General features: G+C 43.9%; 85 protein-coding genes, 1 tRNA gene and 1 pseudogene (2 of these 87 only partly in view). 24 read left to right on the top strand and 63 right to left on the bottom strand.

Annotated elements, in window-relative coordinates; all coding sequences use genetic code 11:
* From AC6H3C_RS01170 to AC6H3C_RS01270, 21 genes are all read right to left on the bottom strand, one after another.
* Positions 1 to 427, bottom strand: the 5' portion of a protein-coding gene (locus AC6H3C_RS01170; RefSeq protein ID WP_497518713.1) for a uroporphyrinogen decarboxylase family protein. Its footprint begins 815 nt before the window's first position; 427 of the gene's 1242 nt are visible here — the first part of the coding sequence; it begins with the start codon at positions 425 to 427; its stop codon lies off the left edge, out of view.
* A gap of 60 nt (positions 428 to 487) precedes the next feature.
* Positions 488 to 1774: a Gfo/Idh/MocA family protein gene (locus AC6H3C_RS01175; RefSeq protein WP_497518715.1), complete on the bottom strand. Its 1287-nt coding sequence runs from the start codon at positions 1772 to 1774 to the stop codon at positions 488 to 490.
* 42 nt (positions 1775 to 1816) lie between these two features.
* Positions 1817 to 2569, bottom strand: coding sequence for a 3-keto-disaccharide hydrolase (locus AC6H3C_RS01180; protein ID WP_497521239.1), 753 nt, complete (start codon positions 2567 to 2569; stop codon positions 1817 to 1819).
* Between the two features lie 12 nt (positions 2570 to 2581).
* The gene (locus AC6H3C_RS01185) at positions 2582 to 4666 is read right to left on the bottom strand and encodes a DUF5054 domain-containing protein (RefSeq protein WP_497518716.1); all 2085 of its coding nucleotides are present in this window, start codon (positions 4664 to 4666) and stop codon (positions 2582 to 2584) included.
* 2 nt (positions 4667 to 4668) lie between these two features.
* Complete coding sequence (locus AC6H3C_RS01190; protein ID WP_497518717.1) at positions 4669 to 7050, bottom strand: GH92 family glycosyl hydrolase; 2382 nt, start codon at positions 7048 to 7050, stop codon at positions 4669 to 4671.
* Positions 7051 to 7158: 108 nt separating this feature from the next.
* The gene (locus tag AC6H3C_RS01195; RefSeq protein WP_497518718.1) at positions 7159 to 8343 is read right to left on the bottom strand and encodes a DUF362 domain-containing protein; all 1185 of its coding nucleotides are present in this window, start codon (positions 8341 to 8343) and stop codon (positions 7159 to 7161) included.
* 73 nt (positions 8344 to 8416) lie between these two features.
* Positions 8417 to 9517, bottom strand: a complete 1101-nt coding sequence (locus AC6H3C_RS01200; RefSeq protein ID WP_497518719.1) for a glycoside hydrolase family protein — start codon at positions 9515 to 9517, stop codon at positions 8417 to 8419.
* A gap of 57 nt (positions 9518 to 9574) precedes the next feature.
* Positions 9575 to 11764 (bottom strand): right-handed parallel beta-helix repeat-containing protein, encoded by a 2190-nt coding sequence (locus AC6H3C_RS01205; protein ID WP_497518721.1) that lies wholly within the window; start codon positions 11762 to 11764, stop codon positions 9575 to 9577.
* Positions 11765 to 11800: 36 nt separating this feature from the next.
* Positions 11801 to 13831 (bottom strand): right-handed parallel beta-helix repeat-containing protein, encoded by a 2031-nt coding sequence (locus AC6H3C_RS01210; protein ID WP_497518723.1) that lies wholly within the window; start codon positions 13829 to 13831, stop codon positions 11801 to 11803.
* Positions 13832 to 14047: 216 nt separating this feature from the next.
* Positions 14048 to 15847 carry a RagB/SusD family nutrient uptake outer membrane protein gene (locus AC6H3C_RS01215; protein WP_497518724.1) on the bottom strand — a complete coding sequence of 600 codons (1800 nt, stop codon included), beginning with the start codon at positions 15845 to 15847 and terminating at the stop codon, positions 14048 to 14050.
* Between the two features lie 21 nt (positions 15848 to 15868).
* Entirely contained in the window at positions 15869 to 19246 is a 3378-nt protein-coding gene (locus AC6H3C_RS01220) for a TonB-dependent receptor (protein ID WP_497518725.1), read from the bottom strand.
* Between the two features lie 157 nt (positions 19247 to 19403).
* Entirely contained in the window at positions 19404 to 20486 is a 1083-nt protein-coding gene (locus tag AC6H3C_RS01225) for a FecR family protein (protein ID WP_497518726.1), read from the bottom strand.
* 108 nt (positions 20487 to 20594) lie between these two features.
* Positions 20595 to 21182: an RNA polymerase sigma factor gene (locus AC6H3C_RS01230; protein WP_497518727.1), complete on the bottom strand. Its 588-nt coding sequence runs from the start codon at positions 21180 to 21182 to the stop codon at positions 20595 to 20597.
* 124 nt (positions 21183 to 21306) lie between these two features.
* Complete coding sequence (locus tag AC6H3C_RS01235; RefSeq protein ID WP_497518728.1) at positions 21307 to 25140, bottom strand: CBM96 family carbohydrate-binding protein; 3834 nt, start codon at positions 25138 to 25140, stop codon at positions 21307 to 21309.
* Positions 25141 to 25352: 212 nt separating this feature from the next.
* On the bottom strand, positions 25353 to 26984 hold the full coding sequence (locus AC6H3C_RS01240) for a RagB/SusD family nutrient uptake outer membrane protein (RefSeq protein WP_497518729.1): 1632 nt from the start codon (positions 26982 to 26984) through the stop codon (positions 25353 to 25355).
* A 14-nt stretch (positions 26985 to 26998) separates the two neighbouring features.
* Positions 26999 to 30400 carry a TonB-dependent receptor gene (locus AC6H3C_RS01245; protein ID WP_497518730.1) on the bottom strand — a complete coding sequence of 1134 codons (3402 nt, stop codon included), beginning with the start codon at positions 30398 to 30400 and terminating at the stop codon, positions 26999 to 27001.
* Positions 30401 to 30577: 177 nt separating this feature from the next.
* Positions 30578 to 31603 (bottom strand): FecR family protein, encoded by a 1026-nt coding sequence (locus tag AC6H3C_RS01250; protein ID WP_497518732.1) that lies wholly within the window; start codon positions 31601 to 31603, stop codon positions 30578 to 30580.
* 93 nt (positions 31604 to 31696) lie between these two features.
* Positions 31697 to 32281, bottom strand: a complete 585-nt coding sequence (locus AC6H3C_RS01255; RefSeq protein WP_497518733.1) for an RNA polymerase sigma factor — start codon at positions 32279 to 32281, stop codon at positions 31697 to 31699.
* A 172-nt stretch (positions 32282 to 32453) separates the two neighbouring features.
* Positions 32454 to 33926 (bottom strand): hypothetical protein, encoded by a 1473-nt coding sequence (locus AC6H3C_RS01260; protein ID WP_497518735.1) that lies wholly within the window; start codon positions 33924 to 33926, stop codon positions 32454 to 32456.
* 177 nt (positions 33927 to 34103) lie between these two features.
* Entirely contained in the window at positions 34104 to 35252 is a 1149-nt protein-coding gene (locus AC6H3C_RS01265; RefSeq protein ID WP_497518736.1) for a phage integrase SAM-like domain-containing protein, read from the bottom strand.
* Between the two features lie 315 nt (positions 35253 to 35567).
* Positions 35568 to 35642 (bottom strand) — tRNA-Val (locus tag AC6H3C_RS01270).
* A 154-nt stretch (positions 35643 to 35796) separates the two neighbouring features.
* Here AC6H3C_RS01270 and AC6H3C_RS01275 point away from each other — a divergent pair.
* From AC6H3C_RS01275 to AC6H3C_RS01300, 6 genes are all read left to right on the top strand, one after another.
* Positions 35797 to 38358 (top strand): LamG-like jellyroll fold domain-containing protein, encoded by a 2562-nt coding sequence (locus tag AC6H3C_RS01275; RefSeq protein WP_497518737.1) that lies wholly within the window; start codon positions 35797 to 35799, stop codon positions 38356 to 38358.
* Between the two features lie 248 nt (positions 38359 to 38606).
* A complete protein-coding gene (locus AC6H3C_RS01280; protein WP_497518738.1) occupies positions 38607 to 40130 on the top strand; it encodes an SUMF1/EgtB/PvdO family nonheme iron enzyme in 1524 nt (507 codons plus the stop codon).
* Positions 40131 to 40148: 18 nt separating this feature from the next.
* Positions 40149 to 41498 (top strand): Gfo/Idh/MocA family oxidoreductase, encoded by a 1350-nt coding sequence (locus tag AC6H3C_RS01285; protein WP_497518739.1) that lies wholly within the window; start codon positions 40149 to 40151, stop codon positions 41496 to 41498.
* A 98-nt stretch (positions 41499 to 41596) separates the two neighbouring features.
* Entirely contained in the window at positions 41597 to 42529 is a 933-nt protein-coding gene (locus tag AC6H3C_RS01290) for a glycosyltransferase family 2 protein (RefSeq protein ID WP_497518740.1), read from the top strand.
* The gene (locus AC6H3C_RS01295) at positions 42529 to 44610 is read left to right on the top strand and encodes a tetratricopeptide repeat protein (protein ID WP_497518742.1); all 2082 of its coding nucleotides are present in this window, start codon (positions 42529 to 42531) and stop codon (positions 44608 to 44610) included. The genes AC6H3C_RS01290 and AC6H3C_RS01295 overlap by 1 nt, the downstream gene beginning before the upstream one ends.
* Before the next feature lie 12 nt (positions 44611 to 44622).
* Positions 44623 to 44871 carry an LPXTG cell wall anchor domain-containing protein gene (locus AC6H3C_RS01300; RefSeq protein ID WP_497518743.1) on the top strand — a complete coding sequence of 83 codons (249 nt, stop codon included), beginning with the start codon at positions 44623 to 44625 and terminating at the stop codon, positions 44869 to 44871.
* Positions 44872 to 44945: 74 nt separating this feature from the next.
* Here the strand turns inward: AC6H3C_RS01300 and AC6H3C_RS01305 are convergent, their stop codons facing one another.
* From AC6H3C_RS01305 to AC6H3C_RS01320, 4 genes are read right to left on the bottom strand one after another with little or no spacing between them, the layout of a single operon-like run.
* Complete coding sequence (locus AC6H3C_RS01305; RefSeq protein ID WP_497518745.1) at positions 44946 to 45170, bottom strand: hypothetical protein; 225 nt, start codon at positions 45168 to 45170, stop codon at positions 44946 to 44948.
* A 36-nt stretch (positions 45171 to 45206) separates the two neighbouring features.
* Positions 45207 to 46415, bottom strand: a complete 1209-nt coding sequence (locus AC6H3C_RS01310) for an ISAzo13 family transposase (protein ID WP_497515874.1) — start codon at positions 46413 to 46415, stop codon at positions 45207 to 45209.
* A 27-nt stretch (positions 46416 to 46442) separates the two neighbouring features.
* Positions 46443 to 47519 carry an NCS2 family permease gene (locus AC6H3C_RS01315; RefSeq protein ID WP_497518746.1) on the bottom strand — a complete coding sequence of 359 codons (1077 nt, stop codon included), beginning with the start codon at positions 47517 to 47519 and terminating at the stop codon, positions 46443 to 46445.
* A 10-nt stretch (positions 47520 to 47529) separates the two neighbouring features.
* Positions 47530 to 48210, bottom strand: a complete 681-nt coding sequence (locus AC6H3C_RS01320) for a DUF5020 family protein (RefSeq protein WP_497518748.1) — start codon at positions 48208 to 48210, stop codon at positions 47530 to 47532.
* A 285-nt stretch (positions 48211 to 48495) separates the two neighbouring features.
* Here AC6H3C_RS01320 and AC6H3C_RS01325 point away from each other — a divergent pair, with 285 nt between their 5' ends.
* From AC6H3C_RS01325 to AC6H3C_RS01340, 4 genes are all read left to right on the top strand, one after another.
* Positions 48496 to 49389: an aldo/keto reductase gene (locus AC6H3C_RS01325; protein WP_497518750.1), complete on the top strand. Its 894-nt coding sequence runs from the start codon at positions 48496 to 48498 to the stop codon at positions 49387 to 49389.
* 27 nt (positions 49390 to 49416) lie between these two features.
* Positions 49417 to 51063, top strand: coding sequence for an AMP-binding protein (locus AC6H3C_RS01330; RefSeq protein WP_497518751.1), 1647 nt, complete (start codon positions 49417 to 49419; stop codon positions 51061 to 51063).
* Between the two features lie 49 nt (positions 51064 to 51112).
* Positions 51113 to 51646 carry a ribosome maturation factor RimM gene (rimM, locus tag AC6H3C_RS01335; protein ID WP_497518752.1) on the top strand — a complete coding sequence of 178 codons (534 nt, stop codon included), beginning with the start codon at positions 51113 to 51115 and terminating at the stop codon, positions 51644 to 51646.
* A 107-nt stretch (positions 51647 to 51753) separates the two neighbouring features.
* Complete coding sequence (locus AC6H3C_RS01340; protein WP_497518753.1) at positions 51754 to 52461, top strand: head GIN domain-containing protein; 708 nt, start codon at positions 51754 to 51756, stop codon at positions 52459 to 52461.
* A 294-nt stretch (positions 52462 to 52755) separates the two neighbouring features.
* Here AC6H3C_RS01340 and AC6H3C_RS01345 read toward each other — a convergent pair whose 3' ends face one another.
* On the bottom strand, positions 52756 to 53319 hold the full coding sequence (locus AC6H3C_RS01345) for an L-threonylcarbamoyladenylate synthase (protein WP_497518754.1): 564 nt from the start codon (positions 53317 to 53319) through the stop codon (positions 52756 to 52758).
* Positions 53312 to 54439, bottom strand: a complete 1128-nt coding sequence (locus AC6H3C_RS01350; protein ID WP_497518755.1) for a glycosyltransferase family 4 protein — start codon at positions 54437 to 54439, stop codon at positions 53312 to 53314. The genes AC6H3C_RS01345 and AC6H3C_RS01350 overlap by 8 nt, the downstream gene beginning before the upstream one ends.
* Positions 54440 to 54683: 244 nt before the next feature.
* Between AC6H3C_RS01350 and AC6H3C_RS01355 the strand changes: the two genes are divergently transcribed.
* Positions 54684 to 55106, top strand: coding sequence for a hypothetical protein (locus tag AC6H3C_RS01355; RefSeq protein WP_497518756.1), 423 nt, complete (start codon positions 54684 to 54686; stop codon positions 55104 to 55106).
* 80 nt (positions 55107 to 55186) lie between these two features.
* On the opposite strand, the gene AC6H3C_RS01360 is transcribed toward AC6H3C_RS01355, so the two are convergent.
* The 5 genes from AC6H3C_RS01360 to AC6H3C_RS01380 all read right to left on the bottom strand — a co-directional run bounded on the left by AC6H3C_RS01360 (position 55187) and on the right by AC6H3C_RS01380 (position 59894).
* Entirely contained in the window at positions 55187 to 55681 is a 495-nt protein-coding gene (locus AC6H3C_RS01360; protein ID WP_497518758.1) for a dihydrofolate reductase, read from the bottom strand.
* A 68-nt stretch (positions 55682 to 55749) separates the two neighbouring features.
* Positions 55750 to 56544, bottom strand: a complete 795-nt coding sequence (locus AC6H3C_RS01365; RefSeq protein WP_497518759.1) for a thymidylate synthase — start codon at positions 56542 to 56544, stop codon at positions 55750 to 55752.
* 158 nt (positions 56545 to 56702) lie between these two features.
* Positions 56703 to 57698, bottom strand: a complete 996-nt coding sequence (locus tag AC6H3C_RS01370; protein WP_497518760.1) for a substrate-binding domain-containing protein — start codon at positions 57696 to 57698, stop codon at positions 56703 to 56705.
* A gap of 125 nt (positions 57699 to 57823) precedes the next feature.
* Positions 57824 to 59290, bottom strand: a complete 1467-nt coding sequence (locus AC6H3C_RS01375; RefSeq protein ID WP_497518761.1) for a NupC/NupG family nucleoside CNT transporter — start codon at positions 59288 to 59290, stop codon at positions 57824 to 57826.
* Positions 59291 to 59300: 10 nt separating this feature from the next.
* A complete protein-coding gene (locus tag AC6H3C_RS01380; protein WP_497518762.1) occupies positions 59301 to 59894 on the bottom strand; it encodes a bifunctional nuclease family protein in 594 nt (197 codons plus the stop codon).
* Between the two features lie 264 nt (positions 59895 to 60158).
* Between AC6H3C_RS01380 and rplU the strand changes: the two genes are divergently transcribed.
* The 5 genes from rplU to AC6H3C_RS01405 all read left to right on the top strand — a co-directional run bounded on the left by rplU (position 60159) and on the right by AC6H3C_RS01405 (position 63654).
* Entirely contained in the window at positions 60159 to 60470 is a 312-nt protein-coding gene (rplU, locus tag AC6H3C_RS01385) for a 50S ribosomal protein L21 (RefSeq protein WP_497518763.1), read from the top strand.
* A gap of 21 nt (positions 60471 to 60491) precedes the next feature.
* The gene (gene rpmA, locus AC6H3C_RS01390) at positions 60492 to 60758 is read left to right on the top strand and encodes a 50S ribosomal protein L27 (protein WP_497518765.1); all 267 of its coding nucleotides are present in this window, start codon (positions 60492 to 60494) and stop codon (positions 60756 to 60758) included.
* A 186-nt stretch (positions 60759 to 60944) separates the two neighbouring features.
* On the top strand, positions 60945 to 62219 hold the full coding sequence (serS, locus tag AC6H3C_RS01395) for a serine--tRNA ligase (RefSeq protein WP_497518766.1): 1275 nt from the start codon (positions 60945 to 60947) through the stop codon (positions 62217 to 62219).
* Positions 62220 to 62371: 152 nt separating this feature from the next.
* Positions 62372 to 62959 (top strand): DUF2085 domain-containing protein, encoded by a 588-nt coding sequence (locus tag AC6H3C_RS01400; protein WP_497518767.1) that lies wholly within the window; start codon positions 62372 to 62374, stop codon positions 62957 to 62959.
* Positions 62956 to 63654, top strand: coding sequence for a hypothetical protein (locus AC6H3C_RS01405; RefSeq protein WP_497518768.1), 699 nt, complete (start codon positions 62956 to 62958; stop codon positions 63652 to 63654). The genes AC6H3C_RS01400 and AC6H3C_RS01405 overlap by 4 nt, the downstream gene beginning before the upstream one ends.
* Before the next feature lie 72 nt (positions 63655 to 63726).
* On the opposite strand, the gene AC6H3C_RS01410 is transcribed toward AC6H3C_RS01405, so the two are convergent.
* Positions 63727 to 66012: an NADP-dependent malic enzyme gene (locus AC6H3C_RS01410; RefSeq protein ID WP_497518769.1), complete on the bottom strand. Its 2286-nt coding sequence runs from the start codon at positions 66010 to 66012 to the stop codon at positions 63727 to 63729.
* Between the two features lie 181 nt (positions 66013 to 66193).
* On the opposite strand from AC6H3C_RS01410, the gene AC6H3C_RS01415 reads away from it, so the two are divergent.
* On the top strand, positions 66194 to 67063 hold the full coding sequence (locus tag AC6H3C_RS01415; RefSeq protein WP_497518770.1) for a coiled-coil domain-containing protein: 870 nt from the start codon (positions 66194 to 66196) through the stop codon (positions 67061 to 67063).
* A gap of 110 nt (positions 67064 to 67173) precedes the next feature.
* Here the strand turns inward: AC6H3C_RS01415 and AC6H3C_RS01420 are convergent, their stop codons facing one another.
* A complete protein-coding gene (locus AC6H3C_RS01420) occupies positions 67174 to 68520 on the bottom strand; it encodes a dihydroorotase (RefSeq protein WP_497518771.1) in 1347 nt (448 codons plus the stop codon).
* 127 nt (positions 68521 to 68647) lie between these two features.
* Positions 68648 to 69400, bottom strand: coding sequence for a polyprenol monophosphomannose synthase (locus AC6H3C_RS01425; RefSeq protein WP_497518773.1), 753 nt, complete (start codon positions 69398 to 69400; stop codon positions 68648 to 68650).
* A gap of 199 nt (positions 69401 to 69599) precedes the next feature.
* Here AC6H3C_RS01425 and AC6H3C_RS01430 point away from each other — a divergent pair, with 199 nt between their 5' ends.
* Positions 69600 to 70067 (top strand): GNAT family N-acetyltransferase, encoded by a 468-nt coding sequence (locus AC6H3C_RS01430; RefSeq protein ID WP_497518775.1) that lies wholly within the window; start codon positions 69600 to 69602, stop codon positions 70065 to 70067.
* 13 nt (positions 70068 to 70080) lie between these two features.
* Here AC6H3C_RS01430 and AC6H3C_RS01435 read toward each other — a convergent pair whose 3' ends face one another.
* Positions 70081 to 70431 (bottom strand): thioredoxin family protein, encoded by a 351-nt coding sequence (locus AC6H3C_RS01435; protein WP_497518776.1) that lies wholly within the window; start codon positions 70429 to 70431, stop codon positions 70081 to 70083.
* Between the two features lie 242 nt (positions 70432 to 70673).
* On the opposite strand from AC6H3C_RS01435, the gene mfd reads away from it, so the two are divergent.
* Positions 70674 to 74021: a transcription-repair coupling factor gene (mfd, locus tag AC6H3C_RS01440; protein WP_497518777.1), complete on the top strand. Its 3348-nt coding sequence runs from the start codon at positions 70674 to 70676 to the stop codon at positions 74019 to 74021.
* An 8-nt stretch (positions 74022 to 74029) separates the two neighbouring features.
* On the opposite strand, the gene AC6H3C_RS01445 is transcribed toward mfd, so the two are convergent.
* The 3 genes from AC6H3C_RS01445 to AC6H3C_RS01455 all read right to left on the bottom strand — a co-directional run bounded on the left by AC6H3C_RS01445 (position 74030) and on the right by AC6H3C_RS01455 (position 75826).
* Entirely contained in the window at positions 74030 to 74503 is a 474-nt protein-coding gene (locus AC6H3C_RS01445) for a hypothetical protein (protein ID WP_497518778.1), read from the bottom strand.
* Between the two features lie 121 nt (positions 74504 to 74624).
* On the bottom strand, positions 74625 to 74825 hold the full coding sequence (locus tag AC6H3C_RS01450; RefSeq protein WP_497518780.1) for a winged helix-turn-helix domain-containing protein: 201 nt from the start codon (positions 74823 to 74825) through the stop codon (positions 74625 to 74627).
* Between the two features lie 23 nt (positions 74826 to 74848).
* The gene (locus AC6H3C_RS01455) at positions 74849 to 75826 is read right to left on the bottom strand and encodes an efflux RND transporter permease subunit (RefSeq protein ID WP_497518781.1); all 978 of its coding nucleotides are present in this window, start codon (positions 75824 to 75826) and stop codon (positions 74849 to 74851) included.
* A 132-nt stretch (positions 75827 to 75958) separates the two neighbouring features.
* Here AC6H3C_RS01455 and AC6H3C_RS01460 point away from each other — a divergent pair, with 132 nt between their 5' ends.
* A complete protein-coding gene (locus tag AC6H3C_RS01460) occupies positions 75959 to 76414 on the top strand; it encodes a hypothetical protein (protein WP_497518782.1) in 456 nt (151 codons plus the stop codon).
* 18 nt (positions 76415 to 76432) lie between these two features.
* Positions 76433 to 77425: a transposase gene (locus AC6H3C_RS01465; RefSeq protein ID WP_497518783.1), complete on the top strand. Its 993-nt coding sequence runs from the start codon at positions 76433 to 76435 to the stop codon at positions 77423 to 77425.
* Positions 77426 to 77642: 217 nt separating this feature from the next.
* Here AC6H3C_RS01465 and AC6H3C_RS01470 read toward each other — a convergent pair whose 3' ends face one another.
* Positions 77643 to 77849: a hypothetical protein gene (locus AC6H3C_RS01470; RefSeq protein WP_497518784.1), complete on the bottom strand. Its 207-nt coding sequence runs from the start codon at positions 77847 to 77849 to the stop codon at positions 77643 to 77645.
* A gap of 147 nt (positions 77850 to 77996) precedes the next feature.
* Between AC6H3C_RS01470 and AC6H3C_RS01475 the strand changes: the two genes are divergently transcribed.
* The gene (locus AC6H3C_RS01475) at positions 77997 to 78932 is read left to right on the top strand and encodes an IS982 family transposase (protein WP_497518786.1); all 936 of its coding nucleotides are present in this window, start codon (positions 77997 to 77999) and stop codon (positions 78930 to 78932) included.
* Here AC6H3C_RS01475 and AC6H3C_RS01480 read toward each other — a convergent pair.
* The 23 genes from AC6H3C_RS01480 to AC6H3C_RS01590 all read right to left on the bottom strand — a co-directional run bounded on the left by AC6H3C_RS01480 (position 78921) and on the right by AC6H3C_RS01590 (position 112586).
* Entirely contained in the window at positions 78921 to 79145 is a 225-nt protein-coding gene (locus AC6H3C_RS01480; protein ID WP_497521240.1) for a transposase, read from the bottom strand. The genes AC6H3C_RS01475 and AC6H3C_RS01480 overlap by 12 nt on opposite strands.
* A 24-nt stretch (positions 79146 to 79169) precedes the next feature.
* Positions 79170 to 80270, bottom strand: coding sequence for an IS5 family transposase (locus AC6H3C_RS01485; RefSeq protein ID WP_497518787.1), 1101 nt, complete (start codon positions 80268 to 80270; stop codon positions 79170 to 79172).
* Positions 80271 to 80390: 120 nt separating this feature from the next.
* Entirely contained in the window at positions 80391 to 80957 is a 567-nt protein-coding gene (locus AC6H3C_RS01490; protein WP_497518788.1) for a hypothetical protein, read from the bottom strand.
* 56 nt (positions 80958 to 81013) lie between these two features.
* Positions 81014 to 81388, bottom strand: a complete 375-nt coding sequence (locus AC6H3C_RS01495) for a hypothetical protein (protein ID WP_497518789.1) — start codon at positions 81386 to 81388, stop codon at positions 81014 to 81016.
* 51 nt (positions 81389 to 81439) lie between these two features.
* Positions 81440 to 81862: a sulfatase-like hydrolase/transferase gene (locus tag AC6H3C_RS01500; RefSeq protein ID WP_497518791.1), complete on the bottom strand. Its 423-nt coding sequence runs from the start codon at positions 81860 to 81862 to the stop codon at positions 81440 to 81442.
* Positions 81863 to 81918: 56 nt separating this feature from the next.
* On the bottom strand, positions 81919 to 83391 hold the full coding sequence (locus AC6H3C_RS01505; protein WP_497518793.1) for an arylsulfatase: 1473 nt from the start codon (positions 83389 to 83391) through the stop codon (positions 81919 to 81921).
* A 94-nt stretch (positions 83392 to 83485) separates the two neighbouring features.
* Positions 83486 to 85009, bottom strand: coding sequence for a beta-N-acetylhexosaminidase (locus AC6H3C_RS01510; RefSeq protein ID WP_497518794.1), 1524 nt, complete (start codon positions 85007 to 85009; stop codon positions 83486 to 83488).
* 223 nt (positions 85010 to 85232) lie between these two features.
* Positions 85233 to 86855, bottom strand: coding sequence for a sulfatase-like hydrolase/transferase (locus tag AC6H3C_RS01515; RefSeq protein WP_497518795.1), 1623 nt, complete (start codon positions 86853 to 86855; stop codon positions 85233 to 85235).
* A gap of 79 nt (positions 86856 to 86934) precedes the next feature.
* Positions 86935 to 87804 carry an alpha/beta hydrolase gene (locus AC6H3C_RS01520; protein ID WP_497518797.1) on the bottom strand — a complete coding sequence of 290 codons (870 nt, stop codon included), beginning with the start codon at positions 87802 to 87804 and terminating at the stop codon, positions 86935 to 86937.
* A gap of 86 nt (positions 87805 to 87890) precedes the next feature.
* Entirely contained in the window at positions 87891 to 89651 is a 1761-nt protein-coding gene (locus AC6H3C_RS01525; RefSeq protein WP_497518798.1) for an arylsulfatase, read from the bottom strand.
* 276 nt (positions 89652 to 89927) lie between these two features.
* The gene (locus AC6H3C_RS01530; protein ID WP_497518799.1) at positions 89928 to 91478 is read right to left on the bottom strand and encodes a cellulase family glycosylhydrolase; all 1551 of its coding nucleotides are present in this window, start codon (positions 91476 to 91478) and stop codon (positions 89928 to 89930) included.
* 6 nt (positions 91479 to 91484) lie between these two features.
* Positions 91485 to 92957 carry a sulfatase family protein gene (locus tag AC6H3C_RS01535; protein ID WP_497518800.1) on the bottom strand — a complete coding sequence of 491 codons (1473 nt, stop codon included), beginning with the start codon at positions 92955 to 92957 and terminating at the stop codon, positions 91485 to 91487.
* Positions 92958 to 93049: 92 nt separating this feature from the next.
* Positions 93050 to 95776 (bottom strand): PQQ-binding-like beta-propeller repeat protein, encoded by a 2727-nt coding sequence (locus AC6H3C_RS01540; RefSeq protein ID WP_497518802.1) that lies wholly within the window; start codon positions 95774 to 95776, stop codon positions 93050 to 93052.
* Between the two features lie 56 nt (positions 95777 to 95832).
* Positions 95833 to 98544: an Ig-like domain-containing protein gene (locus AC6H3C_RS01545; RefSeq protein ID WP_497518803.1), complete on the bottom strand. Its 2712-nt coding sequence runs from the start codon at positions 98542 to 98544 to the stop codon at positions 95833 to 95835.
* 13 nt (positions 98545 to 98557) lie between these two features.
* Positions 98558 to 99385, bottom strand: coding sequence for a PKD domain-containing protein (locus AC6H3C_RS01550; protein ID WP_497518804.1), 828 nt, complete (start codon positions 99383 to 99385; stop codon positions 98558 to 98560).
* A gap of 26 nt (positions 99386 to 99411) precedes the next feature.
* Positions 99412 to 101109: a RagB/SusD family nutrient uptake outer membrane protein gene (locus AC6H3C_RS01555; protein WP_497518805.1), complete on the bottom strand. Its 1698-nt coding sequence runs from the start codon at positions 101107 to 101109 to the stop codon at positions 99412 to 99414.
* A gap of 29 nt (positions 101110 to 101138) precedes the next feature.
* On the bottom strand, positions 101139 to 103931 hold the full coding sequence (locus AC6H3C_RS01560; RefSeq protein ID WP_497518806.1) for a SusC/RagA family TonB-linked outer membrane protein: 2793 nt from the start codon (positions 103929 to 103931) through the stop codon (positions 101139 to 101141).
* Between the two features lie 25 nt (positions 103932 to 103956).
* Positions 103957 to 105747 (bottom strand): RagB/SusD family nutrient uptake outer membrane protein, encoded by a 1791-nt coding sequence (locus tag AC6H3C_RS01565; protein ID WP_497518807.1) that lies wholly within the window; start codon positions 105745 to 105747, stop codon positions 103957 to 103959.
* Positions 105748 to 105761: 14 nt separating this feature from the next.
* Positions 105762 to 109184, bottom strand: a complete 3423-nt coding sequence (locus AC6H3C_RS01570; protein WP_497518808.1) for a TonB-dependent receptor — start codon at positions 109182 to 109184, stop codon at positions 105762 to 105764.
* Positions 109185 to 109334: 150 nt separating this feature from the next.
* The gene (locus tag AC6H3C_RS01575; RefSeq protein WP_497518810.1) at positions 109335 to 110489 is read right to left on the bottom strand and encodes a FecR family protein; all 1155 of its coding nucleotides are present in this window, start codon (positions 110487 to 110489) and stop codon (positions 109335 to 109337) included.
* A 144-nt stretch (positions 110490 to 110633) separates the two neighbouring features.
* Complete coding sequence (locus tag AC6H3C_RS01580) at positions 110634 to 111248, bottom strand: RNA polymerase sigma factor (RefSeq protein ID WP_497518811.1); 615 nt, start codon at positions 111246 to 111248, stop codon at positions 110634 to 110636.
* A 179-nt stretch (positions 111249 to 111427) separates the two neighbouring features.
* A complete protein-coding gene (locus AC6H3C_RS01585; RefSeq protein ID WP_497518812.1) occupies positions 111428 to 111955 on the bottom strand; it encodes an ISAs1 family transposase in 528 nt (175 codons plus the stop codon).
* Positions 111891 to 112586, bottom strand: a complete 696-nt coding sequence (locus tag AC6H3C_RS01590; RefSeq protein ID WP_497521241.1) for an ISAs1 family transposase — start codon at positions 112584 to 112586, stop codon at positions 111891 to 111893. The genes AC6H3C_RS01585 and AC6H3C_RS01590 overlap by 65 nt, the downstream gene beginning before the upstream one ends.
* A gap of 180 nt (positions 112587 to 112766) precedes the next feature.
* Here AC6H3C_RS01590 and AC6H3C_RS01595 point away from each other — a divergent pair, with 180 nt between their 5' ends.
* Together AC6H3C_RS01595 and AC6H3C_RS01600 are read left to right on the top strand one after the other, a co-directional pair.
* Positions 112767 to 114089: an MFS transporter gene (locus tag AC6H3C_RS01595; RefSeq protein ID WP_497518814.1), complete on the top strand. Its 1323-nt coding sequence runs from the start codon at positions 112767 to 112769 to the stop codon at positions 114087 to 114089.
* Positions 114090 to 114233: 144 nt separating this feature from the next.
* A pseudogene (locus AC6H3C_RS01600) lies at positions 114234 to 115343 on the top strand (IS630 family transposase) (it continues 43 nt past the right edge of the window).

A 115343-nucleotide genomic window follows, 5' to 3' on the forward strand; every position in this document is an offset into this window, starting at 1 on the left:
TATACGGGAAAATCAACTGGTCGAAAAAAGTGGCTCCCGATGGCATCTTGCCAATGTATTCACCAGTTTTTCCGGCGGCCAGCCAACTTCCGTTATCCTGCTTTTCAGGTTTGAACCACTTAGGATACAATGCCGGGTAACCCTTAATTAATTCCAATTCGTGCCAGTAATTTTCGGCCGTGTTAAAGTGGCGGCCAACATCCAATACATCTACCCCGAACAAATCGAGTATCTCCATGTCTGGTTGTGAACATTGCTGTACCACGTCGGGCGCATGATTTTTCAAGTGCTTTTTTCCCAGGTAGTCCAACAGGTTTTGATAAGCTACGACCGATATTCCTGAACTACCGGTTGCCCCCAGGTCCACCGGAACCCGGTCGGGCTGTTGATGATTAATAGCTGATAAAATGCGTTCTCTTGAATTCATTTACTTTAGTTTAATATTTAAAATCTCATTCTGTATCATTTCCCAATACCTGCCTCACAATTATTTCAATATATCTTCAAGTACCCATGGGGCACGTCCCACTCTGTTACGCATACTGTTAGCCTCAAAATCATTAATGAATTCCTCATTAACAGGATCCCATTTAAGTTTCCGCTGAAGTTTCATTGCAATATTTCCGATATGCGTTAATGTTGATGTTCTGTGCATATCTTCAACGGGGTGGAATACGGGGGTACGTGTTTTGATACATTTTAAGAAATTTTCATGTTCGCTGCTATCTGTATCTAAATGGATTTCATTATTCCCAATTACTGAATTCAATATTTCTTCCGAACTTGACTCAAGCGGCCCACTCCATCCTTTTATAAGTAACCAGCCATCAGTTCCCTCACAATAAAGCTCGACAAAATTGGAATGAACATCGAGGATAACTCCGTTCTCAAATTTATAGGTCAGATTGTATTCTTCAAAAGTGTCAAAAATGCCCGTATTCGGATTAATTCCATTTCCTTTAACCTCAACAGGGCCCGATTTCTCTGTCCCATTGATCCTTTGAGCAGTATCGAGCAGGTGTGCCCCCCAATCCGTTAGGCTACCCCCGGAATACTCACTGATGTACCTGAAAGTACCGTGACAACGACCTGGTGAATAAGGAGCGTATGGTGCCGGCCCGAGCCACATTTCATAGTCAAAATCCTCAGGTACTGGCTGTATAGTAGCATCAATCCTATTCTGTAGATTATGAACACCCGGCAGTCCAACCCGTATCCTTTGTAATCTACCAATTCTACCGTTACGGACCAATTCTGCCATCCTGTGGTACTGAAAAACAGATCTGTCCTCCAAACTTGTCTGATAAATTTGATCTGATCGTGATATATAATCACTCAAGAGTCTTCCCTCTTTGATGGTCAAAGTAGGCTTTTCGCAACAGACATCTTTCTTCTTCTGAATAGCCATGATTGACATAAGCACGTGCCAATGATCAGGTGATGAAATTTGAACGGCATCAATGTCATTTCTTTCAAGCAGCTCCCTGAAATCATTATATATATGGCAATCCTTATTTCGATATTTTTTATCAATTATGGATTTTGCTTTCAAAACACGTGAATTATCAACATCACATGCTGCCAAAACGCGACAATCATCAAGTTTAAGATATGCGGCAAGGTTCCAGCCTATTCCATGGGAACCAGTACCAATCATCCCAATTGTGATTTGATCGTTTGATCCGAATGCACAAGAGGGTATTATTGTTGGCATCATAAATGCACTTCCTGTAATCAACCCGCTTTTTAAAAAATTTCTTCTATTAATTTGCATAGCTGCTTTTTTTAATTTTTGTTAAAACGATAGTCTGCTTTGTTACAAGTCTCTTATCCAGATATTCCGGTAGCTGACCGGATCGTCATGTTCTTGCAGGGACAATGGTTCTTTTAAACCATGCGCTTTATATTCGGGTGCACCGATATAGGCTATTGTTCCCTGAATTTCAAAATTATTAAGTATCAGGATGCCGTTATGAAGAACCGTGATACGGGCCGGTATGATCACTCTCTCTGTCTCTGAAAACCTTGGCGCTATATAGATAATGTCATAAACCTGCCATTCGCCCTGTTTTTTACAGGCGTTGACAAGCGGGATTGCCTGTTTGTATATTGAACCGGCCTGCCCATTGACATAAATCGGTTTCCCATTGACATAAACCGGATATTCATAGCTATCGAAAACCTGAAGTTCGTATCTGCCCTGAAGCAATATGCCACTGTTACCAAAACCACGCCCGTTTGCCGGGGTTTCAACAGCGGTACGCCATTCTACATGTAGCTGACAGTCACCGAAATGCCTCTTTGTTTTGATATTCCCGGACTTAGGCTTAACAGTCATGCATCCTTCTGCCAAAGTCCATTCTACGTCTCCTCCACCGGCGCTTTGCCATTCGTTGAAATTGGTCCCTTCAAACAAAACGATGGCATCGGATGGCGGTTTTGTACCTTGCCCCGGCGTCACAATTGGGGGCACAGGAGAATAAATTTCAGTACTTTCAGGTGTTTTTTGCTGGGAAAAAACACATACTTGGACGTATAACATGAAAAAAATAATACTTACTGCTTTCATCAATTTAAAGTTTTATTGAATAAATTTTAAGATAAATCGGAACTGTATATCCTCTTCAAACCACATGGTAAAATTAGTGCCGGTGAGATTGTTCAGCAGGCAAAAATGAAGACCTCCCTCCATATTCGGTTGCTTGTTATCGAAAGTCAGCAATGAACACCTTCCAGGAGCTACCAGGAACGCATCCAGCGTTTCCAAACAGAAACCAGACTGGCTGTCTTTGTATGAAATACCTTCAATTACGCCATGCAGATTCCGGTTGCCTCCATTGACTATATCCAATGGCGATACAGGCTGTCCCATTTTGTCCAGCAAGAACTGACCATCAGACGAAACTCCGGGAATAAAAGAAAACCAGCAGGCTTCGGGCAACCGTGAGGCCTGTTTTCCGAACCACTTCAAGGTTATTTTCATAACAGGTTCGCTATCCGGAAGGAATGTTTCCACGAAAATTTCTTTCGGGCAACCTGAATCCCCAGCTTCGGGAATTTCCAACCAGGCCAAAAAGAAGTCACCGTCTTTCCGTTTTTCATGCCACAATTGTTTCAGGCTGGTGAAATACAGGGCAGTTTTTGCCGATGATTTTTCTAAACCCGGTTTATCCCAGCTGTGAACTATCCATTGCGGTCTTCCCAAACTCTCAGGCACATACTGGTTCATGAATTTGTGGAATTCAGGAGTTGAGAACGTCTGATAGGAAAATAGTCCGAGTGTTTGGGTATCAGATGCCCATTGTCTTTTGGTCAGCTTGTTCTCAAGAAAATTAACGGCTCCCGTTTGTGGATCAAAGCCTATTTTGAAATACCTGGCATCGAATAATCCATTAGCCGGATCAACCCGCTGAAGTTTCCCCATGATTGTCCTTTCCGGCTTTAAGGATTTAATCCTCGATTCTGCTTCCGTTTTTAGCACGGCAGGCAAAACAGCAATTGCACGGTCGATGTTGGCCCGTTTTTCGGCCCAAGAAGCTTCTATATTCCTGAATTCCGGCAGGTCGCGGGATGACCGGAATTTGGATATATCATAGACATCCCAGTTCCCCGCGGAGCCAATATGAAGCCCCCAGGTATGTTCCGGGACAAGAAGCAGGTGTTTCCCGAAAGCCATGTCTGTTTCACCATTTGCTTCAAGCTCCCCTTTGCAGATCCATTTCCTTCGTAGTCGTGATAACTCCCGGAAACGGGCCATCAATAGCGGGTCGCTGCCTGGTCCATGTATCCAGGTATCTCCGATTTCCTGTGTTACTACCGGTAGGCGGTCACGCAACAAACGAACCTCTTTTGCCACTGCGTTCAGATTGGAGACAAATACTTTCGACTTTGGGAATTGTTTTCGCAGGTCAGCATAGATTTTAACTATTTGCTCAGGGGAATGAGGCCCGTGGTTATCGGAAGTGAAATTAATCGATACGGCTGTTTTTCCTCCCGGTAACAGGGCTACGCCCCCATAATCATGTTGATACATTACCGTAAGCTCTGTCCCGTCAGGATTTTTCCAGACAAACAGGGGGGGTACACCGGGCATAGCGCTTCCTGTATTGACCCCTACATGAAACAGTTCGATGCCCGATTCTGCCATTACCGGTACCATTCCCCGTGTATGGCCCGGTACATCGGTCATCTTTGCAGCCAGCGTTTTACGCCCGAAACGCTGATCCAATTGCTTTGAAAAGTTAATAGCCAGGCGTAAAAGTGACTGGTCCATCAGTTCGGTATGGGTTGTAAATGGCAAGCCGTGCCACACAAAATCGCCCCGGTCGATGGCACGTTCCATCCGCCGCCGGTTTTCAGCCGATGCTTCTTCCAAATAGCGGTAAACCAGCCAGGAGCCTGTGGTCCACTGGTAGTTGTCTTCCACTCCCTCCCTGGCAAACCGCTCGGTCAACGCTAAAACGTTGGGGATAAATTCATCAAAGTAGGTTTTAATCACATTGGCAGCCATGTCGGTAAAACCAACGTCAAGGTGGGTTTTGAAAATCACATGCACACGTTCAACGGTTTCACTTGCCGGATTCGAACCTGCAAATAAAAGATTGGAACTTATCAATGTTGTTCCGAGAACCGCGCTGGTTTGGGTCAAAAAATGTCTTCGATCCATCGTCAATCTTTTACAATACCCATTTGTCCCCATTTTTTATTGGGTTTTGGTCCCAATTCGAGTTCCAGACGGCCTCCCTTAAAAAACTCTGCAACAGGAAACCTGAAACTATTCCAGGATTTCCCGTTGAGGGTTGCCTTTTGGATATAAATATCACCGGGATTCTCTCTTTTCGCAACAATCTCAAAAATATTGTTTTCTCCAGAATTTCCGGAAGAAGGGAAGGTAATGGTTGTTCTATCAAAAACAGGGCTGGTGATCTCCAGTGTTGGCGTTTCGTTAGCGCAGCCCTCTATGTCGAACAGCCCTATTGCCATCAGAACCCCCAATGCCCCCATTTGTCCCTGATCCTCGTCGCCATTATAACCACTGTACGGATTAGTCCCGCCAAAAGTCAAATCCTTCACTTGGCGTACCCAATACTGGGTCTTCCAAGGCGCCCCAGCATAGCTGAACAGGTGGGCCATCCCGCAGGAGGGTTGGTTTTCATAATCCACCCAGCCACAGCCATGTTCCCCGTGAGGCGTGACAAAGCGTAGCGGACGGGCTTTTTGGAAACTGGATTCCAACTGGCTTAAAAAGGCTTTTATTCCTCCTGACGCGTCTATCAGGCCTGTAACGTTTTGCGGCACATAGTAGGTGTAAGTAGCCGAAGTTCCTTCGATAAAGCCCGGAGCAGTGAATTCATTCCCTTCGGTGACCGGTGAAAAAGGTTCCATCCATTCTCCCGATTCATGCCGTGGCCTGGCCCAACCCACGGCTGGATCGAAAACATTCCGCCAGTTTTCGGCCCGTTTGGAAAACAGTTCAGCGTCCGCCGCCCTGCCAAGCTTTCCGGCAATCTGGGCCAGGCACCAGTCCTGGTAAGCATATTCGAGGGTCATAGCTGTTCCGCCCTGGTGCCAGCCTCCTTCGCGTTCGGCAACTTCAACAGGGACATAACCCAATTCGATATACCAGTCCATGCCTCCTCCAACGGGGTTGGGGCCTGCCTCATAACCCGAGCGGTCGCGTATCCCGCCCGGGAACGCGTTCTTTCTCGCAGCGGCGTATGCCAGTTCAGGATCGAAGGTGGCCCGTCCGGTTGACATGAGCGCTGCCAACAGCGGTGTAGCCTGGTCGCCTACCATCACATAGGAATAATTTCCTGCCCAGGAGCAACGGGACATAGTCCCGGCATTCCGGTAATAGTCCAATGCAGATTCTGCAATCCAGTTCCCGATTTCAGGATAAACCAACGACCACAATATATTCAGGTTCCAGTGGCTTCCCCACAAACCGTCCCATTCCATAAAATGTCGTTGCGGTTTACCATCTTTTAAAGGAACTTGCCGAATCACAGGGAATGGCCCGGTCCAATCTGCGTATGACCCATCTACATCACTGGCCACTCTCCTTCCAATGGCGGTGTGCATCAGGTCGGTATAAAATTTTACCCGCTGTTCATGGGTACCACCATCAACCTGAATTCTGCTCAAATATTGATTCCATTCCTTTTTGGCATCCTGTACCACCTGGTCAAAATCCCAGTGAGAAACTTCAGTTTCCATATTCAAACGGGCATTTTGCATACTGACATGGGATATGGCTACTTTTAAAAGTATTTGATCCCCTTTCTTCAGATTCTTATAGGTTAAGTATGCCCCGCTTCCCTTCCCCTGGATTATCCCAGCTTCATGGTTCACGAGTTCACCGGTTTCACTTCCGTTTTTTCTTAACCAGCCCGCAAAACCGTCAAACGGCTTGCTCGTTTGTGCAACAAAATGGATGATGAACGGCTTTTTGCGCCTAAAGGTTGGCGCCAATACCGAATAGCCCTCTATTTCGTTGGGCCCTGTTTGCCGGGCATAAGCGTATTCCATCTCTGTTGGGCCAAGTGTTGCCCCCAAATTAAACAGGATATGCGCCTCACCAGTTTCAGGAAAGGTATAACGGTGCATTCCAACGCGGCTGGTGGCCGTCAGTTCTGCAGTGATACCATAGTCCTCAAGATATATTTTGTGATAGCCCGGTTTTACGACTTCCTTTTCGTGGCTAAATCGGGACTTGCTGGTTTCCAATCCCAGATGTCCTTTGCATTCTCCCGTTACCGGCATGACTGGAATACCCGCGGTCTGTGTATTATGGACATGAGAAAAATCAAGGATAAATTTCTCATCATACTGGTAGCCCGATCTCCATAAATCCCCGTGTTTGGTATCCGGGTTAAGGGCCACCATCCCGTTAGGAACTGTGGCCGAAGCAAAGAAATCGAAACGACACCCGGCTGTATTGATCAAAGGATCGGCCAGATCAGCAGGGGTTTCCATTTCTTGTCCATAACAGGAAGGCACAAATCGTTCAATTATAAATATTAATAAAAGGAAAAAATTAAATACTCTCATATTTCTTATGCATTATCATTAATAGAAAAATTGTCAAATCTTTTCGTGGAATTTTTGATATCAAGGGAACAACTTATCATTATTCATAGTAATCAGTATTATCTATTATTAAACGGATATATAATTTATTTCAGAGAATGATAAATCCATTATCGGTTTTTCCTTTTTATTTCTTTGGACATATTTGCATTTTTCGTATTTCCATGCAGAATACTTTTCTGATGAATTTTTCAACCAAGTATCAGGGCCGATTTCCTTAAACCGTTTTAATACGGGAACACAAGTTTCATATTCTGCTTTAATGAAACTGTAGAGAACGGTATCATGATAAAACGGGCTTCTTGAAACAATCAGACTGCCAGGAATGCCATTGGGAAAAAATTCATCATTGGTAAACCGATCTATCGTATCCGGAGTATGACCTCCAAAAATAAACTCTCCGATATTTAACCGGACACGGTCCTTGATTTCCGGTGACAGGGAAATGTCCGGCAAATGATTTCCTATCGTAAATTCTTTGGTTGCATTATAGTGCATGTAAAATCCAACATTTTTTGCTATTCCAAACAGGTTTTTCATGGCTCCGGTTACTCCGGTCATGTGTATTTTCACCAAATGCAAATTGATCAGATAATCAGCATCGATCAGTATCTGAGGAATTGGATACCTATCGGTAGCTTTGCCATCGCGAGGAATACCGGCGTTGTCTGAGAGAAAAATTGTGTGGTTGCTTACCGGAAGTTCATCGTTTGTCCCAAGTAACCTAATGTTTTTAAGATCGCTGCTGCGAACTTCCTCTATGAACTCTTTGGGAAAAGGCCGGGAACAATCGAAAAAGCAAATATTCTCTTCCTTTAGACCAGCTTTTAATAAACTTCTGGATAACACAACCAGCATAGCCGGACTGTTATTCAGTGTTGCATTGATATCGCGTATGGTATTATTGAAATTGACTTTTACAACAACTTTCTTCTCTGACAAATCAGCCTTTGTTGATCCCGCCAGTATCTTTTCCCATGACTTTTTTTCCCCACCTTCACCGGATATTTCAGCTATTGACCTGGACAGCATTTGCCCCAGGACATCCGGGTCAATGGTTTTCCAGTAAACCTTTTCCCCCGAGAAATCGTAATCGGATACCTTGCGGTCATAAACTCTGACAACTTTATGATCATCATAGGGCTCAGGGAAGTCAATTGCATCTGAAAATAATGGGTAACCTAACAATTGCTCAGGAAGGAATCCTATAGCGCTCAAACTTGCTGATGCAGTAATAAATTTTCTTCGCTTCATTAATTAGTTATATCAGTTAATAGGATTTGGAGTAAGTAAATGTTGCAAATTATCATTGAATATATTATTAACATTAGTGTTTTACGGGTATCACAATATTCCGCCATTTTCCCGCTCCGCTATCTATCACTGCAAAAATGGCATGGGTAATCATTCCATCCTCAATAAGCAATTGAACTCGTTCCAGTTTTCGCATGGTTTCTTTTCTTCCGTCCTCCCAGACAATGGATCGGGAATATCCCCTGGGGTCGCTGGCCAGTTCCCAATTAATTCCATCTTTCGATATTGCATGAATGCCACCATCGTTTTCTCCGATAAGTGATTTGCCAACATCGAACACTTTGCAAAGCAGGTGAAATCCCTCTTTGTCATACCAGATACAGGCATCTTCAGCATTGGAATTATCTGTTTCTGGAAAAGTCAGGATAGGTTCTTCGCTGACATGATTATATGGCCCGGCATAATTGTCAGCCATTGCCACTCCCAACCGAAGATCAAAATCAAAATAGCCGTCTTTCCAATGTCCCGTCCGGGTACTTTTATATACGAGAATCACTTTCCCGTCGGGCAAAACACATGGGGCCGGGTTCGATGTGATCTGGTTGTCCCAGTGTCCCGGTCGTGGTTCCAGAATCGGTTCGTCAAATCTTTTCCACGGCCCTTTTACAGAAGTTGCTGTTGCCAGGCCTATGCGTTTATTTGCCCATGCTACATGATAATTCCGTTCAGGATAGGTTGTTCCGGTATAATACAGGAGGTAAGTGTCTTTGTACTTGTGAATGGTGGGGTTGTGGGTCATCATTCCGTCCCAGTATCTGGTTCCTCTTTTGGGCAGCACAACATCTTCAAACTGGTAAGGCCCGGCAGGATTATCGGAAGAAGCAAGGACTACTTCGGAATCAAGGGCCCATACGTAGCTTTTACCTTCGGGCCACCGGGACGCGAACATGTAATAACGGCCATCTTCGCCTTTGATAACCGAGCCGCACCAAACATTGTAGCCTGGCATTTGGAAGCCGCTATTAAGCGGAACAGGGCCGAAACGATCGATGAATGGCTTATCTTGCTTGGTTATTTCCAGTTCCTGCCCTCCTGCCGATGAAAGAATCATGATACACAAAATGCCGGTTAACAAGAGCGGCTTCCACGTTTTATATCTATTATCACCTAACATATTCAACTATATTTGTTTCATTCTAAAATTCTGTTTTATACCATTTCTGCATCAATTTTATTCCCCAGTCCACCTGTTTTTTACTACAGCCTCATCAAATTCCTCCTCCAGAGCGGGATCAAGTTCAGCCAGTCTTTTCCATTTTTCATCGCCGTAAATACCAGCCTTAGTATAATCAAAGGGCTTAAAGCCAATTTTTCTGGCAGTCTTTAAACTTTTAAAATGAAAATCAAGATTGTCCGGATCCCTGAAAAGCGGATCTGCAACCAGAGAGTGCCTGTCTTTTCCGTGTTTTTGCCAGGCTTGAAAATTCATCCCCAAATGAAAGGATGGATCCGGGTCCAATGGGTTCCAATAGCAATTATAATCAACCTCGGTATTTGATTTCAACCACTTTTCTTTTCCCCAGTTATTGACAAAAATCTCTCCTTGCCTGTAATAAACAATGTTATTGGTGAATGAAAAGGATTTATGTTCTTCAGGCCGGTTGAACTGTACCTGGCCTAAAATATTAAAAGCAAAAATGTTATTCCTGATGATATTCTCTTTTCCGTAATGATGGTCAAACCCGGCATTTTTGCAATTATACACCAGGTTGTTCTCCATGATAATAGAAGAAGAACCTTCATCATTATATAATCCCCAGCCTCCGTAATCAAATGAATAAACGTGATGGACCACATTGTTGCTCACACTGGTTCCTTCTGACTGTCCTAAAGTATATACTCCTCCCATATCACAAAGCTCGCCCCATCCCAGATGATGGATGTGATTAAACTCGATTTTATTCCGTTTGGAAGGACTGAACGAATATCCCCAAACCCAGCCAACTGACACCCCGGAATACCGAAAATCGGCAATGTCATTGTGGGTGACCGTGTTATCACTTCCCTTAAAAATGATGACGCCCACGGCATCAGGAAAAACATAACCCCCATGCTGGATAATGTTATTGTCAACCGTAATAAATTTGGTGAGTTCGTCGCTGTCGTTACGGATACTGGTTTCGCCAATTTTCACGCCGCCGGCGCCCAAATCATGCAAATGGCAATGCTTTACTGAGCTTTCGGAACAGGCGCGACGGAACCATATCGCATATTGTCCTGTGTGGGTTATTTCACAATTGGAAAATTCAATGTTTTTGGCAAAATCAACCATGATGGCTGCATCGATCGAACTTGCGGCTTGTCCGGCGCTATTGCCCCGTGCGGGAGTTTTATATCCACTAACCTGGAAACTTAGGTTTTTAAAGTGAATATGCCCTGCTTTTTCACCCGTACTTTCATCCCCTGATATCACGATGAATTTATCCACTACAGGAGCAATGCACTCCGTGTTTTTTATGGTTTCCCCTTCCAGTGGAATGTAATACAGGTATCCGTCACGGGAGAGGAACCATTCCCCGGGAGAATCCAATGCTCCAATGTAATTCTCAATATAATAACGGCTTTTTTTATCGATTGGAATCCAGGATACCATCCCTCTGCCTGTAATGTAGATGGAGCTGTCTGCTTTATTGATATGTTTGATAAATTGCCTGGTCTCGCTCCATTTTTGATGAAAAACCGCCAATACATCATCCAGTTCACCGACTTTTAAATCATTGAGGATTTGCATGCCTGAATCTTTCAGTTTAATCTTTTGCGAGGCGAACCGGGCTGTTTGTTCGCCCGGTTTATCAAGGGGTATTTCCTCCACGTGTTTAACCATGTAAAAGTCGTCACGATCGGGTGTTTGCGCCCTGAACCTGCGTTCCCCGTTGATATATAATTGCTCGAAATAAAATCCGTAATACGCCACTTCGGGGATAAACACACGCCACAGGGTTTCACTCACCTCCTCGAATTTATCCAGCTTCATTCCGCCGTAAAACACAGGGCGGTTCGCCGGATCCCCGTTAAACATAACAGGGGCTTGTGCTGTGCCTCCATCCAGGGATGTAAGCTGCAGAGTTTCTTTCATGAAATAATTACCCGGCAACACGTGAATGTAAACCGTGTCGTTTAGTAGTTTTTGTTCACGTAGCTGCCGCACTTTGTCGCGGGCGCCGGCAATTGAGGCAAGAGGAAACTCTTTCGTCCCGCTGTCCATATCATTTCCGGTTGGGGAAACGTATATCCGTTGGGTGGCTGAAATCTCACCCAGTCCCACAACTACTAAAACAAGCAAAAGGAAAATCTTTCTAATGGTCCCCGTTTTTTTTAAAATCTTCAACCGGATATGTTTTGTTTTAATTTTGATTTTCATTCGTAAAATGATTAAGAGGCAATGCTCTCCTATGACTTAATAATTTGGGTTCCCCGTATATCTGTTTTTTAAAACCGTCGCATCGAATTTTTGAAGCAGTTCGGGCTGTAGTTTTGACAGGGCAATCCAGTCCTCGTCGCCGTAAACCCCTGCTTTTGAATAATCAAAGGGTATGAACCCAATCTTTTTGACAATTTTTGGGCTTTTAAGAGTGAAATCCAGGTTTTGCGGATCCTTAAACAGCGGGTCAGCCACTATTGAATGATTGTCCCTTCCATGTTCCTGCCATTCACGGAAGTTCATTTCCAAATGAAACAGCGGGTCTGGATTGGAGATGTTCCAATAGCAATTAGAATCGACTTCTACATTTGCTTTCAACCATTTTTCATTACCCCAATTATTTTTAAATATGGCAGTCTGATTGGAATATATGATATTCCTGTTGAAGGAAAATGACAGGTGTTCTTCCGGACGGTTGAAGCGGACCTGGGCGGAAATATTAAATGCAAATATGTTGTTCCGGATGATGTTCTCTTTTCCAAAATGGTGATTAAACCCGGCATCTTTGCAATTGTGCACTAAATTGTTCTCCATAAGAATATAAGAAGATCCCTGGTCAGTATATAGGCCCCATCCGCCATATTCAAAATCATAGATATGATGGATAACGTTGTTGCTAACCACTGTCCCCTCGGACTGGCCCAAAGTATATACCCCTGCCATGTCGCAAAGTTCACCCCAGCCCAAATGATGAATATGATTGAATTCAACTCTGTTTCGTTTTGATTGGCTAAAAGCATACCCCCAAACCCAACCAACCGAAACACCTGAATAACGGAAATCAGCTATGTCGTTGTGAGCTATTACATTGTCGCTCCCGTGATGAACAATCACCCCTACGGCACAGGGAAAAACATAACCACCATGCTGGATAATATTGTTGTCAATGGCAATTTGGCTTGTAACCCGGCAACTGTCTTCAAGAACCTGCAATTCACCAATCTTCACGCCGCCCGCCCCAAGGTCATGAAGGTGGCATCGTTGAACCAAACTGTTTTTGCAAGATTCACGAAACCAGATTGCATATAATCCGGTATGGGCCACCTCACAACCAACAACTTCGATGTTTTTTGCATGATCAACCATAATGGCGCCTTCAACCGGGGAAGCTGCCTGTGCAGGTTCATTCCCACTGACCGGTGTATTGTATCCCGCAACCCTGAAGCACAGGTTCTCGAAACGAACGTGCCCAACGGGTTTGTCTTTATTTTCTCCTTTAATGACAATAAATTTATCAGTGACAGGAACCATAGATTCGACGTTTTCAATTGTTTCGCCCGGGTATGGAATGTAATACAGGAAACCATCGCGCGATAGGAACCATTCGCCAGGCGAGTCAAGGGCTTGCCGGTAGTTTTCCACCACACAACGAGTTTTGTTGTCAAAAGGATTCCAAGGCTTCATCATCCGCCCTGTCACATAAAACGAACTGTCTGTTTTGTTGAATGTTTGGATATGCTTTCTGGTAATATCCCATTTATGATGAAATACAACTATTGCATCTTCAACTTGATCTTTTTCCAGGCTGTCTAAAAGGAGCATATCTGATTGGCGCAAACTAATTTTTTGTACTGCCGGAGTCCCGGTTTCCTTGTCAAGTATCGTTTCCTCTACCTTATTCACAAAGAAAAATTCGCCGCGGTTGGGGGTCTGCGCCCTGAACCTGCGTTCGCCGTTGATATATAATTGCTCAAAATAAAACCCGTACCGCGCCACTTCCGGAATAAATACCCGCCATAGGTTGTCATTTATTTCTTCAAACCTACCTAACTTCATTCCACCATAAAACACAGGACGGTTCGCAGCATCAGCGGTATAGATAACAGGGCTTTGGGCTGTACCACCATCATTATATCCAAGCCTGAATGGTTCGCTCATGTAATAGTTGCCAGGCAATACATGAATGTAAACCGTATCGTTCAGCAGTTTGTATTGGCGTAACTGCTGTACTTTGTTCCGGGCTCCGGTAAGGGAAGCGAGAGGCTGTTCTATCGTTCCTGGATTCAAATCGTTTCCGTTAACAGAAAGATATAACCATTTGGAAGCAAGAGTATTACTGAATATAAATGTCAAAAAAATAATAAGAAAATGTTTTATCCGGATCATATGAATTGCCGTTTTTTTCATACTCACTATTCATTACAGGGTTTTGAAGAATATTAAAGGCATATAAACGACAAAAAAGTGTCTATATATGCCTTTATTTAAACTACCAGCTACAACTTACTCATAACCTGGATTTTCCACCAAATTGGGGTTATTTCCTGTTCTTTTCAATGTTATTGGTAAATAATAATTTTTTTCGTAGAATGTTACTGGTTTGTTTACGCCGTCAATTTTATCAACAACCAGTATTTTATATTTCCTTGTTTCATAATCCAGGTACATACGTAATCCACTGAAATCTCGGGTCAAATCTGTAACAGCGGTTCTCCACCTGCGCAGGTCCCAATATCGATGTCCTTCAAAAGCAAGTTCTATTTTTCGTTCGTGACGGATTTTCATCCTGTCAATGGTTGTAAGAGGAGCGACACCAGCCCTGTTCCGTATTTGGTTGAGCGCATCCAATGCTTCATCTGGTTTGTTAAGTTCAAAAGCTGCCTCCGCGAAATTTAACAAAACTTCCCCATACCTGAAAAGTTTCCAGTCGGTGGCAGTAGTTGCCCTTTCTCCAAGCACATTATGATCTTCGTCCAGATATTTTAGTACTCCAAAACCAGTGCCGATATTTGTACCATTAAAGGTTTGGTTCCCATATGTAAGTATTCCGTCGTAAGATCCAGTTTCCTGAATGGTTCCGTCAGGCTTTATAATACCTCTGTACCAAGTAAGTTTTTTTCCCTTCCAAATCATGTCCGGATAATAAATACTTGCAAAAAAACGAGGCTCTTTATTCCCAAATAGGTCTTCTCCTGACCACAATCCCTGCTGGATTTCAGCACGATCAAGATATCCTGGTGTTCCGGGAATTCCATTCATCTCTTCAAACTCTTCGATCATTTCCAGATAAGGCTGGGTGAGATTACCTCCGCCCCAGGCATTAGGTAAAGGACCTTGAAAGAAATCAAGAGACCAACCGTTCCCTTTTGATGGATAGGAGGCTATTTCATTAAACTGCCTGCAAAATATTATTTCGGGATTTCCATCTTCTAAAAATGTTTGCCTAAAATTCCAGACCTTGTCATCCGGATATTTATTATATAAATTATGAACACCGCTGTTCATAATTATTTTGGCCGCATCATAAGCCTTCTGGTAATAATTTTGGGCCTCTGAAGGAGGAATTCCCAATAACCCATCTAATTTTTGTGTCCCGAACTGTGCAATACTTCCAGCATATAATGCTGCTCTGCATTTAAGCGCTGCCGCGGCATATTTACTGGGTCTTCCATAATCGGATGTACGGGTTTCCGGCAAATCATTAAAAATGTCATCCATTTCCGAAATAATAAAGTCGTACAATGCTTTCTCGGTATCGCGAGTTCGGTACAGTTCTTCTTCAGAATCATTTAAATTTTGAGGTTCTGTAATTAACGGAACACCGCCATAGCGTACCGCCATGGCAAAATAGTTGTAAGCTCTCAGAAACCTTGCTTCCGCGATACGGGAAGTTTTAAAACCATCATCAACAGGTGAATCAGGAAGTTGTTTGATGAAAATATTCAGTCTGCGAATTATTTCATAAGCATTTTCCCACCATTCAAATAAGCCACCGTTAATTTGCAAATTTCCGTACTTTTTTGTGTAAGCTGCTCCCCATCCCATAAAATCGGCACATTCATCACTTACTCTGTCAATTCGCATAATTCCGGTCCATTCATTGGCATCACTTGCTGTATTGGCATCCTTGGCAAAAACAAAGATATCAGTATATATTCCTGTCAGGTAAGCATCTATATATACGGGATCATTCCATACTACAGCATCGCTAATAATATCTAAAGGTTTTTTGTTTAAAACATCATCCTGGCATGAGACCATCATTGTCAGGATGATAAATAGACTATAAACTAATTTTTTCATAATTATGTCTTTTTTAAGCAGTTAAAATGAAATTGTTGCCCCAATTGTTACGGTTCTTTGTTGGGGGTAATAATAACCTGCATAACCTGATGGGGCTTCCGGATCAATACCATATTTTTTGAGTTTGTCAAAAGTCAATAAATTAGTACCGGCACAATAAATCCTCATATTTGAAATATTAACTTTACTAACCCATTTACGGGGAAGATTATAACCCAGAGAGGCAGTCTTTAACCTAAGATACCCAGCCTTTCTGTACCTGTAGTCCGAATATAAGCCATTTTGAGAGGCTCCCCCTAATCTCGGTACTAATGCATCGGGATTATTGGTTTCTTCCTTCCATCTTAATTCGTAAAATGTGTTCATGTATTCGTTGATATTAACGTTCTTATAATATCCAAAGGCCCCTTGCCAAAGAGTTGACAGATCAAAATTTTTGTATGTAAATACAGTATTCAAACCAGCCATCCAATGAGGAATCGTTCCTTTTCCAATTTCAATCTGATCTTTCCAGTCCAGCTTCTCATCCCCATTTACATTTACGTAACGCACGTCACCTGGCCTTAAGGTAATGTTTCCCTGAAGATCCTGATCAAAATCAAGGTTATCAATTTCCTCCTGGCTAATGAATAACCCGTCAAATACATAACCATATGCTCTGTCTGTCCACCTGCCAGAAAGTTTGTTAATCCGTTCCTGATCCTGATCTTCATAATCGGGCTCTTCGTAGTGCATCCATTTGGATCTGGACCAGGAAATATTTCCGCTGATATCCCAGGTCAGATCATTATACTTTCCTGAAGTACCCAGTTTCAGATCAAATCCCCTGTCATTAAGGCTGTTTATATTTTCGGGAGGCAAGTTGGCTCCAAATGTAGAGGGCAAGGAAAGTATACGGGTTGCAGGAATGCCACTCCTTTCTCTGTAGAAAGCGTCAGTTTCTCCATATAATTTCCCTTTCCACAAAGAAAAATCTAACCCGGCATTATAAATTGTAATTTCTTCCCAAGTCAGGTTTGGATTTGGCAACCCAGTAGAATAAATTCCAGCATAGGTTGTCGAGCCAAATAAATAAGTACCATACCAGGTTTTGTAACTATACCCGGTTAGATATTGAAAATTACCTACCCCGTCATTACCTGATTGCCCGAAGCTAGCCCTTAGTTTCAGGTTGTCAATAATTTTATGATCAGCCATAAAATTTTCTTCAGAAATTCGCCATCCTAACGAAACACTGGGAAAATATCCCCATCTATTATCGGCAGGGAACTTGGCCGAGGCGTCTGCCCTGATGGAGGATTCGAGCAAATATTTGTCTTTATAGGCATAATTTAACCGACCGATATAACTTGTTCTCCCCATCTCCGAAGCCGAACCAGCATTGCTCATATCTCCGGTACTCCCTGCATATAACAAGTCAATTGCGGTGGATAAATACCCCCCTCTTCCTGCAGAAAAGGTATCATATCTGTAATCAATAGTTTCGTAAAGCGCCAATATTGTTAAATGATGATCATTATGAAACGCTCGATCATAATTCAATGAAAATTGTCCGGTCATATTTCTGCTTCCGGAGTAATCCATATCAAGTCTTGTCTCTTTAACTGTTGATGCTGCGAGCGTATATGAGTCGCTTTCAAACTCATAATTCCAGAAATCATTACCCTTACGAAATCTCTTTCTGCTATTATTATCTTTTAAATAATTTACAAATACTCTTGCAGATAAACCTTGGATATCCTTGAATCTGTAATTTAATGTGATCGTTCCTGTTACTCTTTGATTATTTTGTTGATCATATCCAATAAGATTGTAATTGGATGTTACATAAATAGGATAATTGCTACCGACATAAGGCAATTTAGCAGGATCCGGGGTACTTGATAAAACATTAGGACGGGTTCCCCAATAGTCCAGCCATGTTCCATTTGTCGCAATATCCTGTGGTCTCCATGGAAATTTTCGATCTTGTATGATTGCTGATACATCAACCTGAAGGTCCATATTATCCAATATTTTCAAATCGACATTGGATTGAAAATTATATCTTTTGTAATTTCCGCCATTTTTCTTCCACATGGTTTCCTGGTCAAGAAAACCTAAAAATCCGAAATATTTAATCCGTTCTGAACCCCCTCTGACGTTTAAATTATGCTGTTGCTGAGGCGCCCAGTCCCTGACTAACTCCTTTTTCCAATCGGTATTCGGATAGTTGGGGTCGCTTCCATCATAATATTTCTGAATTTCCTCAACAGTATAAGGAGCGGTCTCTTCGGGTTTCCCCGACTGTATCCATTTTTCCCGCTCAATTTCAGCATATTGGCCTGCACTCAATTTATCAGGCATATATGTAACCCCTTGACCGCTGAAAGATGTATTAAAGGTAAACGTAGGTTTTATAATCGCGCCACGTTTTGTCGTCACAAGTATAACCCCATTTCCTGCTCTCGAACCATAAATAGAAGCTGCACCATCCTTAAGGATAGAAACAGATTCAATAGTATTGGGGTCCAATATGTTTAAATTGGCTTCAATACCATCGACAATAACTAATGGGTTACCAAACCCCCTGATCCTTAGCGTTGCGGCATCTGCTCCCGGCAATCCCTGTTCCTGTACGGAAATCAACCCTGGCAACCGTCCTGTCAGGGCATTCGATGAACTTGCAACTGGAGCCACTGTCAGTTCCTGACTTCGAACGCTTGAAACCGAACCAGTAAGAGTCGCCCTCTTTTGGGTACCATAACCAACAGCAACTACCTCCTCAATTCCAACTGTTTCTTCTTCCATTATCATGTCAATATTGCTTTTTCCTGTCACCAAAATTTCCTTTGATCGCATGCCGACAAAGGAAAAAATCAAAATGGCATCGGAAGGAACATTGGAAAGGGTATAATTTCCGTCGGCATCAGTAATAGTTCCCTGGGTAGTGCCCTTAATAACTACTGTAACGCCGGGAAGAGGCTGGCCTCCGGGGTCGGTTACCTTCCCAAAAACAGAGCGAAGTTGCTGGTATACAGTCCATTCATTCTTTGAATCCGAATTTGAAAGAATAATTATCCTATCCTTCCTTTCAAATTGAATATCAGTTCCGGCAAACAATGAATTTAAAACATCTTCTATTTTCTTATTTTCTACATTTATTGAAACCTTTTTCGAAACATCAATAAATTTTTCGCTGTACATGAAGTTACAACCACTCAAGTCTTCAACTTGGGAAAGCACCTCTTTTAAAGTTTCTCCCGCCACACTCAGGCTTATTGTCTGAGAGTAAGATATGCCTGCACAAACGCTAAAAGCCGATATCAGCAATAGAAAGGTTGTTAGTTTCATAATCCTTAATAATTTTTTTACAACGGAAACTTCCTGTTCCCATTCAAAACAGTCATTTTTTTTCATACTTTTGTATTGTTTAAAATTAGAATTAGCCCTGTTAGCAGCAGGGTTGGTTTTACTCTCTTCAGGGAAATGTGGTCGCATTTCCCTGTTGTATTTAGCGATGGTTCGTTTTTTATTCCATAAGCATTTCTTTTTATAAGTTAGATTTAGATAATTGTTAGCTTCGTTTTTTTAATAATATTTTTTGTTTCTGGAAACTCCCGTCTGACAGCTTCTCGCGGGGAAATATTATATAATTAACAGGAGTTGCCTTGGTAATTAGGTCAAGAATTTGAGAAAGGGATTCATCCGCAAGTTTTACCGTATAAGTATAATCTTTTATCTCTTCAGCAACTTCAATCTCGACATTAAATGTGCGTCCAAGCCTCTCCGCAACTTCAGTAATGCTACTATTGTCGAATACCAGCAAGCCGTCTTTCCAGGCGATGTATTTTTCAATATTTCCCCTTGTACTTGCACTTATACCTGTATTAAAGTTGTAATCAACGTGTTGCCCGGGAACCAGCGAACCGATGTTCTTTGTCTTACCATTTTCATTGGTATATTCCAATACAATCATCCCTTCAACCAAGGTTGTCGCTACCATGTCATCATCAGGATAGGAAAGGACATTAAACTTGGTTCCTAATGCTTTAATATTTAATTGTTTGGTTTTAACGACGAACGGATGATCCGGATCATGAGCGATATCAAAGAAACCCTCACCAGTTAAAGTCATTTCCCTTGTATTGCCTTTAAAAACCTTGGGATATTTGATTTTACTGCCATAATTGAGATGAACGACCGTACCTTCGGATAACTGAACAATTGTCCTGGAGCCAACCGGCGCTATTATTTCGAGCGAATCCACCACTGAATCCGTAAATTGTGAAGAAATCATTAAAGGGTTTGAAATGATATAAATCAGGATGGAAAGGACAGGTATCAGAAGGATTGCAGCAGCTCTTACCAACCTGGTTGTAATTAAGGAAGTAGTTTTTCTCTGCCCGGTCCCCAATTTTACACCCTTGATGTTAATCTTGTGGTGTATCCTGTCAAGCAATAAATTAAGTCGTTCGTTCTGATCGACAGAAAATTTCTTTGTCTTAAAGCTTCTCCAGTCTTTATGAGCAATATTCTTACTTTCATCCGATAAAGCGTCCTTGTCGATCCATTGGACAATCTTTTTCAATTCTTCAGGATTACACCTGTTATTTAAAAACTTTATAAGCAGTTCATCTGTCATTTTTGAGCGATTCATTTTTTTGTGACGACGGTACAACTCGTATCAATCAGTGGTTCCTTCCAAGTTACGTACATATGTAATACGCTCAATGGATATCACAGGACTAGATAAAACTCTGTTTTTTTACAAGAAAAGAAAGGCAAACAATGTATTGACCATCCCATTCCCGATATTCGATTTTAAGAACCCAAGTATTGTGACCATGTGATTTTTTACCGTATTGCGGGAAATTCCCAATTTCTTTGCAATCTCATCATGTGTTAGTCCTTCTTCACGGCTTAACTGAAATATTTCTCTTTGCCGGGGAGTTAGCTTTTTAAGCAAAGACTGAATCCTGCTATTCAGTTCCTTAAAGTAGATTTCATCTGTTAGTTCATACACCTGATCGACATTTTGCAAAGATTGCAGGTATTCAATGTACTTATTTTCGTGGGTTCGCTTTCGCAAAAGACTGACGGCCGAATTGTATGAGATCGTAAAAAGAAATGACTCAAATGAGGAATAGACATTAATTTTACTCCTGTTTTCCCAAATTTTAATAAAAACTTCCTGAACGATTTCTTCTGCATCTACTTCTACCTTCACATACCGGATTACGAAATCATATAGTCTTTTACAATATTGCCTGTATATGGTATCAAAAGCTACCATATTTCCCTCTCTGAGGAGGAACAAAAGTTCGTTATTTGATTTATCTTTTTTATTTTTCATAAGATAGTTCAGCGCCAAAGTCCAACGATAAAGATACCAGAAAATTACCCGGTGTCAAAGATAGAGCGCCGGGTAATTTATACTGATCAACTTTCGATAGTTCTTATTCAGCAACGGGCAATCATCATTGTTTTTTGCTATAAACCACTTTCTCTGCTACCGAGTTATTGTGATCATTTAAACGGACGACAAAGACTCCATGTTTAGGGAAAGAACTCCCATTCAATGTCACATGGTGTGCGCCGGCATCCCTGAACCCCTCGCCCAATACCATGATTTCCAAACCAGTAACATCATACACGCATAACTTTATCCATCGCTTTTCAGGCAAGGTATATTTTATAGTCAGGGTTGAACTAAAAGGATTTGGATAACTCTGTAAGCTCAAATCGCTTTTAGGCAATTTGATAGATTCAATTGCTGTTTCCAAAGAATCTGTTTGCTGGGTCAGGTATAATCTTCCACTGCTCATATTGTTCGCAGCGTCGGTCGCTTCAATCGAGAAGGAGTATGTCGTCTCATCCAGAAGACCAGTAACTTCATAATTTGTAACTGTATTATCTAATGTGGTTAATAACATTCCATCCTGATATAACCGATAGCCTGTCACTCCCACGAGATCACGGGCGTTTTGCCAATTCAGTGTCACGGAATTAGCTGTAACTTCAGCAGTAGAGAGTATATGCCCCGCTTCCCAATAAGGCCCTCTTTTATCAGAAAATTGAGTTTCTATATCATTTGTATTCTCACCGGCAATGTCCATCTCAGTCGTAACATTGTTGAACATATTTCCCCCAACTACCTGTCCATACGGATTTCGTTTTATGGTTATCCCCGTCTCCATTTCTTTTAACTGGTTATTTTCCACAAGAACATTGGTTACATCTCCTGTCACACCCAACCCGTCATTCCTGCTTTTCTGATCAGCTGCATAAGCATAGATGCCATTTTGGGCAGGGGCTTCAGTTTTAGAAACAGGAATAGCAGTTAAGTCTGCCATAACAAGGTTATCCTTGGCTTCAAATCCATAATTTTCAACGCCAAAATATGTTCCTACCTCGTCTTCACGGGTTGTAAGGACACCGATATTTGTATGCTTACTCAAAGAGGATACTCCTAAAACTTCATTTCCTCTGGCTGTCAGATAGTAACTGGTTACGAACCGGTGTTTTCCCTGAGAATCATTTGGGGCATAAGCTGAATAGGAAAAAATTCCTTCTGTATTTTCCATAAAATTATCTGCCGCCACTCCATCAATAACATCTCCATAAAACCAGATTCCTTTTTCGGTGTCTTTTATCGTATTCCTGTAGCAGGTAACATGCTCAAAAGCGGCAATTAAGGTCCATTTACTGGTATTATCAGGAATGACGTCCCAACCCTTTGCCACATTAATTGTATTTCCTGATATTCCGGTTACCCTACGGTGCTGTCCCAACCCTTTGCCATGTACAATTTGGACAACAAGATTGCCATAGGAAACGGTAGGGGTAGTTAACTCGCCAATCGGATTAATTACAGTCAGGCTGTTAGATCCGGCATTTTCTACTTCCCCGTAATTGAAGTATTGCTGGGCATGTTCTACAAGCAAGGCTTCGCCGTCATTATTTTCATCAGAACCTATTTTTTCAACAATGTTGTTATACACATACGCTAGGCTTCTGTAATCCAGTCCCTGCATAAGCCTCCCTGCCGGATCGCCTGTAACCTCAGGATGCCCGACAACATGATTGTTGGTCATGATCGTATAATCGGCAGTGCACAAATTAACTCCTTTGGCATATTCGAAATGGTTACCGCTTATCGTGGCATAGGAATTAACATACGCCCTGTTCAACTGGGCATAGTAGCCTTTGAAGTAATTATTTTTTAAAAGGATCCTTTTGTTGGCTATAATAATTGCCCCAAGTCCCCTGCTATCCGTTACGCCTGGATGATTGGTGCCGTAATCAATCCCGACATCGAAAATAAATATATTTTTTGCTGTCCTTTTGGTTTTATCTGAGTTGGCTTCTCCCCAACCCTGACCCAACCATAAAAAAGCATCAGGCCTTATATTATCATCTGACAATGTAAGGGTAAGTTGCGCTACTCCTAACTTCCCGTTGATTTTGCCATTTCCAGATGTGCTTACGAATTGGGCATTGGCAGCCCCATTATAAGTCAATATCGTACTTTCCCTGTCCTGTCCTTTTAAGACTACATTCTCCGGCAGGTCAATGTGGGAACATAGATATATGCCATTTGGCAAATAAACAACCCCGCCGCCTGATGTAGTAATATCGTTAACAGCACTTTGGATAGCCTGGGTATCGTCATTTTCATCATTGGGCACTGCACCTTTCGAGGTCACGTCTATTTCATTTGACCAGTTAAACATTGCTGCCCATGCGACTCCCAGACCCAGGGGATCCTGTCCTGCTGAAAGTATTTCCAGTTTCTGTGCCTCGTCATTCTCGAGCCTGACCCAATTATCTTTTGTGTCGTTTCTGACTTCGATCCAGTATTCACCGGGAGGTTGCGACCCAATGGTAAAGTTAACAGCGTAAGGGTTAACTTCTTTGACATCAACATTGAAAATACCGTTATTGCCATCATTTAATCTCACGTCAGTAGCCAAATCACCTCCAAACTCGGGTGCACTAAAATTTCTACCTACCAAACAAATATCCAATCCTTCAAAAGCCTGATATTCGGAAATGAACTTTGGTCTTGTTTCGTTCAATTTAACAGGTGCACTCCATCCATTACCATTGTTAATCCACAAATCATATACACCAGGATTAACCGATTCAGGAAAATCTACTACTAAAAACCGATTATCCCTGTCAGACTGTACGATTGTTAACTCTGTGGCTTCTGTTGGCGGTTCAGACGATGCGATACCATCTGATGGGTTAATTACAATTACAGAACCAGCGCTAAGTCCTTCTCCCCGAATCGTAAAATGAGTACCGGGCATCACCGCGTGTGAGGTATTCAGGATAAATGCCAGCGATGATAGTTCCGCAGTCGTTGCATCTGATTCATTCGAATATTCTGAGCTTCCATCGCTGTTATAGGCTAATACACGGTATGTGTAGGTAGTTGCTTCTGCTAATCCGGTATCCTGATAATCTGTCACATTGCTTCCTACTTGCGCGATCTCAGTAAAATCTCCGGTGCCTGTTTTTCTTTCAATGCGAAAACCATCTTCATTATCAGCATTATCTGTCCATCCCAGGTTTACCTGGCTTGGAGAAATAGCATTTGCATTAAGATTTGACGGGCTGACCGGTGGCAGGCCTTTATTAACTAATGTCAGTTCCAGCATGGGAGGCAAATCTGTATTTTCTCTGGGATAAAAGTTAGAATTTGGCGTCCAGTCCACCGTTTCCCTACTAATCATCAGCGTCACTATTTTATTTTCATCACTTTCTAAAAAGGTTTCTAATTGAGTGGATTGAAAAGTAATTTCCTGTGCACTGGGTGTTGAAGCAGTAAATGTAAAGCTTCCCACATTAACGGCATCATTTGTGAACCCAAAATTAGAGTTAACATCATTACCCGGAGCATTATTCCAGGTTATTCCTGTCTCACTCCATCCGTTTGATGCATCTCCGGCTGTTCCTTCTTTCAGTCCATACACATCAAACACTAATTCCCAACCTGCGGTCCATTGCGATGTATATAATTTCAATATCGCCCCATCAATTTTTTTATCAGTAGGTATTGACTCCAGATTAAATTTTATATAAACCTTACGGTTTCCTGTACTTGAAGCATCCCCAGCCGATTTGACTGATAATGCAGATGACGTACCGTAGTTTGTATCACCATTGCTGCCACTACCAACGTATGAATCTGCTATGGGATTAAGGGATACTTTCGTTTCCTGTGCAAAAACATTTGTGCATAGAAAAAATATTCCCACTAATCCAAAGAGAATGATATTAATTCTCTTATCTATATTTTTCATTATTTTCAATATTTTTATTCATATAAAGAATATCGCTTTTATAATCAGAACGTTGACTTGTTCATCGTTAACCAAAATATTACATGTTTGTATGAATCACTTAACATTCAAGTGAAAAAACTGAAATAACAAACAGAGGGAAGTCAGTTAAATAACTTCCTTCTATTTGTTATCTTTTCCCTAATTACCTTTAGGTTGAGGAATTTGATATTTTAATTATAGTTTGGATTTGCAGCTTTTTCTGCAGCGGGTATAGCCCATTTCCAAATACTATAAGGCGGAGCAATAGGAGTCCGGTCTTCATCACCTGGTGGAATATCCATTTGGGTACCAACCATGAAGTCCAGGGTCCATCCTTCACCACTCATCTCTTTTAAATATTCAGAAAAGATTGCATCGTGGTTCACATTACCCGAGTTATAGCGGTCAGGGTTATCGGGGTTAGCACGGTTCCAAACTTTGTTCAGATCGTTGGCTGCTCCCGAGGGATCATTGGTTTTCCATTTTATCCACGAACGGATCAGGTACAAATCAGCCAGACGGATAACCGGAACTTTGGTGTAACGTCCTTTTCCCACTGCTCCACGGTAGTATTTATCTACATATAGCTGAGGAGTGCTAACCGCACTGTGAGAAGAAACTGCCTCGTAAACCAGCGGGTCCCCGCCACTCATGTATCCAAGTAAATAGTAATGCAGTTGCTGGAAGCGTAAATCGTTTGCTGCTTCGTCAGTTAACGTATAGTTGCCATTTAAAGGATCTGTCATCCAATTCATTTTATCAAGAGCCCAATAACTGAAGGTGAACTGGCTCCACGAGCTTTTATCTGTCAGGACACCGGGTTTCCTTCCACCATCGGAAGCATCCCTGGAAGTATAGTTAAAGAGCATTGCCCAATAGAAAAAATCGCTGGTAAAGTTTGATGAAGATATACCAGTATTGTATTCCCAAATCGCTTCTTTGGAAATATCGGTAATCACATTTTTGTTGAAAGCCTGTATCGGCTCTTCCATAACGAAACGTCCTTCCTGTTCAGCGGCCTGAATCACTAAATCCAGTTCTGTTTTTGCTTCAGTGTATTTTCCCATTACAAAATAAACCTTAGCCAGTAATGCCGCTGCTACAAATTTATTTGCCCGTCCTATTTGGTAAGTTGGAAGCATTGTAGCCGAATTGTAAGCCAAAGGCAATTTTTCTTTTGCCACTTCCAGGTCGCTGATGATTTGCTGGTAGATTTCTTCATTAGTGCCTAATTTTTCTGAAAAAACATCCTCCTTTGAAGAAGCAGTCACCGTTTTTAACGGGATGTAAGTTCCATCATTCGCCCCGGAATGTTTATAAGGAGGCGCAAAATGCCTGACCAAAGTGTAGTAAGAATATGCCCTGAGAAAATAATATTCTCCGACCTGACGAACATAGTTGTCTGTATAATCTTTATCATCAGTTTTTAAAGAAAATGGATTACCATTGTTATCTGTATCGAGCTTAATCGCTAAGTTACACATGGTGATAGCCCGGTATCGTCCTGTCCAAAGCCCATCAGACAATCCATAATTCTGATCGAACATACGATAATTCATTTCATTCCACGGAGCGCCGGTGCTGGTTGACGGGAGCAGATGAGCAACTCCTGAAGAAGCAAAATCAATCATAGGCCCCACGGAAGCTGAATGATTATAGTAAAATAAGTCGTAATACGCAGCGGATACTCCCTGATCGAAGGTTACGGTACTAACCCATTGTGTTTCCTGCGGCCTGTCAATTTGAAAAAAGTCATCCTGATTACAAGACGCAATGGCTAAACACAATATCATTACAAATGAGTATAAAATATTCTTTTTCATGTCAATTATCCTTTTTATAAATTAAATGAAAGACCAAAATTAATGGTACGAGGAATCGGTAAATCACCCTGAGTTTCCGGATCCAATCCTTTGTATTTTGTAAATAGCAATAAGCTTGTTCCTCCAATGTAAACCCTTAAGTTTTGTACCTTGCCGTTGGTCAATTTTTTGGGTAAAGTATAACCCACTTGCACACTCCTCAAACGAATATAATCGCCTTTCTCCAGGAACTGAGTTGTATAAGAAAGATCCTGGGCGGTAAACCTGGTTCCCGAAGTTGAAGGATTTCCATCATTGTCGTACTTGTAAAAACCTCCTGTCAGTAAAGGATATTTCGCAATATCTCCTGGTTTTTCCCAAGTATTTCCATCCAAGTCCTTAACAAAATTATAGATGGCATCGCCCTGAGTACCCCAAACATACAGGTTGTTCATTAAATAATGTCCTCCGGCAAAATTGAAGAGAATATTCAGGTCAAAGTTCTTGTAAGAAAATTTATTGGTTATCCCGCCATAAAATGTTGGTAAAGTTGTTTTTCCGTGCTGTATCATCTTGTTGTTTTCAGCGTTTGATACATTCCCGGGAATCAAATTACCTGTGGATTCTGTAACAAATTCCGTATCCCACTTTTCCTTATCTAACTGTTCAATCATTGGGATGCCTTTTTCGGTATCAACTCCGGCATAATTCGATAAGAACCATGTATTCAGTTTTTCTCCTTCTTTCCGGATGGTTTGTCCTGGTTTGTTGTAGGTTATATTCAGGTCAACGCTTCCTTTTCCTTTTTCGAACTCGTTCAGTTTGATAATTTCATTGTCGTTAAAACTGATATTAAAATCAGTGCTCCACCTGAAATTCCTTTTGTTTATATTTGCAGAAGAAACGTTAAACTCCCATCCCCAGTTCTTCATATCACCAACATTCTCCCATACCTGGCTATTATCAAAACCTGAAGAAATCGGGATGCTTCCCCTGAGTATAAGATCAGATATTTTTTGCTGATAATACGCGACTGATCCTGAAATCCGATTATCTAAGATACCAAAGTCAACGCCGATATCATAATTGGTGGTTGTTTCCCATTTTAATGCACTGCTTCCCAACGGTCCTATCGTGGTCGAACCCGGTAAGTAGTTACTACCATATCTATAGCTGGTTAATCCCCAAGAAATTTGGGTCATACTATTGCTTAAAGCGGTATTGCCTGTTTGACCATAGCTTGCCCTAAGTTTTAATAAATTGACGGATCGAATATTTAAGAATTTTTCATCTGAAATGATCCATCCCAAGCCAAATGCTTTAAATGTCGCCCAACGGTTATCTTTACTCAACGCGGAATGCCCATCGCGGCGGATACTGGTATTCAAAATATAACGGTCCATGAACTTATAGTTGATACGGCCGAATATCCCCATTAGGTACTGCTCTCCCCCCATGCGCCCGGATGCCGACGTAATCTGAACAGGATTGATCAACTCAGGATAACTGCTGTTTATTTCTATACCTTCGGCAGACCTAAGGTACTGTGACTGCCGGGTAGCTTCTGACCCGGCTGTTGCAGTTATGTTGTGCTTACCGATTGTTTTATCATAGTTCAGATAGGCATTATAGTTGATGACGTGCCTGGTTACCGACCTTTCTGCCGCTTCATTGAAGTATGGCGCGCTTGCATCTCTAAGAACGGATTTCCAGTAACTACTGTTATTAATAATAAGGTCAACGCCCGCCTCACTCTTTAGGCTTAATCCATTTATTGGGGTATCCCATTTTACGAATGCATTGCTAATGGTTCGGTATTGATCTACATCATTCCGATTCAGGTCATTATCCAAAGCTGCTGCTAGGTTAAAGCTGCTGCTTCCTGCCCAGTAGCCTGTCTGTGAGCTCTCGTCATATATTTTATACCAGGGAACGATCCATTTCCAGTTGTCCCAGCCGCCGGCATTTTCTTTTCCGACCCGACTAATTACCCCGCTGTTTTTGAGATATAGAAAATTAGAATTGATACCCATTGAAATGGAATTAACCGGAGAAAAATTAAAGTTGAACCTGGAGGTTAATCGTTGGAGGTCATTGTTCATTATTAAACCTTTTTCATCCCGATAATTCAATGAAAACAATACTCCCCCGGTTTCGAACCCTTTGTTGGCTACAAGTCCTACCTGGTGAAATCGGGAAGTCTGGGTCATTGCCCCCAAATGGTCAGTATTTGTAGCCAGTGCTTCTTCCCTTGTCATGGAAGGTTTTTCATCCAAAAACTGGGAATTAATCAGGAAGCTTGGTTGGTACACAGTCGTATTTCCGGCGTTTGCCCATGCTTTATCCATCAGGCTCCACCAGGTTTCTGAATCGACGTAAACATCGTTCTGTTCGAAAGGCAAACTTGAGACTCCACCGTCGTAATTTATTGACATTCCAGTAAATTTTCCCTTGTTTGATTTCGTAGTGACGATGATTACCCCGTTGGACCCTCTGTTTCCATAGATGGCAGTAGCAGCCGCATCTTTCAAAACCTCCACTGATTCTATATCGTTAGGATTAATCATGGCCAGAGGAGAAACAGGCTTTACCCCATTCTTGGTTAAATCCAGGGAATTTGTCTGGATAGGTACTCCATCAATAATCCACAATGGGTCTGAACTTAAGTTAACCGAATGGACTCCCCGGATTTTTATTTCGGGAGCTGATCCCGGGTGGCCGCTGTTATTTTCAATAAAAACGCCGCTGGCCAGTCCCTGCATAGCTTCCACCATTGAAGTTGCCGGGATTTTACTCATATCTTCGCTACTTATTTTGGCGATTGAACCGACCACATCACGGCGTTTGGCGGTACCGTAACCAACAGCAACGACTTCTTCAATTCCAATTGCATCTTCGGCTAATGTAACATCAATTGTGGAATTACCATTAACCGGGATTTCCTGGGTTTTCATGCCCACAAACGAGAAGACCAGCGTGGCATTACCAGGTATATCGGTAAGCGAGTATTTTCCCTGGACATCGGTAATGGCGCCGGTGGTGGTACCCTTTAATACAACCGTAACCCCAGGTAATGGTTGCCCTGACTGATCATTTACTTTCCCTGTGATGGTACGGGGTTGCTGTACTGCTGCCTTCTCCGATGAAAGCACAATTTGTTTATCGAATATCTGATAGTCCACATTGGTTCCGAAGAATACCTGCTGTAAGACCTGATCAATTTGTTGATTATTGATAGAAACCGTTACTCTATCGTCAACATTAAAGGTATTAGGACTGTAAATAAACCTGAACTGAGATTGATTTTCGATTTCATTCAGAACTTCCACGATCCTGACCTGGCTCATGTTTAGAGATATTGTTTTTGCCTGTGAAAATGAGTTCACTGCAACTGTTTGCAATATTCCCGCAAGTGTAAGAAAAAGAGTAATTCTCATCGTCCTTAATAATTTTTTAAAGATGTGATCATACGATGATTCACACCACAACATTTTTTTCATAAATTTGAATGTTTGTAGGGTTAAATTTAAATGCACATTAAACTCTGCTAATTTTAAGGAAAGCGTTGGCGCGCTTTCCTTTTTTGTGTTTCATCAATTCTTTTTTGTCATAAGCTATCTCATTTTAAGGATTACTTTTCGCTTGCTGAATGTTCCGTCACTTTGTTTTTTAACAGGAACAAGTGTTGCCGAAACGGGTAAACTGATTTCCATGAAACGAATAACATCTTCCAATGCTTCTTTTTGCAACATAGCCCGAAACCTGTACTGAAGAACTTCCTCGTCAGCAAACTCTACATCAATATTATAAAACCGCTCCAATTTCCCGGCGACAACATCCAACGGTTCATTTCTCAGGTACAGCTTCCCTTCCGTCCATTCCGTATATTCTACCACGTCCACTTCTCCAAGGTTAAAGTTCCCGTTCTTTCGATTCATGGTAAAACGTTGTCCAGGTAGTATTTTAACCTTTTGATCATTGAATTGATTACTGATGATCACATTTCCCGATTCAAGAACTAAATCGCTCCAGTCTTCATCGGGATATGAATATACGCTGAAGCGCGTTCCTGTAACTTTAATGTCGAAGGTCTTTGTTTTAACAAGGAACGGACGTTTCGTATCTTTCTGGACGTTAAAATAAGCTTCGCCTTCCAGACTCACCTGGCGCGTCGTTGAAAAGCCGGCAGTATAAATTAAGTGGGATCCTGCGTTCAACCAGCCGGAAGTTCCGTCGGGCAGGATAAACTTACTACGTGTTCCCGACGGAGCAGAGAAGGTCATCTCAACCATGTCCGCATCGTCAACCTGAGATTTATCAAATAAATAAAACGTTGAAATAACAAGCAGGGGGAGAAAAAATATTGCAGCTACCCGCGAAAACACTTGCCACAAACGAGTTGTTTTTGATTGCTGCAAAGATTTGCTGATTTTATAGTGAAGCTTGTAATAAACATCCTGAAGGTTGACCTGATCCTGGGGGTCTGAGTCCATCAACTCATTCCATTGTTCGCCTGCGAGCTTTTTTATAGCATCCGTCTTTTGCGGATCCTCGAATCCTTTTTGAATAAGAAGCTGATCATTGTAAGTATGTTTGCGTAAAAACAACCTGTCAAGCAAACTGCGGGTATATAATTCCATATCACTTTCCAATTACTGTACATACTTACTATCCTTTGCTGCCTTGAAAGTCCCGTATAAACTTTAACTTTTTTTAAAAAATCAGATTTGGCTTTATTTGACAAACAGGAAATAGAACAGAATAGTTCCCGGATTATTCTTTTTTTTCAGTTCTTCCCGGATGAATTTAATAGCCTCAGAAAGTTGATTTTTAACCGTTTTAGGAGAAATGTTTAATTTGTCCGCAATTTCTGAAATTGAAAGTTCATCTTTGCGGCCGTATATAAATATTTCCCTACGTCTTTCAGGAAGTTTATCAATTATTTGATCCAATAAAGACATCAGTTCATCATAAATAATTCTTTCGGCTTCATCATCTTGTTGAAGTAAAAACTCTTCGGCAAATATCTGTTTGTATTTTTCTTCCCTGCTTTTTTTCAGGAAATGTTTTCTGACTAAGTTGAAGGTAATCGTAAAAATGTAGGACTTGAAAGACTCTTCCGCTTTAATTTCTTTTCGTTTTTCCCATATTTTTAAAAAAGCATCCTGAACAATTTCTTCGGCAATCGGATGAGATCCAATATAACCCTTGGCAAAATGATATAGCCGGGAAGAATACCTGTGAAACAGTTCCTCGTATGCTAAAAGATCGTCTTCTCTTAACCGTAAAACAAGTCTGGAATCTGTTCTTTGTTGCATTTTCCCAATCAGTTTTGAATGATAAACAAATTAGCCAAAAATAGTAATAATTTGTTTGAGTTCTTATAGTTGAGGAAACAAGGCAGGCAGGTCAACTCACTTCCATAAGCCTGCCTTTGTTTTTATAACATATTAATAATCAAAATAATATCCTAATTTTAACAGATTTTTTTCAATGATGAATTTTAAAAACACTTTGGCCGCGAAATGACCTGCCTGTGATGATATTTTTAATATAGTTTCCCCATGCCAGATCGGGATAATCCCAAAGATCATTGATGTATAAAAGAAAATCATTTTCAACTTTATTGAAGCGGCATGCCTGAGTGCCATTGCTATAGACCGTTAAGGCTTCATCCGGCCCGATTTTTAGCAAATATGAATAAATGTTTTCCTTCAGCGACCTGGCTATATTCGTTAACGGAAGTACAGTATCCAAGCCAAAATAGTAAAATCCCTTTGAGTCAAAAACCCAGTTGTGTTCAGGATATATTCTGTACTCCATAGTGGGGCGGTAACCCAAATCAACTTCACCAGTAGGAGCGCCCAAATCATTATCAGGATAAGAGGTAAAATAAGCATCTCTGTCCCATGTTAATTTTTCAAAGGAATTCTTCACAATAAATTTGATTCCAAGTTCGTGAACCTTATTACCTTCTGGTAAGCCATCAATATCATAACCAATATTAAAAACCCCGTTTTCATCTACTTGAATAACAAAATTAACCCTGATATTTTCATACATGCCTTTTGTATAAATTTTAGCAATACCATTATCCAATTCGTATTTAAATCCGGTGCATTTCCAGCTTTTCGCGTACTCGTTAATTTCCCGTGTATCCCATACAGACATGTTAAGATATGGCCCTGATTTTATTAGAATTTGATTATCCAGTTTAACATCTTCCATCAGTCCGCTTTTCTTGTTTACCAACATGGTAAATTTCCTGCCTTGAATTTGCAACAGATCATCCGAATCATCAATTCCTAAATTTCCTGTTTGACATTCAGGAAGTGTCATTTCCCTTTTTCCTAATTGAATATTATACTCATCAATGAGTGACGTATCGTTTTGAAAGAAACGGATATTCAACTTTTCCCCGTTTTTCCAGGACATGGCAGGCACAACCAGTTCCCCTTTTTGATGAGGCTCCAGGTTAAAACCGTCAATCCCGCCTGTTTTTTCCTGATATTTCCACAAAATTTTCAGTTCATTGAAATTGGTATGGTCAAAGCGGTTATGGACCGGAAGCTTTAACGGCTGATCCGGTTGAAAATCGTCAAGCTGCTTCACCAGAATTTTGGTCGGGGAATAGGCCTTCTTTGTTCCCCAAAACTCCGGTTTTTTGCGGCGCCAGGTATCAACAATCCCCCACTCGCCATAGCCCACACAATGTCCCTGGAAAGGCGGCGGCGATATTTTTTTATCGAACTTTCCCCACCACTCATTGAAACCTGAAAGCGTGTCGGGCATCATAAACGTTTCGTCGATCATTCCCCAAATGGCGCCGCCCAATCCGCCGTCGGCCTCAAACACATTCGTCCACATGCTATCGAGGCTTTGTCCCCAGAAGTTGCGTACATTGGGGTCAGTTCTTAACGTGTTCGCATTGTAGCAAGGCACATGAAGGATAAAAGCTCTCAAAAAAAAGTTTAAAAGCCCTCACATCTCCTTCCCCGATACTTTCAATTAAAGTTAAGTCAGGTTTCATCAAGTTAGATTAAAACAGCTTCGAACTTATAAAAATAATTTGATTATCTTTACAACAGAGTTATTTGAAAGTATCAAAAATGAAGTGTAATAAGGCACTTTATCTCCTACTTATCTGTTGCCCTTTTTATTTTTGAACTCGACTAATTGACTGATAACAGGTTGATTAAAAGAATGATTTACGAATGTTGCGAAAGTGTGCCGAGCCAAATGAAAGGTTAGATTCTTGGAAATAGTGCATAAATCAGCAACTTCTTTTAGATAGCTATTCAACTTCTGGTTTGAGATCACTGGAAAGATAGTTCCGTTGAATTTCGAACGCGGATGGTTGATGTAGCGGTCGATGATTAATCGGGCTTTGGGAAGGATCGGAATTCGTAATGGATTTCCGGTTTTTTGCCTACTGGAAATAATCCAGTAGTTTTCATCTATTCCGAGATGAATCTCTTCAGGTACAAGTTGCATGACATCGATGTAAGCCAATCCGGTGTAGCAACTAAAAACAAACAAGTCCTTAGTAAATTCCAGTCTTTCAAGTTTAAATTTTGTCTCCTCAATCTTCTGAAGTTCATCAGGTTCAAGGTAACCCATTTCTACCTTTTTGAACTTGATTTGATAATTCCTGAAAGGGTCGATTTTTAGCCAATCAAGTTTTTGTGCTAACCCAATCACTTTTCTGAACCGCTCAATGTGTTTCATCACCCCATTGTTTTGCATGGGTTTTTGGTGATCCACCGGTTTTCTGTTCCGGAGGAAATACTCAAAATCCGTAATGAATTTGTAATTAATCGCCCTCAGGTAGACATCTGTTGTTTTGAACTGCGCTTCAAGAAATTCCTTCACATATTTTTCCGTCGTGGTATAATGTTGCAAGGTATTGTCCGAAAGATTTCCTTGTGCAACCTTTTTATGGTAATCGAAAGCATCAAGAATGGATTTACCTTGTTCCACAATACCTAAGAAATGATTCTTTACCATTACAACAGTCGGAAGGTTTCCTTCGACCATCAATTCCCGGTAAATATTGTTAAGCCTTGTTCGCACCTGATCTAAAAACTGATTCAGTTCTTTTATTTCCAACTTTCTCCCTTTTCCCATCTCGGCTACCGGGTTCCAATCTATTGACGAAATATTCTGCTTTAAGGAGACTTCTGAGACCACCCCATTGATTGTGATTCGGGCAAAAAGGGTGAAGTTCTTTACCTTCTCCCTGTTCTTCCTACCCACAAACTGGATTCCAAATGTTTGTTTTTCTTTCATATCAAAAACGTTAAATCCGATGACCTTTTTAATTTCAACTCATTTGATATGATTTGCCCTATCCAGGCAGAAGAGCAATCGAATCAAAATGAGTCAATTTTATTCAATAAAAATTGATAGTTTCAAATTCATAAATAAATGAATTACAAACTATTACAGAGGTCTCCGTGAGCAAACATAATACAAAAAATCTACTCACGGAATAGCTCACGAATTACTTGATATGAATTGGATTATTTTGATATAAGATAAAAATATAAAATCCATTAAATCAACGATTTAATGGATTTTGATTCGATTTGGATTGCCCAAAAGTGGGCTGTACTGGATTCGAACCAGTGACCCCTACCCTGTCAAGGTAATGCTCTAAACCAACTGAGCTAACAACCCTTTTGTGCTGACAAAAATACAAATTTTTCGATTCTAAAATCAGTCGGAATCAAATTTCATGAACCGGTATGGATAATAGGTTGTTAAACCGCTTGACACTCATCGTTCCAAACCGTGCTTTTTTTATCTTTGTTGGACAAATTTCTGAAGTATCATGTTAAAAAGGCTTTTCGTTTATTCGTTGGCATGGTTAATTTGGCTGCCGTATATGGCTCAGCAAGCCAATGCTGCCGAGGATGTCGTGTTCAGACATTACGACGAAAGCATTTTTGTCATTTCAAATTTTTCAGGAACGGATGCCACCCTGTTGGAATCCAGATCAGTCAGTCAGCTCCTTGATCAGAATATCGGGGGATTTCGGTTTTACCTGGATTGGGGGCGCCAGGAAAGTCAATTGATGCTCCGCGACTCGCGCGGAAACGCTATGCCTTTTATCGATCAGCTTCAGCTGATTAAAGAGTTTCTCGACAACAAACCGGATAAGGTGCTTACGCTCTTTCTCGATTTCAATGTGAATGTGAATGAGTTAACTGCTCTGATCGAAGAATCGGGGATTTATTTATACCTGTGCGAATACAATGCCCGAAACGGCTGGCCAACACTCAAAGAAATGGTTGAAACGGGGAAACGGCTGGTCATTTTTGGCATGCAGGAGCACCGAAACAGTCCGGACTGGCTGCATTATGTCTGGGATTATGCTGTTGAACCCTATAACTCGGTTTTGGAAGCGCCGGTTTTTATTGGCGAATTTCTGAAAGGTGACCCGCGGAATACGCTTTTGATTTACAATGATTACAATATCCTCCGGAAATCGGATAAACAGGATCCCGCTTATTACAACATCACGCATAATCCTTACCTGATTGAGCACATTAAAAGCGTTTGGACAAACACCGGGAAAACGCCCAACTTTATTTTTCTCGACCGTTACGAGAACTGGATTATCCAGGTGTTGTATCAGTTGCGTAGTTTTAAAACGATTAAAGGTACGGTCACCTTTAATGCTCAGCTTCTGAATTATGTGAGTTGGGAAGGAACGAACAGCCAGACCAGCGGGAAATATTCTTTCCCGATGGGTCCGGGTGAAACCCTGACCTTGACGCCCCGGAGCCCGGGTTACCGGTTTAAACCGGAGTCGGTCACCTTTGAAGAACCTGATCAAAACAAAAATCAGCACTTTGTGGGAATGCCTCTCGAAATTACAGATAATCTGGAGGCTTTTTACACCTTCGAAAATGGTGTCCGCGATTTCAGCATCAATAATTTCAATGGCAAAGCTGTCGGGGTTGAATACCGGAAAGACTCCGTCCGGGAGATGGTGGCCTGGTTCAACGGTAAAAGTCATGTTGTTTTACCAAAGGCTGACGAGCTGAAATTACGTGACCATGATTTTACCGTTTCGGCCTGGATTAAAATTGACGAATACAAAAAGGACAAACGGGATTATTGTATTCTGGGTACGCCCGGCGGCTCATACCAGCAGAGTATTCACCTGGTTATTCGCAATCAGAAGCCGTATTTTGGCTTCTATTCAAACGATCTGCAGGGAAATACCCGTATTGAGGCCGGTAAATGGTATCACCTGGTTTGGCGCTATAGTAAGTTGAGCGGCGAACAGGCGATTTATGTCGACGGAAAACTCGACAGCCGTTCCGTTGGGCATCCTTCGTATAAGGGACGCGACAACATTTACATGGGACTTGCCGGTTACGACCCGGTTTCGAATATGATCGGTTCGCTGGATGATTTAACCATCTGGTCGCGAACGCTCGGCGAAGAAGAAATCTGGCGGTTAAGTAAAGACCTGGTTGAGTTGTCGCCGAAAAAGAACATCTTCATTCGGTTCCCTTTGCTTTCGAGACTCGGTATTATTCTGATCTCTCTGGCAGCGCTTTTTATGATTTACTGGAAATTGCCCTTCCGAAATTACCGGAAACGATATCTCAATGCCGAAAAACTACAGGAACTGGAAGAATCGGAACCGGATTATCCAAAACGAAATTTTATCCAGTTGTTTGGCGATTTTAAAGTGGTCGACCGCAACGGCGAAGATATTACCAACCAGTTTACGCCTAAAATCAAACAACTTTTTTTGTTGATCCTGGTGTATTCGCAACACCACCGAAACGGAATTTCCACAAAAAATTTGTCGGACATTCTCTGGCCCGACCTGAGTTATCAAAATGCGAAAAACAGCAGGGGAGTCACGATTCGTAAGCTGAGGCTGATTTTACAAGCGCTGGATGAGGTGGAGGTGCTTTTTAATATCGACTGCTGGACTATTCGCTTCTCCGGGAATGTGTATTGCGACTACGTGGAGTGCCTGAAACTTCTGCATGAGAAACAGGATCAGCATCCTGATTTTTACCTGAGCTTTTATAAGATTATACGCGCCGGAGAAGTCTTTAAGGGAGAATCGCACGATTGGCTGGACGACTACAAAGGTAATATCGGGAACAGCATCGTCGATGTGCTTATGAAATTTATCAACAAACTGGAGCTTGAGCGCGATCACGAACTCATCCTGAAATTGGCTGACCGGATTCTGGTAACCGACCCGGTCAATGATCAGGCCTTGTCATTTAAACTGAAAGCGCTCGTTCTGCAAAATAACATGAATACGGCCCGTTTCACTTACGAAAAGTTTGCCGCACTGTATGAAGAACTCTATCATGAGCGTTTGGCGCTTACTTTTGACGATCTGCTGAAATCATAAACACTCGGCAAGTGGGTTAATTGGATTAGCTGTCCAGAAAAAAATCACAGTTGAAGTTGAAATTTTTATCATATTTTAAGGTGTTGCTATTCAATGCTTTGAATTATTATATTTTTAATTGTCCGCTGAAATTAACCCACCAGGTAACCCAATGGTAAGCTCTGCCTAAACGCCGTTTAAAAGCTGACTAACTGGTCTGTGTTAGATTTGGAGAACTAATTTGCCAGTAAAACTATATTGAACGGGAGATGAAATTCAAACTTAAAAATCCTTTTAAAGGAGGCAAGGCGTATCTTTGGTTTATCCTGCTTGGGGTACTGGCCTGTATTTTTGTTCTTACTTTAAGCAATAAACTCATTCATTATACCGGCACCGACGAATATTGCATGTCGTGCCATGTGCATCCGCATGCAGAGCAAAGCTGGAAACTATCGACCCATTATAATAACCGTTCGGGTGTTGTTGTGCATTGTGTTGAATGTCATTTGCCGCCCAAAGGAGAAGGTCATTTGCTGGCAAAAGCCAAACATGGGTTTAAGGATGTTTACGGCATGTTATTTAAAGACAGCGCCGATTTCAACTGGGAAGAAAAAAGGAAGCTTGAGCATGCCCGGAAGTTTGTGTATCAGGAATCCTGCCTGAAGTGTCATCAAAACCTGTTCCCGGCCACCTTATCGCCCGAGGGTGACGATGCCCACCTGTATTACCTGACCAGTAAAGAAGAGTTAAGCTGCCTCAATTGTCACCTGCATGTTGGTCATTTCGACCCGGATGCCAAGCATGAGCATAACCTCAATTTTGGTCTGACGAACCAGGTGACCGAAATATATGACGAAGCTACGGCGGTAAGCAAATTTGAAGATTTTACCGAGAAAGTTCCCGGTACAGGAGTTGCTTTCAAAATGGTAGCCATTCCCGGCGGAACTTTTGAGATGGGAAGCCCGAAAGATGAACCTTTCCGAAAAGATGACGAAGGGCCGGTCTGTAAGGTGAAAGTTTCCCGCTTTTTCATGGCCGAAACCGAGGTCAGCTGGGATGAATACCTCGCCTTTTTCATGGCTACTTCGTCTCAGGGACGGAAGGAATCGGTTGAAACAAACGAAGAAGTAGATGGCATTACCGGGCCTACGCCGCCCTGGGGAGCGCCCGACCAGGGATGGGGTAAAGGCAACAGGCCTGCTATTACGATGAGCTGGCACGCCGCCAATGTGTATTGTAAATGGTTGTCGCAGGTAACCGGGAAAAAATACCGCTTGCCCACCGAGGCCGAATGGGAGTATGCTGCCCGCGGCGGAACAAACACACCCTACCCGTTTGAGGGAAGCCCCAAAGATTACAGTTCCAGGGGAGTGTTCCGAAAATTGTTTGGCCCCGATACCACTGTCATCAACTCCTATGTGGTTTATGACCTCAACAGCGGAGGAAAATCGAATGAACCGGGGGCCGTGCGGGCGAATCCCTTTGGATTGAAAAATATGCCGGGCAATGTGGCCGAATTCTGTCTGGATTTTTATGCTCCCGACACGTACAGTACGTATAAAGATGAACCGGTCGAAAATCCCCGGGGACCCCAAAGCGGGCGGGAACGTGTGGTTCGCGGCGGATCGTTTAAAAGTGATGCCGGTGACCTTCGAAGCGCTGCACGCGATTATACCCGGACCAAGGCCTGGCTGACGACCGACCCGCAGATGCCAAAATCCATTTGGTGGTACTCTGATAAAGTTGACATCGGATTCCGTGTCGTTTGTGAAGCAGATGAATCAATAGAATAATAAAAGGAGATAATAAAAATGACTGAGCAATCAAAAAATATGAACCGCCGGAATTTTCTGGGCGCCACGGCATTGGCCGGAATCGGTGTGTTGGGCGCCGGAGCGGTTTTATCGTCATGTAAATCAACCAAATCCAATCGTGAATTGGGCTTGCCGCCCATCCTTTCGGCTGCTCCTGCCGGGAAAAAACTCCGTGCCGGTCTGGTTGGCGCCGGAAACCGCGGAACAGGCGCTGCCATCAACTTTATCAGCGCCGGACCCGATTTGGAGGTTGTGGCCCTGGCCGATGTTTTTCAGGATAAAATTGATGCTTGCCGGGAACGTTTCCAAAGCTACAAAAGGCCAATTCCCGAAGAAAATTGTTTCGTAGGTTTTGATTCCTACATGCAATTGATGGCCCTGAAGGAAGTTGATGTGGTGATTCTGGCTACTCCGCCGCAATTCAGGCCCGAGCATTTTAAAGAAGCTGTTTTGCAAAAGAAACATGTTTTCATGGAGAAACCGATGGCAGTTGACCCGGTCGGTATTCGCTCCATTATTGCCACCGCCAAGAAAGCTGAAGCAATCGGCTTGAACGTAGTTACCGGAACACAACGGCGGCACCAGGAAGATTATATTGAAACCTACAAACAGGTTGCCAGCGGTGCGATTGGAAAAATTACCTCGGCAAAAGCATTCTGGAACCAAAACCACGTGTGGTTCCGCACCCGCGAAGAAGACTGGGATGATATGACTTATATGCTCCGTAACTGGAATAACTTCTGCTGGTTGTGCGGCGACCACATCCTGGATACCCATGTGCACAACATCGATGTGATCAACTGGTTCCTGGGCAAATACCCTGAAAGCGCAATTGGATATGGAGGCCGGGCCCGCCGGATCACAGGAGATCAGTACGACTTTTTCAGTATTGATTTTGAGTACGGAAACGGCATCAGTTCGCACAGTATGTGCCGGCAAATTGACAACTGCGCCAACGGAACAGGCGAATTAATCATCGGAACCGAAGGTTATACCAATTGTCAGAATACCATCTGGAACCTGGATGGTTCGGTAAAATGGAAGTTTGCCTATCCGAAAGACGAAGAAGGGCAGGAGATGGATAAAGTGAAAATTCCTCCCTATGTGCAGGAGCATATGCACCTGGTTCATGCCATCCGGACGGGCGAATATGTAAACGAAGCCGAACAAACAGCTTTTTCAACCCTGGCTGCGATTATGGGGAGAACGGCTGCCTACACGGGTAAGAAAATTACCTGGGACGAAATATTCAAATCAGATATGGACCTGGGTCCGAAAGAAATAAAATTGGGTCCGGTGGATATGGAATTTCCTATTCCCGTTCCCGGAACGGCTCATAAAGCATAACCTGAACCAACTAAACCTTTGATTTGAGCTTTTTGTGAGCAATAGGATGGGGAAGCCGAAAGGCTTCCCCATCCTAAACAAACTAAAAAACGGATGTCATGAAGATCTCGCTGGTAATACCAATCTATAATGAAGAAGGCCTGATTGATGAGCTGATCAGCAGGTCGGTGAAATCTCTGAGTGAATTTACCGACAGTTTCGAAATTGTAGTTGTCGACGATGGCAGCACCGATGGCAGCCTGTCCAAATTAATCGGTCATCAGCAAGCCGACCGGCACATTAAGGTGGTGTCGCTGTCGCGAAACTTCGGACACCAACCGGCTTTTACCGCCGGCCTGGAATATGCAAAGGGCGATTATGTGGCCATGATGGACGGTGATTTGCAGGATCCGCCGGAGCTGTTGTTCCAGATGTACCGGAAACTGAGCGAAGGTCAGTTTGATATTGTCAGCGGGAAACGGGTGGCCCGGAAAGGAAACCGGACGAAAAATCTGGTGACTTCCCTGTTCCATGTGCTCTTTAAAAAAATGACCAGAATGGACGATCTTGAAAATGCCGGTAATTTTTCCATGATGAACCGGCAGGCGCTCACGGCCTTGCTTTCGCTGGACGAACGGGTCAGGTATTTACCCGGCTTGAGAACCTTTATCGGTTTCCGGCAGGGTTTTGTAGAGTATGTACGTGAAGACCGCTTGCAGGGCGAGCCTAAGATGAATATGCGAAAGTTGCTTGTTCTGGCGGCCGATGCCATCTTTTCTTTTTCACGCCTTCCGATCCGCATCTGTTTGGTGCTTGGCCTGGTGGGAACCATTGTTTTTATGCTGGCCGGCCTTTATGTGCTGATTTCGAAAATTCTGGGCTATGCCATTTTAGGCTGGTCGTCAACCGTGTTGAGTATTTATTTTTTAGGTTCAATCCAGTTGATTTTTTTAGGCGTGGTTGGCGAGTATGTTTACCGGATTTACAAAGAGTCGCAAAAGCGGCCGCTCTATTTCATTAAAAAGATTTACGACAACGAAGAAGAGGCCTGATGAGTGAACATCGTCTGAAAATAGTATTTTTTATTCTCGCATTCGGACTGCTGGCAGCTTTACTGCTCATCAGCCGCGATGCCGGTATTTCGGGCGATGAGGAGGTTCATCATGAACATGCCGAAAAAGTATACCAATATTATGCGTCGATGGGCAAGGTGCAGGATGCGCTCAGTACGCCCAAAACGCATTTACAATATTACGGGCAAACACCCGACAACCTGGCCGTGATTTTGATTCACTGGTTCGGTATTCAGGATGTTTTCGGGTTCAGGCACCTGTTCAGTAGTTTTCTGGGCTGGCTGGCCATTTTTGTTACCGCCTTGTTTGCCCGTTGGCTCAAAGGATATGGTGCGGCCATTTTAACGCTGGCCCTTTTTGCCGTTTCGCCCCGTTTTCTGGGCCATTTACAAAATAATTTAAAAGATATTCCTTTTGCCCTGGCTTATATTGCCGGAGTATTTTATATACTGAAATTAACCTATACCAAGTTTAAGTCACAACCAACGATCACGATTTCACTTTTAATTGCAAGTATTGCTTTTTCCGTCGGTATCAGGGCAGGAGGAATTTTATTGGCTTTTTATCTGCTTTTTGCAGGCTTTCTATACTTTTTGGTGGAGTATATTCAAACGAAGAAGCTTGACTGGCTCCATGCTTTTCGAACTGTTATTTTTTTACTGATCATTTCGTCTGCGGGTTATTTAATTGGCATTTTGCTTTGGCCTTACGCCCTGCAGAACCCGATTGTGAACCCCTGGTTATCGTACCAAAAGATGACTCATTTCCCGACAACCATCCAGCAAATATTCGACGGGAACTTCATCTGGTCAGATTATCATCCCTGGTACTATTTGCCTAAGTATATGCTGATTACCATCCCGGTGATTGTGTTTGCAGGCGTTGTTTTGTTTCTGGTTTTTTCGGGAAGGATTATTGAAAAAAAGCACCGGCTGAGCTATGGGTTCATTGTTTTTTCCATTCTTTTTCCGCCGGTTTTTGTCATTCTTAAAAATGCCAACCTGTATGGCGCATGGCGGCATTTCATTTTTATTTATCCGGCGATTATCCTGTTGTCGGCGATTGGTTTTCACGAGCTCTTTCAACGTTATAAGAAAGCGGTTCTCCGGGGAATATTCGTATTTGCTTTTATCTTCCTTTCTATTCACCCGCTGAGGTTTATGGCCAACGCACATCCGTATTATTATTTGTACTACAACCAGTTTACCGGCGGATTAAATGGAGCTTACGGAAAATATGAAACCGATTATTATTATCACACCATGCGGAGCGGGGCCGAATGGTTACAGGCCTATCTGAAAGAAAAAAACCAGCGCGGAAAGCTCATCGTGGGCAGCAATTTTCCGGTGAAATGGTACTTCAGAAATGAACCCAATGTGGGGTTTCAGCATTTCTCCTATCACCAGCGAAACGATTTTAACTGGGATTATGCCATTATCGGGAACAGTTACATTCATCCCGAACAATTACGGAACGAGAATTTCCCGCCCGAGGGGACGATTCACCAGGTTCTGGTGGACGGGGTTCCGGTTTGTGCTGTTGTTGAACGGAAATCAAAGTCTCCGGTAAAGGCGGCAAAAGCGTTTGAAAATGAAGCTTATGAGGAGGCCGTTGGTTATTACCTGAAAGCGCTGGAGCGCTATCAAAAAGATGAACACCTTTATTATAAACTGGGAAAAAGTTTAAATTTGCTGGGAAATAACCGGGAAGCACTTGATGCAGTTAATCAATCGCTGGCCATTAATGCAAACTATGAACCGTCGCTGAAGCTTTCGGCTCAGCTGAAAATGGCGACCGGCGATTACCTGGCGGCAAAAGCAGATTTGAAAAAACTGATCATAACCAATAAAAAATATTTCAGCGCCTATGTCGATCTGGCAAAAATCTATCAGCAGGATGGGAAGCTGGCAGAAGCGCGGGAAACGCTGAAAGCGTGTTTGCGGGTCAATTCGCGGTATAAGCCGGCTATTTTGGCGCTGGCCGATACTTACCGGGAATCTCACCCCGAAATTGCAGGTAAATATGATGAATTGGCAAATTCAATCAATAGGTTTAATTAAAATAACATACGCATGAAAAAGTTAATGATTATTTTGGCCATGACGGGATTTCTGGCCTTTGGAAATGTAGATACTGCTGTTGCCCAGCAGGAAGATTTGTTTGAAATGGAAGATACCCTGTCGATTGATGACATGGATCCGGTATTTTACGAGGCTGAACAAGGGGCTGAAAATAGTAAATCTACCGTTATTATTGTCATTGTGGTCGTTGCTGTTGCAGGAGGCGCTGCCTACTATGTAATTAAAAAGAAGAAAAAATAAAGACGACCGTTTTTTCTGAAAACGAAAAAAGCTCCCCGAACTGAGGGAGCTTTTTTTTTATGGTTTTTCAGGCGTTAATGAATAAAAAACTTGAGGACAAACAAGAACGCCAGCACGTACATGATGATGGAAACTTGTTTGAACTTACCTGTCAATACTTTTAACAAAACATACGATAACATCCCGAATACGATCCCTTCGGCAATACTGTAGGCCAGCGGCATCATGATGATGGTCAGGAATGCCGGGATTGATTCGGTAAAATCTTCCAGGTCTACTTTCAGGATTGGCGATAACATAAACAAGCCCACTAAGGGCTTGATACAAAATAAACTTTACATATTTGGTACAATGGAATAATTCCATTCTCCATGAAAATCGTTTTTTGTGATATTTATCTTTCTCAAATCCTCATCTATTATTTTAATTCCTTTTTCATAGACCGTGTCATCGATTTTTGCTTTTATCAACAAGCCTTTTGTTGTTGTCGTAGCTGCAATCAGGCTTACTATTACCTGTAGGCTTGTCAGTGGTTTTGCCCGCCAGTTCATGGAGATATATGAAAACATCCTGTGTTCAATTTTATTCCATTTGCTTGTCCCTGGCGGAAAATGGCTTACAATTATTTCCATGTCCAACTCATTTGAAAGTGACTGTATTTCTGATTTCCAAAGACGGCTTCTCGCACTGTTGCTCCCGCCACCATCTGCTGTTATGAACAGGCGTTTTGATTTTCCGTACAAACCCGCCCCCATTTCATACCACCAGTTCCGTATGGATGAAACGGCAAACTTAGCTGTGTCGTAATTAACCCCAACGCTTACCCAGCCTTGGTTTTGCTCTATATCATACACCCCGTAAGGTATGGCTTTCCCTAGTTCCTTGTCGACAAAATCGTAAACCTTTACTTCGGGGGATCCGCCTTTTGGGTGCCATTCTTGTCCTGAATTCTTATAATTCCCCACTAATTCCTTCTTTTTGCAATCTACCGAAATAACCGGGTCCCCTAAAGCAATAAATTCTGTCGCCACTTTGTTGATATGTTCAAACTGTGCATCCCTATCTTCGTGTTCCCCGCCTTCGTCAACCTTCTTATTACCCTGCAAGCTAAACCCTTCGGAACTCAATATACGGTTAACTACGTTATAGCTAACATTATACCCTTTCCTTTTTAACTCCACCGCTATCTTTCTCGTACTCTTGCTTGTCCATAAAAGTGTATTCATCGGGTCTCCAACAGTATGGGGGCCTACCAATTCGCGGACAGCTTCTGTTAATCCAATTTCTTTGTCTGTCAGCTTTTTTCTGCCACCACCAGTCTTTCGGTTGCTTTTTAAATCAATCTTGTTTACATCTGCCGACCGCAATTCTTTAATCCCTGACGTTAGCGTCACCCTGGAAAACCCAGTAAGTTTAGCAGTTTTACTTATACCCCCACGCCCATGCCCGATCGATTCTGATGCCAAATACAGACGCTTGCTTTTTTCATCTAAATGGGGCAATAGCAAATCATATTTTTCCTGTAAAAGTTTATCGCTTTGCATACATTTTGTTTTTTTCAAATGTACATATTATTTCGTATCAAATCCTAAAACCAATGCCGGCGCGGTTGCTGCGCCCGGAATCATCGTGAACAAGGGAGCAAAGAACAAGGCGATCAGGAATAATCCGGCCGTGGTTAATGAGGTTAGTCCGGTACGGCCGCCTTCGGCAACGCCGGCTGCACTTTCAACATAAGTGGTTACCGTGCTGGTTCCCAGTACAGCCCCGCAGGTTGTCCCGATGGCATCGGCAAACAGCGCTTGTTTGACCCGGGGTACCCGGCCTTCAGAGTCGAGCATGTTGGCTTTTGATGACACGCCAACCAGTGTTCCAACCGTGTCGAACATATCAACAAACAGGAAGGTGAACAGGACGATCAGCATATCGATGCTCAATACCTGGGAAAAATCAAATTGCCAGAAAATAGGAGCAACTGATGGCGGTACATCCACCAAATGGCCTTCGGGAAGATGGGTCACCCCAAACGGGATCCCAACCACGGTGGCGGCAAAAATGCCGATCAGCAAAGCGCCCTTTATTTTCAGCGCCAGCAGGATACCGATCAGGACAATGCCAAAGAAAGCCACTAAAACAGGGGCGGAACCCATGTCGCCCAGGCCAACCAAAACGGCATCGTTGTTGACAATAATTCCGGCATTTTGTAAACCAATGAAGGCAATGAACAAACCAATACCCGCCGAAACGGCGTGTTTCATTGATAAGGGGATGGCATTGACAATCAGTTCGCGAATATTAAAGGCCGTTAAGATGACAAAAATAATCCCTTCGAGGAAAACGGCAGTCAGCGCAAATTGCCAGCTGTAACCCATTCCCAAAACAACGGTAAATGCGAAAAACGCATTCAACCCCATCCCCGGGGCGAGGGCAAAGGGCAAACGGGCAACCAGGGCCATCACCAGGGTGGCTACGATCGACGAAAGGGCTGTTGCCGTGAAAATGGCCTGTTTGTCCATTCCGGTTGCACTCAGGATACCGGGATTAACGGCCAGAATATAGGCCATGGTCATAAAGGTGGTGATACCCGCCAATACTTCGGTTTTTACCGTCGTTTTGTTTTCTTCGAGTTTAAAAAATTTGTGGATCATGGGGTATCAATTAAAAAGTGTATTTCACAGCCAGGGTCGGGTTCACCTGGAAACCATCCTTCGCAAAATTATTGCTGATCTCAATCTCGGTACCGGCAGCAAAATTAGGACAGAAATTATACCACAGTTGAGGTTCGGTCAGGAAACGGTAATCAGTTCCCCAGAACATTTTTTCTTTCCAGAAATCGGCAAAACCGGTAAACGCAAGTTTTCCTTCCAGCATTTTAACCGTCCAGACTGCGGTAAGCTGGAATGAAGCATCTTCTTTATCTTCAATATATTTATAGTTTCCCTGCAGGGTAAGGATCTTTGAAAAATCAGCAGAAGCCCAGGTGTGCTCGATACCGGCCAGCCAGCAGTTTTCAATCGGAATATAAGTGCTTCCTCCAACTGACATGGTACCGCCGTTGAATTCTGCACGCGGCATAATCGCCTGTGTTTCTTTCCACTTAAATGCGCGGGCAATTTCCCAGTAAGCCAACGAAATACCATTGTCAACATTCCGCTCGTCGCTGCCGTAATCCATATCAATAAAAAAGAAGGTTGAACCGTACTTGTCGGGCCGGAACATTTCAACCGTTGTCGTAACCAGTTTGCGATTCTCGCCGAAATCGTAATGGAGTTGCACATTCTGAGCATATGCTCCCAGGGTGAAAACAGAAACAATAAGGATCAGTAGAATCTTCTTCATTGTCTTTTAATTTAAGAGTTTAGTAAATTTTTGTAACCAAAAATAACAAAAAACTGATTTCGGTTTTAGCCAGGTTTTTTTTTACAACGGGACAAAGGAAGGGGAGGAGTAAAAATTACAATCAGGATAAAACCATCTGAATGTTTTGATTGTTTTTCTGATATGGTTAATTGATTGATTATTATTATATTTCGAAAGGGTTAATTTGACCTGTTCAGATACCCGGCGACCAATGCCCGTAAAAAAATAGTTATAAACCGTTATTAACAATTAAACTGGTTTCACATGAAGAATATCACGCGCAGGGAGTTTATGAGGACGGGAGCGGCTGGTGTGGCCGCCGTCTCAGCCGGTTTTGCTTTTTCCGGTTTTTCGTATGCCGCACCTTCGGTAATCGACCAGGTAAGCCTTGGGAAGACCGGATTGAACGTTTCGCGCCTGGCGCTGGGAACCGGAACGAGTGGCCATGCCCGTCAATCGGATTTTACCCGGATGGGCTTTGATTCTTTTATCCGGATTGCCCGTACGGCGCACGAACGTGGCGTTACCTTTGTCGATACGGCCGACTCGTACGGAACCCACGACTTTGTTTCGCGTTTCTTAAAAGAAGTTCCACGCGAAAAATGCCAGATCATGACCAAGATCTGGACAACAGAGACCAGCTGGAACAAGCTAACTCCGGTGCCGCAAACACTCGACCGCTTCCGCAAGGAACTGAACACGGATTATCTCGACCTGGTCCTGCTACATTGCATGACCAGCGGCGACTGGATAGAAACGAAGGCCGGCATGCGCGACGAATTGAGTGAAGCGAAGCAGAAAGGCATTGTAAAAACCCTGGGTGTTTCGTGCCATAATTTTGATGCTATGAAAGTAGCCGTTGAAGACCCTTGGGTCGATGTCATCCTGGCCCGCATCAATCCCGGACAAGTAGCGATGGATGGAACCCCGGAACAAATTATGGCTTTGTTAAAAACAGCTGTTGATCATGGGAAAGGGGTAATTGGTATGAAAATTTTTGGCGCTGGAGGGTGGACAAGTTCGGATCAACGACAAAAATCGATTAAATTTGCCATCGAAAGCGGAAACGTTCATGCCATGACGCTTGGAATGACTTCAAATGAGCATGTTACAGATGCTGTTGACCGGATCATGGCTGTCGTAAACGAGGGCAAATAACCATCGCTAAACTGAAAAACTGATTTTATGAATGCGCACACCACGGCTTCCGGGCTAATTGATTTGTACCAAAAAACATTTGCCAGGCACGAAGAACTGCCTGTTTTCTCTGATTATGAAGGAAAAACGTACACTTACGGCGAGGTTGCCAAACTGATCAAACAAATCCATCATTTTTTTGAAAAAAGCGGCATCCAAAAAGGAGATAAAGTAGCGTTGTTTGGCCGAAACTCGGCTGACTGGGGAGTTACCTTCCTGGCTGTGATTTCGTATGGAGCCGTTGCTGTTCCCGTTCTTCCCGATTTCAATCCGCTGGACGTCCATCACATCATTCGTCATTCCGAGTCGAAGCTGTTATTCGCCATTGACTCGTTGTTCGAAAAACTGGACATGACGGAAATGCCGGGTCTGAAGGGTGTCGTCAGTTTAAGCAGTTTGAGCGTGTTGGCGGGTAAATCGCCCGATTTAGTCCGGGCCTGGGAACGCAGCGCTGAGTTTACACAACAGCTTTTTGCTGAAGAATTTCAGTTGGATGAACTTGCAGATGATGCGGTATGTGTAATTTCCTATACGTCGGGCACTTCGGGTTTTACCAAAGGGGTGATGCTAACGGCTAAAAGCCTGTACTCCAATATTATTTTTGCACGCGAACACATGCCGCTGCAGATGGGGCATCAGATTGTATCTTTTTTGCCCATGGCGCATGTGTTTGGCTTGCTGTTCGAATTTCTGTTTCCGGTAACGCTGGGTTGCCACATTACCTTTTTAACCAAAGTGCCGACTCCGCAAGTCATTGTGAAAGCCTTCCGGGAAGTGAAGCCCCACCTGATCCTGTCGGTTCCGCTGGTGATCGAGAAAATTTATAAAAAACAAATCCTACCGGCTATTGACAAGCCGCTGATGAAATTCCTGATGAAAGTACCCGGAATTTCAACGATCATCCATAAAAAAGTCAGGGAGAAACTGGTCGAAACCTTTGGCGGACGCTTTTACGAAATAGTGATCGGCGGAGCTCCGTTGAACCGCGAGGTGGAACTGTTCTTCCGTAAAATCAGGTTCCCTTTTACCATTGGCTACGGAATGACCGAATGCGGTCCGCTGATTTCGTACGATGCCTGGGATACTACCCAACCTTTCTCTGCCGGAAAGCTGGTCGACCGCATGCAGGTGCGAATCGATTCGGCCGACCCTTACCGCGAAGTCGGAGAAATCCTGGTGAAAGGAGATAACGTCATGTCGGGCTATTATAAAAATGACGAAGCCACCTCGCAGGCAATCGATGCTGAAGGCTGGCTGCATACCGGCGATCTTGGCATGATCGACCGCCATAACTACATCTTCATTCGCGGACGCTGTAAAAACATGTTGCTGGGGCCTTCGGGCCAGAATATTTACCCCGAAGAAATTGAAGCCAGGTTATCAAACCAGCCATATGTGCTCGAATGCGTGGTTGTTAGCCGCGACAGCAAACTGGTGGCGCTGGTTTATCCCGATAAAGAATTGATGGCGGCGCAACATGTTTCGGATGACCAACTGCCGCAGATCATGGAAGAAAACCGGCAGACAACAAACCGCGAGCTGCCCAAATACAGCCAGATCACCCGCCTTGAACTGGTTGATCAGGAATTTGAAAAGACGCCGAAACGAAACATAAAACGGTATTTATATGCCTGATAAGTGAAAAGCGGTCGTAATTTCTGCTGCTTTTTTTAATTTTGCTCTCATGGAAACCATACCAAAAGACGACTGCCTGAAGATTGGCTATTTGCAAAAAACTCACGGAGTCAGAGGAGAACTCGTGCTGATGCTGGACCCAGGGTTCGCGGATAGTTTGGAAGAGGAACCAACCTTATTTCTCGAAATCGACGGGCTGCTGGTTCCCTTTTTCCTGAAAACGGATGGCGTTCGCTTCCGTTCAAACGAATCGGCCTTGCTTCAGTTTGACTGGGTTGACGATGAAAATCAGGCCCGCCGCTTAGTCGGCTTGCCGGTTTTTATCAGGAAAGAAGACTGGCTGAAGGACGACGAAGAAGCGCTGTTACATCAACTGGTGGGTTATAAATTCTTCGACAGCAAGCTGGGTTTCATCGGATTGATCGAACAGGTTGACGATTATTCAGGAAATCTGATTTTTCAGATCGATTACAAGGGCCGGGAGGTTTTAGTTCCCTTCAGCGAAGATTTTTTAATTCGTTTTGATGAAGAGAATCGGGAGATTGAGCTTGAATGCCCGGACGGGATCTTTGATCTGAATTGATCAGCCGGTAGATTGAAGCAACATTCCGGCAAAAAAACAGTCTTTAATCACATTGAGTTGGAATAATGCCCTCAGAAAACTATAATTAATTAAATGAAGTGAGAATCATGAAGACAAAATTGAAAACAACCCTCATCTTAATTGCACTGATCGTTTGCGTTTCGCTTGTTCAGGCAGGCGAAGAAACCCGCGAAGTTCCGGCTTTCTCCGAGATTTCATTCCGTATTCCGGGAAAACTCCACCTGGAACAGGGGAGTACCCAATCCATCGAAATTGTCGCCAAAGAGTCAACACTCGAACAGATCATTACCGAAGTGAAGGGACGCGAGTTAATCATTCGTTTCCCCAACAAAAACTTGTTCTGGAAAGATTTTGATCCGGGTAAAATCGAAATTTATATCACGGTTCCTGAAATTGGAGCGCTTACGGTTTCGGGGTCGGGACAAATTTATAACGACGGCGAAATTAATACCCGTATTCTGAACATGTCGGTTAGCGGGAGCGGCGATATTTTGCTCGATAACCTCAAAGCCGAACGGGTAAAAGTGGCCATTTCAGGTAGCGGACGGGTCGAATTGGCCGGAAACGGAAAGGCCGAAGATTTGAGTATTGCCGTATCCGGATCAGGCGGTTATAAGGGCTTTGACTTCGCTGCGGATGATGTTTCGGTTAAAGTTTCAGGTTCGGGAGGCGCCGATGTAAATGCCGAACGCGCGTTGAAAATTACGATTGCCGGATCGGGCAATGTTACCTATACCGGCCGGCCGCTAATCGACCAAACCGTGCTGGGCTCGGGGAGAGTGATTAAAAAATAAGCCGTGAGATATTAGACGAAGCTGCACGAACAGGATTTTGAGAAGGTCGGGGCTGTATCAAAAGTCCTAAATCTTTGAGAATCTGGTTCCCCCGAATTTATTTCGGGGTCTGTCATTCAACGGGTTGAGGTCCTGATCCGGCAACTGCCGGACAGGATGGCTCTATAAAAGACTTTTGATACGGCTTCTTCACCCAACAAGGCAACAGACCCTGAAACAAGTTCAGGGTGACTTGGGTCGGCCGATTCGCAAAAATCCTGTTCGTGCAGCTTCATTTTGCCTGTTCCGCTCGGGCTATTCCCTCAGAATCACGATCTCGCCGCCAACGCCAAGTTTAATAATGCTTGATGGTTTGGCCGGAAGGGTTTCCTCCTGCCGGTAGTTGACGACATAATCAACCGCAGCTTTTATTTCTTCGCTGATTTCGGCAAAAATGGCCGGCGATTTCTCTCCGCTGATGTTGGCCGATGTCGAAACAATTGGCTTTTTAAATCGCCGGATCAACTCCCGCGTAAATTCTTCCGAGGTGATCCGTATCCCGACGGTACCGTCTTCCGCAATCAGGTTTTTGGCCAGGTTTTTGGCCCCGGGGTAAATAATGGTCATGGGTTTGTCATTTACCTCAATCAGGCTGTAAGCGATTTCGGGCACTTCGTCGACATATCGCTCCAGCAGGTTGATGTTCTCCATTAAAACCAGCATGCTTTTCGAGTCGGCCCGTTTTTTTATTTCGTACACGCGTTTCACGGCAGCTTCGTTGGTTGCATCGCAGCCCAGTCCCCAAATGGTGTCTGTGGGGTAGAGAATGATTCCTCCTTTATATAAAACGTCCAGCGCGTTTTTCAGATCTTCATGCATGATGTAAGTGTAAATACAGGTTCATTAATGATTTGGCATATTTTTCAGGGCGGAAACGTTCGGCATTAATCCGGCCGTTCACGCTCAGTTCTTCTTTTAAGGAAGGGTTTTTCAAGATTTGTTTGATCCCTTCGGCGATTTCTTCCGGATCATTGGGATTAATGTAATACGCGGCATCGCCGCCGGCTTCGGGCATGCTGCTGATGTTCGACGTGATGACCGGGCAACCGCTTGCCTGCGCTTCGGCCACGGGCAGGCCAAAACCTTCGAAAACCGACGGGAAAACAGTTAGTTCGGCCATTTGGTACAGGTGGCTGAGTTCCTGGTCGGTTACCTGGTGCAGAAAAATCAGTTGTTTACCCAACGATTGGATCTGCGAACGGATGGCATTCAGGTACTTGGTTGGTTTGCCCGAAACCACCAGCGGCATGTCGATATTTCCGGTTTGCAAGGCTTCTAAGGTGGCTCCCAGGTTTTTCCGGGCTTCAATGGCGCCGGGGGCCAGGATAAATTTGTCGGGCAGGTTGTAGCGCCTCCTGGTCAGGTCAAGTTCTTCGGGCAGGTTTTTTTGAAAGAAAAGCGGATTGACCGACTGGTAAAGTACTTCAATTTTTTCTTCGCTAACATGAAGGTATTCAATGATGTCGCGTTTGGTTTGATGACTGACGGAGATAATCTGACCGGCAGTTTGGCAGGCATGTTTGTAGCGGCGGAACAAGGTGCGGCGGTCGGCAGCCCGGTAAAACCGAGGGAAGCGGATGAATATCAGATCGTGGATGGTCACCAGGCTTTTGATCCTGGTTTTTTCGAGTCCAACCGGAAGCTCGTGGCTTAGCCCGTGGTAAATATGCAGGCCCGACTTCACCGCGAGTTCAGTGATCTTGTAGGTTCTCCAAAGCGGTTTTACGCTGTTCCACCAGATATTTTCGGGGGAGATAACCGCGGTAGACGAAGGGGCGGCATACAAACCGGTATTTTTCTTCGGCGTAAATAAAAAGTACCCGTTTCCCGGGTAACAGCTGCATAAAGCGTTGATGGTATTGCGGCTGTAATTTCCGGGACCCGCCGTATTCAGAAAAGCCTTTTGGGCATCGAAACCGATATTTAAGGCGACAGTCATTGTCCAAAGTTACTAAATGCCGGGCGATGAATAATCGTTCCGTTACCAAAAAAGACAAACCGGGTTTTTAGCCGACGGAAATGTTGACTGCTGAACGGAATTTATCGGTTTTTAAAATTTTTATTGTTTGCCGGAAGTGATGAATACAATAATTAACCCTGGCTGACGGTTTAATTCAGTTGAAAGTATTTCCATGTACCAGACCGGTTTTTCCGGTCGGTAAAAACAGAAAAGAAAAACGATAATGAAAAAGAAAAACAAACTGACAGCATTTCTGATGCTGCTGACTTTGATCCTGGCGCTGCCCTTGATCTCTCCCGCGCAGGCAAAAAAGCAAGGAGGTCCGCCGCCCTGGGCGCCGGCACATGGTTACCGGGCCAAAACCCGGCACGTGTATTTCCCCGAGCATAACTTCTACTACGACGTACAAAAGGGGGTATATATTTACCTGAACGGGCGAAACTGGCAAGTAGGTGTCAACCTGCCCTTTGCTTTTGCAGATGTTAACCTGAGAAGGGCGGCTAAAGTAGAACTGGACCTTCAACTGGATACGCCCCAGCGTTACAACGCCGAACATATCACGAAGTATAAGGACAAGGGTAAAAGCGGCGGCTCGCCAACGAAAGGGAAGACAGGTCATCCCGGGAAGGGAAATAAAAAAGGGTAAAAGTTTTATTGTCAGTAAGATTATGGTTGTCTGAATATAAAAGAAAATGTCCCGGACTTTATTCGGCCCGGGACATTCTTTTATTTTCGTTTCAGGTTGATGTATGAGTAATCGAACTTGTTCTTCCCGTCGTAAAAGTCTTCCCGGCTGAGTTCTTCCCATTCTTCGTATTTCACCTCAGGAAAATAAACATCGGCGTCGAAATCTTTGTGAACCAGGGTGAGGTAAAGCTTTCCGGCCAAGGGGTAAAACTGGCGGTAAATCATTCCTCCTCCAATGACGAAAACTTCCTGTTCGTCTTTTACTTTTTCGATGGCTTCCTCAATTGAAAAAACCGTTTCGCACCCTTCAAAATAATCATCGGGTTTGTCGGTAATAACAATATGGCGGCGGTTGGGTAAAGGCCATTTGGGTAGTGAAAGCAAGGTATTTCTGCCCATAATCAGGCTATGCCCCAGGGTAATTTCTTTAAAATGTTTCAGGTCGTTGGGCAGGTGAAAAAGCAAATCGTTGTTTTTGCCAATCGCGAAGTTTTTGGCAATGGCAACAATAATGGAAATATTTTTGTGGATCATTGGCTTGAATTTAAAGATCTCGTTTATGGAGGAATCCACTTTTGGCAGAACCTTCAATCCGATTGTTTTTAAACCGAAACTTCTCCGCGAATATGGGGATCGGCCTCGTAATTAACTAACTCAAAATCTTCGTATTTAAAATCGAATATGGATTTTACGGCCAGATTGATTTTCATCTCCGGCAGTTTTTTGGGTATGCGCGTTAGTTGTAACTTTGCCTGTTCCAGGTGGTTGCGGTAGATGTGTACATCGCCGCCTGTCCACACAAAGTCTCCCGGTTTTAATCCGCTTACCTGGGCCATCATCAGGGTCAACAAGGCATAGGATGCAATGTTGAAGGGAACACCCAGAAATACATCGCAGCTACGCTGGTAAAGCTGGCACGACAGTTTACCGTCGGCCACATAAAACTGGAACAACAAGTGGCAGGGAGGCAGGTTCATCTGGTCGAGTTCGCCCACGTTCCAGGCGCTCACAATGTGGCGTCGCGAGTCGGGGTTGTTTTTTATGCTATCGGCCACCTGGCTGATCTGGTCAATGTGTTTGCCGTCGGGTGTGGGCCACGAGCGCCATTGGTATCCGTAAATATGGCCCAGGTTTCCGTCTTTGTCGGCCCATTCGTTCCAGATTTTGACTCCATGATCGGTCAGGTATTTGGTGTTGGTGTCGCCGGCCAGGAACCACAACAATTCGTAAATGATCGATTTCAGGTGTAACTTTTTGGTTGTCAGCGCCGGAAAACCTTCTTGCAGGTTAAAACGCATCTGGTAGCCAAACACACTGATGGTTCCAGTTCCGGTACGGTCGCTTTTTTCAACACCGTTTTTTGTAATATGATCCAGTAAATCAAGGTATTGTTTCATGCTGTTCTTCTTTCCGAAAAATCTAAATGTCGATGATGAATGAATGGGGAAAGTTACAGGTTTTCGGTTGAATACCCAAAACCCGACAGAAAAGTTCGCGGCATAAAAAAGCGCGGATGTTGTTCCGCGCTCCGGTGAAGGGATTTTGAAACACAGTATTACTCAAATATCTCCTGTTCGGCAATAAACCCTTCAGAAATGACGGTCATGCGAATGTTTTGCTTGTTTACCACCTGTCCGCTCAGCAGAATAGCAGGTACCAGGCGGTGTCCGTTGTTCACGGTAAAGCCCATATTCTCGGAGGGGTTTTTACCTTTTGCCATCTTGATCGCAGCATCTGCGGCATTAAATGCCAACGATTCGATTGGTTTGTACACCGTGATTGTTTGGTTCCCCAGGATGATATTGCGGATGGCCCCGATGTCGGCATCCTGCCCGGCAACCAATACTTTGCCTGCCAACCCGTTTTCCTGAAGCGCCTTGATAACTCCGTCGGCCAGGGCGTCGTTTCCTGCAATCACCGCGTCAATTTCGGCGCCCCCGGCGATAATGGTTTTCATCATGGCATAGGCATCTTCGGGCTCCCAGCGTTTGACAAACTGGTGGCTGATCAGCTTGATATCGCCTTTGTCGATAAGTGGTTGCAAAACGTTCATCCAACCCAGGTGAAGCTGAAACGAGTTATTGTCGGATGTGGGGCCCCCGATTAATACATAGTTGCCTGTTGGTTGTACGGTGGTCAGAAAGTTGGCCTGTTGTTCACCCACATTGATGTTATCGGTTGACACATAGAAATCGATATCGCTGTCTTTTATTAACCGGTCGTACGAGATGACCGGAATGTTTTGCTTTTTCGCCATCTTCACAATGCCTGCCGCTACAGTCATGTCAACCGGGATAATCACCAGAACATCCACACCGCTGTTAATCAAATCCAAGCCTTGTTGAAATTGTACCGAAGCGTCCGAATCAGCTACTTTAACAATAACTGACCCTCCGAGTTCATTTACTTTCTTCACGAAAGAATCCCGGTCTTTTGCCCAACGTTCCCGGGCGGTTGTATCCATCAGCAAACCAATTTCAGGTTGTTGTTTGCATCCGGCTAACAGCAAAAAAACCAGTAAGATCTGAAAAATCACATGGAGTTGCTTCATATCGGAGATTTTTTGATTAATACTAATCTCTGTTACGTATGAAGCTTCAACTAGGTTAAATATTCAAAAACATCAACGGTAAGTGTCGGCATGACGCTGCATCAATATATCAAGCGCCCGAGTAATTAACCGAGGATCATCCCGATGATGGTGGCCGACATCAGTGAGGCCAGTGTTCCGGCAAGTAAGGCATAAAAGCCCAGACGCGAAAGCGTCACGCGTTTGTTTGGCGCCAAGGCCCCGATTCCGCCGATTTGAATGCCGATGGAGGCGAAGTTGGCAAACCCGCACAACACATAAGTGGCCATAATCACCGATTTCTGTTCGACGAAAGCGCCGGCTGTTTTTAGCTCGGAAAGGCTGATGTAGCCGATAAATTCTGTCAGGATGAGCTTCTCGCCCAATAAGCGGCCGGCAAGCATGATGTCCTGCGGGCAGATGCCAATCAGCCACATGATGGGGGCAAACAGGTAACCCAGCAGAAACTGAAGCGACAGTTCATTGAACCGCCCGTCTGTTCCGTTTGCGATCAGTTCATTGAGTCCGGTCCACGCGCCAAGCTTCCCGATGGTAAAGTTGAACATGGCGATTAAGGCCAGGAAAGCAAGCAGCATACCGGCCACATTGACGGCCAATTTAATTCCGTCGGTCGTTCCGTTGGTGATGGCGTCGAGTATGTTGCTGCCAATTTTGTCTTTGCTGACTTCGACATCTTTATTCACCGTATCGGGGTTTGGAAAGATCATCTTCGAAAAGATAACAGCCCCGGGTGCGGCCATAACGGAAGCCGTCAGCAGGTGTTTGGCAAATTCAAGCCGAAGCAGGGGGTCATTTCCGCCCAACATGCCAATATAAGCGGCCAAAACACCTCCGGCCATGGTGGCCATTCCTCCGGTCATCACCAGCATCATTTCTGAATCGTTCATTTTCGATAAGTAGGCTTTTATCATTAACGGCGATTCGGTCTGACCTAAAAAGATGTTTCCGGCCACCGAAAGCGCCTCCGCGCCCGACAGTTTCATCAAGCGGGTGAAAAGCCAGGCCAGCGCCCATACGATCCGCTGGATGATTCCCCAGTAAAAAAGCAGACTGGTTAAAGCGGAGAAAAAGATGATGGTTGGCAAAATCTGGAAAGCGAATATGGATCCGAACTGGTTCATGTCGATCAGCGAACCAAACAGAAATTCACTTCCAACTTTCGTGAAATCGAGTATTTTCACGAAGATCCTTCCGAAAAAGTCGAAACCGGCGCGTATAAACGGAACGTACAGTACCCCCACTGCCAGAACAAGCTGGAAAACCAATCCTACGCCAACCGACTTCCACGGAATGTGTTTCCGGTTTCTGGATAAAAGCGCCCCCAGACCAACCAGAACCAGCATCCCCAACAGGCCGCGCAGAATTGTCATGAAACTGAACGAACGCTCATGCCCGGATGATAACAGAATATTTGATGTATTATTGGACGGACTTTCGGTCTGGATTTCTTCGGTTTGGGTGGCAGATTCAGCCTGCGAAATGGCAGAGGCAACAACAGATACCGGACTGATCAGGAAGATCAGCAGGGTGAGCCCGAGGATAACTTGTTTCATTCGTCAGGAGTTATTTTTTTCGTCGGTTAATTTCATCGCGTATTTTCGATGCCCGTTCGTAGTTCTCGTTGTTGATCGCTTCATTCATCATATCGGTCAGTTCTTTTACCGTAAACCGGTCAAACTCGGATTCTTTCTTTTGACTTTTTCGCTCATCTTCCTCGCTCTCAAAGTCGGCCATGGATGGGCTTTCCGGGTCCAGAATGATTCCGGCTTTGCTCAAAATATCCTCGGTGGTATAAATCGGGCACTTAAACCGTAAGGCCAGGGCAACGGCATCCGAGGTCCTGGAGTCGATCCGGGTTTCCTGGTTCCCCATTTCGCAAACCAGTTCCGAAAAGAAAATTCCTTCTTCCAGTTTGTAGATGATGACTTCGGAAATATGTATATCGAAAGCAACAGACAAGTTTTTAAACAAATCGTGGGTGAGCGGACGAGGCGGTTTCAGCCCTTCAAGCTGGATGGCAATGGCCTGGGCTTCAACTGGTCCGATGATAATCGGAATCCTCCTGTCCCCGTTTTCTTCGGCCAGCACCAGCGCGTAAGCGCCGGATTGAGTTTGGCTAACAGACAGGCCCAGGATGTTTAATCGTACTTTTTGCATAATACAAGCCGAGAAGGTGTAATGAGCAAATATAACAATTGTTTTAGTGAATCGCGTTACCTTAGCCAGATTCTTGACCGGTTATTTTCCCCAACAAGTAGGAAGACAGATTGTTCGGACTTTCATTTTTACTAAAAAAGAATGTGAAATCTTTGGTAGTCGTTAAAAAATATCTACTTTTGCAGACCAAAGTTTCGGGTAGGCTCAACAAGTGGATTTTCAAAAGATATCCCGCCTTCCGAAGAAAATAAAAAACAATATAAAATGTACGCGATTGTAGAAATTGCCGGGCAACAATTCCGTGTCGAGAAAGACAAAAAATTGTTTGTTCACCGCCTCGAAACAGCAGCAGGCGAAAATGTTGAATTTGAGAAAGTTCTTTTGGTTGACAACGACGGCACCATTAAAATCGGTACCCCGGTTGTTGACGGCGCTAAAGTAACCGCCAAAGTATTGGACCATCTGAAAGGTGAAAAAGTAATCGTCTTCAAAAAGAAAAGAAGAAAAGGTTATAAGAAGAAAAATGGTCACCGGCAGTATTTGACTCAGATTCAGATTGAAGAAATTATTGGATAACCCTAAAAACATTCATTAACCATGGCTCATAAGAAAGGTGTCGGTAGTTCGAAGAACGGACGCGAATCGGAAAGTAAACGACTCGGCGTAAAAATCTACGGCGGTCAGGTTTGCAAAGCTGGCAACATTTTGGTTCGTCAGCGCGGAACTTCTCATCATCCTGGTGATAATGTTGGTCTGGGAAAAGATCATACGTTATTTGCCCTGATTGATGGCACTGTAGTCTTCAAAAAGAAAAAAGACAACAGGTCGTATGTGTATGTTGAACCCGTTGTGGCAGCAAACTAAGACGATATTTAAGATAAGCAAAAAAGAATCTCCTGTCTGGTTTGAGGCAGGAGATTTTTTATTTTATAACTTTGCCCGGCAGAAACAAACAACAGCGGATCTGATGGGTAAATTGGTCCGGGTTGTTGTTTAATACAATGTCGGAAATATTAAAATCGGGTCAGTGACCTTAAAAATCTGTTCAAAATGCTCAATCTACGTTTTATTCAGGAAAACCCCGAATTGGTTGTTGAAAAGCTGAAAAAGAAAAATTTCGATGCAGCCGGTATTGTCGGTCAAATCATCGATCTGTATAAAAAGAAGAACGAAACTCAGGCAAAAGCCGACCAGGTGAAAGCCGAGATGAACAAGTTGTCGAAAGAAATCGGGCAATTGTTTCGCGAAGGAAAACAGGATGAGGCCAACGCCGCCAAAGAGCGTACCACCGAGCTGAAAGAAACCATCAAACAACTGGATGAGGATTTTTCGAAGATTGACGAACAGGTATTTGAATTACAGGTGCAACTGCCTAACCTGCCTTCCGACCTGGTACCCGCAGGGAGAACGCCCGAAGATAATGTGGTTGTGAAGTCAGGCGGCGAACTGCCTGCCCTCGGCGCCGGTAAATTACCTCACTGGGAGCTGGCCTCGAAATACAATCTGATTGATTTTGAACTCGGCGTGAAACTAACTGGCGCCGGGTTCCCGGTTTACAAAGGAAAAGGCGCCCGCCTACAGCGCGCGCTGATCAACTTCTTTTTAAATGAAGCGGAAAAAGCGGGCTACCTCGAAATTCAACCGCCGCTGATGGTCAACGAGGACAGCGGCTTTGGCACCGGGCAACTGCCAGATAAAGAAGGGCAGATGTACCATGTAACCGAAGATAATCTGTACCTGATACCCACCGCCGAGGTGCCGGTAACCAACCTGTACCGCGATGTGATTGTGGAAGCCCGGGACCTTCCGATAAAAAATACAGCTTACAGCGCTTGTTTTAGGCGCGAAGCCGGCTCGTACGGAAAAGATGTACGCGGACTGAACCGCCTGCACCAATTTGATAAAGTAGAGGTTGTGCAAATTGCCCATCCCGACAACAGCTACCAGGTGTTGGACGAGATGGTGGCCCACGTGGAAAGCCTGGTCCAAAAACTGGGATTGCCTTACCGCATTCTGCGCTTGTGCGGCGGCGATATGAGTTTCACTTCGGCCCTTACTTACGATTTTGAAGTGTTTTCGGCAGCTCAGGAGAAATGGCTCGAGGTGAGTTCGGTGTCCAATTTCGAATCGTTTCAGGCCAACCGACTGAAACTACGTTACCGCGACGAGCAAACCAAAAAACCGGTCATCGCCCACACCCTGAACGGCAGCGCTCTGGCCCTGCCGCGTATTGTGGCTGCCCTGCTCGAAAATAACCAAACTCCCGAAGGCATCCGTGTGCCCGAAGTATTGGTTCCGTTCTGCGGATTCGATTTGATTAAGTAGTGCCGAGTCAACAGTAAACAGGCAGAAGTTTAATTTTCACAACAGGGTGAATCTCTTGTTCTGATTCAGATCATTCGTTTAAACTTGACACTAGTCCTGAAAAACAGCTCCTTATGTAACTTTCACCACTTACTGTCTCGTAAGCGGTGGTGATGGATGAGGACTTTATCCTTGAGCTTGTTTCATCCAGGCTTTTTGGCCTGTTTTGTCACCAGGATCCCTTAATCCTCATGCAGGTAAATGGACAGCCGGTTCTGTTGTGTCCGCGTTGCTCGGGCCTGCATATCGGTTTTGTGGTCAGCCTGATTTATTTCTCATTCGAAAAGTTAAAACGTGTCCGTTTTTCCGGCCTTGCCCCTCAAATAATTTGCGTGGCAGCGGTTTTGCTTATGGCCTTGGAATGGTTACTGGGGCGTTTGTCGTTGCTTACACCAACGCTCAGCAGTCGCTTGATCAGCGGGCTGGTTGCCGGCGCTGCTGCCGGGGTGTTGGCACTTTTCTACACGCGGAACTACCTGTCTCGTTATCAACCCGTTAAGTCTTTTACTTCGGTTTCGGTACTTGGCGTGGTTTGCCTGGCGCTTATGAGCGGAATGGCGCTTTTGGGGTTTGGAAGCTGGCGCCTGCTGACCATCAGCCTGATGATCGTCGTGCTGACGAACATCCTGTTTGTGTTTTACGCTGTTTTTCAGCGACTACGTAGCATTAAAAACTTAAAAACCGAAAATTTAGAGGGATGAAAAATTTTACCCGATTACAACGGGCAGACCTGATCTTTATAATCGGTGCGGGTCTGTTTTTCTTTAGTTGCATTGCTTCCACCCTGCAAGTGGCCAGGACGCTGGATCCCGGACAAGGCGAGTTGAGCGCAGGATACATCCAGGGGCGAAGCTATGCCGACTTCTGGGAAGACCCCGTGCAACTGATCAGTATGAACGGCCGGGTTGGGATCGTGAACAACCTGGATGCAGGTATTGAGCATACCTTCGATGTGACCAAGGATAATGGCGGCGATTTTAACTCATTCTGGGGTGATGTGAAATGGCAACTGGCCAACAAGGAAAATTTAAATAAAAAATTAACCTTTTCCACCGGTTTGCTGAAAGGATATGCTTACGACAGCGATGCTGAAATCCATTTTACCTCGCTGCCTTTGTATTTCAGTTTGCCTGTCACCGACCGCTTTACGCCAACGTTTATGTACCGGTATGAACTGTTAGGCGACGGCTTTTTCCCGGACTCGGACAGTTTTGATGATCCCCGGCATTCGTTTGTATTAGGGATCGAATGCGGTTTAAAACCGGTTGACCCGGCAAAATGGACAACAAAACTTGGTTGTGGAGTTGGATACATGAATTCACTCACAGGCGATCCAGATGGGGAAGAGCTTTTGCTTCTCAACATCGGGTTAAAATTTACCTCGCCGGCCAGGTGAATTCCGTCTTTCGATTCCCTTTTTTCGCAGCGAGGGAAGACCTGAATGGCTGTTTTTAGCGCCCTGGCAAGTTCAGGGAATCTTACTTTTTTCAGCTTCCTGGGCATCGACCACCGCGATGGCTGTCAGGTTGATTATTTCGCGTACTGAGCTTTCCATCTGCAGGACATGAATGGGCTTTTTCATGCCCAGCAGGATCGGGCCGATGGCTTTGGCGGCTCCCAACTCCTGTAATACTTTGTACAGGATATTTCCTGAACTCAGGTTGGGAAAGATCAGCACGTTGGCGTCCATATCTTTCAGTTTGGTGAAAGGAAATTTCTGATATCTCAGTGCGCCGTTCAGTGCGTAATTGGCTTGCATCTCGCCATCCACCATGAGATGGGGATGGTTTTGGTGCAGGATTTTTACCGCTTCTCCGGCTCTTACCGGGCTGCCTTTTCCTTTAAATGAGCCAAAGTTCGAGTAGCTCAGGATGGCAATGCGCGGCTCAATTTTAAACCGTTTGACTTCATTGGCGACCAGCACGGTGGTATCGGCAATGGTTTGTGCGTCCGGATCTGAGTTGACGGTGGTGTCGGCCAGGAACAGGGGGCCTTTCCGGGTAAGCATCAGGTACATGCCGGCAATGTGGGGAAACTCTTCCCGGGGGCCGATCACGTGGATGGCCGGACGGATGGCATCGGCATATTTGCGCGAAAATCCGGAGATAAAGGCATCGGCTTCACCGGTTTCCACCATCATACATCCAAAATAGTCGTGATTGTACATCTTGTCCAGGGCTTCTTCGAAACTCATGCCCTTGCGCTTTCTTTTTGCAAAGAGAATTTGTGCAAAACGCTGCCGTTTGGCTTCGCTGACCTCCCGGTGAATATCGACAATGGGAATATCCGTCATTTCGAGCTTGTTTTTGTTGAGGATCTGTTCAATTTCTGTTCGGTTTCCCATAAGAATCGGGTGGGCAATGCCCTGGTCGGCTACAAAGCGGGCTGCTTTCAGAATTTTCAGGTTGTTGGCATCGGCAAAGACCACTTTCTTCGGATTTTGCCGGGCTTTGTTACAAATAGTCATAATCAGTTTATTCTCCAGGCCAAGGCGGGTGCCAAGTTCCTGTTCGTATGCTTCCCAGTCATCAATTGGTTTCCGCGCCACCCCGGAATCCATGGCCGCTTTGGCTACTGCCGGAGAAACGGTGGTGATCAGGCGTGGGTCAAGTGGTTTGGGGATAATATAATCCTTCCCGTAAACGATATTTTCCATGTTGTATGCCTTGGTGACCAGCTCGGGCACATATTCTTTGGCCAGGTTTGCCAGCGCCTTAACCGCTGCAATCTTCATTTCCTCGTTAATCACCCGGGCTCTGACGTCGAGCGCTCCGCGAAAAATAAACGGAAAGCCCAGCACGTTGTTAATCTGGTTGGGGTAATCACTCCTTCCGGTGGCCATGATGATGTCGTCACGAACACTTGTGGCATCTTCGTACGAAATTTCGGGAGTGGGGTTGGCCATGGCAAACACGATGGGATCTTTCGCCATACTGCGGATCATTTCTTTCGAAACGACATTTCCGACCGAAAGGCCCAGGAAAACATCGGACCCAACCATGGCTTCGGCCAGAGAATCATAATGTTGTTTGCACACAAATTCCTGTTTCACCGGGTTCAGGTCGGTTCTTTTCTCCGACAATACGCCTTTACTGTCGAACATGACAATGTTTTCTTTTCTGACCCCAAGCCGGAGGTAGAGTCTTGCGCAGGATACCGATGCTGCACCCGCCCCGTTGATGACTACTTTTATCCGGTTAATGGGTTTGCCAACCAGTTCGAGTGCGTTTAACAAACCGGCCCCGGAAATAATGGCGGTGCCGTGCTGGTCGTCGTGAAACACGGGGATGTCGAGCGTTTTTACCAATTGTTGCTCAATGTAGAAGCATTCTGGCGCTTTAATGTCTTCCAGGTTAATGCCGCCAAAAGTCGGAGAAATAGCTTTGATCACGTCGATGAGCCTGTCCGGATCTTTTTCATCGACTTCGATGTCAAATACGTCGATGTCGGCAAATATTTTAAACAACATCCCTTTCCCTTCCATGACCGGCTTCCCGGCCGCGGGACCGATATCTCCCAAACCTAAAACCGCTGTGCCGTTTGAGATTACGGCCACCAGGTTGCCTTTTGAGGTGTATTTGTAGCTGTCTTCCGGGTTTTGTTGAATTTCGCGACAAGGTTGCGCCACTCCGGGGGTATAGGCCAACGAGAGATCGTACTGGGTCAGGTGTGGTTTGGTCGGGATCACTTCAATCTTTCCCGGCCTTCCTTTTTGATGATACCACAAAGCATCTTCGTAAACTGTTTTTCCCATGGTTTCTGATTTTTGGCATATGATTCAAGTTACAACAATTTTGGCTTGAGAACCAGTGTTTTGATCTGTTGTCGCCGGAAATATGCCGGAATAAGAGCAAAGAATACAAAAAGTTAGCGCTGCACGGAACAGCTTGTCAAAAAGCTGTTTAAATTTGACCGGATTTAAAATTTAAAAGACTATGAAGAAAATTGTGATTTTGATGCTGATTGCTGTTCTGGCCTCCTGCCAACAGAAAAAGATCGACCGCATGCAGGTTGTTCAGGATAGCCTGGCCCGGGCAGCGATTGAAAAAGACTCGGCCATCATTAATTTTGTGGCGGCGATGAATGAAATTCAGGAAAACCTGGATTCGATTAAACGGATGGAAGATATCGTCAGGATTGAAGCCAGTGGCTCCAACGAGATGAGAATGAATTCGAAGGAGCAGATTATGAGCGATATCCAAACCATTCACGACTTGTTGGCCAGGAACAAGGAACTGGTTGCCCAACTCGAAAAGAAACTGGGTGCATCGAACGCGAAAGTGGCTGAACTGCAAAAAGCCATAACCATTTTAAACCGGCAGGTAGAGCAGAAGAATGTTGAAATTGCCGCCTTGAATGCCGAACTGCAAAAAATGCAAATCGATATTTCGGGACTGAACCAGCGAATTGATCTGATGACGGAAGAAAGCCTGCATAAAGACCAGATGATCAGCGATAAAACGAGAACAATAAGCGAGCAGACCATCGCCATCAATACGGCTTTTTATGTTTTTGGAACGGAAAAGGAACTGAAAGAAAACGGCGTTATTGAGAAACGGGGCGGTTTTCTTGGAATCGGGCGATCGTTGAAGATGAAAGAGAACTTCAACAGGGATTACTTTACCGAGGTAGATATCCGCGAATTTTTTCAACTCGATCTGAATGTCAAAAAAGCCGAGCTGATTACCACGCACACGGCCGGATCGTATTATTTTAACGGTGAAAAACCGGTTGAGAGCCTGGTGATTGAAAATCCGCGCGAATTCTGGAGCGCTTCCAAATACCTGGTGGTGGTGGTGGATTAAGTTTCTGCTGTCGCCGAAACAATAAAGACTGACCCGGTTGTGCTTCAGATGATGATTCCGAGCACGGCCGGGTCGGCCTTTTTTTGTGTGATATCGCTATGTTACCGTCTTTATTGTCCCAGGTTAAACATTAACCGCTTACCGGTAATTCCCGGGGTAATGGTTCCGCGATCGTAGGCCAGCCGACCGTTTATAAAAGTTTTTTCCACCTGGTGACTGAATTCAGTCCCCTCGAAGGGCGACCAGCCGCATTTGTAGATGACATTTTCAGGAACGACGGTCCATGATTTTTCCGGGTCGATCAGCACCAGGTCGGCATACCAGCCTTCGCGAATATAGCCGCGCCGGTCAATCCGGAACAGGTCGGCCGGGGCATGACACATTTTCTCAACCACTTTTTCCGCTGAAATGACTCCCTTGCGGACAAATTCGAACATGGCCGTCAGCGAATGTTGTACGAGCGGACCTCCCGAGGGCGCTTTGAAGTACGGATGAGATTTCTCGTCGAGGGTATGAGGGGCATGGTCGGTGGCAATCACATCAATGGTATCATTCAGCAAGGCGGCCCACAAGGCAGCCCGGTCTTCGGCCGATTTGATGGACGGGTTCCACTTGATGCGCGTTCCGTAGCCGATGTAGTCTTTTTCTTCAAACCAGAGGTGGTGCACACAGACCTCGGCTGTAATCTTTTTCCCTTTTACCGGGCCGGCTTCGAATAATTGCATTTCATCGGCCGAAGACAAGTGGAGTACATGCAGCCGAGTTCCGAATTTTGAAGCCAGTTCTACCGCCTTCGACGACGATTTGAAGCAGGCCTCGGCGCTCCTGATTTTTGAATGACGCGAAATGGGAACGATCTCCCCGTATTTCTGCCGGTAGATTTCAGTATTCCGCCTGATAATTTCTTCATCCTCACAGTGGGTAGCTACCAATGTGGGGGCGTGCCTGAAGATTTCGGATAAGGCTTTTTCGTTGTCGACCAGCATATTGCCTGTTGATGACCCCATGAACACCTTAATCCCGCACACCGTGGTCGGATCGGTTGCCAGCACTTCCTTCAGGTTGTCGTTGGTGGCGCCCATGTAAAACGAATAGTTCACGGCCGACACCCCGGCAGCGCGGGCATATTTTTTGGCCAGTTCGTCCTGGGTGGTTGTTTGCGGGATGGTATTGGGCATTTCCATATAGGAAGTGACCCCTCCGGCGAGGGCCGCCTTCGATTCGGTGGCAATATCTCCTTTATGTGTCAGTCCCGGTTCGCGAAAATGAACCTGATCATCGATGGCTCCGGGGATCAGGTATTTACCCTCCGCTTCAATGACGGTTGCCGATTGCAGCTCTGCTTCGGGGATTTCATCCCGGTAAATTTTCCGGATAAATTCTCCCTCAATCAATACACTTCCGGTAAATTTTTTCCCTTCATTAATCAGGGTGGCCTGTCGGATGATCGTTTTCATAAAGATTGTGCTTCGATTTTTATTTCGGTTACGTGTCAAAAAACAAAAAGGCTACATTTATGCAGCCTTAAATAATCGTTGAACGCGTTGATTTGTTCATTTACAACCAGGAAATCAGCGATGAACTTTAAAGCTGATTTTCAATTTTCACCGGTTTGTAATGCTTAAACCAGCTGCGTAATTTCATCTTCAGGATTCCCCAGAGGGCCTCATTAAAAATTCCGCCGTTCATTTTGGAGCTTCCTTCCTGCCGCTCGGTAAAGATAATCGGAACTTCAACCAGCCTGAATTTGTGTTTCCAGGCCGTAAATTTCATTTCAACCTGAAACCCGTAACCTTTTAGCCGGATGCCTTCCAAATTGATGGTTTGCAATACTTCTTTCCGGTAACATTTAAAGCCCGCCGTTGTATCCATGATTTTCATCCCCGTTACCAGACGCACGTAAACGGAGGCAAAGTACGACATCAGTACGCGGCCCAAGGGCCAGTTGATCACGTTAATGCCTTTAATGTACCGCGACCCGATGGCCAGATCGGCCCCCTGGTTGGCACAGGCATCGTATAAAAGTTCCAGATCGTCGGGGTTATGCGAAAAATCACAGTCCATCTCGAAAATAAAATCAGCGCCGTGATCAAGCGCCCAGTGAAAACCCGTAATGTAAGCGGTTCCGAGTCCCAGTTTGCCTTTACGCTCCAGTAAGTGCAGGGTTCCGGGAAATTCCTGTTGCAGTTTCTTAACAATCGCTGCTGTCCCATCCGGCGAATGATCGTCGATAATCAATAACTCAAACGGAGTTTTTAAGGAGAAAACTCGTCTGATCATCTTCTCCACATTTTCCTTCTCGTTGTAAGTCGGGATAATTACCAGGTTTTTTTTCACGTATCCGAGAGATTATAATTTATGCGAAAATATATTTTTTACCGGACTTCCGAATACAAATACCGAATTAATCAAATCCAAACAGCGACAAGATATTTGTCCCTGTATTCCTGCAGCCGGTAACAAAAACGTTTTATTCCTTTTAGAAGCATCAAATGAAGCGTATCTTGCACCGACGTCTAACTAATTTCTTTCTCCAATGAACTTTTCACTTATTCAGGTTAATTTGAATGAAGAGGAACACTGCCGGCAACTGATTCGCCTGCTTGATCTGTACATGCGGGATGACATGGGGAATGGCGCAGCCATGCCGGAAGAACTGGCTCCTCCGTTGATAAACGGGCTGAAGCAACATGCCGGTTACCTGGGCTTTCTTGCGCTGGCTGATGGCCAATACGCGGCGTTGGCCAATTGTAATAAAAATTTCTCGACCTTTAAAGCCAGGCCGCTCATCAACATTCACGACTTTATTGTCGATCCCGCCTTTCGGGGACAGGGCCTTGGTCGGTTATTGCTGGATGCAATTGCCGAATATGGCAAACAGAACGGCTACTGCCGGGTCAATCTTGAAGTTCGTCACGACAACCTGAAAGCGCAAAAGCTCTACCGAAAGGCGGGATACGACGAATGCGGGGAGCCTGTGTTTTTCTGGGAGAAAAACCTTTAGATTTTCCCTGCAGTTATTCCCCCTTTAGTAATTTTTTATCCAGAATTGTTGCAATTTGTTCTTTGCTCTGTATGCTGCTTGTCGCATGGACCAACTGGCCGTTCTTGTAATAAACCACGAAAGGCAATCCCATAAAACCACGACATTCCGGGGCATTCCGTATGACGGCTGCATCGGGAATGTCAAATTCCATATCGGCAAATACGACCTGTTCATATTGATTTTCCAATTGGGTCATGGCCGCGTAAACCGGGATACACATCGGCCCCATGCGGCCACAGCAAATCATGACGTTTTCATTTTCTGAAATGACTTTTTTATGTTCTTCTGCAGATAAAACATGTTTTAAATTGGTGTGAAGCATGATTTCAAATTTAAATATTAAGATATCTGCATATAACAACTTATATGCCAAAATCACATTTGTTCGTTTTGAAAAGGGATTGGATGAAATCAGTCCGGCGGGTGGCCATCCAGGTCAGTAAGCTGTTTGATCCGTTTGTTCCCTGACTGACATGCTGTCAGTCAGCTTGCACGTCTGTTTGAACCATAAAAATTGAAATTACCGGCAGCAGGCTACCGATCTGCAAATTCAAATCCGTATCTTTGCATCCAAAATTTTACAAGTTGGAGTTGAAAGAATTTCGGCGCTTGTTCGAAAAAAGCGAAGCTATTCAGCGCATTTTAGGTCAGATGAAAACCCCGGGTGAAAAATTTCACCTGAAGGGACTTATTGGCTCGTCTCAAAGTTTGCTGGCATCGGTTATGGCTGAAAAGCTGAAACAGCCCATTATTTTCATCATGAATGACCGGGAAGAAGCCGCCTACCTGTACGATGATCTGAATAACCTGCAAACCGAATCAACAGTCCTCTTTTTCCCCGGCTCCTATAAACGCTCTGTTCAGTATGAGCAGTATGAGCAGGAGAACATCATCCTTCGTACCGAGGTGTTGACCCGCTTGCAGGAGCAGATTCCGGTCTGCATTTCCACTTATCCCGAAGCCCTGGTTGAAAAGGTGATTACCGGGGAAGCCCTGGCCTCCAATAGTTTCCAGGTACGCATGGGTGACAAATTGTCCATCGATTTTCTGAACGATGTGTTGTTCGAATACGGATTTGAGCGCGTCGATTTTGCCGTTGAGCCCGGTCAGTACGCGATTCGGGGCAGTTTGGTCGATATTTATTCCTTTGCAAATGAAGATCCTTACCGACTCGATTTTTTTGGCGACGAAGTTGACTCCATCCGCAGTTTTGATATCGACACGCAGATTTCACGTCAGAAGCTCGATAAAATTGTGATCATTCCAAACATCCAGAGCGGCTTGGATGAAGAACGCCGGGACAGTTTCCTGAATTTTCTGACTCCCGAAAGTATCATCGTGGCCCGCGATGTAAAACTGGTTGCCGATCTGATGGAGGGAATTTATCAGCAAGTCGTTCGTTTGGATGGTCAGGATGAGGGAACAAAGGACCGGGTGATTTCAGGCGAAGCGTTTTTAAGCTCGCTCCGGCAGTTCACTTGCCTTGAAACAGGCAATACGGCTTATTTTAAACCGGAGCATACGTTTCAGTTCCATATTTCACCACAACCGGCATTCAATAAAAACTTCGAATTGTTGGCCCAAAACCTGAAAGATAATCTGGCTGCCGGCTACCAGGTCTTCATTCTTTCGGCCAACGAAAAGCAGGTGGAGCGGCTTCAGGCCATTTTTGACGATAAAAGCCTGAATGTGCCATTTACCGCCCTGTCTTTTGCCCTGAACGAAGGCTTTATCGACCATCAGCTGAAGCTGTGCTGTTACACCGACCACCAGATTTTTGAACGTTATCACCGGTTTCAGGTTAAAAGCCGGAAAGAGCAGAAAGAAAGCATCAGCCTGAAGGAACTGAATAAACTTCATATGGGCGATTACGTGGTACACATCGACCATGGCATCGGCCGGTTTGCAGGGCTGGTAAAAACCGAAGTCAACGGAAAAATACAGGAAGCCATTCGGCTTACCTATAAAGACAATGATGTGTTGCTGGTGAGTATCCATTCGCTGCACCGGATCTCGAAGTATAAGGGAAAAGAAGGGTTGGAACCCCACATCAATAAATTGGGAAGCGGCGCCTGGCAAAAGCTGAAAGACCGCACCAAGAGCAAGGTGAAAGATATTGCCCGCGACCTGATTGCCCTGTATGCCCGGCGCCGGCAGGAAAAAGGCTTTGCGTTTTCTCCCGATTCTTACCTTCAGACCGAGCTGGAAGCTTCTTTTATTTTTGAAGATACGCCCGACCAGATGAAAACCACCCAGGCCGTAAAAGAAGATATGGAACGCCAGATCCCGATGGACCGCCTGGTATGTGGCGACGTGGGTTTTGGCAAAACCGAAATTGCCATTCGCGCCGCGTTTAAAGCCGTAGCCGACAGCAAACAGGTGGCCGTGCTCGTACCGACCACCATTCTGGCCCTTCAGCATTATAAAACCTTCAAAGACCGTTTGGCCGATTTTCCGGCAAAAATTGAATACGTCAGCCGGTTGCGTCCGGCCGGCGATGTGAAAAATATTTTAAAAGAAGCGGCTGCCGGGAATATTGATGTTCTGATTGGCACACATCGTCTGATTGGGAAAGATGTGAAATTTAAAGACCTGGGCCTGCTGATTGTAGACGAAGAGCAGAAGTTTGGCGTTTCGGTAAAGGAAAAGCTGAAGCAGCTGAAGTTAAATGTCGATACGCTTACCCTGACAGCAACGCCGATCCCGCGCACCCTGCAATTTTCGCTGATGGGCGCCCGCGACTTGTCGATCATTCAAACGCCTCCGCCCAACCGTTACCCGATTATTACCGAACTGCACGGCTTTAACGAAGAGATCATCCGCGAAGCCATTCTCCACGAAGTGGGCCGTAACGGGCAGGTATTTTTTATTCATAACCGGGTGCAAAACATTTACGACGTGGAGCAAGTGATCCAGCGTATTGTGCCCGGGGTGAAAACCGTGGTTGCCCACGGGCAAATGGAAGGGCCGAAGTTGGAAAAAATTATGCTGGGCTTTATTAACGGCGATTTTGATGTACTGATCGCGACGACTATCATTGAGTCGGGACTGGATATTCCGAATGCCAATACCATCATCATCAACCATGCCGAGAACTTTGGACTGAGCGATTTGCACCAGTTGCGGGGCAGGGTAGGGCGTTCCAACAAAAAGGCATTTTGTTACCTGCTGGCGCCGCCCTTGTCGCTGGTTAGTCCCGAGGCCCGGCGCCGCTTACAGGCCATCGAAGAATTTTCGGACCTGGGGAGCGGTTTCAACATTGCCATGCGCGACCTGGATATCCGCGGGGCAGGTAACCTGCTGGGCGCCGAACAAAGCGGTTTCATTGCCGATATCGGCTACGAAACGTACCACCGGATCCTGAATGAAGCCATCCAGGAGCTGAAACACGACGAATACAGTGAATTGTTTGAGGAAGAAAAGGGAGAAGCCGGGAAAGCCTTTTTAAAAGGGAGTTTTGCGCACGATTGCCAGATTGATACCGATATGGAACTGCTTTTCCCCGACAACTATATCCAGAGTATTTCGGAACGGATGTTATTGTACCGCGAACTGGACAGCATCGAAAACGAAGAAAGCCTGCAACGCTACCAGGCAGGCCTGCTCGATCGTTTTGGCCCCTTACCCGAACAGAGCCGCGAATTGCTCGAGGTGGTCCGTTTACGCTGGTTGGCCATTGCACTGGGCATGGAACGCATCATCCTGAAAAACAAAAAGATGTTTTGCTATTTTATTTCCGACCAGCAGTCGGCTTACTACCAGTCGGAAACCTTTACCCGGGTATTGCAGTACGTGCAGCATAACCCGAACACCTGCCGGATGAAGGAGAAACAGGATAAACTCCGCTTAAGCTTCGAACCGGTTGAATCGGTTGCTGCCGCGAAGGCCGTGCTGGAGAAAGTGAATCCATAAAATTTGTTTCATTGCCGTTTGGACGATAAACCGGCTGATTGTTCGCTGATCGTTCGCTCTTCAACGAAGGAACCGTCCGCGTTTTCGATTTTCACATGGACAGAAGAAACAGCAAAATCGTCGGTTGCAGTGATCAGGATACGACTGCCTGTTGCGCCGCTGTAGTTTTCCATTTTAACTGCTTCTATCTGAGGAGCATTAAAATAATCGGCGATGGCTACATTAAAGGCTGAACGGCCTCCGGTGGCCTTTGCTGCATAGAGGGCTTTTGTAGCCGGATCAGAAATGGCTGATTTGCCATAGATGATCGCGCGCTGAAACTTGCGCTGAACGGCTTTCCGGGCTTCGCTGGGCTCTTCTTCGGAGCTTACCGGCATCCGGGATACGAAGATCTTGTCGTCGGATCTGCGGCGACGAAATACAAAATTGCCTACCCGTTCGCTAAGGCCCTCGGTGGCAATGTTCTTTTTTGATTGTGCCATAAGTTAATTGATTTTGTCCCCTGGAAGGGACGGTTAATAACCTAATTTAGTCTTCAAATTGTTCGTTATAACTAACAGAGAGCGCTCCATGAAAGGCTTTTATGATAGATGAATATGCCTGTTAATTCAATAATACAATTCTCCAGGCATCATTTTCATCAGCCAATAGAAAGATCCTCCGGTCGCATGCCAGCCAGCCGACCGCCATATACAATTCCTTTTCGGAAATCGTTGTGTAGACCTTTAAATCCTGCACGGTCATAATTCCGATTTCATCCGGAATACGGGAAACGATGTGTGCGTTGTGTCTGATTTTTTCCATGTTTGTTCTTTTAATTGTTACAGTTAGGCTATTTTAGGGTGTGTGTTGAAAAGATGTGTAACGAGCCAGGTTTTGGCGTCTTCGGCAAGCAGGTAAACTACCGGCACAACAATAAGCGTCAGGAGCATCGAACTGGTCATTCCGCCAATCAAAACCCAGCCCAGGCCGCTTTTCCACTCACTGCCTGCGCCGTGTGACAGGGCAATGGGCAACATGCCCGCAACTGTTGATACAGCGGTCATCAGGATGGGGCGTAAACGGAGTTGAACAGCGGTCACCAGGGCTTCGGTGATTCCCTTTCCCTCTTTTCTCAGCGAATTTGTAAAATCGACGACCAGGATCGCATTTTTCGCGACCAGTCCCACCAAGATAATGATCCCGAGCATACTGAAAATGCTTAACGACTGCTGCGACAAAGCCAGCGCATACAGCGCCCCGATAATGGAAAGCGGAATGGAAAACAGCACCACAAAGGGATGCAGGTAACTTTCGTACAGCGCCACCATAATCAGGTAGACCAGTACAATGGCTATTAAAAGCGCTACCCCGAGGCTGCCAAAAGCGTCGTCCTGGTATTTCAGGTCGCCGTAGGGCAACCAGGTTAGACCTTCCGGGAACCTGGTATTGCCGAGCAAGGCAAAAAAATCGTTGCCGATGTCGCCCGCGACCCTTCCTATAACCTGCGATTCGAGGGTAATGGATGAAATGCGCCCGAAACGTTCCAGCTTTGAGGCGCCACTTTCTTCGCTGATGCCGGCAAATTGTTTCAGTTTAACGGTTTGCCCGGAGTTGTTCAGAAACGTGAGGTTTTCCACATCGCTGACCGATTGGCGGTTAAAGGCATCGAGACGGATGTTGATGTCGTATTCATAGTCGCCGGAGCGGAACTTGCTGTCGGTATTCCCGCTGAACGAAGTTTGAATGGTTGCGCCAACCACTTCGGGTGACAAGCCCAGCCTACATAGTGTCTCTAAGAAAACCTGCAATAATTTATAGATCAACAATATAGTATTGATATCTTTTTTGAATCTTTTGGGTTAATTGTTTTGATAAGTTGATTATAGTGCAGATATTCAGGGTATTATTACATGAGGATAGGATATTTTGACCACTTGACAAAAAAAGATTGAACCATGAGAAAAAGATTCGAACAACAATTGGGGTTAGGGCAATTGCCAATCGAAGCTACTTATATTAATCCCAAAAGCAAGAATGCTTTAGATCAACTTTTAGCAGCGTTGAAGGCGATCTATTGCAACAAGAAATACAACGAAGAGATATTCAGTATTTTGGAAGATCATATCAATTCCGGGAAGAAAAATACGGGAAGGACAGGAATGGACCTATGGAGTATTTTTGTTTTGGCCCAGGTTCGCTTGTGTTTGAATTTAAGTTATGATGTGTTGCACGATCAGGCAAACAACCACCACAATATGCGGTGTTTGATGGGCGTAGAAAAGGGCTTTGGTTTTGAACGTATCGAGTTTGAATACCAGAATATTTATGACAATGTCGCCCTGCTTAGCGATGAAATGGTTTGGGAATTAAACAAGGTAATCCTGGATTTTGGGCATGGAGAGGTGTTTTAAAAAAAAGAACATACAGCATTGCGCTTAAAATCAGATAGTTTTGTTGTTGAAAGCAATGTTCATTTCCCCACAGACTACAACCTGTTGTGGGACTGTGCCCGAAAATGCATCGGCACCGTTTCAAGGATAATGAACAAACATAAGGATATTGGAGGTTGGCGCAAGATCGGCAATTGGCGTACAGAGTTGAAAAAGTTGATGCGCAATTTGGGCCATGCCAACCGTTCAGGAGGCAAAAACAAGAAAGAAAAAGTAGTTGCCGCGGCCGAAGAATACCTCAATAAATCAAGGTTATTGCTCAAAAAACTAAACGAAGAAAAGTCCGGTTTCCCGCTAACGGACATGGGCGATCTGGTATTGATCATTACGTTGGAGCACTACATGGAACTTCTTGAAAAGCATATTGACCTGGTCGACAGGCGTATATTAAAAGGCGAAACCATTCCGCATGAAGAAAAGATGTTTTCGGTATTTGAAACCTACACCGAGTGGATTACAAAAGGGAAGATGAACCCCAGTGTTGAACTGGGCAAAAAACTGAACATCACCACCGACCAGTGGGGGCTGATCGTGGATTACCAAATAATGGAACAACAACAAGACCGGGACATTGTTATCGAAATGGCCGACAGGATTTTAACAGAACATAAAGTCGCATCGTGGAGCTTCGACAAAGGCTACTGGTTAAAAGAAAACAAGGAAACCCTTCAGTTGGAAGTTGACCAGGTTATCATCCCCAAACTTGGGAAGCGCAACAAAAAAGAGAAAAAGGAAGAACGCAGCAGGTCATTTAAAAAACTGAAAAACAAGCACAGCGCGATCGAATCAAACATCAACGAATTGGAACACCGGGGGCTCGACCGTTGTCCCGACCGGAGTTATGCGCATTTTAAAAAGTACATCGGGTTGGGCGTGTGCGCCTACAACCTCAAGAAAATTGGGAAACAAATCCTGAAGTTGGAGCGTGAAGCGCTTGAAGCGCCCACCAAGCAGATTAGGAAAGCTGCTTAGTAAAATCGGTTCAAGGAAAAAACATGAAAATTAAACATGAAAGGGAGAATTATGCCTGGAAACTAAAAAATTACACCGAAAACCCAATTTTCGGTGGCGAAAATTACGGCAACCAATTAATAGGCTAAAAAATTTAGTGGTAGTAACCGAAAAAACAAGCCGATTACATATAATTATGTACACCTTTCGAAAAAAACGGGTAGTTTTCTTAAAGACACTATTTAGGGTCTGCTGATTTTCTATTCATAACGAGAACTGGATGTTGGGATAGGCGAAACATCTTTGCCCGGATAATTTTGACCTGACCCATTTGAAGATGTTGGTTTTCGCCATTTTTAACAAAAGCACAAAAAAACCTGGCCATTTCCCGGCCACTTGCAATAATTTGGTCAGGTTCATTACAAAAAGTATCGCGTTGATCCACGATTCGGACGTTTCGGGTAACCTTGCCATAATATTAACGTGAGTTTTGGATATAAACAGCTATTAGTTAATAACTTATGATAGTTCAATAGAGATTGTATTTAAAAAAATGGGAGCTTTTAAGTGCAAAACATAAAACAAAGCTCCCATGACAGAAAATTTGGAACTAAAATTAATTGAAATTTTTTGTTGTGCCGATGATTTCTGCCAACAATTTGAGAAAGAAATAGAGCATAAATTAATACCCGTGGTATTGCAAAACAAAAAATCCAAAGTCCCCTGCGGGTTATCAATGAGTGAGATGATGGCCGTTGGAATGTTTTACCATTTACAGGGGAGCAAATGTTTCAAATATTATTACAGGTACTTTGTAGAGGTACACCTGAAAGGCTATTTTCCAGGCTTGCCTTCCTACAACCGTTTTGTCCAACTCAAACCCAGGATGCTGCTATACCTTTTTTGTTTTTTGCTGGCCTGCAGGATGGGGGCAGTTACCGGAACTTATTACATTGATTCGGCCAAACTGGTGGTTTGCCATAACCTGCGGATACATTCGCACAAGGTTTTTAAAGGGCTGGCCAAAAGGGGGAAGACCTCGACAGGTTGGTTTTTTGGCTTGAAACTGCATTTGGCCATCAACCAGTTTGGGGAGATTGTTTCCTTCATTATAACCCCCGGAAATGTGGCGGACAACAACCTTGAATTGGGCGTCAAGCTATGTAAAGGTCTGTGCGGAAAGCTTTTCGGGGACAAAGGCTACATTAGTGAAAAGCTCCGGGAAGCATTGGCAAGACAAGGGCTCCTGTTGATTACAAAAACCAAAAAGAACATGAAAAATAAGTTAATGTTTTTCGAAGACAAGAGGTGGCTGCAAAGCCGGGGGGTGATCGAATCGGTCATCGATCTGCTAAAGCATATCTGTGATATAGAGCATTCAAGACACAGAAGCCCGGTAAATGCGATGGTCAATGTCCTGGCAGGCCTTGCTGCATACTCGTTCCTTGACCATAAACCATCGGTTAAAAATAAGAATATAAGGTTCCGGGAGTATTTATTCCTGAACTGTTTACCATTAGTCGCTTAACCCAAAACTCACGTTAATATTATTGAGCCCATATCCCCGTTTGCCTTGTCCAAATTTCCCTTCAACATGGTTTCGTTTTGCTGCTTCCTTTCTGTCCCGGTATCTTTGGGCAGGGGTTTGCGGGCTTTGTTTGGGTGGCCTGCCCAACGGTTTGCCGTACATTTTTATCCCTTTTTCTTTGAGGTATTTGCGATTTTCCCTTGTCAGGAAAATCTGGTCCCCAAGGAATACCCTGGGTTAATAGCACCCGTAGGTTTGTTTAAAGTTCTCCACCTGCATCTTTACGTCCCCGCTTTCATTGTAGGCATCCCAGCTTAACCGGTCGACCCGGCAAAAGCCGTTTACTTCACTGATGTTTATCTTCGCCCCGAATTCGGTTTTGTTTTTGTCCTTTCCCCGGACAATCGGACGGACATGGGGCTGAAAAAGGTTCACGATGCGGTTATCGCATTGATGGGTGTTGTTGTCATACATGGCTTTTTGCTGGTCGTAAACTTTCCGGATCGTGGACAACAATCTCTTGTCCCGCCTTCCAAGCAGCCCTGCCCGCCCGGGTTTGGACAAAAGCCTGTCAACAGCTTTAAGGTCACGTGCAACATACTGGAGTTGGGCCTTGATGCCCCGCCGCCGCTCTTTGTTGGTTTTATGTTTCTTCCTGGCAACGGCAAGATAATGTTTGCGCGCGATCCTCCGGTAATCCCTTGGTTTGGTACCATCTGACGATGGAAGATAGAGCAGGTCAGTGATGCGTTCCAGGTTCCCGCGCGCAGCATTCAAAAGTTTCAGGTCAGTGGGATAGGTGATCTCCTGGTCGGCAACGGTGGCATCGACTTTTAAGGTGCCCCGGTTATTGGGCTTTACCGTGCCTTCTTCTCCCTGATCCCCCTTTTCCTGGTTCTCTTTTTGTTTGATGCGGGATTGGTGCGGCTTGATCTGTTCTGACTTTTCTATAACCAGTTTATTGAACGCATCAAATTCATCGCCTCCCAACCTTTTGCGGATGTCCACAAAAAGGCTGGGGTCGAAGACCGGGGTTGTGGTAAAAGATTTTAAACCACAAAAATACTGGAGATAAATGTTTTCCTGTATCATCTGGATGGTGCCCCTGTCGTCAAGTCCCAGTTTGTGCTTGATAACCAGGGAGGCGATCACCGTTCTTATGTCAACGCTTTTACGACCTGCATCCGGGTCCAGCTTCCTGCAATAAACCGATGCAAGCGAATCCCAGGGCATCAGCGATGCTAATTTTACCCATCGGTTTTCCTTGTCCAACTCTTGTTCAAAGGGATGCCTGAACAACCCTAAACTTAATTGGTTTTGTGGCGTATATCTAATCATAACTGCAAGGCTTTTGACCCCAATTTACCCAAAATCATGCATTTTTAAGCATCACAAACCGATAACTTACTAACACAAATTTGTTGATTATAAACAGTTTAACCTGGTACTTTTGGAAAATCAGCAGACCCCACATACACCTTTAAATTTCAGCCGTTCTCCGTTCAGCCAAAATCCACTGTCTGGCCGAAACTCCGGCTTCCGGAATCCAACCTTCTGGTCATCGCTGTCAACGGCTCTCCCTTGTCGTATAACGGTAGTCCGCAATGTGTAAAGATAGGGATGATCCGGGCTCCAGAGCATGGGGTGATCCAGTTTTCCTGCCAGTTTTACCGTTCCGTCATCTCCCAGCTCTCCTGATACCTTTGATGCCGGACGTCCTTTTTGATCGAAGAGTTCCACCTGTACGACAGCTCTCCTGTCATTGCCGTCAATAGTCACCTCAACCTGGTATTCAGCCTTCTCCGCACCTACTGCCGGTGTTGTAAAATAAATCCCGTTATTTTCAATGTGAAGGCTGTTCTGAACCTTCAGCCACACATGCCGGTATATGCCTGATCCCGTATACCACCTGCCGCTCAATGGTCTGGAATGATCAACCCTGACCGCCAGCACATTCGTTCCCTTTTTCAAATGTCCCGTCAAATCATACTCAAAACCAATATACCCGTTTGGACGGTGCCCCAAATGATATCCATTAATCCAAACATCACTGTTCAGGTAGATGCCCTCAAAACAGACCTTTACAGTTTTTCCCGGTACCAGCCTATCCCCGCCGGAAGAAATCCTGTTTGCCAGTCTGTACCGTTATCGGGGCTGTATTCCCCTTCAATACTCCAGTCGTGCGGGAGATCTGTAAATCTCCAGTTATCCGAATTATATTCAGGCAATTCGGCACCGTTCAGGTCACCCAAATGAAAACGCCAGTCAAAATCGATATTCCACAATGATGTCCGGTCAGCCTGCTGCTTCAGCAGTTCCGGGTGTTCCGATCCTATCGGGTAACCATCAACCTGATTCCCATAGCTTACCTCAACCGGGTCATCAGGATCGGTTCCAACTACTTCCTGGTTTTCCACGAACAGGCAGAGGACACGATCTCCGGTGGCAGGGATCAAAAAGCTGTAATCAAAGCCTATCTCTCCTGGCCCGGGTTTGATCTCCCGGTTTCAGTCCACCTTACCCCGGCCAAGTCCCAGGTGCCATTTGCCAATTACCCCGGTAGTATAACCGGCCTGCTTCAGCATCGAAGGTAAAGTCCCCGTCTCCGGATCAATGATCAGGGGGGCATCACCAAGTAATACTGCCGCCTGGTTACGGAAGGCATAGCTCCCGGTCAGCAGCGAAAACAGGGAGGGGATACAAGTGGCTGAGGGACTATGGGCGTCGGTAAAATTGACCCCGTTCCGGGCCAGGCGGTCAACATTCGGCGCGCTTACCCCTTTGGCCCCGTTGATACCGATATCCCCGTAACCCAGGTCATCCACATAAATGATCACAATATTCGGGTTACTCTGCGGTATTTCTTTTTTTGCCGGTGTGCAGGCGGCAGCAACTGCCAGACAGGTTGTCGTTAAGACCAGGTATTTCATGATAGTCTTGTATCGGTTTATTGCTGAAATATTAAGCCTCCTCAAAAAACAATGTCTTATTTAAAATCTGTTGTCCATTGGAAAGTAAAAACGTCCGATGGCGTTCTCGCTCCCACCATCAGCTTTAAAAGTTCTTCCACAAGCTCCGGGTGCTCCCCGGCTACGTTGTGTTTTTCTCCAAGGTCAGTATTCAGATCATATAACTCCGTAGTGGTTTTTGACGGATCAGATATTTTATAACGGACCAGTTTCCAGTTTCCCTTCATGACTGCCTGCCTCCCTCCCTGTTCATGAAACTCCCAGTACAGGTAATTATGTTCTTTTTGTTCATCTTCTCCCAATAAAGTCGGAAGAAAAGAAATCCCGTCAATATTTTCTGGGGTTTCAATCCCGGCCAGTTCGGCCAATGTAGGCATCACATCCCAAAAGGCAGAGAGATGATGCGTGGTAGAGCCGGCCTTTATCTTTCCCGGCCAAAAGGCGATCATCGGCTCACGAATTCCGCCTTCATACAAATCACGTTTATATCCTTTCAGTGGACCATTGCTGTCAAAATAATCAGGATCGGCACCTCCCTCCAGGTGCGGACCATTATCAGAACTAAAAATGACAAGTGTATTGTTTTCCAATCCCAGCTCTTCCAGTTTATCCAGAATTTCGCCTACCTGTTGATCCAGCAAGGTGACCATGGCCGCAAAGGCTGCATGCGATTCCGGTTGGGTACCGTAAGCTCCTTCCCGGAACCTCTTGTCCCCAGGCTCTGCTCCTTTATAGCTTTTCTCAGGAAGGAATTTTCCACGAAATGCCTCCATATTTTTCTCCGGCAGCAGCAATTCAGCATGCGGAATGGTGGTTGGATAATACAAAAAGAAAGGCTGGTCTTTATGCTTCTCCATAAACTGCAGAGCCCTCCGGTGGATCAGCTCCGGCGCATATTCCCCGAATTGGTCTGCACTGTTCCCTTCCAGGATCACCTGCTGCTGGTTGTCCCACAAATGCCCTGGATAATAATTATGCGCCATTCGCTGACAATTGTAACCGTAAAACTCATCAAAACCCTGCATGTTGGCATCACCTTCCGACCCCGGATAGCCAAGGCCCCATTTCCCAAACCCGCCGGTGACATAACCGGCCTTTTTTAGCATTTCAGCCATGGTAAATGTACTGTCAGGCATGGGCCACTGTCCTTCCGGCTGCACTTCTTTATTTCCTCGGATTGGCGTATGGCCGGTGGTTTGCCCGGTCATCAACGAGGAACGGGACGGCGCACAAACCGCACATCCGGCATAATGCCGGGTGAAAAACATCCCCTCCCTGGCCAGCCGGTCGATATTGGGCGTTTGGAAATGTTTTTGCCCGTAACAACTCAAGTCGCCATACCCCAGATCGTCTGCCAGAATATAAACAATGTTGGGCTTTCGTATATCTTTGGGGGCAGAGGCTTCCTTTTGACTTCCTCCCCCGGTGCATGACTCCAAAATCATAGCTATGGCCATGGACGGAATGATCAGTTGATTTAGTTTCATCATTTTTATTTATTCTTGATTAATATACATTATCACAGTATTAACAAAAACAAACCGGCATGAGGCGCTATTTGTATCGTCTCCGGTGAGTTCACCTTTACTTTTCTGCAAAGCCTGGTCCAAATTGATATCCTTTTGTTTCAAACCAATCCTTCTTCGATTTCACGATAGAATAAAAATCTTCAAACGACTTATACGCACCTTTGTGCCACATTTGCTCAGACAACGCAAGAATTCGGGGAAATAATCTTTGATCGATCATCGATTCTATGACATGGTAATCAGTCCAAAGCGCACAACTCATCCCTAAAACCAAGGGCTTATCACTGTGATCTTTAGACGGATTGTTCTCATAAGCAGTTTTAATATCGAAAGTTCTATTGGCGGCATATCCGGCCCATGGGCTTACCGGGAAATTCAGGTAGGTGTATTGGTTTGTGCCGCAAATAACCTGGTAATTTTGCCTGATGGCTAATTTCAGTTCCATATCTTTATGACTTCTGTAGTTCCACCAGTGAATAACCACGTTATCGGGTAGTGGATATCCGTCGCTGAGAAGGACATCACCCCAAAAGATAGCTTTCTTATTCTTAGTTTTCAGATAACTTACCATTTCTGACGAAAAGTATCGCTGCAAATCGTTGCTGCCCGTCAGTCCTAATGCTTTAATTTTGTTCTGACATTCCCCACAAATATCCCAGTTATCCTTCGGGGCTTCATCACCTCCCAGGTGAATGTAAGGGGAAGGAAATAACTGACAGACTTCATCTAAAATATCTTTTAAAAAATGTATAACTGATTCTTTTCCAGCACAAAAAATAACAGGGCTGAATGACATTTGTGGATCCGGTGCAAGCCCGAAGCAACTGAATTCCGGATAAGCAATTAATGCAGCCTCTGAATGTCCTGGCATATCTATTTCCGGAACAACCATAATGTGTCGTTCAGCTGCATAACGAATAATTTCTTTTACCTCTTCCTGTGAGTAAAAGCCTTTTTGCTCAGGACCTTCTCCAATATTTGACCCGACAGAGACCAGTTTCGGAAATTTTTTAATTTCAAGCCGCCATCCCATCCCATCTGTAAGATGCCAATGAAATACATTCATTTTCAACATGGCCATCATGTCCAGGTATTTTTTTATTGTTGATGGTTTTTGATATTGACGACCGGAATCCAGCATGAATTCTCTCCACTTCATTTTTGGTGCATCCTTTATTTGGGTACAAATAATTCTATATATCCCTGAATCTTCTTCTATTAACTGTCTCAATGTTTGTATTGCATGTAAATAACCACTGTCATCTGAAGCTTTAATGCTGATAAAGGCAGGTTCAATGATAAGTTCATATGCTTCGCTTTCGATATCATCATTTTTTTCGAAATAAATTTGAGCTTTTGACCGCGATGAATGCCTCAGCATAATATTTATGTCTGATAATAGATAATTACCAAATAAATTTAGACATGGAACATCTTCAATAGTTGCATTTGTGATTAATGAATCCCCAAGCAAAAAATAACCAGACTTTTTAATCATTGAGAATGGGCTGGGAATTATATTTTGGGCGTTCAAGGATGCCGAAATAATAACATATAATATCAGATAGGTTAATTTCATCTTTGTTGCTAATTTTGGGGTTCAGCTCGTTGACCTAATTTCGAAAAGTGATGTTTTTTATAGCTGAACAAAATATTTTATAAGTCACCACTCTGACTTTTCAAAGTAGACTCATTCTTTTAATTTAAAATCACCATCAGGGTGCTTCCTGATTAAATACAGGGTATTTGCGGATTACCTCGATTGCATCGTCATAGGTACGTTCCCCTTTGTTTTTTATTTATTAATTATCCGCATTAAATACCGAAACCTCACTGTTCTTATACCCTGCACGAACAGCCACCGCCGTGACAGTATCACCTTTTTTGATCCGAATCGGTCTGGTATATAAAAACCAGTGATTCATGTTATAGCCTTGACTGTTAACCTGGTAAGCAAAAGAAGCCCCTTTGGTTGTCGATTTCAAAATCAACCCCTCGGTTGTTTCTGTGAATCCCGGGCGGTTTACAACTGGTTGTATCCCGTTAGGCCAAAAGCGTTCACGACACTCCTTTTCCGGTAGTTTCCACAGCGTATTACAAGAGTTATCCCATCTTTTATATGCTTTTTTCAAACGGGCAACCTCTTTTAAATAAGCAGGGTTATCAATTAAATTATTGATTTCATGTGGGTCTTCTTCTACATCATAAAACTCTTCACTGACGCGCGGGGACTTGAACCATTGCTCCTGTACCTCATTTAAACTGTCACGCTCATGCAGTTCCAACATCCTTCGCATCATCGGCATCTGCAAACGAAAAGCGACCGGCATATAATTTGATTTTTCAGGCATGTAATTACGTATGTACCTGAATTTAGAATCTCTCACGTATCCTACCTTGTCTATTTGTTCATCCATTCTGTCCCTTGCGCCAAATACATATTTGCGGGGCTGTGTCTGATATTTTCCCAGGAAAGCCCGCCCCTGCATGTAATCAGGTGGTTTGATCCCCGCTATCGAAAGAATAGTAGCAGGAATGTCAATGAAAGAACATAAACGGGTATCAATATCTCCCTTTCGGTATCCATCAGGGAACCAAACCATAAATGGCACCAAAGTACCACTTTCATAAACAGCCCTTTTCTGCCGCGGCATAGGGCCTCCGTTATCGGAATAGAAAATAATGATGGTATTATCCAACAAACCAGCGTCTTTCACTTCATTGATCAGTTTTTGCACCTGATTGTCCATTTCATAGATATTGCTATACAACACAGCCATATCATGACGGACTACAGGATCATCAGGATAGTATGGAGGTAATGGTACTTTATCCTGATCAACTACCAAGGGCTTCGAATTCCGTATCCAAATTTGTGATTCGTGGGTAACCTCAAGATTGAATATGGAAAAAAACGGTTTGCCGGATGGACGGTGTCTCCAATGTGCATTGTTCCCATTTTCGTCCCAGGCAGTTAATGGCGGAGCGAACTGGTAGTCTGTTTTGTTGTTATTGGTGCAGTAGTACCCGGCGGCACGCAGATATTCAGTATAGGATTTAATACCATCGGGTAAAACGACTTCGTACAAACTTATATCAGATGGAATGGCCTCATAATCAGAATTAGGAGAATAATTCCGCATATTATTTGCCCCAATTGAAGTTGGGTACATTCCCGTAATCAATGCTGCACGGCTTGGGGCACATACCCCAACAGGAGTATACATCCGGGTGAACCGGATTCCTTCAGAAGCCAGCCGGTCAATATTGGGGGTCTTTGCTACCGGATCACCATAACATCCCAGATAGGGACTGATGTCTTCGCATACTACACATAAAATATTCGGTTTATTTTGAGAAAAGGCTGACTGTGCTATGGTAACTGAAAGCCCCAATAATGCCATTGATCTTATAAATTTGCTCATTTTCGTTTGATATACCTTAAAATTTAAAACAAAATCAATTCACGAATCCAATAACCCGGATTTTAAAACGGTAGTATGTTCACTTACTGGCTACGCGGATGAACCCGAGTGAAACAAGAAATTTATCTGTCTCATTGAGCGTTTCATCATAATATTTATTGCCTGCTTTGCTATCCTTGTTAAAATTAAAAAATCCATGGCTCTGGTCTTCATACAACATCAAGTCGCAACGACTTCCTGTCCTTTCCATAATCTTCTTGTAATATTGAACGGTTTCAACAGGGATCAAATGGTCATTTGTACCTAAGAATATAATTGTCGGCGGAGTACCTTTCCCGATATTGTGAATAGGAGAGAAATCCTTATATTTTTCTCCTATCCTTTCAAAACCGTATCCCCCTGGTCCATTATCAATAACGGGGTTAAAAAGCGCCAGTGCATTGGGGATACAACTTACCGACAAATCATCGTTTTCATCATTATAATTTTTTATCAATGCAGTAGCCGCGGCCAGGTGTCCTCCGGCAGACCCTCCGGAGGCAACAACTCGTGAAGCATCTATTTTTAATTTGCCGGCATTTTTTCTAACATAACGAATAGCTGATTTTGCATCGGAAAATGCATCAAAAGGACTAGTATGGTGTCTGTCTGCAACACGATAATCGGCCACTATGGTAACCATACCCCTCGAAGCAAAGTATTCTGCATGTGGTTTAAACTGATTGACAGTTCCACTTTTCCATCCTCCTCCAAAAAAGAAAATAATTGCTGGATAAGATGTCTCGTTGTCAATGATTTTCGGATATTTTACATATATTTTAAGTCCGGTTGTATCTATCCTTTTATAAACAAAAGCTTGAAAACCGTCAAGTATTTGTCCGAGACAAAAAATCGGCAAAAAACAAATTAGAGAGATTATCAATAGTTCTTTTCTTGTCTGTATCTTCATCTTTTACAATAAAAAATTCGTTATTAATATTCTTCTGAAACGATGGATTTGAATAAATTATCCTATGGATTTCGGCTTTATGAACATTATTTGATTTTTTTCAGCATGAGCAGTCTGAAATCCATTACTTGTGAACCTGGGATATCCAATGCTTTCAGAGTTAATATCCCTTCTCCCTTCTTCAAGTGGATTGTTCCCACTTTTAGTGGTTTGGAGTCTTTAACATAAGATTCTATTCGTTTTACCCGATCGTTTTCCATGCCTGCCAACGGGGGATCATGCGGTTCATTGATCTTCCCGATTAATCTTGCCTTACCGGAACTTAGCTCGAATGTTGAACCTATATCTTTCGCTGGACAGGTATAATACAGTTCCACTTCAAAATCACCATCCTCCAAAACTTCAGCTTCCCAGGTAATCTTGTCCTCCATGCTGGTCCAGTTGGTAAAAAACGAATCGTTAGGATAACGGTTTGAACGGGTTATATTTCCATGAGCTATACCATCGCGTGCAGGGAGTTGTGTGAATGGATAACCGGGTTGACCGATGGGAAAAGTGCGAGTATCCTTTTCAGGTAATTCGCACAAGACCTCCTTTTCCCATTTCTCTTTCGCCCAACCAAGCTTCCTGGTAATTTCAGGTTGTTCCGCGGAAATGTCTGTCGTCTGTCCCGGGTCATTTTCCATATCATATAGTTTGTCGTCAGCATCCAGCCTGTAGTTTTGATTCCTGACACTCAACTTTTTATCCCAGTAACTAAATATCATCCGGTCTTTCCATTTCGGATTTTCCTGCAAAAGTAATGGTCTTAAGCTGATCCCGTCAAGAGGCTTCTCCGCTTTAAAACTTATCCCCGCCAAATCAGTTAAAGTAGGTAACAGGTCAATAGCCCCGGCAATTTCCTCCACCATTTGCCCGGCTTTCAATTTACCTTTCCATTTCATAAACATCGGCGATCTTACCCCGCCTTCGTCAGTGGAAGCTTTTATACCTTTCATGCCGCCATTCCAGCGCCAACTGTTCGGACCATTGTCAGAAAGATAGATAATAATGGTGTTTTCCGAAAGCCCCAGTTCTTCAATTTTAGTTATTATCCGCCCTACATTCCAATCGATGTTCTCGCACATAGCCAGCGCTGCACGGGTAAAAGGGAGGCTTTCTTTTCCGGTGCTGCCAAGTAATTTCAATTCCTTATTTTCGAACTTTTTCCACCAGAAATCGGGAACCTGCATAGGGGAATGCGGCGTATTGAAGGGCAGGTAAAGGAAAAAGGGCTTATCCTTATTCTTTTCCATGAACCGCATGCCGTGTTCAGTAAAGTCATTGACAGTAAATCCATTACCCTGTACAATTTCACCATTATGTTCCAACATCGGGCTAAAGTAATTTCCCCAATGGCCTGAACAAAAACCGTAAAAATCGTCAAACCCACGGGCATTCGGGTGATAGGGAGGTTGCGCGCCATTGTGCCATTTCCCGTAAGCCGCAGTTGCGTAATCGGCCTTTCTGAACATTTCGGCAATGGTTGTCTCGTCAATGTCAAGCCGTTCCCCGCCCGCCGATGTTGAATAAACCCCTCCCCTGACATGATACCTGCCGGTAAGTAATTCAGCCCGAGTGGGAGAACAAACAGGGCTAACATAAAACCGATTGAATGTGACTCCTGTTTCGGCCAGTCGGTCGATGTTGGGCGTTTCAATGTTGGTATTTCCGGTGATGCTCAAATCACCCCAGCCCTGGTCATCGCTCAAGATCAACACAATATTAGGGGAAATATTCGTTTTGCTTTTTGAACCGGACAGCAAGGTGACTGATATGAGCCCAAATAAAACAGTTTGTTGTAACATAGCAGTTTGTTTATATCTCTTAAAAAAGCATTTCAATTTACGATTTTTAGATATTACTACCAATTTTATCAGCTTTAATCAAGCAAAAATAATGCGAGTAAGAAGATGGTTGTGTTTTTCATAACACAATAAATATCAATATCGAACCAGCCAAACCTGGTCAAACCGCGTACTTTCGTTTGCAGGGGAATTCTCTGATTGTAAACGAACCGTTACACTTCCAGAACTGACCATGATATTCGAAATAGATGTGCGTTATCATGAAATTCGCAGCGATTAAATGGTCATCTCTTCTATTTTAATATCCATGATGGTTACATTGGCCCCCTGCCCCCCGCCCATGTTGATGGTCATCATGGCAGAACTATCGAAGGTTCGCATATCGAAAACAAAATTATAAACCGTGAAGGTATCGGCAAGCGTAACCACACCATCAATACTGTAGGGCGTATAAGGAGAAGTATTTATTCGAATGACCGCGTTTACATTACGAACATCGCTGGCTTTGGCCTTGAAAGAAAAATGATATTTTTTCCCGGCATCAAGTGTGATGTTTTGCTTTCTTATCTGTACATGCCAACCTAATGTACCTCCATTGTTAATACTGATATTCAAAGCGGTGTCGGATCTTGTTAACTGCGCCGATGCCCCGCCATTGGTTAGTAAATTCCAACCATCGTTACCTGACCCAAAATTGGAAGTATATAAGGGTATGCCAACATAGGGGGTCGGTTCGGGCATCCCGTTAAGCCGTAGGGCGTCAACCAGGTATTGGTTATACTTTTCAGACGAAGGGTCTAAAGAGCCGAAACCGGAAACATTGAACTGCCAGTAAGCCCAGCTCCAACCCAACGTGTTGAAATAAGATGCGAGGAAACTGGCCCATTTTTTACGCGAAACGGCGTCAGCGTTGATCGTGGTACCAAACTCACCTATATGCACTGGAATATGCTGCTGCTCTTCCAACGCTTTTAGCGGAGCAAAATCCCGCCGAATCATTTCGCGTTCGGGTTCGGTATCCCACCATTGGGTACCCAGCCAGGCACCGTCAGGATCTCCAGCCCAACTCTCTCCCTGATGGGTAAACTGGAACGGTTTGTAATAATGGGGGGTCAGGATGATATTTTTATCGTCCGGAAGTTCAAGGGAATGAAGGTTCCCGATTCCATATCTGGTGTCGATCAGTACCGTGCGGCGTGGATTGTCTTCCCTGATTTTGGCCAGCGCGTCAGCAGCATAAACATTCCACTTTGCAGCCGTTAGGTTTCCCCTGGGTTCGTTTAAAATTTCAAACAACAAGCTATCAGGATAATCTTTGAAAAACTCTGAAATCTGCTTCCATTGTGCCAGAAAACGATCTCTTTGACCATCCGGGTCATCCATCAATGCATTATGGTTGTGCATGTTAATGATCGCATACAGTCCGTTGTCCAGGGCCAGGTCCACTACCTGCTTTATGAAGCCCAGAAAGGCGGTATCTATGGTATAAGGCGGCGTGGACATGCTACGGTCTTCCCGTTCCCAACGGATGGGAATACGTACGTGTTTGAAACCCAAACCGGCAATGATCCTGGCATATTCCGGGTTCCACTTAGTTTCCTGCCAGACTGTTGTTATCCCGGGAGGTCCTTCAAACAAGTGTCCATAATTGATCCCACGCCCCAGCTTTGTGTTAATTGCAAAAGCACTTTTAAAATTACTTTGTGAGGATACCCGTTTTATTAGGGGGGCTGTTTGCTCATTCAATTCACTTTCTTTTTTGCAGGAATACCCGATTAAAATAACCAGGCATGTTATCCATAAAATGTTTATTTTACCTTTTTTCATTTCTTCTTATTTAATTTGTTTAATTAAAATAAAACCGTCATTCGTCTTTTCTATCCATTGCTTCAAAGCAGGCTTTAATTCTTTTACCGCTTTATGTTCCGGATTGTAAATATTATCCAGTTCAAAAGGATCCGCTTTGAGGTCAAACAGAACGTACCCGCCGCGGTCTTTTTTGTTTACATAAGCGAACTTGTAATCTTTGGTACGTATTCCCCTGAAACCGCTGTTAATTTTGCCATAATTAATAGCCCCTAAAATAAATTGCTCTGATGGACGGGGGCCTGTGCCGTTAAGATAATAAGAGGCATAACTCCTGCCATCCAGGTCATCAGTTACCTGGTTTTTTAAACCCATTAAATCAAGCAGCGTGGGGTAAATATCCGGAATGCTGCCTAAGAAGGCATCGTCTATACGTGGTTTAATATGCCCTTTCCATTTTACAATAAAAGGGATTCTGAGCGATTCTTCATAGATATTGTTTTTTGTTATTTCATCATGCTTCCCTAAGCAATTGCCATGTTCGGACATGATCACAACTATGGTATTATCTTCTAAACCCTGCGCTTTTAAGCTTTCTAAAATCCTGCCGATCTGCTCGTCAACACCGGTTATACCGGCATAATAATAACGTATTCGTTTCCGGTATTCATCGCCATACGGCGTTCCTGCCGGCGGGATATTCGGATCTTTAACCAGCGAATCCAGGGGTATATCTTTATACAGGTTATAATATTTCTCAGGAACCAGTTCATAAGGTTGATGCGGCGGGTTCATAGAAACGACCAAAGAAAAAGGCGCATCGGCATGACGGACATTTCCTTCATTTTTCAGAAAGGAAATGGCTTTATCGGCTTCGTGCTCCGGGCTCCACTGGTTCATGTAGTGAAACTCATCTCTCGATGCATTATTGTCCCAGTACAGGGGTTTATTGTGTTTATCATACGTCCCATAAGCACACCAGTAATCGAAACCGTGCCTCCTGTCGGGCGAAGTCCATTCGTTCCAGAACACCCCCCCGTTATTATTGGAAGATGGGACATAAGGTTTATAAGGCGAATCTAAATGCCATTTCCCTATATACCCGTTTGAATAACCGTTGGATTTTAAAATATCAGACCAGCACACGGCGTTTTTGGGAAGTTGAATACCAAAGGGGGCAGATGCAGAATTAACGTTGGTGAATACATGGCTTTTTATTGGGTATTTGCCTGTCATGAGCATTGCCCGGGCAGGCGAGCATACCGGGTAATTACTTATCATTTGGCGCAGTATCAGGCTTTCTTTTGCAAACTGATCCAAATATGGTGTTTTAACGGGTTCCTTATTTTCAAACCCAACGGCCTGTCCACGCCATTGATCGGCTAGTATGATCAGCACATTAGGCCGTGCGACATTCTTTTGTGCCTTTAAGTTAAGGGATACTGCACTATTTAAAATTACAACAGCCGCGATGAACCAATTAATAGTTGTTCTTTCCATTTTGAACAGAATTTAGTTTTTATTTTTTTATCCATATTTGCGAACATTCTCTCCATATCACCGTTTATGCCTTATCCGGCTGCTGTCAAAGATTACTGATGTTCAATATCAATAACCCTGAAAATCCCGGCAGGTACTTTAACCTTAATTTTCTGATCTTTAATTATTATTTTTTCTTTGCTCAGAATATCAACGCTTCCTGTTCCTTTCAGATGCTGCAGTACAATTTCGGCATCCCTGTCTGCTGGATCCGTATAACCCGGGTCAATAAGGGTAACACGGACATGGGTAGGATCAAGCCGTACCACGCTCCAGGCCACATCCCCTTTTACCAGCACCGGTAAGCGGGAGGCAGACTGCTGAAGCTTCTGAAGCATCGTTTGCTTATAATTTTCAGGCCCCTGTTTTTTCCCTTCTGAATCATAGAAAAACTCGCCATCGGTAGTTATTTTTTCCTTTAACCAGGGAAAAGCATTCACATCAATATCATCCGGAACGATGCTCACCATTCCATAAGGGTTCCCGGGCAGAAAATTAAGCATACGACGGTCGCGGCCATAACCGTAAGATGAAAAATCGTACTCCTGAACGGGACTTCCCCCCCAATATGCATCCAACCTGTCAAATACCATGGGCCGGTTAACCCTAGGGTTCAAATTATACCGGTGCCCGTTCGTTCCGGATCGGACATAATTTTCTGAAGGGGGGCTTTTCATACCCAGGCAGATGTCAGAAACAGACAGAAGTTCCCCTCTTTTTGGAATGGCGACAACCCCCTTATCAATCAGTTCATAAAATGGCAGCAGTTGGGCACTTAGCTCAGCTTTATTTGGCTGAACGATATCGATAAAAAAAATACCGGCCCCATGCGATGCGCCCATCACCAGTTCCCGTATATGGTGGGATAAAACCTGCTGGGACGACCATTCCCACATCCTGTCAAAAGCGGCATTATCCGTTACGGAACGGACGGCCCACTGATCAAAAAAGCCGGCCTGCCATAAACCTACCCTGCCGGCAAGGCTCAGCTCCTGTGTCCGGCTATTGGTTTCTTCAAGGGCGGGTACAAAAACATTTTTGAATTTGGGATTGAGCAATACCCCTCTTAGAAAATCAAGATAACAGGTGCCGGTCCAGAAAATATTTTTATTGAAGAAAATGATCTTCTTCCCTGCCTTCGCGCATTGTTCGGCGAGTGGCAGCATGATCTTTTCAACCATTTCCTGCATATCAGGATCAACTGACTCCATTTCCGTGAAAACAAACCCCAGAAAATGCTTCGGCGCCACCTGAATGATCTTCTCCATAGTAGCCGGACGCATATACACCGCTTTCCCATGATTCGCCCATATCGTAAAATCCTTGCCGTCTGCCTCTTTTTTCCGGACCGCATTGATGATTTCATCTGCGGACATATTGTAAGACATCCTTTTGTCAATATCACGGCACCAGAGTTCCGACCGGTTCCCGTACTGCTCACTTAACTTTCTAAGTTGATCCGCAAAATTCAAATGATCATAATCCAACCCCTGTGGTTTAGGGCTCAGCACGCTGATATAACCAGGCATACGCTGGTAAGCCGGCCTTTCAAACTTTGAAACCTGATCTTTAAGCCCGGCTATATTCTTTTCGATCTGCGCAAGTTTTCCATAAGACCGGAGTTCTTCAAATTCCTTTTTCCAGTTTTTACTGCCCAGGTTAAGCGCGTAAATACCATCTCCGCCGGATGAGCTGCTGCCCACAAAATAGGTATTGCTCTGAGGATCAAACGCCCCGCCGGTATAATCGTATTTGGTTTTTAAAACAGACTGAAATTTCCCATCGTTGCCATAAATAATCAGGTAGTTGGCAAAGAGCCCAAAGATATATTCGGAGCTCTTATCCGTTGGATTAATCCTGGTCAGCAAATTCATCCGGTACGGCGCCACCGGCACTTTACTATCCGAAGACTCCAGTATCAGCTTTCCTGAATGATCGAAACCATATAGTTTACCATGATCGCCCCAGGTTCCGCTCAATATGATATCCTCTTTGCCATCCTGGTTTACATCCGCCATGGACATACTAAAAAAACGTTTGCCGGAATTAGGCCTGTAATCCCCCAGATCTGTTTTACGCCATAGTATTTTCAGGCTTGCCGGATCTAACAGCATCAGCGACAGCTTTCCACTGAGTCCGCCTGACGTGGTCGCAATGGCAACGGATTCATGGCCATTGCCTAAAATGTTCCCTTTCCGGATATGCCGCACCACATCTCCCGCATCAAGATCAGTGATATGCCTGCCCTGATCTGATAAAACATGAACAGTGCCTTCTACCCCTCCGGTTAAGATGACCCATTTACCTGAACCCGTTTTTACCGGGCATACCTGGTAAAGCGGCGCCTTACTGTTAAAAGTCCAGAGGTGCTTACCTTCAGCATCCATGACATCTAATGTGCCTCCGGCCGTAACAACCAGCACCTCGTCCCGGCCATCATTATCAATATCTCCTGCTGCCAGGTCGAAAGGAAAAAAATTATTGATCTTATTCTCCCAGACAAGCTCACCGTTTATCAAATGGCACATGATTGTACCGTCGAAGGCAACGGAAACGATCGCCCTGTTTCCGCCCTTAATGGTGGCAGGCTGCAGGTGGTAAACAGTATGCCCGCCGGTAGAAATAACATTCAGGGCCGGGACATCCTTTGACTGGGAAACCGCCGGCATAGGCATTATTCCTAAAACAAAAAGGACAATAAGGAGCACCTTACCGCCTGAAACAGGCCTGGCAGCGTTTTTTATACATTTTGGCGTTAAATGATAACGTATTATGTTCATTTTAAATGGCTTATCTTTTTAGCGGTTGTTTAAAACTGGAATACTCTTTATCTATTTTAATCAGTTATCATCTTAAAAATATGTATATCCTGTGAAGTAGTAAGCCTTAGAAAATAATACTTTTCAGGAGAGAAAGATGAAACCTTAAATTCAACAGTATAGGTCTGGCCGGCTTCCGCTTTACCATCATATAATCTTTTTAATCTGACACCCTGATAGGTATACAGATCAAGTGTCACCTTCTGCTCGTAAACCGGAATTGTAAATTCGGCTGCTGCCTGCGTGTTAAATGGATTTGGATAAGCCCTTAAGCTTACCGTACCTACGGCATCCCCCATCAAACCTGAAGAAGTATCGCAGGCCCCTAATTCATCACCATGGTTCAGGTGGTCGGCCACATCATCCGGGCTGATACAAAGCGAATTTCCCGGGCCACTTTTGCTATGTGTTGTATGACATACCGATACTTTATCGTTTTTATTTCCACAACGAACATCTATCACAGTTATAGTTACCCCTGCAGTATCTGAACATCCAAACTCATTGCTTACCGTTACAGTGAAACGATATACACCCGCCGTTGTGGGCCCAAATACAGGATTGGCCAGTGTGGCGTCGCTTAAACCTACAGCTGGAGACCAGGAATAAGTAACGGTGCCGGAAAGGGCATTTTCATCGCTTGCGGTTAAGGTTAATACCTGGGCGCCATAGCCCAATGCAATGGTACGGTCATCTAATTTCGTTAATGTATTATCAGAACGACTGACCCTGATCAACGGACTTGGGAGCGAATGTACTGTGGCTGTTACTGCCGTTCTGGGGCTACCGCAACCACCAATATTGCTTTGCACATAATAGACTGTTGTTGAGGTTAATTCAGATGTTGTAAAGCTGCTACCTGTAAATAATAGCGTGCCTCCATTCTGGGCATCATACCACTCATAATTGATGTCGGCAGCAGGATTATTAACTATTAGTGTTGCTTTTCCCCCCGAACAAATACTTACACTGCTTGCCTCAGGGGCAACCGGTCTTGTACCCGAATGAATGGAATCCATCATCATATCTCCAAAACCAGAAAGTTGTGAGAAGTCTGGAGGAGTGCGCCATGTGGTATATATGAGCCCTTTGGATTGTGTATACCCGGATAAAAGTTTTATCCAGCTGGCTGTTCCGGTAAGCGACCTTGTATCGTAATAACCCGCACCTATTAACTTGTTGAACCCGTTATCAATAAAATGGTCCATAGAGTTTTTCAGAAAAGTATATTTCGTTGACCCTATGTCGCCCGGATTACCCCATGGAACGATGGTCATCTCCTTCGGTATGTAATTCCAAGAACCTGTAAGGTCTCCGACTACTTTAAAATAATGATTTTTAGCATTCCAGTTTGGATCAAACATATCTGCCCACGTAAGGACTTCCACTAAAGGGTCAATTGTTTTAAGTGAATCGTAAAGGCGTGTAGTACAATCCCCCAGTATCTGTGCAGTTGATTTTCCACTGTTTTTACATTCCAGGCAGGACCCGGCTATGCGGATCTCATCGATATAGAGAAATACCTTTTTGAAATTATATAAGGCATATATCTCCCGCATCATGTTTGAAAAGTATGGGTAAATGCCCTCATGGGTCATGCACATAGCTTTCTGCCCATTAAAGTCGGCCATTCTATAACAGGAAAGGACTACCTGCTGATTGTTAAGTATTCCGGATCCTGGCGGAATTGCTATAGACGGAAGTACATGCTTATTCGCAATGTATTCAAAGTCGACACCCTCCGTATAGGTTATGCTTCCGTCAAGACTTTTTACAGATAAAGGAGTCCCTGTTCTGCGGACAATGTTGGACAGGGATGCTAATTCTGTAATCTCAATATCGTCAATCCAAAACCGGCCGCTTCCGCTGCCAGACCATGTCCCGATGTAAAACCTGATGTCGGGCGTGTCTGAAGTAGAAAATTCAAATGAGTATTGGGTCCAGGGAGTGTTTGGTTCATTAGATCGAACACTAAAATCCTGTATCCTATTCATATAATTTTTCCCATATATTTGGGCAGTAACCTGTCCAGGGAAGTTATTCTTTTTAAGCATGAATTTGAAACGATAATGCCGGTTTGGCTGCAAGCCAATATTCTGGCTTAGGCGAACCGTTCCGTTATTCGCCGCGAAATTTTCAAACCGGATAGAGGCATTGCCCTGGTTTTTTTCAACGTTATCCGCAAAAGTGCATACCCCCGGTTTATCGTTAAACTGATACTGGCTAAATTTATGACCGGTATAATTTTCAAGCCCTCCGTTCAGGACATAGTTGCCGGCAGGCGTTACAGGCCTTAGAGAACCTGTTTCGGCAACAAGGGTGATCCTGTCAGGGTCGGCTTCGGCAAAATTCCGGTTATATACAACTCCGCCACTATTTATTCGAAAAACTTCCGGGATGACATCCAGCCCTATATCCTGGCAATATGAAACGTAAGACTGAAAATTGTTTTTGGTCGTTTGGTCCCACGACATGAAAAAAAAGTGCATGGGTACAACTACGCCATTAAATCCATGCTGTGCGGCTGTTTCTGCTAATTTTTTGGCAGCCGTTAAACCCGGGGTAGTCGCTGCCCAGTAAGCGTTACCCACTGCATACAGGTTACGATACCAGCGATTGGAAAGGGTGCTGTCAGGACAGGTATAGCCGCTCTGATTTTGCGCATTTACAGTAGCGGCGGCTAAGCAGACCCACAACATTAATACTGTTTTTTGAGTAAACTTTTTCACGATAATATCTTTATCATTTAACAACAACTGAAGCAGAAAAAACCGATTTATCAGCCTCACCGGTGATACCAATGGTTGTCAGGGTTACATTGTAAGTACCTGCTGCAGTATAGGTATGACTTGGTGACTTTTCGGTTGAAGCAGAACTGTTATCGCCAAAATCCCAGGAGTAACCCACCCCATAAACAGATGTATTGGTGAATTTTATTTGCTTTGAATCGGATCCGCTGACAGCTGATGTAAAATTCGCTGTCGGTTTCATTATTTTAGTGTCAATCACAATAATAGTGGTTGCAAGCGCCTTATTAACTTCACGTTCGGTACTTGATATCCCAACACCCAGAGCATATTTCTTATCCGGAGAGTTACTTTTGAGAAAATTCAGATCAACCACCAAATCAAATTTTGCCAACTCTTCGCCGTCTTTCATTTCAACTGTAGAAACCAACGAATACTTATCAGTTGGCAAAAGAATAGTTTCGGACGGTAAAGCATCAGAAATGGTGAGCAACTTTGATATGGTATCGGTGTTCACTGCAATATTGACTGTAAAACTTCCTTTATTATCAATACCTGCACGGTAAACCCCCAATAGTACATTAAATTTTCCTGCCTGTACATCCACCTTAAAGCGTTCGGGAAAACCAGGTGTTGGAGAACTTCCCCTGGCCTCAGGTACAGCATTAATCATGAAATTATTGTAAAGGGCTGCCGGCATGTATATTTTTTGATCCGGATATTCAGCGTCGGCAAACTCCCGATATTCGCACGACCAAAATGATAATATTATCAATCCCAGAGCGACAAATAAGCTTGTTCTGTTTTTTATTAGTTTTTTCATAAATTCTTATTTTTAAATTGGTTAAACTACCACAATGGATTTTGTGCCCACCCATTAGCGATATTGAGTTCCGACTGAGGAATAGGATAAAAATACATTTTCTGCTGAAACACACGGGTTTCAACAGTTCTCACCTGATAAACAAATGTTCCTGTCTCAGTTTTTGTTATGTCCACTCCCATTACAGGAATGTTTAAGTAATCAGACGCGATCATCCATCTGCGTAAATCCCAGAACCGATGGTCTTCAAAAGCCAGCTCAACCCGACGTTCATTACGAATTCTGTCGCGCATCTCCTGTTGGCTTAATCCATCTGGAAGAATGGGCATGTTTACTCCATTCCTCTGTCGCACCTTATCAACATACATCTTAATATCAGGATGCCCAGGGTTAGCCTCATTCAAAGCTTCGGCATAGTTAAGGTACATTTCGGCCAATCTGAAAACATGCCAACTATGAACACTAATTTTATCGGTTAACAAGTTCAGGTTCTCATCCACATATTTTTTCAGATAATAACCTGTCTTTGAAGCAAGTGGAACACCTTCTCCGTCAAGTCCCCCTTTCCAGCACTCAACCGGGCGGCCTTTAAAATTACTGTTGTTGGTAATAATGCTCATAGCCAAACGCGGATCCCGGTTGGCGTAAGGATTTTGCGGATCATAACCTGATTCGGGATCGGAAATTGCTTTCCCGTTGGCCATTTCATAGGCATCAACCAGGTTTTGCGTTGGAGCAGTTCCGCTTCGCCCTAAATCGTACCCGATTGGGTAGTTTGCTTTTTCAAACGAATTGCTGGCGCCATCCCTGCGTACAAAAATAATTTCAGGGTTGTTGAATGTTTTGAACAGTGCCGCGTAATCTGTCCCCAGTGAATAAACACCGGGATCGACAACAGCTTTTGCTGCATTGGCAGCTTCCTGCCATTTGGCTGCACGGTCACCGGTAAGTGAAATCAATTCGGGATTCGAATATCCGCCTGCCCACGATGGGTTATTAAACAATTCACTGGCGGCATATAGCAGGGTGCGGCTTTTCAATGCAAGCGCAGCGCCTTTTGTAGCCCTTCCCAAATCTTCATTGGCCGCATAGGTTACAGGTAATTCATTGGCTGCCTGATCGCATTCATTCGTGATGAACTGGATACATTCTGACAATGTATTCCTTTTTATCCCTGAAATATCAACGTCAAAAGGCAAAGCATCTGTTAAGAGCGGGACACCACCGTAACGCTTTACCAGCTCGAAATAGTAATAAGCTCTTATAAAACGGGCCTCATATTTCCAACGTATTGATTCTGCCAACCGTGATTGGTATATAGCCTGGTTTTCAGGAGTCGGATAATTCAAATAATTACTCCAGTCAATACTATCGGCCATAACCAGAAAATTGTTGGCACGACGAATTCCGGTATAAAGGCTGCCCCAAACATTATCCGGATTGTCATAAGGTCCCCATGAACCTACATTAAACTTTTGAATAGCTGAAGTTTCATTAGTATGTTCAGCCTCATCAGAAGCAGATGCCAGCATGGCGCCGCCAACTGTTAAAAACCCTTTGGGAAGCGCAGAATATACCCCGGACAAGTGTGTTTTTGTTCGGTCGTACGAAATGTAAATCTGATCAGCAGACAGTGTAGTTCTGACTTCCTGGTCAAGGTCTTCACAAGCGCTGAACATCATAAGTATTGCAACGCCTAATAGATATATATTTCTTATTTTCATTCTGTTTGATTTAAGATGATCCAAGAATTTTAAAACTGAAATTTCAAACCTAAACTATAAGTCCTTACCGATGGATATCCGGAACTGGCCCTTTCAAAATCTTTCAATTTGTCTAACGTAAACAGGTTTGTACCGTTCAAATATATCCGGGCATTGCTAATGCCTATCTTTTCTATAAAAGATTCAGGCAATGTATATCCCATTTCAAGACTTCTAAGCTTTATAAAACTACCATCGCGCTGCCAAAAGGAAGAATGCTGATAATTATTCAGGTTATTTTCAGAAGACAATCTTGGATAGGTTGCCATATCTTTAGTAGATTCAGTCCAACGGCCTAGTGCAATCTTCGATACTTTCCCATTGTTCTGAAAAGCTCCAAAGTAATTTCCGCCCAGATAAGCTGTTCGATTGGTTGCCCCCTCGAATAATACATCAAGATCAAATCCCTTGTAACTAAAGCCAGTACTTAAAGCAGCAGTTAATTCCGGTATATTTGTTTTTCCAATCGGATAATAATCGGTTTGGTCGATAATGCCATCATTGTTCTGATCTTTGTACTTTATGTCGCCAGGCTGTACTTCAGCAAATATTTGTTTCGGACTGGCATCGATATCTGCCTGATCTTTAAAGAAACCGATAGCTTCCAAAACAAATGGCTGGTTTATAGAACGTCCTGAACGATACAAGTAATCGAACAATTGAACAGCTTCCGAATTATCAACAATGGTGTTTTTTGCATACCAAACATCAATCTGCGCATAATATTTAAAATCTTTCGCATCATTTGAGTTATACCTTAACATTGCCTCAAATCCCTTATTTTCAACTTTGCCCACGTTCAAAGCAGGAAGCGTTAAACCCAGGAAAGCAGGTACGACTTTTTTCGGCTGCGCTAAAATGTCGTACCTGTTTTGTTTGAAGATGTCGAAAGAAACATCAAAGTTTTTCCATAATGTGGCTTCCAAACCAATATTGAATTGTTTTTGTTTCTCCCAGGTAACATCCGTATTGGCAATCTGAGTTTCACCATACGATCCTGTCCGGGTATTTCCTGTTCCGAAATAATAATCTCCAACACCAGCCCAACTATCGTAAAACATAAACCGATCACCTCCAATTTGGTCATTTCCAACCAGTCCGAAAGAACTTTTCAGTTTAAGATAATTAACCACATTACTTTCGTTCAGGAAACTTTCGTTCGAAACTATCCAACCCAGCGAAACAGCAGGGAAGAGGCCCCATCGGCTATCTTTAGGAAAATTGTCGGTAGCATTGTAACCGAAAGAAATTTCACCAATGTACTTTTTACTTTTGGCATACGTAAAACGGCCAAATACTCCTCTGTCAATGTAAGGCAAGCCTCCAACCCCAAGTGTATAATCGCTGGTATTGAAAAATAAAACCCCATCAACGTCGTTGTCCCCAAAACTACGGGTATAGTTTAAGAAAGCCCGGAGTGCACTACTTCTCCATTGGTCCGACTGGCCTTCGCTGCCCGATAGCGAAGTATTTTCACCAATTTTGGTGTAAACAGTCTCACCAGTCCCGCTTTTTGAAAGAGAATACCGGGCATAGGTGCGCGATTTATTGGACAAACTGGTAAATGTAGTATTGAAAGCGATCTGGGCAGAAATACTTAACCCTCTGGTTATCATATCCAACTGTTCGGTAAGTTTGAATGATCCCTGAAAAACCCTTCCGTTTGAGGTGTACATGCCAGTTTGAAGAATATCACCGAGCGGGTTGGAATAAAGGTTAGTACCACCTAGTGTTCCGTTGGGGTTGTAGGCGGGAAAAGCATTTGGAGGAACAATGGCCATCGTATTGAAAATACCCCGGGTTGAATTTGCGGCAGGATTTGATTTGTCTTCAATGGTCCCACCTAAAGTGAAATGTGCAGATAGTCTGTCCGAAATGTTCAGATCGACATTTGATCTGAAATTAAAACGTTGATATTTCGAATTAATAGAGAAACCGGATAAATCTTCGGTTTTTTTATATAAACCATCTTCTCTCAAAACATTCAGCAATACGAAATACTTGACTACTTCATTTCCTCCATTGAAGTTTAAATTATATTTAGTCATTGGGGCAGATTTGCGCAACACCTCATTGTACCAATTTACATCGGGGTAAAAATAGGGGTCGCCCCCGGTACGATATGCTTCCAGATCGGAAGCGCTGTACAGTTCGGGTTTACCATCGTTAACCAGCGCTTCATTATAGAGCTTTGCATAATCAAACGAACCGAGAAATTGGGGCAACCGGGTGGCGCTGCTGTACCCGTGTTGTACATTAAGGCTTACTTTCAACGGGCCGGTTTGCCCGCGTTTGGTAGTAACCAGCAATACGCCATTGGCGCCTTTGCTCCCGTAGATTGCCGTTGCGGCGGCATCTTTCAACGCCACTACCGACCCTACTTCTTCGGGATCCAATTGCCCGATTGGAAGTTCGTAACCATCAACAATTACCAGTACCCCTTTACCATCGCCAAAAGTATTCAAACCCCGGATACGCAATGTTGGGGATTGTAAGCCGGGCTCACCACCTCCCTGCATAACCGTAAGACCACCTAACCTGCCAAATAAAGTATTTCCCAGATCGGATGTAAAACTTTTTTGAAGTTTGTTACCGTCAACCGAAGAAACCGATCCGGCAACCATCCATTCTGGTTGAGCGCCGTAACCGATGTTGACCATCTTTTGCTTTTCATTTTTCACAAACAACGTATCCCCATTCTCCTTCCGGGCAAAACACAACCCCGGAAGAATAACTCCGAGAATAAGGATGTGTGAATATTTTCGAATATATTTTGATGTCATAAATTTCATTTTTTTAGGATTACAATTACCAACCAGGATTTTGTACCACATAGCCCAGATTTATCTGATCTGTAGTATGGTAGTTCAGGTAGAATTTACTTTTCCAGACACGCTGTTCAAACACATACTTTTCGTAGCGGAATGTCAACGGGGTGGTAATCGGTAAGTTCTTATAGATTTTTAAGCCGTAAAATGGCCCGGAACATAACTCTTCGCCAGCTAACCAGCGGCGGATGTCCCAAAAGTGATGGCCTTCGAAAGCCATTTCAGTACCACGCTCTTTCCTTATCCTTTCGCGGAATTCATCCTGTGAGAGTCCTGCCGGCAGTGGTGGCATCCCCGAGCGGGCACGAATGGTATTAACTGCTTCATAAGCGGCGGCAACAGGCCCCTGAGCTTCGTTCAGCGCTTCGGCATAGTTCAGATAAAACTCCGCCAACCGCTGACGGGGATAGTTAACGACAACTGCATTCGTTTCATTTGACCAAACAGCATTTGCGGCATCAGGAATAAATTTTTTAACAAAATAACCGGTTATATTCGCTGCAGAATGAGCGCCTGCCGGAGCGGGCGGAGCAAGGTACATAGCCAGGTTGCCCCTGTTTTTGTTCCAGTAAGAGCCATTGTAGCCAATTGTCTGGGAAAAACGGTAATCCAGTTCGGCATATTTATCATTCAAATTGTTCGCCGCGTTTGGCCAGTCCTGTGGGGTACCATCTCTTTTGTCGTAGTATCTTTCAACAAAATTCTGGGTAGGTTGAACACCTTTCTGACCTCCAACCTGACTACACATCCAGTACACGTAGAAATTTTGCTGTTTTTTCACCCCGTTGGATTGTTTATTTGCAAGGATAATTTCGGCATTATCGGGCTGTTCCCATACAAAACGGTAGTTCTTGTCTACCCCTTTGTCTGTTATTAAGTGGACACCTCCTGCCGGCGCCCAGTCGATAACAGCCTTCGCAGCATCGGCAGCTTTTTGCCAACGGTTTTTATCGAAATTGCCGTAACAAACCAACCGGTTATCGGCCGGGTTTTCCATATTTAGAATAGGCGTAGCAGTATTGAATTGCGGGCTGGCAGCAAATAATAACGTGCGTGACTTTAAACCCAGTGCTGCACCTTTAGTAATTTTTCCACGGAAATTAGAAGGATAAACATCGGGCAAGTTAGCAATGGCAAAATCAAGATCCTGAACAATAAATTGTACAGTGGAATCAACACTGCTACGTTTAACTTTCATCTCTTCCACCTCGTTCGGGGCGAACCGCCTGTCCACTATTGAAATCCCGCCATACCTGCGAAACATATCAAAATTCAGTTCTGCACGCATATAACGGGCCTGTGCTTTTATCTGTGTTTTATAGGTTTCATCGGCATCTGGCACATTATCTATGCGTTCCAATAAGGTATGCACCATCCGCACGGCTGTCCAGCGAAATGAGTACCCCCAGTCATAAACGTTTCTTCCTGTCACGTTCAACGTTCCACTATTAACTATATTGGAAAAAAACCAGGGAGCCTGATGTTCTCCTTCATCGGTATAACACGACCAAATAGGCATGACGTCATAAATATCGTTCATAATCCACTGGCTTCCATTTTTATATTTGGTATCCCAAAAGGGAGAATATAAAGCCTGCTCATAAGTGGCGGCGAGGAAAAGATCTGCCTGTGCTTTGGAGGAGAAGATGGTATCTTCGGTCACATCCACACCCGGACCTTTGTCAAGATAATCGCCAAACATACTTTCGCATGATGTAGTTAAGGCAAACAACAAGCCTATCAATAAAAGAAATATAATGTGTTTTTTCATGATCGTCTATTTTTTTAGAAGTTAAGATTGATTCCCAGGTTCACAACCGACATTCTGGGGTAAGGTTCGGTATTGGCGGGCTGGCCTCCTTCGCTCCCAACGAATGGACGGTCTTCAGGATCTACGCCGGGATACCTTTTCCCCATACCCCCATAAGCCCAGGTCCAGAGGTTCGAACCGTTCACATAAATCCTTGCATTATCCACACCTAATTTTTTCATAAAAAGTAAACCATCGAACCTGTAGCCGATTTCAGCATTTTTCAGGCGTACATAGCTGGCATCTTCAGCAAAATAACTGCTGCCAAGTCTATTTATGGTGCTTGGCCCGCCGAAAGCATTCAAGTGCGGGAAATAGATGGGAAGCCCTTGTTGATACCGTTCCAAACTCCAGCTGTTTTTAAGGTATTCGTTGGTCGACGACCAGGTATTCCAGCCAAAGATATGCTTGTCTGATCCGATAAATGTTACGTTGGAAGCCCCCTGAAACAGGAATGAAAAGTCGAAGCCTTTGTATTCACCTCCTAACGACACCCCGTAGTTAATCTCAGGGGAAAAGGGATAACCGATGGGAGCCGTATCAAAATTATTAATAACGCCATCGCCATTAATGTCTTTTAATTTAACAACCCCGGGTTGAATAAGGTTGTTCTGATCGGTATAAAATGGCCGGTATGCATCGTTAACATCTTCCCATCTGTTGTATAATCCGGTTGAAACGAAACCGTAATACTGGCCAATGGCCTGCCCTGTCCTCATCTGGTAAGGATACGGGTTAGGAATCTCGTCCTGGAAAACAATGGTATTCTTCGCATATGTACCGTTGACTTTTATCCAGTAATTAAAGGTTTTGATTTTTCCGTTGTAGCTTATCTCACCATCAAAGCCATGGTTGTCCACTTTCCCCATGTTGACAGCGGGAAGGTAATCGGCCAATCCGTTAAGGATTGGCGCTGTCTTCGGGGTCATCAGGATATTGTCGCGTTTTTCCTTAAATACGTCGGCAATAATCCTTATTTTATCTTTAAATAAAGTGAGTTCAATACCAGCATTCGATTTTCTGGCCCGCTCCCATGTAACTTCGGGATTTCCGAGCTTCCCCTCCCATGCCCCGCCGTATGCTGATGCCGTGGTACCCACTTCGCCCCAATAGTAGGCGACGTTTGGAACCTGCGTTCCTGAAGAATAGGTATAAGCGCTAGGGAGGTAAAGGAACCGCTTACCGCCAATCTTGTCGTTCCCCACTTCCCCATATGAACCACGTATTTTTACGAAAGAAATGATATCATTTTTGGGAAAGAATGATTCTTCGGAGAGAACCCATCCCAGAGAATAAGCCGGGAAGTACCCAAACCGTTTGCCGGGGGCAAAATTCTCTGTCCCGTTGTAACCCGCGTTGTATTCCACTAAATACCGGTTCTTGTAATCGTAGGTAACCCTGCCCACCAAACCCTGGTAACCGATGGGGATCATAAACTCGTACGAAGGATTGAACTTTTTCTGTTGGTTGTATAAAACCATTGCCGAAACACTGTGGTTTCCAAAAGTACGGGCATAATTAACCCCCATTTCAGCATACGTCTGCCTGTTTTTGCCGCTTCCTGTATTGGTAGAAAAAGCGTCATCCTCGTAACTGGAAAGCAATATCGTTTCGTTTTGTTCGTTTTTTACGGCAGTATACTTCTCTCTGGGCTTAAAATAGTTCACATAATACATGTTGAAGTTTTCGAAAGAGATCATGCCATGTGTTGTTAGCCCCTTAGTAACAAAACCTAAATCATAATCAAGCCGGAACGAACCCTCTATATAATTCCGGTAGGTTTTGCGATGGCCGTTATAAAGGCCTTCAAAAGGATTAATAAAAGTTACTTTCCCGGACGGAATGGTTACAAAATTGCCATCCACTAAAGCAGGGGTTCCAATCGGGTTAGCCAGGCTTATTGCCCTTACTATGCCAGTAACGTCGTCAGCATTAATCCCCCGTTTGTTCTCCACCTTGGCTGACACATTAAATTTGGCCGTTAACCGTTTGGTAACATTAAAATCGAAATTGGAACGGAAATTATATCTTGAAAAAACGGTTTGCTGGTCGAAAAAGTCTTTTTGCAAATTGGTATTATTAAATTGTGCTTCTTGCTCAAACAATCCGAGCGAAACGAAATATTTTACCAAATCGGTGCCACCTCTGATATTCAGGTTGTGCTGTTGCTGTATCGACCAGTCTTTATACATCATTTTCATCCAATCGACATCAGGATAAAAAATGGGGTCGGTCTGGTTTCGGTACAGTTCAATCTCTTCATCGGTAAAAAACTGCTGATAAACACCCGAGATGTACGAATCGTATTTCAACGCTTCGTTATAAAGGGATGTATAATCAACGGCGCCCATCCTCTCCCTGTAATCGGTTATTGTGGTGGCTGCAATGTTGGATGAATAGCTTATCTTTGGCCTTCCTACTTTTCCTCTTTTAGTATTTATCAGTATAACACCATTGGCGCCCCTAACCCCATATACAGCGGTTGAAGAAGCATCTTTAAGAATGGATATGTTCGCAATCTCGTTAGGGTCGATATTGTTATAATTTGCAGTTTCAATTCCATCCACAAGAATAAGCGGATCCCGTGATCCGGAAAATGTACCAACGCCACGGATTCGTATTTCAGCCTGGTCCTGGCCCGGTTCGCCGGAGCGCTGCACAGCAAGAACCCCGGAGGCACGGCCAGCGAGTGAGTTACTTATGTTTGCCACAGGTGATTGTACTAACTGTTCACCACCTACCGAAGAAATTGAACCGGTAACGGTCATTTTCTTTTGCTGGCCATACCCAACCGCAACCACTTCTTCAATGCCTACTGTTTCTTCTTCAAGAATGACAGAGAAGCTCGTTTTATTGCTGATCGGAATTTCCTGAGCTTTGAAGCCTACAAATGAAATGGCCAGAACTTTGGCATCAAGCGGAACATCAAGGGTAAAATTCCCATCAAAATCGGTTATTGTTCCGATGGTAGTGCCTTTTACGATAATAGTAGCACCAGGAATAGGTTCTCCTTTTGCATCGGTCACCTTTCCTTTGAGGTTTTTCTTTTGGGGCTGATCAGGGACCAGAGGATTTTCTATATTTTTTAACTGGTTACCCTCCTCCTTGTAAAGAAAAATCTGCCTGTCGTCAATTTTGTAAGTAACATCAATATTCTGAAATACAATATTCAGGATATTGTCGATTGTCTCTTCTTTTACCGAAATGCTTTTTCTTAAGTCGGAATTAAACACATTTTTGTTGTAAATAAAAATAAACTCACTTTGCTGCTCAATTGAGTTTAAAATCTTGGTAAGTGAAGAATTTTTCAGATGAAGATCAATTCTCATTTTCTGAGAATAGGTATTGGACGATAAGGCAACCGACCCAATAAAAATCAGAATGGTTAGTAGTTTCATCTTCAACAAAATTACATTCAACCTCTTCCTTTTCCAGGAAGATTGAATAATTGATTTTTTTTCCATAAGTTTGAACTGTTTTAATCAATAACTAATTTTGCCCTGAGGGCATGATTTACCGGGTAATGTTGGTAGCATCGCCCGGTTTTTTTATTTATTCATAAACACATATTTATTGCCTTTTTTGAAATATTTAGTTTTTGAAATGAATGCTATGCCATCCAATACCCTTTCCAGATCATCTTTCAGGTCTAGTTTGCCATATACTCTTTCAATGTTTTCGGATGATTCAACGGAAATCTCAACATTATAATAACGCGAAATACGTTTTAATACATCAGAAATTTCAGCATCGGCAAAGGTCAGGTATCCGTTAACCCATGCTGTATAAATTTCTATGTTCTCAATATTCGTGATTTCAAACTTTTCTTCATTTTTTGAAATGGACGCTTTTTGGTTAGGGGTTAAAAAAACTTCCTCTGACAGATTCTTATTCAAATTCAGGCTTACTTTACCTTCAGCTAAAACAACCTGAGAACTATTATCCCCCTGATAGGCCTGTACATTAAACTTGGTTCCGTAAACTTTCACCCCAAAAGCGCCTGTTTTCACTATAAACGGTCTTTCCGCATTTTTAGCAACTTCAAAAAACGCTTCCCCTTCCAAAAAAACCTCCCGGGTTTTCCCGGTAAATACAGGTGGAAAAATTAATTTGGATCCGGAGTTAAGCCAAACCTTTGTTCCTTCTGAAAGCGTAATGAATGAACGTTTCCCAAAAGGAACTATCATTTGATCGGATTGCGCCTGACCTGAGAATGATTGAGCGACCACTGAAGTATCGTTTACTATAACCTTAGAGCCATCAGGAGAATATTCAATTGACGATTGTTTGCTGTCTATTGAAATCGTTTTTCCATTTGCCAATATAAGCAAGGCGTCGTCGGAATGGGGAGTATTTGTTACAATTACTTTCTCCTCTTCTTTTAAAGTGCTGATATAAAAAATTGCGCTTCCCAGTCCAATCAGTAAAAGGAGTGAGGCCGCGTATTTAAAATACAAAAAACGTTTTCGGCTAATTTGTTTGTGAACAATTTGTTGCCAAAGTTCCTGTTGTCTTTTCTTTGGTTGTTCAAATTCAGGTGAATGCAGGCAATCGACTAATTTTGCAGCAAGTCTGATCTCTTTTTCCTTTTCGGGTATACTTTCAATTAGTCGTTCAATATCTCCATGTGAAACGATTTCCCTAAAGTCGTCATCGAGAACGAAATCATCGGCAGTATATGTTTCTAAAAACTTTGTGTCCATATTTTTACTCTCTCCTACTATTATTAAAGAGAGAAAAATCGAAAAATCTGGACATGAAAAATGAACCTTTTTTGAAAAAAAATGGATCAGGCTTAAATGACGGGCGGTTTTTGAAAGATGTTCATATCCATAAAAAACACAACATCAGTGCAATTGCACCAAACGATACAGAAAAAAAAGGAAAATATTTCCATCTCTCCCCAGAATTTTTTCCGCTTCCATCCTGATGGTTTTTATGGAACGGTAAACGGTTTTATAACAAGATTCAACTGAAATATTCAATATTTCTGAAATCTCTTCGTAGGAGACCCCGTTATCAAATCGTAGAAAGATAATTTCCTGCTGCCTAGATGGCAGTTTTCTGATACATTCATAAACAACGGAATAGACCCGTTCAAGATTATCCGTATCGTTAAATCCACTGTCTTCATAACTTTTATAATATTCAAACTGTTCTTCCGGAATCTCTTCAGTTGGAATTGTATCTCTTTTTTTATCAATCTCTATGAATAGTTGTCGTCTGAATGAGCTAAGGAAGTATTTGGGCAAGTCTTCTACATCAGAAATATTCCTCCTGTATTTTATCAGGCTGATAAATAGATTTTGTATCGAATCTTCAACAACCTGAATATCTGATGTATGTTTCATTCCATAGGTAACCAGTTGATTATAGTAATGGAAATATACCTGGGCTAATGCATCCTGATCACCATCACGAATGAATTCATTCCAGACATTAATTGGACTGTTATTTTTCATCCGTAAATAATTAGTACTTAAAAATCTAAAATAAAAATTAGAAAAAGTGATGTTAATTGCTTATCTTCAAGTTGTTATAAACAAAGATTAATGCAAAAAACAATCACTTTCAGGATGAAAAATACGAATAAAAAATTGAATAGCCAATCAAAAGTTGTCAAGGCACAGGGCAAACGCATTTAAATTTTGAGTAAAGTTTCCCTGTATTTTTCGTTCTGTAAAGCTTTTGATCTTTTTCTCTTTTTGCTGGCTTTCCAATGTTGCTCGTTTACCAGCAAAGCCATGACTGTTTTTCGTATGGTGTTAAAATTCTGGGCGGCATAACCTTTTCTTTTTCTGGATTGATCTTCGCCAAAGACTACATCCAAAGTCCAATGCAGGTTGTTCTCGATAGCCCAGTGGTTGCGTGTCCAGGTGTTGAACTGTTTTGCCTGGGCTTCCAGACTTGATATGTAATATCTTGTTTGCCGGGAAGTTTCTCCGGTTGACTTGATAACCCTTTGAGAATCGATCCGGAAAATTGTTTTCAGCCCTTCCCATTGATCCGCGCCTTCGATCATCTCAAGGTTGCTGTACGCAGAGCATTCGCGGGTTTCGATCCGGCCATGCCCGCAATCAACATCTACATCGGAACTGATGGATTTATTGAACCGGATTGTATCCAGAAATACCTTCTTCGAGCGACGGCTGGTTGCCTTTGACTGCAAGAATATAATCGGCCCCCTGTTTTAATATTTTCGAGGCAATGTTCTTTTGGCAGCCCATTGCATCAATGGTCACGATGCACCCTTTGACATCCAGGAGAGAAAGCAGTTGGGGAATGGCCGTGATCTCGTTGCTTTTCTCCTGAGTGGCTACCTGTCCCAGGCACAGCCCGTTTTGGGTGGCGAAAGCAGAGACCACGTGTATCGCCGGATTGGTTAAATAATGGGAGTTGCACATGCGCTTGCCATCAATAGCAACCACCTCCTGGTCGCATTGAGCCCGCAAACTGTTGGCCCACTGGGAAAAACAGGCCGAAAACTCAACTGGGTCAATGGCCGAAAAAACCCGGTTAAGCGTGTCGTGCGAGGGAATGCCATAAACAAAAGAGCCGTACTTGCGCAACCAATGCTGCTGTTCCAGGCCAAAGTCCGCGATTTCCTCCCATTCGTCCATTCCGCACAAAACGGCGGACAGTACCAGCAACAGGATGTCATGCAACTGGTGCCGGAAATTACCCCTGTTTGTCCTTCTTGGTTCGCTCACCTTGCTGAAAATCTGGTGGAAAAGCGAACTCTTCCATGCTTCTGAAATTTGTTCTTCTGTCTTCTTATTAATATAGCAAAACTGGCAAATTTTTTATCCAATCATGTAACTAATCAACAGATATTTAGTATATTAGCAAAACGAAAGGCGGGCCATTTACAACATGCAAAACCCGCCTTTCAAAAATATTAATCATTCAAACATAATGAAGAGTTATGAGGAAACCAAGCTCCTCGGCAGGAGCTTATGGCTTAAACCAAACTTTTTTAAATGCGTTTGCCCTGGGATATTGAATCCTTAAGCGATCCTGAAGAAATCAAAAAACGTTACAAGCGGCTCCGCTGGTCTATATTTTTTTCGGCAACGATTGGGTATGGTTTGTATTATGTATGCCGACTGAGCCTGAATGTTATAAAAAAACCAATTGTCGATAGCGGGGTATTGTCCGAATCAGAACTGGGGATCATGGGATCCGCGTTGTTTGTAGCTTATGCTGTTGGGAAACTTGCCAACGGTTTTTTAGCCGACCGCAGTAATATCCGTCGGTTCCTGGCCATAGGGCTTTTTGTTTCAGCATTAGCCAACCTGCTCTTGGGATTTACCCATGCTTTTATTGTGTTTGTTGTTTTATGGGGAGTTAATGGCTGGACCCAGTCAATGGGGTCTCCAGCCTGTGTTGTCGGCCTTTCCCGCTGGTATAGCAACAAGGAACGGGGGACTTTTTACGGGTTGTGGAGCTCGAGCCACAACATCGGCGAGTCGCTCACTTTTATCGTGACGGCAATTATTGTAAGTTATTTTGGATGGCAGGCCGGGTTTATTGGCTCGGGTCTCATTGGAATACTGGGGGTCGTAATTATCCTTCTTTTCATGCGCGATACGCCCGGAAGCTGTGGTCTGCCTCCTATTGCTGAATACAAAGGCGAAGTTGCCCACCACTCAGAAAAAGAAGGGAAAAGTATTGGGGCATACCAGAAAGAAGCCATCCGCAACCCGGCCATCTGGATTCTTGCCCTTGCCAGCGCATTCATGTATATTTCGCGTTATGCAGTAAACAGCTGGGGCATCTTTTTCCTTCAGTCTGAAAAAGGATACACCACCATCGAAGCAAGTTCGGTGGTATCCATCAGTTCGGTTTGCGGTATCCTCGGGACGATCAGTTCCGGGTGGATATCAGATAGATTTTTTAAAGGAAGCCGGAATATCCCGGTACTGATTTATGGACTGATGAATGTTACCGGCCTATCTCTTTTCCTGCTTTCGCCTCAAGGGATGCCTTGGATTGACGCGGCAAGCATGGTTATTTTTGGAATTGCAATTGGAGCTTTGATTTGCTACCTCGGCGGGTTAATGGCAGTTGACATCGCCTCGAAAAAAGCATCGGGTGCTGCACTTGGGGTAATTGGCATGGCCAGCTACATTGGTGCGGCCATCCAGGACATCGTCAGCGGCTTTACCATTCAGGATAGTAAAACCATTACCAATGGCATTACCTCTTATGATTTTTCAACGGTAATGTGGTTTTGGATCGGGTCCGCAGCCTTGTCTGTCATTCTGACCCTGCTAATCTGGAATGCAAAAAAAGAGGAATAATCAGCATAAGAAGAAACAAAAAGATGAACCCCGAGTAGATATACAAATCGCATTCAGGATATCTCGAAGTAGAGAACGGGCAAGGATCAAATAAATGATTTTTAAGTGTTTTTCACTTTGGAACAATTGAGGGTTTAAATACGAATGGTACTGTACACAATTAAACTGAGCAAGGTTGAGGTCGAAGAACCCATAAGGTAATCAGCAAAGGGAGCCATACCTCACAAGCCTTTCGCGCAGCCTATATTTTACTAAACCGTGATAAAGGCGAATTTTCAAAAAACAGAAAGATCACAAATGCAGAAATCTGCAAGATTCTCAAAGTAGGTGAAAGGACGATAGATCGGTAAAGAAAAAGTTCATTGAAGAAGGATTTGAAAGTGTATTGGAACGACGGGCATCGCCGCAGAATTATACCAAAAAGGTCGATGGTGATATTGAAGCAAAATTGGTGACACTCTGTTGCAGTGAACCACCCAAAGGATTTGCCAAATGGTCACTGCGGCTGTTGGCCGATAAGATGGTAGAGTTGAATTATATTGACTATATCTCTCATGTAACAGTGAGAGAGGTTCTAAAAAAACGAACTTAAGCCTTGGAAAGTAAAAGGGTGGGTGATCCCGCCGGAACAAAGCAGCGAATTTGTGGCCAACATGGAGCATGTGCTGGATATATACAAGCTGCCGTACGATGAAGACTACCCGGTTGTATGTATGGACGAGTCACCCAAACAATTGATCGAGGAAGTAGCATCCACCCCGATCAGGCCCGGACAGGAAGCCCGGCTGGACTACGAATATATAAGACATGGGATGGTCAATATTTTTATGGCAAATGAACCGTTAAAGGGTAAAAGTTGGTTGAAATTACGGCATACAAAACAAAAAAGGACTGGGCAAAATTTATGAAGCGGGTAGCTGATGAGATGCACCCAACGGCGAAAAAGATAAGGCTGGTCATGGATAATTTCAAAACGCACGATGCCTCGGCTTTCTACGAGACATTTATCCCGGAAGAAGCCAAACGGCTATGGGACCGCTACGAATTTATTTATACCCCAAAACATGGGAGTTGGTTAAATATGGCAGAAATAGAGCTAAATGTACTGAACAAGCAATGTCTTAGCAGGAGAATCGATAAGATCGAAACGGTAAAAGAAGAAGTAAAAGCATGGCAAAAATCGAGAAATAATATGAATGCGAAAATCAACTGGCAATTCACCACAACTGAAGCGAGGGTCCTGTTTTCGTCAAT

Source organism: Gaoshiqia sp. US2 (assembly GCF_059705485.1).

What these genes read in the sequence shown, in the direction of transcription:
- AC6H3C_RS01175 (WP_497518715.1), bottom strand. Translation starts at nt 1,774, where the DNA reads ATGCAAATTAATAGAAGAAATTTTTTAAAAAGCGGGTTGATTACAGGA.
- AC6H3C_RS01180 (WP_497521239.1), bottom strand. Translation starts at nt 2,569, where the DNA reads ATGAAAGCAGTAAGTATTATTTTTTTCATGTTATACGTCCAAGTATGT.
- AC6H3C_RS01185 (WP_497518716.1), bottom strand. Translation starts at nt 4,666, where the DNA reads ATGGATCGAAGACATTTTTTGACCCAAACCAGCGCGGTTCTCGGAACA.
- AC6H3C_RS01190 (WP_497518717.1), bottom strand. Translation starts at nt 7,050, where the DNA reads ATGAGAGTATTTAATTTTTTCCTTTTATTAATATTTATAATTGAACGA.
- AC6H3C_RS01195 (WP_497518718.1), bottom strand. Translation starts at nt 8,343, where the DNA reads ATGAAGCGAAGAAAATTTATTACTGCATCAGCAAGTTTGAGCGCTATA.
- AC6H3C_RS01200 (WP_497518719.1), bottom strand. Translation starts at nt 9,517, where the DNA reads ATGTTAGGTGATAATAGATATAAAACGTGGAAGCCGCTCTTGTTAACC.
- AC6H3C_RS01205 (WP_497518721.1), bottom strand. Translation starts at nt 11,764, where the DNA reads ATGAAAATCAAAATTAAAACAAAACATATCCGGTTGAAGATTTTAAAA.
- AC6H3C_RS01215 (WP_497518724.1), bottom strand. Translation starts at nt 15,847, where the DNA reads ATGAAAAAATTAGTTTATAGTCTATTTATCATCCTGACAATGATGGTC.
- AC6H3C_RS01220 (WP_497518725.1), bottom strand. Translation starts at nt 19,246, where the DNA reads ATGAAAAAAAATGACTGTTTTGAATGGGAACAGGAAGTTTCCGTTGTA.
- AC6H3C_RS01225 (WP_497518726.1), bottom strand. Translation starts at nt 20,486, where the DNA reads ATGAATCGCTCAAAAATGACAGATGAACTGCTTATAAAGTTTTTAAAT.
- AC6H3C_RS01230 (WP_497518727.1), bottom strand. Translation starts at nt 21,182, where the DNA reads ATGAAAAATAAAAAAGATAAATCAAATAACGAACTTTTGTTCCTCCTC.
- AC6H3C_RS01235 (WP_497518728.1), bottom strand. Translation starts at nt 25,140, where the DNA reads ATGAAAAATATAGATAAGAGAATTAATATCATTCTCTTTGGATTAGTG.
- AC6H3C_RS01240 (WP_497518729.1), bottom strand. Translation starts at nt 26,984, where the DNA reads ATGAAAAAGAATATTTTATACTCATTTGTAATGATATTGTGTTTAGCC.
- AC6H3C_RS01245 (WP_497518730.1), bottom strand. Translation starts at nt 30,400, where the DNA reads ATGAGAATTACTCTTTTTCTTACACTTGCGGGAATATTGCAAACAGTT.
- AC6H3C_RS01250 (WP_497518732.1), bottom strand. Translation starts at nt 31,603, where the DNA reads ATGGAATTATATACCCGCAGTTTGCTTGACAGGTTGTTTTTACGCAAA.
- AC6H3C_RS01255 (WP_497518733.1), bottom strand. Translation starts at nt 32,281, where the DNA reads ATGCAACAAAGAACAGATTCCAGACTTGTTTTACGGTTAAGAGAAGAC.
- AC6H3C_RS01265 (WP_497518736.1), bottom strand. Translation starts at nt 35,252, where the DNA reads ATGAAAGAAAAACAAACATTTGGAATCCAGTTTGTGGGTAGGAAGAAC.
- AC6H3C_RS01275 (WP_497518737.1), top strand. Translation starts at nt 35,797, where the DNA reads ATGTTAAAAAGGCTTTTCGTTTATTCGTTGGCATGGTTAATTTGGCTG.
- AC6H3C_RS01280 (WP_497518738.1), top strand. Translation starts at nt 38,607, where the DNA reads ATGAAATTCAAACTTAAAAATCCTTTTAAAGGAGGCAAGGCGTATCTT.
- AC6H3C_RS01285 (WP_497518739.1), top strand. Translation starts at nt 40,149, where the DNA reads ATGACTGAGCAATCAAAAAATATGAACCGCCGGAATTTTCTGGGCGCC.
- AC6H3C_RS01290 (WP_497518740.1), top strand. Translation starts at nt 41,597, where the DNA reads ATGAAGATCTCGCTGGTAATACCAATCTATAATGAAGAAGGCCTGATT.
- AC6H3C_RS01295 (WP_497518742.1), top strand. Translation starts at nt 42,529, where the DNA reads ATGAGTGAACATCGTCTGAAAATAGTATTTTTTATTCTCGCATTCGGA.
- AC6H3C_RS01300 (WP_497518743.1), top strand. Translation starts at nt 44,623, where the DNA reads ATGAAAAAGTTAATGATTATTTTGGCCATGACGGGATTTCTGGCCTTT.
- AC6H3C_RS01305 (WP_497518745.1), bottom strand. Translation starts at nt 45,170, where the DNA reads ATGTTATCGCCAATCCTGAAAGTAGACCTGGAAGATTTTACCGAATCA.
- AC6H3C_RS01310 (WP_497515874.1), bottom strand. Translation starts at nt 46,415, where the DNA reads ATGCAAAGCGATAAACTTTTACAGGAAAAATATGATTTGCTATTGCCC.
- AC6H3C_RS01315 (WP_497518746.1), bottom strand. Translation starts at nt 47,519, where the DNA reads ATGATCCACAAATTTTTTAAACTCGAAGAAAACAAAACGACGGTAAAA.
- AC6H3C_RS01320 (WP_497518748.1), bottom strand. Translation starts at nt 48,210, where the DNA reads ATGAAGAAGATTCTACTGATCCTTATTGTTTCTGTTTTCACCCTGGGA.
- AC6H3C_RS01325 (WP_497518750.1), top strand. Translation starts at nt 48,496, where the DNA reads ATGAAGAATATCACGCGCAGGGAGTTTATGAGGACGGGAGCGGCTGGT.
- AC6H3C_RS01330 (WP_497518751.1), top strand. Translation starts at nt 49,417, where the DNA reads ATGAATGCGCACACCACGGCTTCCGGGCTAATTGATTTGTACCAAAAA.
- rimM (WP_497518752.1), top strand. Translation starts at nt 51,113, where the DNA reads ATGGAAACCATACCAAAAGACGACTGCCTGAAGATTGGCTATTTGCAA.
- AC6H3C_RS01340 (WP_497518753.1), top strand. Translation starts at nt 51,754, where the DNA reads ATGAAGACAAAATTGAAAACAACCCTCATCTTAATTGCACTGATCGTT.
- AC6H3C_RS01345 (WP_497518754.1), bottom strand. Translation starts at nt 53,319, where the DNA reads ATGCATGAAGATCTGAAAAACGCGCTGGACGTTTTATATAAAGGAGGA.
- AC6H3C_RS01350 (WP_497518755.1), bottom strand. Translation starts at nt 54,439, where the DNA reads ATGACTGTCGCCTTAAATATCGGTTTCGATGCCCAAAAGGCTTTTCTG.
- AC6H3C_RS01355 (WP_497518756.1), top strand. Translation starts at nt 54,684, where the DNA reads ATGAAAAAGAAAAACAAACTGACAGCATTTCTGATGCTGCTGACTTTG.
- AC6H3C_RS01360 (WP_497518758.1), bottom strand. Translation starts at nt 55,681, where the DNA reads ATGATCCACAAAAATATTTCCATTATTGTTGCCATTGCCAAAAACTTC.
- AC6H3C_RS01365 (WP_497518759.1), bottom strand. Translation starts at nt 56,544, where the DNA reads ATGAAACAATACCTTGATTTACTGGATCATATTACAAAAAACGGTGTT.
- AC6H3C_RS01370 (WP_497518760.1), bottom strand. Translation starts at nt 57,698, where the DNA reads ATGAAGCAACTCCATGTGATTTTTCAGATCTTACTGGTTTTTTTGCTG.
- AC6H3C_RS01375 (WP_497518761.1), bottom strand. Translation starts at nt 59,290, where the DNA reads ATGAAACAAGTTATCCTCGGGCTCACCCTGCTGATCTTCCTGATCAGT.
- AC6H3C_RS01380 (WP_497518762.1), bottom strand. Translation starts at nt 59,894, where the DNA reads ATGCAAAAAGTACGATTAAACATCCTGGGCCTGTCTGTTAGCCAAACT.
- rplU (WP_497518763.1), top strand. Translation starts at nt 60,159, where the DNA reads ATGTACGCGATTGTAGAAATTGCCGGGCAACAATTCCGTGTCGAGAAA.
- rpmA (WP_497518765.1), top strand. Translation starts at nt 60,492, where the DNA reads ATGGCTCATAAGAAAGGTGTCGGTAGTTCGAAGAACGGACGCGAATCG.
- serS (WP_497518766.1), top strand. Translation starts at nt 60,945, where the DNA reads ATGCTCAATCTACGTTTTATTCAGGAAAACCCCGAATTGGTTGTTGAA.
- AC6H3C_RS01400 (WP_497518767.1), top strand. Translation starts at nt 62,372, where the DNA reads ATGGATGAGGACTTTATCCTTGAGCTTGTTTCATCCAGGCTTTTTGGC.
- AC6H3C_RS01405 (WP_497518768.1), top strand. Translation starts at nt 62,956, where the DNA reads ATGAAAAATTTTACCCGATTACAACGGGCAGACCTGATCTTTATAATC.
- AC6H3C_RS01410 (WP_497518769.1), bottom strand. Translation starts at nt 66,012, where the DNA reads ATGGGAAAAACAGTTTACGAAGATGCTTTGTGGTATCATCAAAAAGGA.
- AC6H3C_RS01415 (WP_497518770.1), top strand. Translation starts at nt 66,194, where the DNA reads ATGAAGAAAATTGTGATTTTGATGCTGATTGCTGTTCTGGCCTCCTGC.
- AC6H3C_RS01420 (WP_497518771.1), bottom strand. Translation starts at nt 68,520, where the DNA reads ATGAAAACGATCATCCGACAGGCCACCCTGATTAATGAAGGGAAAAAA.
- AC6H3C_RS01430 (WP_497518775.1), top strand. Translation starts at nt 69,600, where the DNA reads ATGAACTTTTCACTTATTCAGGTTAATTTGAATGAAGAGGAACACTGC.
- AC6H3C_RS01435 (WP_497518776.1), bottom strand. Translation starts at nt 70,431, where the DNA reads ATGCTTCACACCAATTTAAAACATGTTTTATCTGCAGAAGAACATAAA.
- AC6H3C_RS01445 (WP_497518778.1), bottom strand. Translation starts at nt 74,503, where the DNA reads ATGGCACAATCAAAAAAGAACATTGCCACCGAGGGCCTTAGCGAACGG.
- AC6H3C_RS01450 (WP_497518780.1), bottom strand. Translation starts at nt 74,825, where the DNA reads ATGGAAAAAATCAGACACAACGCACACATCGTTTCCCGTATTCCGGAT.
- AC6H3C_RS01460 (WP_497518782.1), top strand. Translation starts at nt 75,959, where the DNA reads ATGAGAAAAAGATTCGAACAACAATTGGGGTTAGGGCAATTGCCAATC.
- AC6H3C_RS01475 (WP_497518786.1), top strand. Translation starts at nt 77,997, where the DNA reads ATGACAGAAAATTTGGAACTAAAATTAATTGAAATTTTTTGTTGTGCC.
- AC6H3C_RS01485 (WP_497518787.1), bottom strand. Translation starts at nt 80,270, where the DNA reads ATGATTAGATATACGCCACAAAACCAATTAAGTTTAGGGTTGTTCAGG.
- AC6H3C_RS01500 (WP_497518791.1), bottom strand. Translation starts at nt 81,862, where the DNA reads ATGAAATACCTGGTCTTAACGACAACCTGTCTGGCAGTTGCTGCCGCC.
- AC6H3C_RS01505 (WP_497518793.1), bottom strand. Translation starts at nt 83,391, where the DNA reads ATGATGAAACTAAATCAACTGATCATTCCGTCCATGGCCATAGCTATG.
- AC6H3C_RS01510 (WP_497518794.1), bottom strand. Translation starts at nt 85,009, where the DNA reads ATGAAATTAACCTATCTGATATTATATGTTATTATTTCGGCATCCTTG.
- AC6H3C_RS01515 (WP_497518795.1), bottom strand. Translation starts at nt 86,855, where the DNA reads ATGAGCAAATTTATAAGATCAATGGCATTATTGGGGCTTTCAGTTACC.
- AC6H3C_RS01520 (WP_497518797.1), bottom strand. Translation starts at nt 87,804, where the DNA reads ATGAAGATACAGACAAGAAAAGAACTATTGATAATCTCTCTAATTTGT.
- AC6H3C_RS01525 (WP_497518798.1), bottom strand. Translation starts at nt 89,651, where the DNA reads ATGTTACAACAAACTGTTTTATTTGGGCTCATATCAGTCACCTTGCTG.
- AC6H3C_RS01530 (WP_497518799.1), bottom strand. Translation starts at nt 91,478, where the DNA reads ATGAAAAAAGGTAAAATAAACATTTTATGGATAACATGCCTGGTTATT.
- AC6H3C_RS01535 (WP_497518800.1), bottom strand. Translation starts at nt 92,957, where the DNA reads ATGGAAAGAACAACTATTAATTGGTTCATCGCGGCTGTTGTAATTTTA.
- AC6H3C_RS01540 (WP_497518802.1), bottom strand. Translation starts at nt 95,776, where the DNA reads ATGAACATAATACGTTATCATTTAACGCCAAAATGTATAAAAAACGCT.
- AC6H3C_RS01550 (WP_497518804.1), bottom strand. Translation starts at nt 99,385, where the DNA reads ATGAAAAAACTAATAAAAAACAGAACAAGCTTATTTGTCGCTCTGGGA.
- AC6H3C_RS01555 (WP_497518805.1), bottom strand. Translation starts at nt 101,109, where the DNA reads ATGAAAATAAGAAATATATATCTATTAGGCGTTGCAATACTTATGATG.
- AC6H3C_RS01560 (WP_497518806.1), bottom strand. Translation starts at nt 103,931, where the DNA reads ATGACATCAAAATATATTCGAAAATATTCACACATCCTTATTCTCGGA.
- AC6H3C_RS01565 (WP_497518807.1), bottom strand. Translation starts at nt 105,747, where the DNA reads ATGAAAAAACACATTATATTTCTTTTATTGATAGGCTTGTTGTTTGCC.
- AC6H3C_RS01570 (WP_497518808.1), bottom strand. Translation starts at nt 109,184, where the DNA reads ATGAAACTACTAACCATTCTGATTTTTATTGGGTCGGTTGCCTTATCG.
- AC6H3C_RS01575 (WP_497518810.1), bottom strand. Translation starts at nt 110,489, where the DNA reads ATGGACACAAAGTTTTTAGAAACATATACTGCCGATGATTTCGTTCTC.
- AC6H3C_RS01580 (WP_497518811.1), bottom strand. Translation starts at nt 111,248, where the DNA reads ATGAAAAATAACAGTCCAATTAATGTCTGGAATGAATTCATTCGTGAT.
- AC6H3C_RS01595 (WP_497518814.1), top strand. Translation starts at nt 112,767, where the DNA reads ATGCGTTTGCCCTGGGATATTGAATCCTTAAGCGATCCTGAAGAAATC.